This window comes from Flavobacterium oncorhynchi, from assembly GCF_002217355.1.
Taxonomy (GTDB): domain Bacteria; phylum Bacteroidota; class Bacteroidia; order Flavobacteriales; family Flavobacteriaceae; genus Flavobacterium; species Flavobacterium oncorhynchi.
This window is the reverse complement of the sequence record NZ_MUHA01000007.1, coordinates 519,044-619,142: the sequence shown is the minus strand read 5'-3', so window position 1 is coordinate 619,142 and position 100,099 is coordinate 519,044. Positions and strand designations below refer to the sequence as shown.

Annotated in this window: 84 protein-coding genes and 3 tRNA genes (1 of these 87 only partly in view); 44 read left to right on the top strand and 43 right to left on the bottom strand. The window is 33.3% G+C overall.

All coding sequences use genetic code 11. The annotated features are described in order from the left end of the window. Window positions 1-30 precede the first annotated feature (30 nt). The 6 genes from B0A75_RS08180 to trxA all read right to left on the bottom strand — a co-directional run bounded on the left by B0A75_RS08180 (window position 31) and on the right by trxA (window position 5,852). Window positions 31-855 carry a helix-turn-helix transcriptional regulator gene (locus B0A75_RS08180; protein ID WP_089053784.1) on the bottom strand — a complete coding sequence of 275 codons (825 nt, stop codon included), beginning with the start codon at window positions 853-855 and terminating at the stop codon, window positions 31-33. A 172-nt stretch (window positions 856-1,027) separates the two neighbouring features. Beyond that, a tRNA-Asp gene (locus B0A75_RS08175) sits at window positions 1,028-1,101 on the bottom strand. A 623-nt stretch (window positions 1,102-1,724) separates the two neighbouring features. Next, window positions 1,725-1,798 (bottom strand) — tRNA-Asp (locus tag B0A75_RS08170). Window positions 1,799-1,884: 86 nt separating this feature from the next. Next, the gene (locus B0A75_RS08165; RefSeq protein WP_089053783.1) at window positions 1,885-2,811 is read right to left on the bottom strand and encodes a DUF58 domain-containing protein; all 927 of its coding nucleotides are present in this window, start codon (window positions 2,809-2,811) and stop codon (window positions 1,885-1,887) included. Then, window positions 2,808-5,381 (bottom strand): M1 family aminopeptidase, encoded by a 2,574-nt coding sequence (locus B0A75_RS08160; RefSeq protein ID WP_089053782.1) that lies wholly within the window; start codon window positions 5,379-5,381, stop codon window positions 2,808-2,810. The genes B0A75_RS08165 and B0A75_RS08160 overlap by 4 nt, the downstream gene beginning before the upstream one ends. A 153-nt stretch (window positions 5,382-5,534) precedes the next feature. Then, complete coding sequence (gene trxA, locus B0A75_RS08155; RefSeq protein WP_012023423.1) at window positions 5,535-5,852, bottom strand: thioredoxin; 318 nt, start codon at window positions 5,850-5,852, stop codon at window positions 5,535-5,537. Window positions 5,853-6,098: 246 nt separating this feature from the next. On the opposite strand from trxA, the gene B0A75_RS08150 reads away from it, so the two are divergent. Together B0A75_RS08150 and B0A75_RS08145 are read left to right on the top strand one after the other, a co-directional pair. Then, on the top strand, window positions 6,099-8,564 hold the full coding sequence (locus tag B0A75_RS08150; protein ID WP_089053781.1) for an AsmA family protein: 2,466 nt from the start codon (window positions 6,099-6,101) through the stop codon (window positions 8,562-8,564). Between the two features lie 76 nt (window positions 8,565-8,640). Beyond that, window positions 8,641-9,435 (top strand): HNH endonuclease, encoded by a 795-nt coding sequence (locus tag B0A75_RS08145; RefSeq protein WP_089053780.1) that lies wholly within the window; start codon window positions 8,641-8,643, stop codon window positions 9,433-9,435. Window positions 9,436-9,491: 56 nt separating this feature from the next. Here the strand turns inward: B0A75_RS08145 and B0A75_RS08140 are convergent, their stop codons facing one another. Continuing rightward, entirely contained in the window at window positions 9,492-9,728 is a 237-nt protein-coding gene (locus B0A75_RS08140; protein WP_089053779.1) for a hypothetical protein, read from the bottom strand. A gap of 354 nt (window positions 9,729-10,082) precedes the next feature. Between B0A75_RS08140 and B0A75_RS08135 the strand changes: the two genes are divergently transcribed. After that, window positions 10,083-10,397 (top strand): HPF/RaiA family ribosome-associated protein, encoded by a 315-nt coding sequence (locus B0A75_RS08135; RefSeq protein ID WP_089053778.1) that lies wholly within the window; start codon window positions 10,083-10,085, stop codon window positions 10,395-10,397. 259 nt (window positions 10,398-10,656) lie between these two features. On the opposite strand, the gene B0A75_RS08130 is transcribed toward B0A75_RS08135, so the two are convergent. Beyond that, window positions 10,657-11,310: an NAD(P)H-binding protein gene (locus tag B0A75_RS08130; RefSeq protein ID WP_089053777.1), complete on the bottom strand. Its 654-nt coding sequence runs from the start codon at window positions 11,308-11,310 to the stop codon at window positions 10,657-10,659. 194 nt (window positions 11,311-11,504) lie between these two features. Between B0A75_RS08130 and wrbA the strand changes: the two genes are divergently transcribed. Beyond that, window positions 11,505-12,665 (top strand): NAD(P)H:quinone oxidoreductase, encoded by a 1,161-nt coding sequence (wrbA, locus tag B0A75_RS08125; RefSeq protein ID WP_089053809.1) that lies wholly within the window; start codon window positions 11,505-11,507, stop codon window positions 12,663-12,665. 51 nt (window positions 12,666-12,716) lie between these two features. Here wrbA and B0A75_RS08120 read toward each other — a convergent pair whose 3' ends face one another. Further along, window positions 12,717-13,394 (bottom strand): hypothetical protein, encoded by a 678-nt coding sequence (locus tag B0A75_RS08120; RefSeq protein WP_089053776.1) that lies wholly within the window; start codon window positions 13,392-13,394, stop codon window positions 12,717-12,719. Window positions 13,395-13,589: 195 nt separating this feature from the next. Between B0A75_RS08120 and B0A75_RS08115 the strand changes: the two genes are divergently transcribed. The 5 genes from B0A75_RS08115 (at window position 13,590) to B0A75_RS08095 (ending at window position 17,675) form a co-directional block, all read left to right on the top strand. Further along, the gene (locus B0A75_RS08115; protein WP_089053775.1) at window positions 13,590-14,081 is read left to right on the top strand and encodes a nuclear transport factor 2 family protein; all 492 of its coding nucleotides are present in this window, start codon (window positions 13,590-13,592) and stop codon (window positions 14,079-14,081) included. A 262-nt stretch (window positions 14,082-14,343) separates the two neighbouring features. Continuing rightward, the gene (locus B0A75_RS08110) at window positions 14,344-15,726 is read left to right on the top strand and encodes an ammonium transporter (protein WP_089053774.1); all 1,383 of its coding nucleotides are present in this window, start codon (window positions 14,344-14,346) and stop codon (window positions 15,724-15,726) included. Between the two features lie 137 nt (window positions 15,727-15,863). Continuing rightward, complete coding sequence (gene trmB, locus B0A75_RS08105; RefSeq protein WP_089053773.1) at window positions 15,864-16,541, top strand: tRNA (guanosine(46)-N7)-methyltransferase TrmB; 678 nt, start codon at window positions 15,864-15,866, stop codon at window positions 16,539-16,541. 41 nt (window positions 16,542-16,582) lie between these two features. Then, on the top strand, window positions 16,583-17,221 hold the full coding sequence (locus B0A75_RS08100) for a LysE family transporter (RefSeq protein WP_089053772.1): 639 nt from the start codon (window positions 16,583-16,585) through the stop codon (window positions 17,219-17,221). 124 nt (window positions 17,222-17,345) lie between these two features. Further along, window positions 17,346-17,675, top strand: coding sequence for an MGMT family protein (locus B0A75_RS08095; RefSeq protein WP_089053771.1), 330 nt, complete (start codon window positions 17,346-17,348; stop codon window positions 17,673-17,675). A 317-nt stretch (window positions 17,676-17,992) separates the two neighbouring features. Here the strand turns inward: B0A75_RS08095 and B0A75_RS08090 are convergent, their stop codons facing one another. Both B0A75_RS08090 and B0A75_RS08085 read right to left on the bottom strand, forming a co-directional pair. Next, complete coding sequence (locus B0A75_RS08090; RefSeq protein WP_089053770.1) at window positions 17,993-19,318, bottom strand: sensor histidine kinase; 1,326 nt, start codon at window positions 19,316-19,318, stop codon at window positions 17,993-17,995. A gap of 155 nt (window positions 19,319-19,473) precedes the next feature. Next, window positions 19,474-20,817, bottom strand: a complete 1,344-nt coding sequence (locus tag B0A75_RS08085) for a sigma-54-dependent transcriptional regulator (RefSeq protein ID WP_089053769.1) — start codon at window positions 20,815-20,817, stop codon at window positions 19,474-19,476. 157 nt (window positions 20,818-20,974) lie between these two features. On the opposite strand from B0A75_RS08085, the gene B0A75_RS08080 reads away from it, so the two are divergent. The 3 genes from B0A75_RS08080 to B0A75_RS08070 all read left to right on the top strand — a co-directional run bounded on the left by B0A75_RS08080 (window position 20,975) and on the right by B0A75_RS08070 (window position 25,595). After that, window positions 20,975-22,219: an efflux RND transporter periplasmic adaptor subunit gene (locus tag B0A75_RS08080; protein WP_089053768.1), complete on the top strand. Its 1,245-nt coding sequence runs from the start codon at window positions 20,975-20,977 to the stop codon at window positions 22,217-22,219. A gap of 107 nt (window positions 22,220-22,326) precedes the next feature. Further along, window positions 22,327-23,034 (top strand): ABC transporter ATP-binding protein, encoded by a 708-nt coding sequence (locus tag B0A75_RS08075; RefSeq protein WP_089053767.1) that lies wholly within the window; start codon window positions 22,327-22,329, stop codon window positions 23,032-23,034. Window positions 23,035-23,168: 134 nt separating this feature from the next. Next, the gene (locus B0A75_RS08070) at window positions 23,169-25,595 is read left to right on the top strand and encodes an ABC transporter permease (protein WP_089053766.1); all 2,427 of its coding nucleotides are present in this window, start codon (window positions 23,169-23,171) and stop codon (window positions 25,593-25,595) included. Between the two features lie 83 nt (window positions 25,596-25,678). Here the strand turns inward: B0A75_RS08070 and B0A75_RS08065 are convergent, their stop codons facing one another. Then, window positions 25,679-27,298, bottom strand: a complete 1,620-nt coding sequence (locus B0A75_RS08065) for a L,D-transpeptidase family protein (protein ID WP_089053765.1) — start codon at window positions 27,296-27,298, stop codon at window positions 25,679-25,681. 405 nt (window positions 27,299-27,703) lie between these two features. On the opposite strand from B0A75_RS08065, the gene B0A75_RS08060 reads away from it, so the two are divergent. The 4 genes from B0A75_RS08060 (at window position 27,704) to B0A75_RS08045 (ending at window position 30,243) form a co-directional block, all read left to right on the top strand. Next, window positions 27,704-28,834: an Mrp/NBP35 family ATP-binding protein gene (locus B0A75_RS08060; protein ID WP_089053764.1), complete on the top strand. Its 1,131-nt coding sequence runs from the start codon at window positions 27,704-27,706 to the stop codon at window positions 28,832-28,834. Window positions 28,835-28,932: 98 nt separating this feature from the next. Beyond that, on the top strand, window positions 28,933-29,172 hold the full coding sequence (locus B0A75_RS08055; protein ID WP_053469915.1) for a NifU family protein: 240 nt from the start codon (window positions 28,933-28,935) through the stop codon (window positions 29,170-29,172). Window positions 29,173-29,386: 214 nt separating this feature from the next. After that, window positions 29,387-29,866 (top strand): hypothetical protein, encoded by a 480-nt coding sequence (locus B0A75_RS08050; protein WP_089053763.1) that lies wholly within the window; start codon window positions 29,387-29,389, stop codon window positions 29,864-29,866. Between the two features lie 59 nt (window positions 29,867-29,925). Continuing rightward, complete coding sequence (locus B0A75_RS08045; RefSeq protein ID WP_026982672.1) at window positions 29,926-30,243, top strand: 2Fe-2S iron-sulfur cluster-binding family protein; 318 nt, start codon at window positions 29,926-29,928, stop codon at window positions 30,241-30,243. Window positions 30,244-30,312: 69 nt separating this feature from the next. Here the strand turns inward: B0A75_RS08045 and B0A75_RS08040 are convergent, their stop codons facing one another. The 4 genes from B0A75_RS08040 to B0A75_RS08025 form a co-directional block, all read right to left on the bottom strand. Next, window positions 30,313-30,819, bottom strand: a complete 507-nt coding sequence (locus B0A75_RS08040; protein ID WP_089053762.1) for an SMI1/KNR4 family protein — start codon at window positions 30,817-30,819, stop codon at window positions 30,313-30,315. 133 nt (window positions 30,820-30,952) lie between these two features. Then, window positions 30,953-31,942: an aspartate-semialdehyde dehydrogenase gene (locus B0A75_RS08035; protein ID WP_089053761.1), complete on the bottom strand. Its 990-nt coding sequence runs from the start codon at window positions 31,940-31,942 to the stop codon at window positions 30,953-30,955. 165 nt (window positions 31,943-32,107) lie between these two features. Next, window positions 32,108-32,521, bottom strand: coding sequence for a large conductance mechanosensitive channel protein MscL (mscL, locus tag B0A75_RS08030; RefSeq protein ID WP_089053808.1), 414 nt, complete (start codon window positions 32,519-32,521; stop codon window positions 32,108-32,110). Window positions 32,522-32,577: 56 nt separating this feature from the next. Further along, the gene (locus tag B0A75_RS08025) at window positions 32,578-35,049 is read right to left on the bottom strand and encodes a bifunctional UDP-N-acetylmuramoyl-tripeptide:D-alanyl-D-alanine ligase/alanine racemase (RefSeq protein ID WP_089053760.1); all 2,472 of its coding nucleotides are present in this window, start codon (window positions 35,047-35,049) and stop codon (window positions 32,578-32,580) included. Window positions 35,050-35,401: 352 nt separating this feature from the next. On the opposite strand from B0A75_RS08025, the gene B0A75_RS08020 reads away from it, so the two are divergent. After that, a complete protein-coding gene (locus B0A75_RS08020; RefSeq protein WP_241687362.1) occupies window positions 35,402-36,007 on the top strand; it encodes a phosphatase PAP2 family protein in 606 nt (201 codons plus the stop codon). On the opposite strand, the gene B0A75_RS08015 is transcribed toward B0A75_RS08020, so the two are convergent. Next, entirely contained in the window at window positions 36,002-36,706 is a 705-nt protein-coding gene (locus tag B0A75_RS08015) for a porin family protein (protein WP_089053806.1), read from the bottom strand. The two genes, B0A75_RS08020 and B0A75_RS08015, sit on opposite strands and share 6 nt — an antisense overlap. Before the next feature lie 221 nt (window positions 36,707-36,927). On the opposite strand from B0A75_RS08015, the gene B0A75_RS08010 reads away from it, so the two are divergent. The 4 genes from B0A75_RS08010 to B0A75_RS07995 all read left to right on the top strand — a co-directional run bounded on the left by B0A75_RS08010 (window position 36,928) and on the right by B0A75_RS07995 (window position 43,339). Next, entirely contained in the window at window positions 36,928-37,281 is a 354-nt protein-coding gene (locus tag B0A75_RS08010; RefSeq protein WP_165765100.1) for a hypothetical protein, read from the top strand. Window positions 37,282-37,440: 159 nt separating this feature from the next. After that, window positions 37,441-39,648 (top strand): TonB-dependent receptor, encoded by a 2,208-nt coding sequence (locus B0A75_RS08005; protein ID WP_089053758.1) that lies wholly within the window; start codon window positions 37,441-37,443, stop codon window positions 39,646-39,648. Between the two features lie 146 nt (window positions 39,649-39,794). Further along, entirely contained in the window at window positions 39,795-41,903 is a 2,109-nt protein-coding gene (locus B0A75_RS08000; protein WP_089053757.1) for a prolyl oligopeptidase family serine peptidase, read from the top strand. A 440-nt stretch (window positions 41,904-42,343) separates the two neighbouring features. Further along, window positions 42,344-43,339, top strand: coding sequence for a Gfo/Idh/MocA family protein (locus tag B0A75_RS07995; protein ID WP_089053756.1), 996 nt, complete (start codon window positions 42,344-42,346; stop codon window positions 43,337-43,339). A gap of 126 nt (window positions 43,340-43,465) precedes the next feature. On the opposite strand, the gene B0A75_RS07990 is transcribed toward B0A75_RS07995, so the two are convergent. The 3 genes from B0A75_RS07990 to B0A75_RS07980 all read right to left on the bottom strand — a co-directional run bounded on the left by B0A75_RS07990 (window position 43,466) and on the right by B0A75_RS07980 (window position 49,687). Further along, complete coding sequence (locus tag B0A75_RS07990; RefSeq protein ID WP_089053755.1) at window positions 43,466-44,395, bottom strand: outer membrane beta-barrel protein; 930 nt, start codon at window positions 44,393-44,395, stop codon at window positions 43,466-43,468. A gap of 177 nt (window positions 44,396-44,572) precedes the next feature. After that, window positions 44,573-49,102 carry a DNA polymerase III subunit alpha gene (dnaE, locus tag B0A75_RS07985; RefSeq protein WP_089053754.1) on the bottom strand — a complete coding sequence of 1,510 codons (4,530 nt, stop codon included), beginning with the start codon at window positions 49,100-49,102 and terminating at the stop codon, window positions 44,573-44,575. A gap of 165 nt (window positions 49,103-49,267) precedes the next feature. Next, window positions 49,268-49,687 carry a DUF417 family protein gene (locus tag B0A75_RS07980; RefSeq protein WP_089053753.1) on the bottom strand — a complete coding sequence of 140 codons (420 nt, stop codon included), beginning with the start codon at window positions 49,685-49,687 and terminating at the stop codon, window positions 49,268-49,270. A gap of 602 nt (window positions 49,688-50,289) precedes the next feature. On the opposite strand from B0A75_RS07980, the gene leuC reads away from it, so the two are divergent. From leuC to leuB, 5 genes are all read left to right on the top strand, one after another. Beyond that, window positions 50,290-51,684, top strand: a complete 1,395-nt coding sequence (gene leuC / locus B0A75_RS07975) for a 3-isopropylmalate dehydratase large subunit (RefSeq protein ID WP_089053752.1) — start codon at window positions 50,290-50,292, stop codon at window positions 51,682-51,684. Window positions 51,685-51,854: 170 nt separating this feature from the next. Then, window positions 51,855-52,451: a 3-isopropylmalate dehydratase small subunit gene (gene leuD / locus B0A75_RS07970; RefSeq protein WP_089053751.1), complete on the top strand. Its 597-nt coding sequence runs from the start codon at window positions 51,855-51,857 to the stop codon at window positions 52,449-52,451. Window positions 52,452-52,571: 120 nt separating this feature from the next. Next, window positions 52,572-53,144, top strand: a complete 573-nt coding sequence (locus B0A75_RS07965) for an O-methyltransferase (RefSeq protein ID WP_089053750.1) — start codon at window positions 52,572-52,574, stop codon at window positions 53,142-53,144. A gap of 39 nt (window positions 53,145-53,183) precedes the next feature. Beyond that, window positions 53,184-54,704 (top strand): alpha-isopropylmalate synthase regulatory domain-containing protein, encoded by a 1,521-nt coding sequence (locus tag B0A75_RS07960; RefSeq protein WP_089053749.1) that lies wholly within the window; start codon window positions 53,184-53,186, stop codon window positions 54,702-54,704. Window positions 54,705-54,862: 158 nt separating this feature from the next. Further along, window positions 54,863-55,918: a 3-isopropylmalate dehydrogenase gene (gene leuB / locus B0A75_RS07955; protein WP_089053748.1), complete on the top strand. Its 1,056-nt coding sequence runs from the start codon at window positions 54,863-54,865 to the stop codon at window positions 55,916-55,918. A gap of 139 nt (window positions 55,919-56,057) precedes the next feature. Here leuB and B0A75_RS07950 read toward each other — a convergent pair whose 3' ends face one another. Both B0A75_RS07950 and B0A75_RS07945 read right to left on the bottom strand, forming a co-directional pair. Next, on the bottom strand, window positions 56,058-56,408 hold the full coding sequence (locus B0A75_RS07950) for an RNA recognition motif domain-containing protein (protein ID WP_089053747.1): 351 nt from the start codon (window positions 56,406-56,408) through the stop codon (window positions 56,058-56,060). Between the two features lie 127 nt (window positions 56,409-56,535). After that, the gene (locus B0A75_RS07945; RefSeq protein ID WP_089053746.1) at window positions 56,536-57,027 is read right to left on the bottom strand and encodes a DUF6252 family protein; all 492 of its coding nucleotides are present in this window, start codon (window positions 57,025-57,027) and stop codon (window positions 56,536-56,538) included. A 198-nt stretch (window positions 57,028-57,225) separates the two neighbouring features. Between B0A75_RS07945 and B0A75_RS07940 the strand changes: the two genes are divergently transcribed. The 3 genes from B0A75_RS07940 to B0A75_RS07930 all read left to right on the top strand — a co-directional run bounded on the left by B0A75_RS07940 (window position 57,226) and on the right by B0A75_RS07930 (window position 59,117). Next, window positions 57,226-57,789: a 30S ribosomal protein S16 gene (locus tag B0A75_RS07940; protein WP_089053745.1), complete on the top strand. Its 564-nt coding sequence runs from the start codon at window positions 57,226-57,228 to the stop codon at window positions 57,787-57,789. Between the two features lie 15 nt (window positions 57,790-57,804). Further along, window positions 57,805-58,329 carry a ribosome maturation factor RimM gene (gene rimM / locus B0A75_RS07935; protein ID WP_089053744.1) on the top strand — a complete coding sequence of 175 codons (525 nt, stop codon included), beginning with the start codon at window positions 57,805-57,807 and terminating at the stop codon, window positions 58,327-58,329. An 80-nt stretch (window positions 58,330-58,409) separates the two neighbouring features. Further along, on the top strand, window positions 58,410-59,117 hold the full coding sequence (locus B0A75_RS07930; protein WP_089053743.1) for a tRNA1(Val) (adenine(37)-N6)-methyltransferase: 708 nt from the start codon (window positions 58,410-58,412) through the stop codon (window positions 59,115-59,117). Here the strand turns inward: B0A75_RS07930 and B0A75_RS07925 are convergent. The 5 genes from B0A75_RS07925 to B0A75_RS07895 all read right to left on the bottom strand — a co-directional run bounded on the left by B0A75_RS07925 (window position 59,114) and on the right by B0A75_RS07895 (window position 66,087). After that, window positions 59,114-60,409 carry an HlyD family secretion protein gene (locus B0A75_RS07925; RefSeq protein ID WP_089053742.1) on the bottom strand — a complete coding sequence of 432 codons (1,296 nt, stop codon included), beginning with the start codon at window positions 60,407-60,409 and terminating at the stop codon, window positions 59,114-59,116. The two genes, B0A75_RS07930 and B0A75_RS07925, sit on opposite strands and share 4 nt — an antisense overlap. Before the next feature lie 2 nt (window positions 60,410-60,411). Then, window positions 60,412-62,604, bottom strand: a complete 2,193-nt coding sequence (locus B0A75_RS07920) for a peptidase domain-containing ABC transporter (protein WP_089053741.1) — start codon at window positions 62,602-62,604, stop codon at window positions 60,412-60,414. A gap of 179 nt (window positions 62,605-62,783) precedes the next feature. Next, window positions 62,784-62,975: a hypothetical protein gene (locus B0A75_RS07915; RefSeq protein ID WP_123872341.1), complete on the bottom strand. Its 192-nt coding sequence runs from the start codon at window positions 62,973-62,975 to the stop codon at window positions 62,784-62,786. Window positions 62,976-63,489: 514 nt separating this feature from the next. Then, on the bottom strand, window positions 63,490-63,705 hold the full coding sequence (locus B0A75_RS07910) for a hypothetical protein (protein WP_089053739.1): 216 nt from the start codon (window positions 63,703-63,705) through the stop codon (window positions 63,490-63,492). A gap of 822 nt (window positions 63,706-64,527) precedes the next feature. After that, window positions 64,528-66,087 carry a vitamin K epoxide reductase family protein gene (locus B0A75_RS07895; RefSeq protein ID WP_089053736.1) on the bottom strand — a complete coding sequence of 520 codons (1,560 nt, stop codon included), beginning with the start codon at window positions 66,085-66,087 and terminating at the stop codon, window positions 64,528-64,530. Window positions 66,088-66,580: 493 nt separating this feature from the next. On the opposite strand from B0A75_RS07895, the gene B0A75_RS07890 reads away from it, so the two are divergent. The 3 genes from B0A75_RS07890 (at window position 66,581) to B0A75_RS20600 (ending at window position 67,193) form a co-directional block, all read left to right on the top strand. Then, window positions 66,581-66,718, top strand: coding sequence for an rSAM-modified peptide (locus tag B0A75_RS07890; protein ID WP_089053735.1), 138 nt, complete (start codon window positions 66,581-66,583; stop codon window positions 66,716-66,718). A gap of 81 nt (window positions 66,719-66,799) precedes the next feature. Next, a complete protein-coding gene (locus tag B0A75_RS20605) occupies window positions 66,800-66,958 on the top strand; it encodes an rSAM-modified peptide (protein ID WP_089053734.1) in 159 nt (52 codons plus the stop codon). A 79-nt stretch (window positions 66,959-67,037) separates the two neighbouring features. Then, a complete protein-coding gene (locus B0A75_RS20600; RefSeq protein ID WP_089053733.1) occupies window positions 67,038-67,193 on the top strand; it encodes an rSAM-modified peptide in 156 nt (51 codons plus the stop codon). 40 nt (window positions 67,194-67,233) lie between these two features. On the opposite strand, the gene B0A75_RS07875 is transcribed toward B0A75_RS20600, so the two are convergent. Next, window positions 67,234-68,997 (bottom strand): AraC family transcriptional regulator, encoded by a 1,764-nt coding sequence (locus tag B0A75_RS07875; RefSeq protein WP_089053732.1) that lies wholly within the window; start codon window positions 68,995-68,997, stop codon window positions 67,234-67,236. Window positions 68,998-69,164: 167 nt separating this feature from the next. On the opposite strand from B0A75_RS07875, the gene B0A75_RS07870 reads away from it, so the two are divergent. The 5 genes from B0A75_RS07870 (at window position 69,165) to B0A75_RS07850 (ending at window position 73,806) form a co-directional block, all read left to right on the top strand. After that, on the top strand, window positions 69,165-70,343 hold the full coding sequence (locus tag B0A75_RS07870; protein WP_089053731.1) for an acyl-CoA dehydrogenase family protein: 1,179 nt from the start codon (window positions 69,165-69,167) through the stop codon (window positions 70,341-70,343). 87 nt (window positions 70,344-70,430) lie between these two features. Then, the gene (locus tag B0A75_RS07865) at window positions 70,431-71,213 is read left to right on the top strand and encodes a DUF3050 domain-containing protein (RefSeq protein ID WP_089053730.1); all 783 of its coding nucleotides are present in this window, start codon (window positions 70,431-70,433) and stop codon (window positions 71,211-71,213) included. A gap of 153 nt (window positions 71,214-71,366) precedes the next feature. Further along, entirely contained in the window at window positions 71,367-72,191 is an 825-nt protein-coding gene (locus B0A75_RS07860; RefSeq protein ID WP_089053805.1) for an AraC family transcriptional regulator, read from the top strand. A gap of 69 nt (window positions 72,192-72,260) precedes the next feature. After that, window positions 72,261-73,226, top strand: coding sequence for a nitrilase family protein (locus B0A75_RS07855; RefSeq protein WP_089053729.1), 966 nt, complete (start codon window positions 72,261-72,263; stop codon window positions 73,224-73,226). Window positions 73,227-73,299: 73 nt separating this feature from the next. Then, window positions 73,300-73,806 (top strand): GNAT family N-acetyltransferase, encoded by a 507-nt coding sequence (locus tag B0A75_RS07850; protein ID WP_089053728.1) that lies wholly within the window; start codon window positions 73,300-73,302, stop codon window positions 73,804-73,806. A gap of 58 nt (window positions 73,807-73,864) precedes the next feature. Here B0A75_RS07850 and B0A75_RS07845 read toward each other — a convergent pair. Both B0A75_RS07845 and B0A75_RS07840 read right to left on the bottom strand, forming a co-directional pair. Then, window positions 73,865-73,951 (bottom strand) — tRNA-Ser (locus B0A75_RS07845). Between the two features lie 60 nt (window positions 73,952-74,011). Continuing rightward, the gene (locus B0A75_RS07840) at window positions 74,012-74,881 is read right to left on the bottom strand and encodes a LysR substrate-binding domain-containing protein (protein WP_089053727.1); all 870 of its coding nucleotides are present in this window, start codon (window positions 74,879-74,881) and stop codon (window positions 74,012-74,014) included. Between the two features lie 91 nt (window positions 74,882-74,972). Here B0A75_RS07840 and B0A75_RS07835 point away from each other — a divergent pair, with 91 nt between their 5' ends. Then, window positions 74,973-76,214: an MFS transporter gene (locus tag B0A75_RS07835; protein ID WP_089053726.1), complete on the top strand. Its 1,242-nt coding sequence runs from the start codon at window positions 74,973-74,975 to the stop codon at window positions 76,212-76,214. A gap of 206 nt (window positions 76,215-76,420) precedes the next feature. Here the strand turns inward: B0A75_RS07835 and B0A75_RS07830 are convergent, their stop codons facing one another. The 6 genes from B0A75_RS07830 to B0A75_RS07805 form a co-directional block, all read right to left on the bottom strand. Next, window positions 76,421-77,449: an asparaginase gene (locus B0A75_RS07830; RefSeq protein ID WP_089053804.1), complete on the bottom strand. Its 1,029-nt coding sequence runs from the start codon at window positions 77,447-77,449 to the stop codon at window positions 76,421-76,423. Next, window positions 77,439-78,575, bottom strand: a complete 1,137-nt coding sequence (locus B0A75_RS07825; RefSeq protein ID WP_089053725.1) for a 1-acyl-sn-glycerol-3-phosphate acyltransferase — start codon at window positions 78,573-78,575, stop codon at window positions 77,439-77,441. The genes B0A75_RS07830 and B0A75_RS07825 overlap by 11 nt, the downstream gene beginning before the upstream one ends. A 64-nt stretch (window positions 78,576-78,639) precedes the next feature. After that, window positions 78,640-79,419, bottom strand: coding sequence for a TatD family hydrolase (locus B0A75_RS07820; protein WP_089053724.1), 780 nt, complete (start codon window positions 79,417-79,419; stop codon window positions 78,640-78,642). A 275-nt stretch (window positions 79,420-79,694) separates the two neighbouring features. After that, window positions 79,695-81,344 (bottom strand): S41 family peptidase, encoded by a 1,650-nt coding sequence (locus B0A75_RS07815; protein WP_089053723.1) that lies wholly within the window; start codon window positions 81,342-81,344, stop codon window positions 79,695-79,697. 244 nt (window positions 81,345-81,588) lie between these two features. Further along, on the bottom strand, window positions 81,589-82,311 hold the full coding sequence (locus B0A75_RS07810) for a tetratricopeptide repeat protein (protein ID WP_089053722.1): 723 nt from the start codon (window positions 82,309-82,311) through the stop codon (window positions 81,589-81,591). A gap of 2 nt (window positions 82,312-82,313) precedes the next feature. Next, on the bottom strand, window positions 82,314-82,898 hold the full coding sequence (locus B0A75_RS07805) for an RNA polymerase sigma factor (protein ID WP_089053721.1): 585 nt from the start codon (window positions 82,896-82,898) through the stop codon (window positions 82,314-82,316). Between the two features lie 118 nt (window positions 82,899-83,016). Here B0A75_RS07805 and B0A75_RS07800 point away from each other — a divergent pair, with 118 nt between their 5' ends. The 5 genes from B0A75_RS07800 to B0A75_RS07780 all read left to right on the top strand — a co-directional run bounded on the left by B0A75_RS07800 (window position 83,017) and on the right by B0A75_RS07780 (window position 89,650). Next, window positions 83,017-83,316, top strand: coding sequence for a hypothetical protein (locus B0A75_RS07800; protein WP_089053720.1), 300 nt, complete (start codon window positions 83,017-83,019; stop codon window positions 83,314-83,316). Window positions 83,317-83,401: 85 nt separating this feature from the next. Next, window positions 83,402-84,388: a hypothetical protein gene (locus tag B0A75_RS07795; RefSeq protein ID WP_089053719.1), complete on the top strand. Its 987-nt coding sequence runs from the start codon at window positions 83,402-83,404 to the stop codon at window positions 84,386-84,388. Between the two features lie 112 nt (window positions 84,389-84,500). Beyond that, the gene (locus B0A75_RS07790; RefSeq protein WP_089053718.1) at window positions 84,501-86,453 is read left to right on the top strand and encodes a PKD domain-containing protein; all 1,953 of its coding nucleotides are present in this window, start codon (window positions 84,501-84,503) and stop codon (window positions 86,451-86,453) included. 147 nt (window positions 86,454-86,600) lie between these two features. Next, a complete protein-coding gene (locus B0A75_RS07785; RefSeq protein ID WP_089053717.1) occupies window positions 86,601-89,261 on the top strand; it encodes a CHAT domain-containing protein in 2,661 nt (886 codons plus the stop codon). Then, window positions 89,213-89,650, top strand: coding sequence for a retropepsin-like aspartic protease (locus tag B0A75_RS07780; protein ID WP_089053716.1), 438 nt, complete (start codon window positions 89,213-89,215; stop codon window positions 89,648-89,650). The genes B0A75_RS07785 and B0A75_RS07780 overlap by 49 nt, the downstream gene beginning before the upstream one ends. A gap of 86 nt (window positions 89,651-89,736) precedes the next feature. On the opposite strand, the gene B0A75_RS07775 is transcribed toward B0A75_RS07780, so the two are convergent. From B0A75_RS07775 to B0A75_RS07755, 5 genes are all read right to left on the bottom strand, one after another. Beyond that, window positions 89,737-92,913: an efflux RND transporter permease subunit gene (locus tag B0A75_RS07775; protein WP_089053803.1), complete on the bottom strand. Its 3,177-nt coding sequence runs from the start codon at window positions 92,911-92,913 to the stop codon at window positions 89,737-89,739. A 90-nt stretch (window positions 92,914-93,003) separates the two neighbouring features. Continuing rightward, entirely contained in the window at window positions 93,004-94,071 is a 1,068-nt protein-coding gene (locus tag B0A75_RS07770) for an efflux RND transporter periplasmic adaptor subunit (RefSeq protein ID WP_089053715.1), read from the bottom strand. A 9-nt stretch (window positions 94,072-94,080) separates the two neighbouring features. After that, window positions 94,081-95,415 carry a TolC family protein gene (locus B0A75_RS07765; RefSeq protein WP_089053714.1) on the bottom strand — a complete coding sequence of 445 codons (1,335 nt, stop codon included), beginning with the start codon at window positions 95,413-95,415 and terminating at the stop codon, window positions 94,081-94,083. A gap of 61 nt (window positions 95,416-95,476) precedes the next feature. Beyond that, on the bottom strand, window positions 95,477-96,076 hold the full coding sequence (locus B0A75_RS07760) for a TetR/AcrR family transcriptional regulator (RefSeq protein ID WP_089053713.1): 600 nt from the start codon (window positions 96,074-96,076) through the stop codon (window positions 95,477-95,479). A gap of 108 nt (window positions 96,077-96,184) precedes the next feature. Then, window positions 96,185-96,706 carry a YceI family protein gene (locus tag B0A75_RS07755; protein WP_089053712.1) on the bottom strand — a complete coding sequence of 174 codons (522 nt, stop codon included), beginning with the start codon at window positions 96,704-96,706 and terminating at the stop codon, window positions 96,185-96,187. A 265-nt stretch (window positions 96,707-96,971) separates the two neighbouring features. On the opposite strand from B0A75_RS07755, the gene B0A75_RS07750 reads away from it, so the two are divergent. Beyond that, window positions 96,972-97,946: a polyprenyl synthetase family protein gene (locus tag B0A75_RS07750; protein WP_089053711.1), complete on the top strand. Its 975-nt coding sequence runs from the start codon at window positions 96,972-96,974 to the stop codon at window positions 97,944-97,946. A gap of 245 nt (window positions 97,947-98,191) precedes the next feature. Here B0A75_RS07750 and B0A75_RS07745 read toward each other — a convergent pair whose 3' ends face one another. Together B0A75_RS07745 and B0A75_RS07740 are read right to left on the bottom strand one after the other, a co-directional pair. Beyond that, complete coding sequence (locus tag B0A75_RS07745; protein WP_089053710.1) at window positions 98,192-100,060, bottom strand: alpha,alpha-trehalase; 1,869 nt, start codon at window positions 100,058-100,060, stop codon at window positions 98,192-98,194. Beyond that, window positions 100,050-100,099 carry the 3' end of an MFS transporter gene (locus B0A75_RS07740; protein WP_089053709.1) on the bottom strand. Its footprint extends 1,171 nt past the window's final position, so 50 of the gene's 1,221 nt are visible here — the last part of the coding sequence; its start codon lies off the right edge, out of view — the gene reads right to left on this strand; it ends in the stop codon at window positions 100,050-100,052. The genes B0A75_RS07745 and B0A75_RS07740 overlap by 11 nt, the downstream gene beginning before the upstream one ends.

The following is a 100,099-nucleotide window of genomic DNA, read 5'->3' as shown; positions in this document are numbered from 1 at the left end:
AAATCCTTTTAAATCTGCGTGAAAGAAAAACTATTTACCTCTTTCTAAAATCTCTTCTCCATTTAAATAATCAGAAGGTCTTTGTCCTAAAATCTTGAAGAATGTGTTGCTGAACGTTGGAACACTATTATAACCAACTTCTTCGGCTACCTCTTTTACCGAAAGTTTTCTTTCTAATAAAAGTTCAATTGCTTTTAAAATTCGGCGAATAGTATAATATTGAATAAAAGACATATTAAGATCTTTTTGAAACAAGCGATACAAAGAGCGTTCGCTGTAACCAAATTCATGCGCAACATCGGCAAAGAGAATCGTTTCGCCCAAATTATTCTCAATATAACGAAGAATTTTACTAAGTCGTTTGTCTTTTGGCTGTGGTAATTCTAAAGGTAAATTATTAGTACATATTTGAGGCAAAATCGCTTTTATCGCTTTTGCAATGGCAAAGTTCGGAGTTCCCTTTTTAAGATCACCATTCCATCGATTGGTAAAAAGCATCATTTGCAACAGTAAATTATTGACTGGATAAATTCCTTCTACTTTATAAAAGTCGTCTTCGTCTTTTTCGACTGGAAAATACAAATTTCGCATCGTAACACTTTCAGATTTTGGTTCGATGCTGTGCTCCACTCCACTCGGAATCCAGATAAAATGTCTTGCCGGTAAAAAATAGGTTTTGGTTTCAGTCGTTACAAAAACGACATCGCCTTCAGCATACAGCAATTGTGCTTTAACGTGTCGATGCGGAGGCACAAATAATTCGCCCATCAAATCGTGGTGGCAGTAAATGCTTTTTTTATCGGCATCTACTTTCTTTATGTAATATTTATCGAGTTTTTGACCGGAATGTTCCATAATATAAAGATAGGAAGAAATTTAACCGCAAAGCACACAAGGTAAAAGCGCAAAGTTCGCAAAGATTAAATAAAACCTTTGCGAACTTTGCGTAAAATCTTAGCGTCTTTGCGGTTAAATAGTAAAAACAAAAAAAAGCCTTTCCGTTAAGAAAGGCTTTTAACAACTTAGGCGGTCTGGACGGGACTCGAACCCGCGACCCCATGCGTGACAGGCATGTATTCTAACCAACTGAACTACCAAACCCTGCGTTATTGCGAGTGCAAAAATACAACAGATCTTTGATTTTACAAGCTTTTTAGCGAATAAAATTTGAGAAATTTTTAATTGGTTAAATTCCAATATTTTAAAAATTGAGAACTAAATCAAAAACGAAGAACTTTCTTTCTTTTTAACCGCAAAGGGCGCAAAGATTTACGAGAAGAACACAAAGATTTTCATTTTTGAAACATTTATCCTTTTCCTTTTATTCAACATAGCCTGTGATTTCAGCCACGGGAGACGTGTATATATTCATTGTGTTCTCGTGGTTGAAATCACAGGCTATATTTTAATAAATGAAAAATCTTTGTGGAGTTACTTGCGAAGATTCTTCGTTCCTCAGAATAACAAACTGTGTATTAAAAACAGAAAGTCCGCAAAGCTTTAAAAAACTTTGCGGACTTTGCGTAAATCTTAGCGCTCTTTGCGGTTAAATACAAAAGTGTCTTAAATCAAAAAAGCCATCCACAAAAGTGGAAAGCTTTTCATTGGTCTAACTACTAAACCAGCTACGAGTTACAAAGTCGTAGCAAAACAACACAACTAATCTTAGATACCGTTTTTGGGCAAAAAAGCCTTTCCGTTAAGAAAGGCTTTTCCCAATATTGCGGTCTGGACGGGACTCGAACCCGCGACCCCATGCGTGACAGGCATGTATTCTAACCAACTGAACTACCAAACCTCTGCGTTATTGCGGTTGCAAAGATAGTACAGAATTTCATTTCTGCAAGTGTTTTTGTAAAAAAAATGAAATAAATTTTCAAATGTTTATCCAAAGTTTTGTTTTTCAACCAAATATGTTGTCAATATTTTTTCAAAATTATCGCCAACATTTACCGGAACGTACTTAATTTGGTTCTTTGCGCAGGTTAAAGCCAGATTTTTAAAGTAGGCTTCTACCCTTTTTTCATATTCAATTTTAACATTATCAGCAAAAATCGAAACTTCTTCTCCTGATTCTAAGTCGATAAATTTTCTTGGCGCATTGTCAAAATCAAATTTTAACTCCGTTTCATTATCAACGACATGAAACAAAACTACTTTATGTTTATTATGCTTTAGATGTTGTAAAGCATTAAAAAGCTTTTCGTCATCTTCGGTCTGAAACATATCGGTAAACAAAATAATCATCGAACGACGGTGCATTTTCTCTGCTATTTGATGCAAATAGGTAATTGTATCGGTCGTTTTTTTGACTTTTGGCTGTACTAATAATTCTTCCAGTTTGTTTAAAAGCATTCTATGATGGCGATCACTTCCTTTTTCGGGTGCGTAATATTCGTATTTATCGGAGAAAACGCTTAAACCAACGGCATCGCGCTGTTTCTTTAAAATATTCATCAAAACCGCCGACGCCAAAACTGCAAAACCAATCTTCTTTTCATAAAATGGCTGATCTGATTTTAATTCTGGATAATGCATCGACGACGAATTATCGACAATTAAATGACAGCGTAAATTGGTTTCTTCCTCAAAACGTTTTGTGTATAAACGATCTGTTTTAGCAAACAATTTCCAATCAATATGCTTGGTACTTTCGCCTGCATTATACACTTTATGCTCCGCAAATTCAGCCGAAAACCCATGAAACGGACTTTTGTGCATTCCGGATATAAAACCTTCCACAACCTGATTCGCCAGCATTTCGAGATGCTGAAAACTGGAGACTTTCTCTATTTCCGATTCGATTTTCATTCGGTTTCTTTTTTAATATTTTGTGCTTTATAAAGCAAATCTGTCGCCATAAACAATTTACGCTTCAAGATTGGACTAAAATTAGGGTTTTCTTTTAAGAATCGCTGTACTTCATCATAAGCATATTTAGACGAATATCTCCCAACGGTATTATCCAGCCAGTCTTTCGGGAAGAAAATATCTCCTGTACGCTGAATTTCATCGACTAAATCTAATGAAAATCTAATATATTTTTGTGCACTTTCCTGACGCAGTGGGTGGTGAATATTGCTCAAACCAACTGAAACCCAAGATTCTTTTTCACGATTTGAATCCTCTTTTAAAGATTCCATAAAGGCATTTCGAACTGATTCCTCTTTTGATAATGACGGAAGCAAGAATTCAAATCGTTTCTTTTTATCAGGATTTGTAATTGTTGTTCTTGTTTTTTCCAGAATTTCATCGGCTTTTTCATGTTTGAAAATCGCCAAGTTCATTGCCATATTCGTAAAATCGTCTTCATTTAATTTTAAGCCGGGAATTACAATTTCCTTATTCCAAATCTGATATAATTTAGCTTTCGCCGAATCTGAATAGGCTATCGAACTGAACAATCCGAATAAAGTCTTTTTAATATTCGCCGATAAATTTGCCTGCAAACGTTCATTCAAAACTGTTTCAAGTTGTTTCTGAACTTTATTTTGTTGTTTTTCGGTAAATAATCTCCAATAAATAGTATTCAAATTATTCGAAGCAATTCTTAAAACCAATTCATTTTCTTCTGTTTGAACACCTTTTAAAAAGCAATCATAAGCTTTCTCTGGCGAGATATTTCCTATCAATGTATTTTCATAAAGATTACTATAACTCGATGCTCTTGCAACCTCATCCTTCAGCGTTGCGATGTACTTTAAATTATTCTCGTCAAGAGGAAAAACACCGTATCCAAAACCATTATAATTGTAAACAACAGCAAGTGGTTTTTCAAGTCCAACAGCTTCTTTTAAAACTAGATTTTGCTCTTTAATATTCGCGGTTAAAACTTTCACATTATCTGCATAAACAAAACCAATTTGAAAAATCTGCGGCCAAACATTATCGGTTTTATCTTCTGCTTGTTGTTGAATTTCAAATTTCTTGATTCTGTTTTTAGAGTCGTATTCAATCTTATCTGTAAAAATGGCTCTTCCAGATTTGTTTACCCAAACTTCACTCCATTTTTTCATATCAAGAGGCGTCTCGGCATCCAGAATTTCTACAAGATTATTCCAGTCGGCATTGTCATTGGCGTATTTTAGAATGTACTTTTGGATTCCTTTCTGAAAAGCTTCTTTTCCCATCGAAGCTTCTAACTGGCGCATCATAATTGGTGCTTTGTTGTAAATAATAGCGCCATAAAGCGAGCCTGCATTTTTTAAATTCGCCAAATGCTGCTTTATGGGATGTGTTCCCAAAGATCGATCTTCTGCGTAAGCGGTGGTATAATGAGCTGTGAAAAACTGTAAATTATGATTGACTTTCGGAAAAATTGGGTTCATGATTTTATCTGCCATAAAGTTGGCAAAAACCTCTTTCATCCAAACATCGTCAAACCATTTCATGGTTACCAAATCGCCAAACCACATATGCGAAGTTTCGTGTGCAATCAATTTTGCACGATTTAATTTCTCGCTGTCGGTTGCGCTGTTGTCTAGAAATAAAGTTGATTCTCGATATTGAATTGCGCCAACATGTTCCATTCCGCCATATTGAAAAACGGGAATTGAAGCGAAGTCTAACTTTTGAAACGGGAACTTATAATTGGTATACTTTTCTAAAAAGTTTAAAGATTGTTGATGCAAATTAAAAATAGTATCGGCGCTTACGCGAAATTTTTCCTGACTGTTTTCACGATACAGCATTGTCATTTCTAAACCTGGTTTTTGCGTGGTACTTTTGAATTTTCCGGCAACAAAAGAAAACAAATAGGTACTCATTTTATCTGATTCTCCAAAAGTGTACAAAGTAAAATCGCCTTTTTCTAATTTCTCTTTTACATCGGCTCCAGCCAAAACTGACCAATCTTTTGGCACAGTAAGACTCAATTTATAAGTCGCTTTTATGTCTGGCTGATCAAAACACGGAAACAATGTACTTGCACGATCTGGAACTAATAGAGTATAGAGAAAATCATCATTTCTATTCAACGATAAATTCCCTGCAATGAAGGATATTAAGATTGTATTTTTTCCCATAATTAAAGCTAAGGGAGAAATTACAATATGTCCTTTTTCGTGAACAATTGCCACGCTTTTTCCGTTTACGGCAACTGACTTTATGTTCAACGTTTTTTCTTTAAAATCTAAAAGCAAGGGCTGACTTAGATCAGTCAAATTTAGATTTACTATCAAATGAGCATTTATATTTTCTTCTTTTTGATTTGGAATCTCAAAAGACAAATTATATTGAACATCTGAAATTTGTTTTTTACGAAATTGTGCCAATTGTTCTGAAACACCACTTTCTAAAATCGCACTTTCTTTTTCTTTTGATTGCGAAAAACAACTTGGAATCAATATAACAAAGCAAAGAAAGGTGTATAGATTTTTCATTTTTTTGAAGGAATAATAAGATTCGTTAAAAATAAAGATTCCGCCACGAATTCACGAATTATTTAAAGCAAAAATTCGTGAATTCGTGGCGGAAAGAAATAAAAAAGGTTTGACTTTCGCCAAACCTCTTTTATATAAATCATAATCTTACGATTACAACAAAGCGTCTAAACTATCTGCGTAGGTTTGTTTCGGAGCTACTCCTACTTGTTTTCCTACTACTTCACCGTTATGAAACACCAAAACGGTTGGTATGTTACGCACACCATATTTTGCAGCGAATTCTTGGTTTGCATCTACATCTACTTTACCAACAACTACTTTTCCTGCGTACTCATCGCTTAATTGGTCAATGATTGGACCAACCATTCTACAAGGACCACACCATGCTGCCCAAAAATCTACCATTACTGGTTTATCTGATTTTAAAACTACTTCATCAAAAGTAGCATCTGTTATTGCTAATGCCATAATTTCTTATCTTTTAAAATTATCGTCTGAATTGTTATGTTTCAAACTAGAGTACAAATTTAAAAATTTAAAACAAATGAAACGTCATTAGTAAATTAGTTTTCATTATAAATGTATTGTCTTTAATTATATCAGTAATTAAAACTCTATTTTATCAGTTTAAACTTGCAATTGACTTGCTGTAATCTTTTTAAGAATAACATTCTTTTTTAGCTTACCTTTAATGATCCAGAAAAATTTATCCAGATGAGAGAAACTTTACAACAAATAAAAAACTTTTTTCAGTCGGTTGGTTTTAAAAAATACGCTAAACGCTTTGGTTATTTTATCTTGGGACTCATTGCGTTACTTTTAATTGCCTGTGGAGGATTATCGATTTATTTCAACAGAAATAAAACCGAAATTATTGCAAAAGTAAACGCCAAAATCAACGAAAATATAAATGGCGACTTTCATATTGGCGACTTTCACTATAAGTTTTTAACTGGTTTTCCTAATTTCACTTTGGCTTTAAATGATATCGAGCTCAAAGATAAAAAATGGAATACTCATCATCATACTTTATTAAAAGCCAAAGAAATTGAAGCCCGACTCAATATCTGGAGTTTACTTCATCATGAAGTTAATATTCATAAAATTCTCATTAACAACGCTGATATTTACATTTATAAAACGAAAGACGGATATACAAATTCAGACATTTTTAAACCAAAAAAGAAAAAAGATCCGCAAAAGAAATCAGAAACCGAAACTACAATTGACCAAATCGACCTCAACAATGTTCGGATTACCATAAATAACCAACTCGGAAATAAATTATTTGATTTTGATGTTCACAATTTAAATTCTAAAGTAAATTACGATGGAGACGATTGGAGTACTGATTTATTTCTAGACACTCAAATAAACAGTCTTGCTTTTAATACCGTTCACGGAAGTTTTGCTAAGCAAAAGGAACTAAAAGGGACTTTGAATGTATCGTATTCTGCAAACAAACAGAAAATTGACATTGTAACCAAAGGCTTAAAAATAGGTACAGATTCGTTTGATATTGTGGCGTATTTTAATATCGGAAAAACCAACTCGCTTTTTGGAATCAATATCGACACTCATATTTTATGGAGCAATGCATCAAATTTATTATCGGCAAATATTAGTTCTAAGCTTAACCGATTTAATTTAAAAGAGCCAATTGCCGTAAACTGTGATCTAAAAGGAGATTTAAATGCTCATGATGATCCTAAAATAGTAGTGCAGGCAATGTGCAAAAACAATCAGCTTACAATTCCTGACGGACAGATTAATAATTGTAATTTTAAGGGAATTTTTACCAATAATTTCAAGCCGAAGGAAGGGTTTAATGATCCAAATTCAGCTGTAATTTTAACTCGATTTTCTGGAGAATATCAAAATATTCCGCTTTCAATTCCGCAGTTATCCATCAATAATCTTGAAAAACCTATTGCAACTGGAACTGTAAATTCTGATTTTGATGTCGAAAAATTAAATGAAGTAAGTAATGACAAGTGGATTCATTTTTCTGAAGGTCATGCAAAAGCTAATTTGAACTTTCAGTTTGACATTGTCGATTTATACATCAACAAACCTAAATTTATTGGCAGTGTAAATGTCGAAAACACTTCTTTTGATTTTATTCCGAAAAAAATTCATGCCGAAAAAGTAAACGTGCAGCTTGACTTTACTGAACAGGCTTTACTCATTAAAAAAATCACTTACAAACACAATAAAAACAGCATTATTATCGATGGCAAAATCGATAATTTCTTGAATCTGTACTATGATGCGCCTGAAAAAATGGTTGTAAACTGGAATATTTACTGCCCAAATATTGATCTTAAACAATTCTTGGGTATTTTGACCTCATCTCAAAAAAGCAAAACTGTGGTTAAAAACAAAAAACCAACGATCTCAAATCACTTACGAACAGTAATCGAAAAATGTGCTGTTGTTATTGATATTAAAGCAGACAAAATAAATTACAATAAATTGACCGCTACAAACACAACGGCACGTATACAAATGATCGATTCGAGACTGCTTATAAAAAATGGTTCTTTGCAAACTTCTGGCGGTAGTATAACTTTTAATAGCGAGGTTAAACCCAGCGGAAATAACTATGCTTTTAGCTCAAACGCACAGGTTAACCGAGTTGATATTGCAAGTTTTCTAAAATCGTTTAACAATTTCGGAATCAAATCTTTCAGTCCAAACAACATTAAAGGGCGACTTACAAGCACTGCCAATGTAAACGGTTTTATTAATAGTCACGGAGAATTAATCACCAATTCGATGCACGGCAAACTCGATTTTAATGTTAATCAAGGTGCTTTGGTAAATTTTCAGCCAATTGTAAAAATAGGCAAGTTTGCTTTTCCTTTTCGTGATGTCGAGAATATCACTTTCAGCGATTTGTCTGGTCATCTTAACATGCGCGGCGAACAAGTAGACGTAAACAATTTAACGATAAGTTCCAGCGTACTAAACATTGATGTTGACGGAATTTACTCTTTTGGCCGAGGAACCAATCTCGCCTTGACAATCCCGCTTAGAAACTCTAAAAACGACGCTAAACTCGCCAGCAAAGCTGAGCGAGATGCTGTTCGCGACCGTGGAATTGTCCTGCATTTAATTGCTCTTGATGATAATGGAAAAATGAAGATTAAGTGGGGGAAGAAGGATAAAGAAAAGTAAAATCACTGCCGTTTTTATCATTTAAAAAATGATTCTATAATACATATTTTTTACATTTACTGTAAACAAATTATAAATGCCACAACCAAAAACCAAAACCAGACTCTGGACACGAGAGGAATTTATCGTTGCTCTAAATTTATATCTTACAATTGAATACAAAAAAATCAATCATCAAAATCCAGATGTAATTAAATTAGGCAATTTAATAAACAGAACCCCGAGTTCAATATCTATAAGATTAGCCAACTTTGCCAGCGTTGATCCATATCATCAACAAAGAGGTGCGGGAGGCTTGCAAAATGGCGGAAAAAAAATTCAGTCTATTTGGGATGAATTCTTCAATAATAGAGAAGAATTATTATTTATGAGTGAGGAAATTATTGCCCAAAAAGAGAATACATCTATTAAAAATAAATACGAAAATATTCTTTTAGATCTAAAAGATTTACAAGGAGAAACAGTTATTCGTGAAATAAAATCAAGAGTAAATCAATGTGTGTTTCGAAAAATGGTCTTAACAAACTATTCATCCAAATGTGCAATAACAGGAATTGACATTCCTGAATTACTATTTGCTAGTCATATTGTTCCTTGGTCAAAAAATGAAAAAGAAAGATTAAATATCCAAAATGGAATTTGTTTCTCTGCTCTTTATGATAAAGCCTTTGACAAAGGTTTGATCGGAATAAATGCAAATCATGAAATAATATTTTCGGAAACACTTAAGAAGAAAAAAGGAACAGAATTTTTCGATAGATATTTTAGTTTAATTGAAAATCAAAAAATAAAATCTCCTCATATTGCGCCGCGAAAAGAGTTTCTAGAATATCATTTGGATACGATTTTTAATAAACAAACAGCATTATAATTAAAACCTAGATATTGTAAAAAAAAAGCCACTTCATAAGTGGCTTTTACATTTTCTTAATTTTCAACCTCAAAATAAGGATTTAAAATCTCGGCTAATTCATTTAGCCAGTAATAACCTTTTTCGAGGTTTATTTTCTCGGTTTCGAATGTTTCGCAATCCCGAATTATACTTAAAGCAATTAAATAGTTGATTTGTCGGATTGCTTTTGCCAGACTTTTAGGATCAACTGTTTGGTTGAAAAAATTGGCTAACCGCAATTCGGTTTCTTTTGAAAGGGTGTTTGTACTCATAATCTTAAAGTTTAGGGAAATATAAAACCCATACGGGTTAGCTGTCCTACGCCTTTAAGAGCGTTGCAGTTGTTTCCAATACCGCCAGCATACCGCATGGGCAAAAGTTTTGTCAAGTTCATAATCTTAAAGTTTAGGACTGCAAATGTATTAAAAAAACCTGAGTAGATTATGTGATTTTCTTACATTTCAACTTGTTTACTGTTGTGGAGTTACTTGCGAAGATTCCTCATTCTTCGGAATGACAAACAAGACGATAAATCGTATATTTTTTTCATAATATTTTACTAATCTCCTTGGCTTTTTGCGCTAAAAAAGATAGATTTGAGAAACAATCATAAAATACAAACCATTATGAAAATTCAGATCAACACAGACAAACACATTGAAGGACATGAAAGATTAGAAGCCTATTTTTCTGGTGAATTAGAAAAAGGTTTAGCACGTTTTGAAGATAAAATTACTCGTATCGAAGTACACTTTGGAGATGAAAATGGAGAAAAATTTAGTGTAAACGATAAAAAATGTGTAATCGAAGTTCGTCCTGTAAAATTACAGCCTATTACCGTAACAGAACATGCCGATACGCTCGAAAAAGCTTTTAGCGGCGCTTTGACTAAAGTAAAAAAATCATTGACTACTACTTTCGAAAAATTGAAGGCACATTAATATAACCATCACATACAAAAATGGCATTATCTCTAATCAAGATAATGCCATTTTTTATTTCAATAAACCTGCTGATTCGCTCCACTTTGATTGTAAAAAATATTAAACATATAGAAACATAGATTTTATGATTCAAAAAGAAGGCAAAAAGAAACACGTTTCTTTCGCATAGCTGTTTAGGTGTGTTTAAATAAATGAAACGCCTAATTTTGACTACAAAAACTATGTTTCTATGTGTTAAACAAACTACACTAATAAGCTACAATAAGGCATTCATTTCTTTCCAATGCAGTATTTTGACTGACTCACTAGCTTTTGCAGCGCACTTAACCATTGCTTTTGCAATATCTCTTGCTTCAATTCCTTTATAGGCACTTAATTTTCCAACAAATAGCGGATTGATGACTTTAAAAACCGCTTTAAAGACTTTCTCCAGCGGTCGGTTTTCTTTTCGATCTCCTAAAATCATCGAAGGACGAAAAATATAAGTATGCTCAAAATTTAAATTAATAATATCTTGTTCTGCCTCACCTTTTGTTTTCACATAAAAAACAGATGAATTTACATTTGCTCCAACTGCAGAAACCAAGAAGACTGATTTTGCTCCGTTTTCTTTAGCGAGTTTTGCGGCTAAAACTGGATAATCATGATCAATTTGATAATACACTTTTTTATCTGGCGTTTTCTTTTGCGTTGTGCCCAGCGAAATAAAAACTTCATCTATTTCAATACCTTGCACTACATTGGCTAATGAATTAAAATCGCCTATAAGCGTTTTTAATTTTGAATGCTGCATACTTAAATCTTTTCGAACAACAATTACAACTTGTTCATAAGCATCATTATTCAATAAGTTTTCTAGAATGTACGATCCAACTAGTCCGCTCGCGCCATATACAATTGCTTTTTTCATAAAATAGAAAATTTGTTTTCCCGAAGTTAGAAAATTATCAGCTTACTTTATTAATAACCTTTTGAACCTCGTTATTTATTAAGATAATAATAACGTTTTTCGATATTGTAAGAAGTAAATTTGCAGTCCCAAAAATGACACTTGAAAACAATCGCATAATTGGGATTTTATACCATAATTTAAAAAACACATTCATGAAAAAGCAATTACTCGCATTATTAATCGCAGTTTTTATAAGCTTTGGTGCAAATGCACAAGTAAAAAACCCTGAAACAAATATTCTGGTTTTAATTTATTCGCAAAACGGGGGCACTTATAAAATGGCTAAAGCAATTGCCGAAGGAATTCAGGAATATCCAAACACAAAAGCAATTATAAAAAGAGTTCCCTCAATAAATCCAAAAGAAAAACTAAATTCTGATGTAGAAAAACTGCCAATTGCTGTTATTGATGAATTGGCTAATTATGACGGAATCGCATTTGGAAGTCCTGTTCATTTTGCCAATATCAGTGCCGATATGAATTATTTCTTCAGTCAAAGTATTCCGCTTTGGACTTCAAGAACTCTAGAAGGAAAACCATCAACAGTATTTATGTCTGCAGGATCTGGCGCAGGAAAAGAAGCTGCAATTTTATCTTTCTGGAATATTCTTGCTTCTCACGGAATGATAATTGTTCCTACTGGAATTATGGGGACAACTGGTTTAGACAAATCAGTACCGCAAGGAAATACGCCATTTGGAGCCACTTCATTAACAGGATCAACTGGAACACGACCTTCTCAAAGCGAATTAAATTTAGCGAAAGAACAAGGAAAAGCTTTAGCAAGAGCCGCATCTGGATTGAAAAAGACAGAAAATATCAAAACTGTGAAAACAACTTCTACAGAAATTAAAAGCGATATCAACAAAACTTTAAAAGACAACAATATTGTACTTCCTGAAGCTCCTAAACCAGTTGGAAATTATGTTCCGTATACAATTTCAAATCATAAAGTATACATTAATCAAGTTGCCTTAAAAGACGGGAAAATTTTAAATCCAGGTAAAGTTGGCGCAAATGTTACTGATGAGCAAGCGAAAGAAGCAACATATCAAACAATGTTGAATGTAATTGCAGTTTTAAAAGAAGCTTGTGGAGGTGATTTAAATAAAGTAAAACAATGTGTGCAGTTAACAGGATTTTTTAATACTACTCCTGAATATACACAACACGCTGGAATTATGAATTCGGCTTCAAATTTAACCGCTTTGGTTTTTGGAGAAAAAGGTAAACATGCCAGAGCTACAATTGGCGCAGTTTCACTTCCTATAAATTCGGTTGTAGAAATTCAGGCGATTTTTGAAATTGAATAACATCGTATGATTTAAAACAAAAAGCGGAATACAATTGTATTCCGCTTTTTTTTATGATTTTGGTAAAGGTGCTCCCACTGCAACATCACAGCGATGTCCTGGTTGTCCGTGTGCCGGATTCATTCCTTCGGCTACCTTTTGAGGCGTTTCTGTACTTAACAAAGCTGGAACTGGGTTTGCAGCCGGCGGCGGCGTTACCGTAAAATTTTGTGTCGCTGTTCCGCTTTGCGGAGTTGAAGCTGCAGCGGTTGTAGTTTTTGCAACTGGCGAATTTAAAGGTGCTCCTACTGCAATGTCGCATCTATGACCTGGTTGTCCGTGAGGAGGATTCATTCCTTTGGCCACTTTTGCAGATGCTGCAACTGTAGTTGTAACTACATTTTTTTGATTCGGGTTTACTTGTACCGTTTGAGCAGTCTGCGTTGCTTGAGCCTGTTGTGCAGGAGCAGAATTTAGCGGAGCTCCAACTGCAATATCACAACGATGCCCTGGTTTTCCATGAACAGGATTTAATCCCTTTGTCTCGCTTAAAACTGTATTTGGGTTTGCAGCTGGCATTTGCTGTTGCTGTTGTTCTACCACCGACTTGGTTTTTGCGGTGTCTTTTGCCAAACCTAATTTTACTAATTCAGAAGTTGGTGTGCTCTCCTGCGGTTCTAATTCTTTTTTACAAGAAGTAAAAACTAAGGATGTAATAAATATAGAGCTGATAAGTATTTTTGAATTCATAATGTATCGATTTTAAAGCACTCAAATATACTCGTTTTTTTTAAGATTAAATCCTATAAAGAATGTAAGATCATTTAAGTTTTACTTGAAGTTTCTGTGTGAATTAATTTCGCAAAGACACAAAACCGCAAAGTTTTTATATTGTTCAATACGGTCAAAAAAAATTAATACCTTTAAACTTAAATACTATCTCACATGAAAAAAACATTCTTATTACTTTTATTCGTTGCTGCTTTTGCAAATGCTCAAACTTCAGACAAAGATAAAATCAATCAAACAATTGATGCTTGGCACAAAGCTGCCGGCGATGTAAAATTTGACGCTTATTTTAACTTAATGGCAGACGATGCTATTTTTATTGGAACCGATGCTACAGAAAATTGGACTAAAAAGGATTTTAAAGTTTGGGCAAAACCTTATTTTGACAAAGGAAAAACTTGGAATTTTACGGCCTTAGAACGTCATGTTTTTTTTGATAAAACGGGAAAAACTGCTTGGTTTGACGAATTGCTAAATACACAAATGAAAATATGCCGCGGTTCTGGTGTTTTGGTTAAAGTAGGTAAAGAATGGAAAATTCAACATTATGTTTTGTCAATGACAATTCCAAACGATGAAGTTAATGCTGTAATTAAAATAAAAGCACCAATTGAAGATGCTTTGATTGCAAAGCTTCAAAAAAAATAAACATTTTTCGACTTTATTCTTATAAACATAACTTTTATAGCGCTTTACGGCTTCCTAAATCAAATTAATTATAATACAATTGACAATTTAGGGTATAATTTAGAACGTCAAAATAAAGTAGTCTTAAAAAAAGAACTCAAATTTTACAAAATCAACTAAAATCAAAACACAACCACTATTTTAACAGCCCTAAAAATCTAAATATTTATTTTTTTTTAACTTTGACCCCAAAAAAAATAGGGTTCAATAAAGTATTTGAAAAATGAAAATAGAGAAACGCTGGATCATTTCCTTTATTATTATAAGTATTATTTGCATTACAGGTGCATTTTGGCCAACTGTTACTGAAAACAGTTACGTTTTATCTGAATTTGGCACAACAGAACATATTGTACCTGCCGATGTTGCCTGGATGCTTACCTCTTGTTGTTTGGTTTTAATCATGACACCAGGATTATCTTTTTTTTATGGCGGAATGGTAGGCAAGAAAAATGTCATTTCGACCATGCTTCAAAGTTTTATCTGTTTAGGAGTTGTAACACTTTTATGGGTTGTTGTCGCATTTAGTTTAGCTTTTGGAGATCCTGTTGGCTTTAGTTCTGGAGATCATTTTTACAGTTTCTTTGGCAACCCTACTACTTTTGCTTTTATGGATTATGTGGGCGTTTTACCTCATAAACAATTAGCCAATACAATTCCGTTTATGCTTTTTGCCTTGTTCCAAATGAAATTCGCCATTATTGCTCCGGCTATTATTACAGGTTCATTTGCAGAGCGTGTTCGTTTTATCTCGTATTTACTTTTCATCAGCTTATTTACTATTTTCATTTATGCGCCTTTATGCCACTCTGTTTGGTATCCTACAGGTATTTTAGGAAGTTATTTTGGTGTAAAAGATTTCGCCGGAGGAACAGTTGTTCATATGAGTTCTGGTTTTGCCGCACTTGCAGGCGTTATTGTTTTAGGAAAAAGAAAAAACAGCCAGCATATACCAACTAATATTCCGTTTGTATTACTAGGAACTGGAATGTTATGGTTTGGATGGTTTGGCTTCAACGCCGGTTCTGCACTTGCTGCAAATGGAACTGCTGCTATGGCTTTTGCAACCACAACTACTTCATCTGCCGCAGCGATGTTAACTTGGATTTTCTTTGATCGAATGAACGGAAGAAAAGTTTCGGCACTTGGTGCCTGTATTGGCGCAGTTGTAGGTCTTGTTGCCATAACGCCTGCCGCAGGATTTGTATCAGTTCCAGAAAGTATGTTTTTTGGTTTCGTCACTGCTTTAGTTTCAAACTCTGCTGTAAACTGTCGTTTTTCGAAAAAATTCGATGATACGCTTGATGTTTTTGCCTGTCACGGTGTCGGCGGAATTATGGGAATGATTCTAACTGCAATTTTTGCGCACGGTAAGGATGCAAGTTTGCTGCACGGAGGCTGGAATGTATTTGCACATCATATGATGGCGCTTGTTTTGGTTTCTGTATTTACTTTCTTTGGAGCTTATTTCTTGTTTAAAGTAACGAATTTCATTATTCCGTTAAGAGTTTCTGAGGAATCAGAACATATGGGATTGGATTTATCGCAGCATGATGAATCTCTTGATCCGAAAGCACATTCAATTACTGAACCTCATTACGGGTAAAAATATTTTTTTTTCGCCACGAATTCACGAATTTTCTTTTTAAAATAATTCGTGAATTCGTGGCGGAAAACTTTTAAACCTAATTCCACTATTTTCATTCGTTTATATTCCTTAATTTTGCGGAAAATTTTTGTAAAGTGGGAAGTAAAAATAAACTAAAAAGATTCAGAGAAAACGAAACATTTCAAAACGTTTTTCAACCAACTAGAGAAGAAGTTGTAGGCAACTTAATGCCTTTAAGAGGAAAATGGAATTCTGATTTCTTTAAAAATGACAATCCTTTAGTTTTAGAATTGGGATGCGGGAAAGGTGAATACTCTGTTGGATTAGCTGAAAAATATCCTAACAAAAATTTTATTGGTATCGACATTAAAGGTGCTCGTTTTTGGCGAGGTGCAAAAACTGCTGTTGAAACTGGTCTTCACAATGTGGCATTTATTCGAACTCAAATCGAATTGATCAATCATATTTTTGCAGAAAACGAAGTTGATGAAATCTGGATTACTTTTCCAGATCCGCAAATTAAATACAAAAGAACAAAACACAGAATGACGAATTCTGAGTTCTTGAAATTGTACAAAAAAATCCTTAAAAAAGACGGTGTCGTGAATCTTAAAACCGACAGCGAATTTATGCACGGTTATACACTTGGATTACTTCATGGTGAAGGACACGAAGTTTTGTATGCAAATCATAATGTGTACAAAAATGAGGGAAGCCCTGAGGAAGTTACTGCTTTTCAGACTTTTTATGAAAAACAATATTTAGAAATTAACAAGGCAATTACGTATATTCGTTTCAAGATTAAAGACTAATTTAATTTAAAACCTCTTTTTTAACCTACTAAAACAACTGAATGGCATTATTCACTCCATTACTTTCAGGTTTTATTGCCGCTGCAATTGGGATTATTCCGCCGGGTTTAATCAATATGACGGCTGCTAAGATAAACTTGAAAGAAGGGAAAAAGAACGCCTTATGGTTTGTAATTGGTGCTGTTTTAGTTATTTTTTTTCAGGTTTACGTTGCTGTTTTATTTGCCCGTGTTATCGACAATCGCCCAGATGTTGTGACTTTGCTGCGTGAAGTTGGTTTTGTTATTTTTTCAATCTTAACCATTTATTTTCTATTTATTGCCAAAGAACCTCAAGGCAAAAAGAAATCGAAGATTAAAAAAAGCAGTAAAAAAAGCCGCTTCTTTCTCGGAATGCTTCTTTCTGGTTTAAACTTCTTCCCTATTCCCTATTATGTTTTGGTAAGTGTAACGCTGGCTTCTTATCATCTTTTTGCATTCGAAAACAACACCATTTTTACTTTTGTTCTAGGTTCTGTTTTAGGTTCTTTTGCTGTTTTGTACAGCTATATTGCATTCTTTGGAAGAATTGAAAAGAAAACTGATTACCTAATGCGAAACATGAATACTATTATTGGAAGTATTACGGGTTTAGTTGCCATTGCAACGCTTTTTAATATTTTGAACTATTATTTCGGATAATTTTACAGCCACAGATTAAAATGATTTTTTTACTTTGTGGTTAAATATTTTTCTCGCAGATTTTGCAAATCACGCAGATAAATCTATTTAATCCTTATAATCAGTGGCAAAAAAAACTTAATTTATGGCTGAGGAAAATTTTTTCGAAAGAGTTTATGTAATCGCCAGACAAATTCCGTTTGGAAAAGTAACTTCATATGGTGCAATTGCAAAAGCTTTAGGAACTGCTCGCTCTGCGCGAATGGTTGGCTGGGCAATGAACGCCTGTCATAATATGGATGATGTTCCTGCACACAGAGTCGTTAACCAAAAAGGGCTTTTGACAGGAAAACATCATTTTGACGGAACAAATTTAATGCAGCAGCTTTTAGAAAACGAAGGAATAAAAGTGGTGAACAATCAAATTGTAGATTTCGAAAAACATTTTTGGACTCCGGAAATTTCTACCATATAAGTGATATAAGTTAATTTGAACTGGGCTCAATACTATATGACAAACTTTGATTAAAACCAAAGTTTAAAGTTGGTTTGCGCATTTTTGTCATTTCGAGGAACGAGAAATCTTCATTAGAAACTCTACAAAGATTGATCCTTTTTGGAGCGGAGTTACTTGCGAAGATTTCTCGTTCCTCGAAATGACAATCCTTGTGGTTATTTAGTGTAAAACTAAAGCTCCTTACGCTCTTGATTTTAAGCTTTCCCAAAGTTGGTTAACGACAGGAAATCACATACTTTTTAAATGAACTTATATCACTTATATGGTTCAAAAAACTAAATCAAACAAATCACAAAGCTTGTTTTATCTTCGTCTGTCTGATAGCTTAAATAACCGCCGTGAGCTTCAATAATATTTTTTGAAAGTGTTAACCCAATTCCAGCGCCGTCTTTTCTGGTGGTGAAAAAAGGAAGAAATATTTTGTCTTGAATTTCTGGATCAATTCCTTTTCCGTTATCTGAAATTATGATAAAAAAACGGTTATTTTCTGTATAACTCGACAAAAATAATTGCTTTTCTCTTTTTCCTTTCAGGGCATAAATACTATTAGTTATCAAATTTATGATTACCTGTTCCATCTGGTTTTTATCAATCAAAATAGAACGTGAACTATTAATTTCATTTATCAGCTCAATTTTTTCGCTTTTCAAAATAGGATTCATTACCCGCAGACAATCGTCAAAAAGAGCATTAATCTGCGTCATTTCTTTCACCGGAGTTGGCAGCATGGCTAGTTTACGGTAACTTTCAACAAAATCCTGCAAATGATCACTTCTATTTATAATGGTCGAAATACTGCTTTTTATATCTTCAAAATCATCTTCTTCCAGTTTTTCCTGATCTACAATTTGAAGTAAATTTTGCGAAAGTGCTCGAATAGGCGTCAAAGAATTCATTAATTCATGCGAAATAATTTTCATCAAATTAATCCACGCTTCTTTTTCCTTTTTCTCGATAACACGTTGAATACTATCTAATAAAATGATAAAATACTCTTTTTCATACGTTTGAGTTCTCGAAGTCTGCAGTATAAAAGTCTGCAAATCCTGATCTTCAATTTTAATTGAAACAGCCGATTTTAATTCGCTGAATTCTTTTTTCTCAATTTCATAACAAAGCGATGGCAGATAATTTTTAAGATATTTCCAATGACTGACTTTTGGAACTTTAAATAAACGAGAAAAACAGTCATTCATTAAAAAAATCTTCCAATCTTCATCTTCTTTTTCTAGAATTACGGCTGCAGTATCAATATTATTTAATAAGGACTGATAAATAAGTTCTTTTGAAGTTTGTTCCTGATGCCTTGATTTTAGAGCTTCATACAAAGCATACAAACTTTTAAAATTGTCCTTTTTATTCTCTTCAGGAAAGTTTGTAGAAAAATCATCTTGCAAAATCGACAGCAGTGTTCTGTCATAAAACTGCAATTTACTTTTTACATAAAAATACATTTCGGCAAGCATTATCAGAGCAAAAGAACCAACTAAAATTGCATTGAAATAAAACATTTTATAGATTAGAAAAAAACAAAAGAAAAAGAGCATCATTACGAACAAAACTCGTATAAAAAAGGCATTATGAAATTTCCAGTTCTTCATTATTTTGTTTGAATTGCCTCCAGCTTTAGCTGGAGAGGTAAAATTATTTACAAAGGGGCTTTAGCCAAACATAAACATTTTGGCTAAAGCCTCGAATATTATCTTATTAAATTCACATCTAGCTAAAGCTGGACGCTACTCATTTTCTTTTGTCCCTAATTCTTTAAATCATATTTTTCAATTCTTCTATACAATGCAGCTCTTGACAATCCAAGTTCTTCGGCTGTTTTACTTATATTTCCGTGATGTTTAAAAAGGGCTTTTTCGATAGCCGTTTTCTCCATTTCAGACAACGGATTTTCATCATTTTCTGGAGTTTCTTCAAAATCTAAAATATCCAGATCATGTACAGAAATAGTATTGTTATCGGCTAAAATTAAAGCGCGCTCAATTTTATTTTCCATTTCACGAACATTTCCTTTCCATGGATATTTCTCTAAATATAGAGCCGCATTTTCCTCAAAATGCCAGTTTTCTTGATTGTATTTTGCCGCAATCTGATCTAAAACAAAATGCGCCATCGGAACAATATCTTCTTTTCGTTCACGAAGAGACGGCAGATTTATTTCCATAGTATTAATACGATACAGCAAATCTTCTCTAAAGGTTTTATTTTTTACTTCGGCTTTAATATCATTGTTTGTAGCCGAAATAATTCTCACATTTAAAGGTCTTGCTTTACTTTCACCTAAACGAGTAACGGTTTTGGTCTGAAGCACATGCAATAGTTTTGATTGCAGATGAAGCGGAATATTTCCTATTTCATCTAAAAAAATAGTACCGTTTTGTGCCATTTCAAATCTACCTGCGGTATCCGTTTTTGCATCTGTAAAAGCACCTTTTGCATATCCGAAAAGTTCACTTTCGAATAAATTATCGCTCAAAGAACCTAAATCAACATGAACAAAGGCTTCTTTTTTACGTTCGGAATTTTGATGAATATACTCAGCAAAAACATATTTCCCTGTTCCGTTTTCGCCCAAAATCAAGACATTTACATCTGTTCTGGCTACTTTTTCGGCAATAGAATAGGCTTGTTTTATTTTTTGAGAAGTACCAATAAAATAACGTTTTTCGGTTTTTTCTACGAGTGGCTTTTTGCTGTTTTTTCTGCTCTCTGAAACAGCTTTATCAATAATTTCCAGTAGTTTTTCGTTATGCCAGGGTTTTAAAACATAATCAAAAGCACCAATTTTAATGCCTTCAACTGCTGTATCAATTTTACCAAAAGCAGTCATTAAAATCACAACTGTTTGCGGCGAAAATGTTTTGATTTCTTTAAGCCAATGAATTCCTTCGCGGCCATCTTCAAAACCAATTCTATAATTCATGTCGAGCAAAACAACATTAATTTCATTTTCGTTCAAAATCGAAAAAATTTTCTTTGGACTATTTGTTGTAAAAATCGTTTCAAAATGTTTTTTCAGAATCATTTTGGCCGAAAAAAGAATTTCCTCCTGATCGTCAACAATTAATATTTGGGCTTGCTTTTTTCTCATGCTGTATTTTTTTGTCCGATTTTGAACGGTCAACTGTTCATTATCGAACACTCGCTTTTGGGATGACTTTTTTAAGCTTCTTTAAAATCAATGCTTTACAAATAATAAATTTTATGGCACAGTATTTACCTATTGATTATCAGTAAATTATTTAAAAATGGACACGGTAATTCCTCGTAAAAATAGAAAATTTAGACATCTGACAATAGCAATTGCAGTTTTTTTAGCTTTGGGCACAATTGTCTTTTTTTCTTTCAATTCAAAAAGAAGTTTAAATGTAAAAGCAGAAGAACTTTCGATTCAAAAAGTTGAAAAAGCTTTTTTTGAAGATTTTGTTGTTTTTCAGGCAAAGGTTGAACCTTTAAATGTAATGCTTGTAAATGTTACTGAAGGAGGATCTGTAAAAGAGATTTTTGTCGAGAATGGCGCAATGGTTACAAAAGGACAATCGCTGGCTCGTTTATACAACCCAAATACTGAACTTAATTACTTAACGCAGGAAACTGCAATTATTGAGCAGATTAATAATTTGAATACGGGAAAATTGAACATTAGAAATCAGGAATTGAATTTGACTAAAGATTTAGTCTTGATCGAACATGATTACAATGATGCAAAAAGATTGTATGACATGAATTCTAAGTTGTTTGAAAAGGAAGTTATTTCTAAAAATGATTGGAATACTTTTAAAGAAAGCTTACGTTTTCAACAAGAAAGAAAAAAAACAATTCAGCAGAGTATTCAAAAAGAAAAGCAATCTAATCAATTGCAGATTTCTCAAATTAACCGCTCGATTCAAACGATGGAAAAAAGTTTGGATATTTTAAGAAACAACAAAAAGAATTTCTTGATTACTGCTCCAGAAACTGGTCGATTGACTTCGTTTGAACCTGTTTTAGGAAAAACATTTCAGGCTGGAGCAAGCATTGGAAAAATTGACTCGAAAAAAGGGTATAAACTGACGGCTGAAATTGACGAGTTTTATCTTGAAAAAATTAGAGAAGGTTTAAAAGGTCAGGTCGAATTTAAAGGAAAAACTCTTGAAGTTCTGGTAACTAAAGTAATTCCTGAAGTAAAAAGCGGACATTTTAGTGCTGAACTTGCTTTTACATCTAAAGAAAATATTGCCTTGCAAGATGGTTTAAGCTTTGGTGTAAAACTAATTTTGTCTGAAAAAAATAAAACAATGGTAATTCCTAAAGGAGCTTTTAATCAAGAGACTGCTGGCAAATGGATCTTTGTCGTAAAAGGGAGCAAAGCGGAGAGAAGAAATATAAAACTAGGCCGAGAAAATCCTTCTTATTATGAAGTCTTGAGCGGACTAAACGAAGGCGAATCTGTGATTACCTCATCGTATACAGATTATAAGGATATTGAGGAATTATCAATTCAATCAAAGTAAACTCAATCTTGCCATTTTTGCTATTAATCACTTACAATTAAAATAATTATAGAAGTTTCAATCATCAATCAAAAAACATTTTTAAAAACATTTAACACCAAAAAAATATGATAACAATACAAAATTTAACCAAAGTATTTAGAACCGAAGACGTTGAAACTGCTGCTTTAAGCGGTATAAATGTAGAAATTAAAAAAGGAGATTTTTTAACCATTATGGGACCTTCGGGCTGTGGAAAATCAACTTTGTTAAATATTATCGGACTTCTAGACAGTGCTGACGGCGGCAGTTATAAATTGTTAGATCAGGAAATGATTGGTTTAAAAGAAAAAGGAAGAGCACAAGTTCGTAAGGAAAATATTGGATTCATTTTTCAAAATTTCAACTTAATCGATGAACTTTCTGTTTATGATAATATTGAACTGCCGTTGCTTTACAACAACGTAAAAGCAGCTGATAGAAAACAAAAAATTGAAGCTATTGCAGAAAAATTAAATATCTCACATCGTTTAAAACATTTTCCGCAGCAGCTTTCGGGCGGACAACAGCAAAGAGTTGCAGTTGCAAGAGCTTTAGTAAATGATCCAAAAATTATTTTGGCGGATGAGCCTACAGGAAATCTGGACAGTAAAAATGGTAATGAGGTTATGGAACTTTTAACTGATTTGCATGCTAAAGGTGCTACAATTTTGATGGTTACCCACTCTGATTATGATGCTTCTTTTTCGCAAAGAACAATTCATATGAAAGATGGTGTTATATTCTCTGAAAAGTTAAATCAGAGAAATGTTGATGTTTTTATGGACGCTAAATAAATTCAAGATGATAAACTTTGTTATAACCGCAATCGTAGTCCTGGTGGGATTTGTATGCGAAATTTTCACACTTCTTTAAAAGGCTTATTCTGCCTTTACCAAAAAATAACTAACATAACTATAAAATAGATACCATGATTTTTAATTGGTTTAAAATATTTATTTATCATTTAAAACAAAACAAATTGTTTTCGTTTTTAAATGTTTTAGGATTGAGCATCGGAATTGCCAGCGTAATTTTTGCCATTTTATATTGGAATAATGAGCACGCATACGATCAATGGAATCCTGAAAAAGAAAATGTATATAAAGTTCTAAATAAAATAGGATCAACCGGTGATATCTGGGGAACAAATACAATTCCTTTTGGACAAACCTGTAAGGCAACAATTCCTGAAATTGAACAAATTTGCTTCTTAAACGACTGGTATGACGAGGCTGTTTTAAAATATCAGAATAAAAAAATAATTGATAAAAAAATAACGGTATCTGATAATAATTTTTTCGATTTTTTTCCTTTTCCAATCGTAAAAGGTGCTAAAAAAAATATTCTAAAGGAAAAAAATAGTGTTGCTATTTCTGAAGGACAAGCTAAACTTCTTTTTAAAGATGAAGATCCTATCGGAAAACCTATTACATACAATGACCAAGCCTATATCGTAAAATCTGTTTATCGCATCGTAACTCCGTCTTCTATTGAACCAAACTATGTTTTTAGCGGTATTGTTCGTGAATATGACCTTAACAGCTGGGGAAATTTCAGCTATGGTTTAATGATTAAAACCAAAAAGAATGTTGATATTAATGTCGTTTTAAAGAAAATGCGTAATGTAAATTATGTAAATGTAATTTTAAAAGAGGCAAAAAAAGTAGGTCAAACTCCTGAGCAATTTATTAAAGAAAATGGCGAGATAACGAATTTTCTTGATCAGCTGAAAACTTTGCGCCTACATGGTACAAAAACATCAGGAGATGCTTCTCCTGAAGGAAAAGGAAACTTACAGCTTATTTATATTATGGCTGGTTTGTCGATTTTAATATTGGTTTTATCATTGGTAAATTATATAAATCTGGCAACAGCATCTGCCATAAAACGCGCTAAAGAAGTTGGTGTTCGCAAAATTGTGGGAGCTTCAAAAAAACAGATTATTGCACAGTTTATATTTGAAACAGCAATAATTGTAACACTTTCTATTTTATTTGCCTTGGCAATTGTAGAACTATCTCTTCCGTATTACAACTCTTTTTTAAGAAAAAATTTGACTATGAATGGCGGTGAATTTTACTTGCAGCTTCTTTTTATTTTTGGATTAGTACTCATTCTTGCTGGTATTTTTCCTGCTGTTTATATCTCAAATTTTGAAACTTTAAAAGTGCTGAAAGGTAATTTTTCAAGAAGTAAAAATGGAATCTGGATTCGAAACTCGATGCTTATTTTTCAATTTAGCATTGCAACATTTTTTATTATTGGTGCTTTAATTGTAAATTCTCAAGTTGATTTTATGATGAATAAAGACCTTGGTTTTACAGGTAATCAGGTAATTCGAATTCCTTTCAATTATCAAAATTATGAAACAAAAGGCCAGAAATATGCCACTACAAAGCAAGAAATACTTAAACTATCAGGAGTTCAAGAAGTTTCTACTTTTGCAGGTACTTTTGGAAACAGCACTAATTCGAGTTCTGGTTTTACCCACAATGGTATTTTTGTACAACCTCGAAATGTTGAAATGGATTTTGGCTTTTTAGAAATGATGAAGATTAAAATTGTTCAAGGGCGAAATTTATCTCCAAAATTTGCTTCAGACACGATCGACAACTGGCTTGTTAATGAAACCTTGGTAAAAGACTTAGGACTTAAGAATCCTATAAATACTATTATCACCTCAGGCTGGTCGAATGGAAAAGGAACTCTAAAGTTCAAGATCGTTGGTGTTGTAAAAGATTTTCATATTACAGGATTACAAGACAAGGTACCTCCAATGATTTTTTTAAACACAAAAACTTTAAAGTGGAATAACTTTCAAAATGTCTATGTAAAAGTTTCTCCAAATAATTTAAGCGAAACATTGGATAAATTAAAAACTTATTGGGAGGCAAATATAAATCCCGACTATCCATTTGATTATGAATTTGTAAACAAAGGATTTGCTAAAACGTATGAAGAACAAGTTAAACAAAAAGATCTATTTTTTATCCTAAATCTTGTTGTAATTATAATTGCCATCTTCGGATTGTTTGCTTTGGCATCATTTTCGATGGAGAGAAGATTGAAAGAAATTGCAATTAGAAAAACGCTTGGTGCAGAAACTGATGTTTTATTGAAAGAGCTGTCAAAACAATATTTTATTTATTGCTTAATGGGATTTGTAATCGGGATTATTCCAGCTTACATTTTACTGCAAAAATGGCTTGAAAATTTTGCCTTTAGAATCAATATCTCTCCTATTCCGTTTAGCATTGCACTTGTTTCATTGCTGACGCTGACATTAACAATTGTTTTGGCAAAAGCCTATCAGGTAACCAAAATAGATGTTTTGAAATATTTAAAATACGAATAATCTTGTAGACCATTTTTTTTAAAACACCCTTCAGATATAGATCTGAAGGGTGTTTTTTTTACAATATTTGGGAATACACTTTTTTACTGTAAAACGGCATCGTTAGAATATAGTAACTTATCCAAACTCTTATCTCTATCATACACATCTGGATAAAAACCAATTTCGCCATCATCCGTTACCCACGCGGTAAAATAACCTATATAAATTGGAATTTTCTTTTTCAGCATACAAGGCGTTTCTTTTTCACCGCTCATTGCGCTATTGATTTTATCAACAGGCCAGTCAGGATCATCTTTCAGCATATGCAGAGCAAGTTCTTTGGCTTCTTTTACATTAATACATCCGTGGCTGAAAATACGCTTTTCAAACTCAAACAAGCTTTTTGCCGGCGTATCATGCAGGTAAATATCATTTGGATTTGGAAACATGAACTTAACCAATCCCAGCGAGTTTTTAGGACCCGGTTTTTGTCTCACATTACCGCCATTCCATTCCATATTATGATCAGCGAGATAATTTTTATCTTCCGCCATTTTTAGTTTCAACTCATTTTTTATGATGCTTGCCGGCACATACCAATAGGGACTAAATACGATTCTATCAATATTGCCGCTAAAAATTACCGTTTCGGTCATTCGCGTACCAACAAAAACATCCGAAACTAAATCATATTTTCCGTTTTTTACATAAATCAATCTAAACGACGGAATATTTACCATTACATATTCACTTGCTTTTGCTAAATCAGTCGGAATCCATCTGCATCTTTCCATGTTCAGCATAATCGTTCTGATTCGGTTCGCAATTGGCTCATTCAATTGATCGATATGATCTTTTGTAAAAGCATAATTCAATTTTAAGCCATATCTCTTTTTATACTTTAAAACACCCGCCATCATTTCTTCATCATACAAACTGCTTTTTGAATCTCGAGCCAAATCGCCAACTACAAACAAACGTTCTCTTATTTGCTTAACAACTGTACCGCTGTCAAAAGGTTTTAAATCTTTGTAAGTCGCCGCATCGATATCAATTTTTTTCCAAAGATTATTTTTTTCAATGTTTCGATATCTTTTCAAAACGCTTTGAAGTTTATAATACTGACTAAACAAAAGATTTTCATCTTTATTTAATCTATCTGGATCTCCCATTAAGGAATCTAAAATTCTATCGTAAGAAATGGATTTTGCAGGCAGATACCAGCCTATTTTTTTTAAAGTCTGCGGATCAACGCCAGAATAAACATTACTGGCATAAAAAACATACATGTTAGACAATAAAAGATCTGCATCTGTAGGCGAAAGATCTTCGGTGACATTTTCATTAAAAACGTCGTCGATTAATGGCATATACGGCATAGTCGCTTTTACACCTTGCTCACTTAAAAGTTTCACTTTATTGTATAATAAAGCTCCAAATTCGCTCACGCTTTTATCATCATGCCAGATCATCTTGTAGTCTCTTTTTTTATAGAGATCTTCAACATCTTTTTGATACTTTTTCAGTTTAGGATATTTCTTAAAAAACCCGCTTATAGATTCAGCGTTTATTGTTCCTGAATTATTGTCTTTACTAATTTTAAAGACATTTTCAAATGGTGATTTTTCATTTCCCACATTCGTCTTAGCATCTGCAGAATCGATGGAAAATACAAAAAAACTAAAAGTGATAATTGCGGAAAAGAGAGTAAAGTTTCGCATCTGTTTAAATTTTAAATTTTTATAAAATCTATTTTAAAAAACATCAAAAACTCAGAAATACTCGAAAGTAAGTTTTCCTGCATTTTTGTTAAATTTGGAAGTCTGCGATTTTGGGTACTCAAATTTAATTAAGATTATTGACAATTCGGCGATTAAACACAGGAATTTTTATACGAATTTACAGACGTCATTATCCTTAAAAAATAGAGTTTATAAATAGCATTCTAGAATTTTAATGCGTTAGAAAATATATTTTTGATCATTTTGACCAATCTCAATATCAATAAATACAATTTAAAAGGGTTTGAATCCGAACATAATCTGTTATCTTTGCAGTCTGAAATCAGTTTACATAAATATAGAAATTTGAAATCGATTTCTTTCCATACAAAATAGCACATTAAAATGAAATTAGATAGAAAAGAAATTCTTAAAGCTTTAGAAACAATCACTATAGCTGGAGAAGGAAAAAATATGGTTGAAAGCGGTGCCGTTTCAAACGTACTAACTTTTGGCGATGAAGTTGTTGTAGATTTAGTATTGCACACGCCTGCGATGCATATCAAGAAAAGAGCAGAAGATGATATCAAAAAAACAATTCACGAATTGATATCTGCTGATGCAAAAATTAAAGTAAATATTAAAGTAGAAACTCCTGAGAAAGTCGAAATTAAAGGTCGTGCTATTTCGGGAATTAAAAATATTATTGCCGTTGCTTCTGGAAAAGGAGGCGTTGGAAAATCGACTGTAACTGCAAATCTTGCTGTTACACTTGCAAAAATGGGTTTTAAAGTTGGTGTTTTAGATGCCGATGTTTACGGTCCTTCGATGCCAATTATGTTTGATGTTGAAAATGAAAAACCTATTTCGATAACGGTTGACGGAAAATCAAAAATGAAACCAATTGAAAGCTATGAAATCAAAATGCTTTCTATTGGATTTTTTACTGCACCAAGTCAAGCTGTAATTTGGAGAGGCCCAATGGCAGCAAAAGCTTTAAATCAAATGATTTTTGATGCTGATTGGGGAGAATTAGATTTTATGCTTCTAGATTTACCTCCGGGAACTGGAGATATACACCTTTCAATCATGCAGTCTTTACCAATTACTGGAGCTGTTGTAGTAAGTACTCCGCAAGCTGTTGCTCTTGCAGATGCTAAAAAAGGAGTTTCGATGTTCATGCAGGACAACATAAATGTACCTGTTTTAGGAATTATTGAAAACATGGCTTATTTTACACCTGAAGAATTACCTAATAACAAATATTATATTTTTGGTCAGGAAGGAGCAAAAAATCTTGCTGAAGATTTAAATGTTCCATTCTTAGGCGAAGTTCCAATTGTACAATCTATTCGTGAAGCAGGAGATTTTGGACGACCAGCGGCATTACAAACTGCATCGCCAATTGAAACTATTTTTGAAGAAATAACTCGAAATGTTGTACAAGAGGTAGTAAACAGAAACGAAAGTCTTCCTGCTACTGAAGCAATTAAAATTACAACAATGGCAGGTTGTTCTGCAGTAAAGAAAAATTAATAATAAGATAATTGAGATAGTTGGATAATTAGATAATCATTATGCGATCTGCAAATTATCTAATTTTCTAATTGACACATTTTCTAATTGATAAAATTATGACAACAGAAGAATTAACAAATAATGTTTTATTGGCTTTAGACGAAATCAGGCCATTTTTAAAATCTGATGGCGGAGATATTTCGCTTATCTCTATTGATGATGATAAACATGTTAAAGTTCGTCTTGAAGGTGCCTGCATAAGCTGCAGTGTAAATCAAATGACCCTAAAAGCGGGTGTAGAAACTACGATCAAAAAATATGCTCCGCAGATTGAAACTGTAGTAAATATAATGTAACCATAGCGTTAACAATCGTACTTTTTAAACAATTAAAATTAACAAGAATAATAACATTGTAAGCCCTTAAAATAGCAAAACACCAACAAAACAGTAAAAACACATACGTTTTTTAATGATTTAACAAAAAACAATGTAAAGTTTTAAGAGTTTTAGTTAAGTAATTGTTACATTTTTAACTTAAATTTGTGACATAACCCTAAATCTTAAACTTATGAAAAAATTTTACATTCTATTAGTGTTGTTGTTTTTTGTTTCTGCAAATTATGCTCAAAATAAAACTGTTGTTGCAGACAAAGCTTGGGTAAATGAAGCAGAAGAGTGGTCGGATTTCAACTATGCCGGACAAATTGTATTCTCTATCAATCCAAATGAGGAACCTGGAAGTTTACGAGTTGGTAATTTTGATTTTTTGTATGATTTTGTAGATGGTAAAGGCAAATTTTCGAGTAAAACAACGTATAGTTCAGCATCATTTTCACATCCAAGAAAAATCTCTGCTGTAACCGATAAACAAGGTGTTTTAAACTCAACTTATGAAGGAACATTAATCTTTCAATCTGATAAAGATTATTATTCTGTGATTGCAATTGTTAGCATTCTTGAAAAAAACGATAACATTTTAGGTGTAAAAATGCGCCTTAAGGAAGGTTCTCGAAAAGAGTATGCTTTTAGTACAAAACCAACAAGTTAATTTAAACAGAGGATTTTTTCACGTTATAAAATCCTAACATAAAATTCCAAACAATTAAAATGGATGTATTAATAAAGATTAAAGATCGAGAAGGAGTTATACACGAATTACAAGCTCCAACTGATATGGCGATGAACATAATGGAGTTATGCAAAGCATATGAACTTCCTGTTGAAGGAACTTGCGGAGGAATGGCAATGTGTGCTTCCTGCCAATGTTATGTTCTAAATGATGTTGCATTACCAGAAATGGGAGATGAAGAAGAAGCCATGCTTTCGGAAGCATTTTATGTTAAATCTAACAGCCGCTTAGGTTGTCAGATTCCAATTACTACAGAATTAGAAGGTTTAGAGTTAGAATTAGCTCCAGAATACTAAAAAATAAAATCCAAATATTTTAAAAATCCAAATTCCAAAAGGTTAAGCCCTTTGTGAATTTGGATTTTTTTAATTGTTTTCTAAATCACTTGGATCAAAGGGTTCAAACTCTCTTTCAGAAAATGCTTCTGTCAAAATTCCTGACGAACACAACCAAGTAATTGTTTCTTCAAGTGTATTTCCGGTTTTATAAATCATTTCGCTGTAACGTGGTAAAACAAAATATTCGCCTTCATAAAGAATAATCTCATCACCATCAAAAGTATCTCCAATTCTAATTGAATTTAAAACTTGATCTTTTGTCAGCACCTCTTTACCTTCATCCCAAAACCAATATTCTGTTATACGATTTCTCCAATCTTCTAAGGTCAATATTATTGTCTCTGGAAGAAATATTCGCACGTATGTTCCGCCAAGAATTCCGCTTCCGTAAACTAATACATACTCTTTATAATCTTCATCAAAAGCAATGTTTAATGTTTTTTCACAGGCCAAAATTTCTTCTTCAGAAGCTAGAAACAAATCTGTTTTATTGGTCTTATAATTTGGAATAATCTTATAGTTATCGAAATTCATTTTTATTGCATTTATTAAGAGCTTAAAAGTATATCTTTTTTGCTTCGAAATTGAATTTATTGATACAAAAAAACCGTAATTACACTACTGCAATTACGGCTTTCTCTTTATAACAATTTTATTTAATCTCTAATTAAACCAAACCTGCTTGAATTAAATATTCAGCAATTTGAATCGTGTTTGTTGCAGCACCTTTTCTTAAGTTATCAGCAACAATCCACATATTTAAGGTGTTTGGCTGGCTTTCGTCACGACGGATTCTTCCAACAAATACATCATTTTTACCTTCTGCATATAATGGCATTGGATAAGTAAACGTATCTAAATTATCTTGTACTGTTACTCCGTCTGTATTATGTAAAATTTCACGAACTTCATTTACATCAAAATCATTTGTAAACTCAACATTTACTGCTTCACTATGTCCGCCTACAACTGGCACACGAACTGCAGTAGCTGTAACTCTGATAGTATTGTCACCAAGAATTTTTTGAGTTTCGCGAACTAATTTCATTTCTTCTTTAGTGTATCCGTTTTCTTCAAAACTATCGCAATGTGGAATTGCATTTCTATGAATTGGATATTTGTAAGCCATATCACCTTGAATTCCTGCGTATTCGTTTTCTAATTGTTTTACCGCTTTTACACCAGTTCCAGTGATTGATTGGTAAGTAGAAACGATAACTCTTTTAATATTGTATTTTTTATGCAAAGGCGCCAATGCTAATACCATTTGAATAGTCGAACAGTTTGGATTTGCAATAATTTTATCTTCTTTAGTTAATGTAGAAGCATTGATTTCTGGAACCACTAATTTTTTAGTAGGATCCATTCTCCATGCTGATGAGTTGTCGATTACCGTAGTTCCAGCAGCAGCAAATTTTGGAGCCCACTCTAAAGATGTATCTCCACCTGCAGAAAAAACAGCAATATCTGCTTTCATATCGACAGCAGTCTGCATTCCTACAACTTTATATTTTGTTCCTTTATAATCAATTTCTTTTCCTACTGATCTTTCAGAAGCAACAGGAATTAATTCTGTAACAGGAAAATTTCTTTCTGCTAAAACTTTAAGCATTACTTCGCCAACCATTCCGGTAGCACCTACAACCGCTATTCTCATTTTTATATTTTTAATATCAATTAATCAAATTTACTCTGCAAAAATAGTTATAATAAAAACGAAAACAATGTGCTTCACAAAAAATAACAAAATGTTACAAAACAAACATTCAATAAAAAAACCGCTCAATCAAGGAGCGGTTTAGTTAGACATAGTGCAGCGGAATTATTTTTTAAGCAAATCTCTAATTTGCGTAAGTAACTCTTCTTGAGTTGGTCCTGCTGGTGCAGCCGCAACTTCTTCTTTTTTCTTAACTTTATCAGCAGCTCTTAAAACAACAAATACAAAGAATGAAATAATTACAAAATTAATTATTGCCTGAACTAAATTACCATAGGTAATTACAGCAGCACCAGCCGCTTTTGCCGCAGCTAAATTTGTATAACTATTACCATCAAGTGTAATAAATTTTTGAGTGAAATCGATTCCTCCAGTCAGTAAACCAACTATAGGCATAATAATATCGTCTACAGCAGAGCCGACAATTTTACCAAATGCTCCACCAATAACTACCGCAGTAGCTAAACTAAGCACATCACCTTTCAATAAAGAAGCCTTAAAATCTGCGAAAAATCCCATAGTATCTGTTTTTAAAATTAAACTCAATATCAAATATAATAATTTTAACAAATATTCTACCTGAAAAATACTCTTTTTACACGCTGAGAAATACTTGTCATAATTTCGTAAGGAATCGTTTTTAATGCTTCTGCCATTTCAACAACGGTAGGGCTTTCGCCGAAAATAATAACTGAATCTCCTTCTTTACACTCAATATGACTTACATCGACCATTAACATATCCATGCAAACGCTTCCTACGATATATGCTTTTTGATTTTTAATGGTTACAAAACCAACTTGATTTCCCCATAATCTCGAAATTCCATCAGCATAACCAATTGGTATTGTGGCAATTTTTGTTTCTTTTTTTGCCATAAATCGACGGCCGTAACCTACGCTGTCTCCGCTTGGAATGGTACGAACCTGAGATATAATCGATTTTAGTGTTCCAACATTTTCTAGATATTTCTGTTCTGCTGGATCATTGGAAACACCGTATAATCCAATTCCTAAACGCACCATATTATATTGTGCATTTGGAAAATTACTAATTCCAGAAGTGTTCAAAATATGGCGAATTGGACTTATACTTAATTCAGACATTAATTTTGAAGATAATTTCTCGAATAAACTTATTTGTTCTTCCACAAATTCAAAGTGGCTTGGATCATCACTTGTTGCTAAATGCGATAAAATACTTTGAACACGAACTGTTGAATTTCCTCGTAAAGTCGAAATCAGTTCTTCGATTGTATTATCCTCAAAACCTAAACGATGCATTCCTGTATCCAATTTTATATGAATAGGATAATCTTTTAGATTCTTTTCTCTAGCTATTTTCAAAAAGGCATTTAGTCCTTTTATACTATAAATTTCTGGTTCTAACTGGTATTGAATTATCGAAGGAAAACTGGTCGATTCTGGGTTTAAAACCATAATTGGCAATTTTATTCCGCCATTTTTCAACGAAATTCCTTCATCGGCGAAAGCCACTCCTAAATAATCTGTATTGTGATGTTCTAATAGTTTTGCAATTTCTAAACCTCCGTTTCCATAACCAAATGCTTTTACCATGACCATAATTTTTACATCGTTGGCCAATTTAGATTTATAGTAATTTAAGTTATGACTTATCGAATCTAAGTTGATTTCGAGAACCGTTTCGTGTGTCTTTTCTTCGAGCAGGGAAACAATTTCTTCGAATTGAAATGATCTTGCTCCTTTTATTAAAATGGTTTCGTTACTAAAATTTAAATCATCTACAGCCTCGATAAATGATGCTGTATTTAAAAACATTCTGCTGTTTGGAAACTTAACTGCAAAGGCAGAAATCGTTGGTCCAATACCTATAACGCGGTTTATTTTATTATCAGCAATAAGCTGCGCTACTTTTGAATATAATTCTTCATTTGAAAATCCGCTTTGAAAAATATCCGACAAAATAATGGTTTTTGAGGCGTTCTTTTTTTTCTGGCTTTCTAAAAAATCTAAAGCAATTTTAAGCGACTGAAAATCTGAGCTGTAACTATCGTCAATAATACTGCAGTTATTAATTCCGTTTTTTACTTCTAAACGCATTTGAACTGGATACAGCATTTGCACACGATTTTGTATAACGGCAAAATCGTACTTAAAGTGCAACATTACTAGTAAACAAGAAATTGCATTTTCGACAGAAGCTGAATCACTAAATGGAATTTCGAGATTGAAACTCTCATTATTGTATTGATATTGAATGGTTGTCGTATCGTTTTTTGTTTCTTTTTTTAGAATAAAAACAGCAGCACTTTGATCTGTAAAACTCCACGAGAACAGCTTTCTATCTTTTAAAGGATTTTCGACAGAAAACGCTGTTAAACATTTGTCTACCAATTGATTTTTTTGATAAATAATTACCGGTGTATTTTTAAACAGTACCAATTTCTCATTGATTTTTTGCTCTGTATTTTGAAAACCTTCATCATGGGCAGATCCTATATTGGTTAAAACGCCAATATTGGGCTTAATGATTTGTTCTAAATTGGCCATTTCTTTTACAGTGGAAATTCCAGCTTCAAAAATGCCTAAATTATGTTTTTCGTTTATTGCAATAACAGACAACGGAACTCCTACTTGAGAATTGTAACTTTTAGGGCTTCGAATAATATTAAAATCAGGACTAAGCAAAAAATTAAGCCATTCCTTGACAATCGTTTTACCATTGCTGCCCGTTAATCCGATTACAGGAAAATTGAATAAATTTCTATAATAAGCTGCAAATTCATGAAATGCTTTGAGCGTATTTCTCACTACTAAAAAATTGGCCTTCCCTTTTACATTTTCTGGAATGTGCTGCACAACAAAATTCTGAACTCCTTTTTCAATAAGTTCCGAAATATAAAGATGAGCATCATTATTAGCTCCAGAAAGAGCAAAAAACAATGTTTTCGCACCATTTTGCAGAGAACGGCTGTCGATCGAAATATGATCAACAAAAATATCAGTATCTGAACCTATCCAATCGGCGTTAAAAACCGAAATAAGGCTTTTTAAATTTATGCTCATTTAGAAAATTTCTTTTTGTCAAATTTAAAAAAAGGTTTGCCACGAATTACATGAATTCATTTTTAGATGCAAAAAAGAGTTTGCCACGAATTACACAAATTTCCGCGAATTATTGTTTGATTTTTTGCCACTCCCGATAGCTATCGGGATAAAAGGATTTACATGATCTAATCTATGCGAATCTATTAATCTGCGGCTATTATTTAAACATTTAGCAAATAGAATAGTTAGTAAAAATCGTGTAATTGCTTCGCCTGTTCGCTATCGCTCGAGTCGTGGCTAGAAAAACAAAATATCCATGACAAAAAACATTATTTCATTATATTTGTTCAACACCAGAAAATAAAGCGTTTTGAAAAAAGTACTCCCACTATTCTCTTACATACTTCATCCTATATTTATTCCAATGTACACTACATTGTTATATCTTTTTTGCAAAGATGATGTTTTTACAACTCAAGAAAAGTACTTTGTATTATTTCAAATTTTGGTGATTACGATTATTGTTCCTGTTTTATTTTTCTTGTTGCTGCGCTCAACAGGACATGTAAAATCATTAATGCTTCCAGAGACTTCCCAAAGACTTGTTCCGCTTGTTTTACAGTCCTTTTTGTATATTTTATTGGTTAAAAGAAGTATTGTTATTACTCGTTATCCTGAGCTTCATTTCTTTTTTCTGGGTGCTTTATTTACAACCATTTTAGCGCTGGTTTGTTCGCTTTTTAAATTTAAACCAAGTCTTCACGTAGCGGCAATAAGTGGTTTCACGATTTTTGCTATGGGATTAAACATTCATCTGCAGACGCAAAATCCGTATTGGAGTGCTTTTTTAATTTTAATGACGGGGATTGTTGCTTCTTCACGATTAGAGATGAATGCTCATACTCCAAAAGAACTTCTTACTGGATTGCTTATAGGCGTTTTGCCGCAAGTGCTGTTTTTATTTCTGTGGTTATAAAATGTAAAAAATCAATCCGGCATTTAGGGTTTTTAAATTAACTTTCTCTCCTGTAAGTGTTGTTGCTGAATTAAATAAAGGGCTTAATCCATAGTACACATAAAGGTTCCAGGTATTATAACCTGCCGAAATATATGGTCCGTATTGAAATGTATTAATTGAAGCGTTATTTTTTATTTTATACGTTTCCTCTCCCGCATTTAAGTTTGAAGTATTTGAAAACACATAACTTAATTTTATCCCTGTATAAACTCGCCAAAACTTGGTGCTTTCAAAAGTCGAATTACGCCATCTAAATTCTATAGGAAGATCTACAGAATATTGCTTATATCGATTTGACACTATTTCGCCATAATCAGTAACGTTATAAACAATAGCTCCAGATCCGTCTCTAGAAATACCTAAATTTTGATAATAGTTTTGATAACTAAATCCTAAACCAGCTGCAATTGCAAATGTTCTTGATTTATTAATGGGCATATCACGCAAAAAACCTCCAGAAAGTCCTAAAGAAAATTTATTTTGCTTGAATCTCTGAGGTATATCTGTAAACATATTATACGTTACCGAAAAATAAAACTGATCTTCACGATACAATGAATCAATTTTAACTTCGGGTTTTACTTCCGGCTTCACTTCATTTTGAGCAAAAACACTGAAAAATGAAGTTAAAAACAAACAGCTAAAAAGTAATCGCATATTGTATTGTGGTTTTAAATGGGTTCTTAAATAAACGTTCAAAAAGCTGCATTTATTTCACTTACAAATATAACACAATGCCACTTCATGATGCGATTTGAAAGTAATAATTCTCTTTTTCACGACGAATAAACTCATTCTTTGCAGTATTTTCAACAAATCAAGAGCAGAATCAAAAAAATAAATCATTTTTTCACTGGTCTTTTATACCTTTGTCTTGCATGAAAAGAAAGCAGCTCATATTAAGTTTCGCGTTTGCTGTCACAATATTGTTTTCGATATTGTTTCAGTCTGTGCACAGTTATGAGCATATCGTAAAACAGCTTTCAGAAAAACAATGCCACCACGATTACAATGATCCAAACGGCGAAATAACACATCAGCATCATAATTATGATCTATGTTTTGTTTGTAATTTTGCTTTTGGAGGTTATATCGTTCCCGAAAGTATTTCTTTTCAGTTTCACACTTTTGGCACTGAAACACCTTATTTCTTTCCTCTTACTGAAAAGATTTTTTCAATTTCAAAACCTTCGTATTTATTACGAGGACCTCCTGCTTTTATAGTTTCTTAAATTTCGAATACTCGAAATAATCTTTACATTTTTTTTAAATCTAGATTCAAAATAACATTGAGTTACCTAATCCTATTTTATTAATTAGGATCAGAATGCTGCATTGTAGTTTTAGTTTTTATTTAAAAGAAAAAACAATTAACTATAGCATAATTTCAAATGAAAAAAATAATAATTGCCCTTATTTTAGGGTTTTCGGGCTTGTTATCTGCCCAAAATTCAGTTTCAGGTATTGTAACTGATACTCAAAATCAGCCTATGCCGGGCGTTTCTGTTTACGCACCAGAATTACATAAAGGAACAACTACTGATGCAAACGGAAAATACGAATTAAATAATCTGCCAAACGGAAGTTTACGACTTGCTTTTTCGTTTGTTGGATTTGCTACTCAAAATAAAACAATCGTCAAATTAGTAAAACAAAATACATTAGATGTAAACCTTGCAGAATCTATCTTAGAAATGGATGAAGTTGTAGTTTCTACTCCTTTCAACAAACTGCAATCGCAAAACGTAATGAAAATTGAGCACGAAAGCATCAAAACTTTACAGCAAAAAGGAACCTCAACTTTAATAGAAGGTTTAGCAACAATTCCGGGAGTTTCTCAAATTTCGACTGGAACTTCTATTGGAAAACCAGTAATTCGAGGATTAAGCGGTAATCGTGTTTTAGTTTATTCGCAAGGCGTTCGTATCGAAAATCAGCAATTTGGCGATGAACATGGTTTAGGTTTAAATGATGCAGGAATCGAAAGTGTCGAAGTTATCAAAGGACCTGCTTCTTTGCTTTATGGTTCTGATGCTTTGGGAGGTGTTTTATATTTTAATCCTGAAAAATTTGCTGATGCCGGTGATTTTAAAGCTAATTTCAGTCAAAAATATTTCACCAATACACAAGGAAGTAACTCTTCTATTGGATTGAAAACATCTACTGACAATTGGAAATTTCTAGCACGTGGAAGTTACAACACCCATTCTGATTATAAAATTTCTGGCGGTGATCGCGTGACGAATTCTCGTTATAATGAAACTGATTTTAAAACTGGAATCGGTTACAGCAATTCGACTTTCTCAAGTGTTTTGAGATACAATTACAACAAACTTGACATTGGAATTCCAGAAGATGGAATCGCAGAACAATCTTCAAGTAAAGACACCCAATTTCCTAGACAAGGAATTTTTAATCATTTATTGAGTTTAAACAATGTTATCTTTTTTGAAAACTCAAAGTTAGATGTTGATTTGGGCTATATTGCCAATGACCGAAGTGAATTTGAGGACAGCAACGATGCTTCTCTTCATATGAAATTGAATACTTTTAATTACAATGCCAAATATCATTTTCCAAAATTCGGAAAAATTGAAACTATTTTGGGCGTTCAGGGAATGCACCAAACGAATAAAAATTCTGGTGAGGAATATTTAATTCCTGATGCAACGACGAATGATTTTGGAGTTTTTGGAACTGCAAATTATGAATGGAAAAATAGCGTTTTACAAGCTGGTCTGCGTTTTGACAATAGAAATATTACTTCTATTGCGCACGGAATCGAAGGCGAAGAAGGTTATTTTCAAGCTTTAGACCGTTCTTTTGACAGCTTTAATGCTTCGTTGGGATATAAAACAAAATTAGCTGAACCATTAACATTGAGATTAAATGTTGCCAGCGGATTTAGAGCGCCAAACTTAGCAGAATTAACTTCAAATGGTGTTCACGAAGGAACAAATCGTTATGAAATTGGAAATGCTGATTTGAAAACGGAACAAAATATTCAAACTGATTTGAATCTGGAATACAAAAACACACATTTTGAGTTTTTTGTAAATGGTTTTTACAATCACGTAAACAACTATATTTATACATCTCCAACAGGAGAAATTCGTGATGAGAATGATGTATTTGCTTATGTTCAGGATAATGCAAAATTATATGGAGGTGAAGCTGGACTGCATTTTCATCCGCATCCACTAGACTGGTTACATTTTGAAACAAGTTTTGAAACTGTAATGGGAAAAAAAGATAATAACGATTATCTGCCTTTAATTCCTGCCAACAACTGGAACAATACGCTTAGAACTGAATTTAATATTAAAAATTGGCTGAGCGAAGGTTTTGCTTCTTTGAATGTTTCTTCGACTTTTAATCAAGATAATGTAAGCGGTTTTGAAACTGCTTCAAAAGGTTATACTTTGGTAAATCTAGGTTTTGGAGGAACAGTTAAACTTGGAAAAACTGCCTTTGATGTGAACTTAAACGGAAACAATTTATTTGACAAAAAATATATTGCACACCTTTCGAGACTAAAAACAGACGGCATTCCAAACATTGGAAGAAACATTGTTCTAGGCATTAACTTTAATCTGTAACATTTTTAAACCATATTAGTCATATAAGTAAATATAAGCTAAGCACTTAATTAAAATGAACTTAAATGACTGATATGGTTTAACTTTTTCCATTCATTTTTCACAACAAAAAGTGCTATTTTTGTTACAACAGATAAAAACTAACTATGAAAAAAACATTTTTATTGATGGCAATCACAACTGCAGGAATTTCATTTGCTCAAAATAAAATTCAATATCCAGAAACCAAAAAAGGAGAAACTGTTGATGTCTATTTTGACACAAAAGTAAGCGATCCGTATCGTTGGCTTGAAGATGATAAATCTGCTGAAACGGGCGCTTGGGTTAAAGCTCAAAACGAAGTTACTTATGCTTATCTAGATAAAATTCCGTTTCGTGACGAACTTAAAAAACGAATGGAAAAACTTTGGAATTACGAAAAAATCGGTGCTCCATACAAAGAAGGAAAGTTTACCTATTATTCAAAAAATAATGGTCTTCAAAATCAATCTGTAGTTTACAGAAAAGATCAGAATGGTAAAGAGGAAGTTTTCTTAGATCCAAATACATTTTCTAAAGACGGTACGACTTCGCTTGGCGGATTAGATTTCTCTAAAGACGGAAGCAAAACTGCTTATTCAATTTCTGAAGGTGGAAGCGACTGGAGAAAAGTTATTATTATTGATGCTGTATCAAAAAAAGTTCTTGAAGATACTTTGGTTGATGTAAAATTCAGCGGTATTTCATGGCTTGGAAACGAAGGTTTCTATTATTCAAGTTATGACAAACCAAAAGGAAGTGAATTGTCTGCAAAAACAGATCAACATAAATTGTATTTCCACAAATTAGGAACTTCTCAAAAAGAGGATAAAGTAATTTTTGGTGCAGATCAAAAAAGAAGATATGTTGGAGGCTACGTTACTGAAGACAATCGCTTTTTGGTAATTACAGCAGCAAATTCTACTTATGGAAACGAACTTTATATTAAAGATTTAAAAACGCCAAACAGTCCAATTGTAACCATTGTAGACAACTTCAACACTGATAATAATATTATCGAAAATGAAGGAAGTAAATTATTTATTCACACTGATTATAAAGCTCCAAACGGACGTGTGGTTACTGTAGATTTTAGTAATCCAAAACCTGAAAACTGGAAAGACTTTATTAAAGAAACAGAAAATGTTTTATCGCCATCTACAGGAGGCGGATACTTTTTTGCTAATTATACAAAAGATGCCGTTTCGTTAGTTTTACAATACGATTACAATGGTAAATTAATTCGCGAAATCAAACTTCCTGCGGTTGGAACTGCCGGCGGATTTGGTGCGAAAAAGGAAGAGAAAATTTTATACTACAGCTTTACAAATTATACAACTCCAGGAAGTATTTTTTCTTTTGAACCAAAATCTGGTAAATCAGAAATTTATCAAAAACCAAAAGTTGATTTCAAAAGTGAAGATTATGAATCTAAACAAGTATTTTATACTTCAAAAGACGGTACAAAAATCCCGATGATTATTACGTATAAAAAGGGAACAAAATTAGACGGTAAAAATCCAACGATTCTTTATGGTTACGGCGGATTCAACATTAGTTTAACTCCAAGTTTCAGTATTGCAAATGCTGTTTGGATGGAAAACGGAGGTGTTTATGCAGTTGCCAATTTAAGAGGTGGCGGTGAATATGGTAAAAAATGGCACGATGCAGGAACTAAACTTCAAAAACAAAATGTCTTTGATGATTTTATCGCTGCTGCTGAATATCTAATTGCTCAAAAATATACTTCATCAGATTATTTAGCAATTCGCGGAGGATCTAATGGTGGATTATTAGTTGGAGCAACTATGACTCAACGTCCTGATTTAATGAAAGTAGCTTTACCTGCAGTTGGTGTAATGGATATGTTACGTTACCATACTTTTACTGCTGGAGCGGGTTGGGCATACGATTATGGAACAGCTCAAGACAGCAAAGAAATGTTTGAATACCTTAAAGGATATTCTCCAGTTCAAAGCGTTAAAAAAGGAGTTCAATATCCTGCAACTATGGTAACAACAGGTGATCATGATGACCGTGTAGTTCCTGCTCACAGTTTTAAATTTGCTGCTGAACTGCAAGACAAACAAACAGGAAACAATCCAGTTTTAATTAGAATTGATGTAAAAGCAGGACACGGAGCAGGAAAATCTGTTGCGGCTACAATTCAAGAGAATGTAGATATCCAGGCTTTCACACTTTATAATATGGGCTTTAAAGCTTTGCCTAAGAAGTAAGACTTTAAAAACTTAATTTTTTAGCCACGAATTGCACTAATTTCCACGAATTTTAATTGTGGCGGATGTGTAAATCGTGGCTTACTTTTTTGCCACTGATTAAAAGAATTTGATGGATTTAAAATCTGTGAAAATCTTTTTACTCTGTGGCTTTATTAATTTGTTTCCCCGCAGATTCTGCAGATTTAGACAGATATAATTAGATTAAAAAATCTGCGCATATCTGCTTAAATCTTTTTAGATCTGCGTGAAATTAATTCGTGAATTCGCGGCTAACTTTTTTGTTCGATATTTTTCTCACGCAGATTTAGCAGATAGGCAGATTTTTTTACACTATGAATCAGCAGGAAAAATAAATTAGTGAAAATTAGTGTAATTCGCGGCAAACCTTTTTTAAACAACCCATTTCTCTTAAATTTGAGAAACCAAAATATCCAAAGATGAAAATTATAAAATGGGGAATTATAGGCTGCGGTAATGTAACAGAAGTAAAAAGCGGACCTGCTTTTCAGAAAGCTCCAAATTCTGCTTTAGTTGCTGTTATGCGCAGAGATGCAGCACTTGCAGAAGATTATGCCAAACGCCATAATGTGCCAAAATGGTACTCGAATGCTGCCGATTTAATAAATGATCCCGAAGTAGATGCGGTTTATATTGCCACTCCTCCATCATCTCATAAAGAATATACCATTTTATGTGCCAAAGCTGGAAAACCTGTCTATGTTGAAAAGCCTATGGCTTTGACTTTTGAAGAGTGTAATGAAATGATCCGCGTTTGCAAAGAACATAACGTGCCTTTGTTTGTTGCTTATTACAGAAGAAGTTTGCCCCGATTTTTAAAAATAAAAGAATTAATTGACAAAGGAAAAATAGGAACTATAAGACATGTAAACTGTGTTTTATACCATCCTTTTGAAGCACGTTATGATGATGAAATCAATCTTCCATGGACGGTTTTACCTCATATTTCCGGCGGCGGAATTTTTGTTGATTTAGCTTGTCATACTTTAGATTTTCTAGATTATGTTTTAGGTCCTATAAAATCAGTTCGCGGACATGCTACTTCTCAGTTAAAAGCATATCCAGCAGAAGACTCTGTTTCGATGTCATTTTTATTTGAAAATGGTATTCACGGAACGGGTTTATGGAATTTTACCAGTTTTGAACGTTACGATAATACCGAAATTGTTGGTGATAAAGGAAAAATCTCGTTTTCGACTTTTGGAAATGATCCAATTCATATTCAATATGCAAATGGAGAAAAAGAAAGTATTGCAATCGAAAATCCGCTTCATATTCAACAGCCGCTTATAGAAACAGTAATTGCTGAACTTTTAGGTAAAGAAGGATCTTCTCCATCAAAAGGAATTTCGGCATCGAGAACAACTTGGGTTATTGATGAAGTTTTGAGAGAGTTTAGAGAAACTTCAAAATAGTACTTAATTAAATTGCCTCCTGCTTTAGCTGGNNCCAGCTAAAGCAGGAGGCAACTTTAGAAAAAAACAAAAAAAGGATATTCATAACGAATATCCTTTTTTCTAAAAACTAAAAACTTCTATAAATTATAGGCTGTATTTAAGACCTAAAGTCAAACCTAAACCTGAGATTCCAACATAAGAACTTAACTCATCCATTGGTTTATCTTTATTAACTCCGTTTGGATTTGTTGCAGCGTTGTTAGAATTAACATCTAAACCATCTCTATAATTTGTATGAATTTGAGCTGTTGATCTAGTAGCTAAAGCATCATTACCATTCACTGTAAATTCAGTTGTTTCTTTTGTTTTACCGTGTACCGTAAAGTTTCTATATTCTAATTCAGCAAAAGCAGAAATATGTTTTCCTAATTTGTATGAAGTTCCTAAAGCTGCTGTAAATCCAATAGTTGGATTTGGTTTTACTTTATCAACACTATGAACATCTCCAAAAGCAACTGGTGCTCCTGTAGTTGGATTAAAAGCGATTGGAGCACGTGCATCTGTAGTAATTTCTAAATCTCCATGAACTGGAACTAAAACACCTACTTTAGTATACGGCTCAAATCCTTTGTGCTCTCCTAAAAACAACACTAAAGCTGGAGCAATATCAAACGCAGTAATTTGACCTACTGATTTAAAGTTATATACACCGCTTGGCGTAATTGGCATATCTGATGTAGTTTGCGCCATTGTTTTATCATTACTAGTGTAATAATTTGCTCCTAACTCAACTCCTAAACGAGTATTAAATCTATATCCAGCAGTAATACCAGTTCTAAATCCTTGACCAAAAGAACCTGTAATACTTTTTTCAGAAACCAATTTTCCTCCTACATAAGTTCTATTCATTGCATCATGTCCTCCAACTGTTGGAAACTCAGTTGAAGCAGTTTGGTTGAAATATGATCCACCCAATTTGAAATACCAGCTTTCTGGTTTGTCTGCTTTTTCAGTTTGTGCAATTGTGGCCATAGAACAAACTAATAATCCTAATAAAAATAGGTTCTTTTTCATAATTCTGATTTAATTAATTTATACAAACATAGAATTTTTTAACATATTCTTATCGTTTGCATTGTTAGACTTGGAACGAAATCGTTGTAATTTGGAGCAATATTACTAAAAAACTATTATGCATGCATAATTTTAACACTAAAAAAATGCATTATTCTAAATTTTAACTGTTAAAATTTAGTTCAGCTTAAAATTTACCTGTAATTTCTCTAATTCCTGAAGCAGCTCAGCAGAAATCCTAATCTTTAATCTGCGGCTTGGCATTGTTAATTTGGTAACAACTTTTATTTCTTCAATTTCATTTACTTCCTGAATCTTGGTTTCTTGCCCTGCATCTTCATTTTCATCTTCAAAAACAGCATCGTCGCTTTCTTCAAAATCAGCGGGAGTTTCTACCTCAACAAGTCGTTTAATTTTTTCCAATTCCATAATCTCAAAAGTCACCGAGTTTTCGCCTTTATTTTCATTAAACAAATGACTTAGTCTATGAATAAATTCGGTTTGAAGATCTTGAATATTCAGCAAAACAATCAGTTTTTTAGCAAAAGCTTCCATAATGTCCTGCAATTGTCTGATTTCGACAAACTGCATTCTTGGATCTGATTTTTTACCCGTATCATGGTTTACCCAACCATCTTTTATTAGTATTTTTAGAAAGGCAAAATTATTCTGTATCAGAAAATGTCGGAATTTCAGATATTCTTCTCCAAAAATCTTAAACTCATAACTTTCATCATAACCTTCTAAGTTAAACACTGCCCAGCCTTTTCCGTTTTTTGCCACACGGTGCTGTACATTATTAATAATTCCGGCAAAGTTTAAATTTTTACCCACAAATTCATTCATGCTTTTCAATGATTCTAGTCGAGAATTACAGAAATACTTCATTTCAAATCTAAAATCATCAAGCGGATGTCCGGAAATATAAATCCCGACAACTTCTTTTTCTTTGGCCAGTTTTTCCATTGTACTCCAATCTTCACATGCAGGAATAATTGGCTCTGCAATCTGCACTTCGCTTGCTTCTCCAAATAAACTTACTTGTGATGAATTTTCATTTTCTTGAAACTTTGATCCATACCGAATTGCTTTTTCATAAAATGTAATTCCATCGCCATCATCATGAAAATATTGTGCTCTGGTTGTTCCTTCAAAAGAGTCAAAACCACCAGCAAGTACTAAGTTTTCAATCGCTTTTTTATTGGCTGCACGCAAATCAATTCGCTGCGCCAAATCAAAAATCGATTTATATCTTCCGTCTTTTCTGTTTTCTACAATCGTTTCAACCGCTCCAGAACCAACCCCCTTAATCGCTCCCATTCCGAAACGAACTGCGTAATCATCGTTTACTGTAAATTTATAATACGATTCATTTACGTCTGGCCCCAAAACTTGTAATCCCATACGTTTACATTCTTCCATGAAAAACGAAACCTGTTTGATATCGTTCATGTTATTCGAAAGTACCGCCGCCATATATTCAGCAGGATAGTGTGCTTTCAAATAAGCTGTTTGGTATGCAATCCAGGCATAACAAGTTGAGTGCGATTTGTTGAAGGCGTAACTCGCAAAAGCTTCCCAGTCTTTCCAAATTTTCTCCAAAACTTTAGCATCGTGACCTTTTTGCGCCGCTTGTTCCACAAACTTCGGCTTCATTTTATCTAGTACATCCTTTTGCTTCTTACCCATCGCTTTACGCAAAACGTCGGCCTCACCCTTTGTAAATCCTGCCAAAGACTGAGACAAAAGCATTACCTGCTCTTGGTAAACTGTAATTCCGTATGTTTCAGACAAATATTCGGCACAGGCATCTAAATCGTATTTGATTTCCTCATCGCCATTTTTTCTTCGAACAAAAGATGGAATATATTCCAAAGGTCCCGGACGATAAAGTGCATTCATTGCAATTAAATCTCCAAAAACCGTCGGCTTTAGATCTTTCATGTATTTCTGCATTCCGGGTGACTCATATTGGAAAATCCCAACAGTTTCACCTCTCTGGAAAAGTGCATACGTTTCTTCGTCATCGATTGGAAAGGTGTCTGGATCCAATTCAATTCCTGTTCTATATTTTACCAGTTTTACTGTATCTTTTATCAGCGTAAGGGTCTTCAGACCCAAGAAGTCCATTTTCAACAATCCCGCACTTTCTGCAACCGAGTTATCAAACTGTGTTACATACAAATCAGAATCTTTTGCTGTAGTAACTGGAACATAATTCGTAATATCTGATGGCGTAATGATTACACCACACGCGTGAATTCCCGTATTACGCATCGATCCTTCAAGGATTTTTGCCTGTTGAATGGTTTCACCTGCCAAATCATCTTCATTGGCGATCGCAATTAATTCTTTTACATTATCAAATTCGTCTGAACGAAGGGCTTTTTTGACTTCTTCTTCACTCTCCGAAATAAAACGCGCCAAATTCCATTTTGACGGCATCATTCCCGGAATCAGTTTTGCAATTCTATCGGCTTCGAACAATGGTAAATCCAATACACGAGCCGTATCACGAATAGCCGATTTGGTTGCCATTTTACCATAAGTGATAATTTGCGCAACCTGTTTCTGACCGTATTTGTTGATTACATATTCCATTACACGTCCACGACCCTCATCATCAAAGTCGATATCAATATCGGGCATCGATACACGATCCGGATTTAGGAAACGCTCAAAAAGCAAATCGTATTTAATTGGGTCAATATTGGTAATCCCGAGGCAGTAAGCAACGGCAGAACCTGCTGCAGATCCACGACCGGGCCCTACAGAAACGTCCATATTTCTAGCTTCGGCAATGAAATCCTGTACAATTAAGAAATAACCCGGATAACCTGAATTCGAAATCGTTAATAACTCAAAATCGAGACGTTCTTGAATTGATTCTGTAATTTCACCGTATCTTCTTTTGGCTCCTTCCATTGTAAGGTGTCGCAGGTATTTATTTTCACCACGAACACCTCCGTCAGCTTCATCTTCTTCAACAACAAATTCTTGCGGGATATCAAATTTAGGAAGCAATACATCACGATAAAGTGAATATCCTTCTACTTTATCGACAATTTCCTGAATGTTAATAATGGCTTCGGGTAAATCGGCAAAGAGTTTTTTCATCTCTTCTTCGGACTTGTAATAATATTCCTGATTTGGAAGTCCGTAGCGATAACCACGACCACGGCCAATAGGCGTTGCCTGCTTCTCACCATCTTTTACACAAAGTAAAATATCATGTGCATTGGCATCTTCTTTATTTAAATAATAGGTATTATTGGTTGCAATTAGCTTTACATTATGCTTTTGCGAAAATTCAATCAGAGTTTTGTTTACGCGATTTTCATCTTCCTGATTATGGCGCATCAATTCTAGGTAAAAATCATCACCAAATTGTTCCTTCCACCAAATTAACGCTTCTTCGGCTTGGTTTTCACCAATGTTCAGAATTTTACTCGGAATTTCTCCATATAAATTTCCAGACAAAACCATAATATCTTCCTTGTATTTTTCGATAATCGCGCGATCAATTCTAGGAACATAATAAAATCCGTTGGTAAAAGCGATAGAAGACATTTTAGCCAAATTGTGATATCCATTTTTGTTTTTGGCTAACAATACAATCTGGTTTCCGTTATCTTTTTTACTTTTATCTAAATGGTTTTCACAAACATTAAATTCGCAGCCAACAATTGGTTTTATCTCCGTTTCAGTCGGTTCTTCTCCCGCTTCAACCAAAGCTTTATTTTTTCCGGAAGCCGCTTTATTGTGATTCATAACGGCGCTCACAAAGTGAAATGCTCCCATCATGTTTCCGGTATCGGTCATGGCAACAGCAGGCATTCCGTTTTTAGCAGTAGCTGCAACAATATTCCCAATTCCGATTGTCGATTGAAGAACCGAAAACTGTGTATGATTGTGTAAATGCGAATATTTTGCCGCTTTAAAATCTTCTCTGTCAGAATGCGAAACTGCAGGTTCTTTACCAACAGATTCTAAAGCTTTTAGCTGCTCTCTGATTTTATCAGAAGCCGCTTTTAAATTGATGTGTTTTAAACCAATTAATGGAAACTCCTGCGGATTTCTTGCCTGAAATTCTTTAAAATACTCTTTCGGGACATCAAGTTCTTCTTTGGTAAAAACCTCTCTTCTAATTAACTCCAAGAAACAACGAGTCGTTGCCTCAACGTCGGCAGTTGCGTTGTGCGCTTCTGCAAAAGGTTTATCAAATAAATAACTGTGTAACTCTGTTAATGTTGGCAATTTAAATCTTCCTCCACGACCTCCAGGAAGCTGTAATAACGAAGCTGTAACCTCTGTACAAGTATCCAGAACAGGCATTGTGCTCATTGGCGAATCTACACCCATTCTATGGAATTCGGCACCCATAATATTAACATCGAAACCTAGATTCTGCCCAACAATAAATTTAGTTTTGCTTAAAGCAATATTGAATTTCTCCAAAACTTCTGCCAGCGAGATTCCATCAGCTTCTGCTAATTCAGTCGAAATACCGTGAATACGTTCTGCATCATACGGAATATTAAATCCATCTGGTTTTACCAAATAATCCTGATGTTCAATAAGCTGTCCCATTTCGTCATGAAGCTGCCATGCGATCTGAATACAGCGAGGCCAGTTATCAGAATCAGTTATTGGAGCATCCCAGCGTTTTGGTAATCCAGTAGTTTCGGTATCGAATATTAAATACATAAGTTTAAAAAGGCAAAATTAAAGTTCCAAAATCCAAATTTTACAACACATAAAACACTGATTTAATGCGCTGTACAAAATAGCAAAATATAGAATAGAGGAATTTCAAATTTAGTCTTTTTTTAAACAATTCAACTAGTGAATTTGTTAAGAAAAGCACTTATTTTATTCCTTCCCTTTTACACAAACCATTAACGAAATTGCCAAATATGGAATATCTTTTAAAATAAAAAAATCAGTTACGGGAAAACCTTCTACACTTTTAAAAACACCAGGAGTTGTGATTAAAAAACTTAATGTTGTAATAAATATGATAGCAGAAGCGCAGCCAGCATAAAGACCGATTCTCTTAAGAAATAAAGATGCAAGTAATCCCAGCCCAGTCAGAACTTCAAAAATTCCGATAAAATTAGAAACCTGCTGTACTGACATAACTTTATACATCCAGCTCATTACAAAATGATTCTCGACCAAACCTTTTATTGCTTCAGCTTCGACGACAGTAAATTTGAAAAGACCTACCCAGATTAAAATAATTACTGTTCCTAAAACTCCCAATGTGTAAGCGAATTGATTTAAATTCATGGTATATTTATTTAAAATTAGAGGTTCCAATATTAGAAGTTCTTTTTAAAAGTAATTGTCAGCTAGTTGTCATAATCAATCAATTTACCAATTATGATATTTTAGTTTTCATTTAATTTCATTCTAAAAAACAAAAAAATACACTTCTTGGATGTCGTATTATTTTATCTAAAAAAAGACATTAAAAATGTTTCTAAAATCTAATTCTAAATGCTTATAAAAGTGTTTAAACACCTGATTTCAAAAACAAAAAAAAGAATCCAAAACTACTAATTATTACTATTTTTACTCAATTTGTTACATATTTTCAAACAAAATGCTCTTTTTTACAGCTATTTTGAAATAAATTTGCAAACTATCAAAACAAAAAACAATTAAGCAGGATTTAAGCAAAAAAAGAAAAACAAAATCAATTCCTTATCCCTTTCTAGACAAAAATTAAAGACGAAAAAAGCCATTTCGCAATTTGTATTTTAGTTTGGGTATCGTATATAATGAAATATTGAAATTGACGCCTTTGTATCTTTTTTTACTTTTGTTTTGCTATTATAATGAACAGGAAAATGCTGTAGTTATAGAAATTACATTTAAAAAAAATAAAAATGAGTAAGACATTATTTGACAAAGTATGGGATTCACATGTAGTGCGTAAAATTGAAGATGGACCAGATGTGTTTTTTATTGACCGCCATTTCATTCATGAAGTTACGAGTCCTGTTGCTTTTTTAGGATTAAAATCAAGAGGCGTTAACGTTTTATACCCACAACGTACTTTTGCAACTGCCGACCACAATACACCAACCATAAACCAACATTTACCAGTTCAAGATCCTTTATCTGCTAACCAGCTTCAAGCTCTTGAAGATAATGCTAACGAATACGGAATTTCGCACTGGGGATTAGGTCACCAAAAAAATGGAATTGTACACGTAGTTGGTCCTGAAAACGGAATTACTTTGCCAGGTGCTACTATTGTTTGCGGCGATTCTCACACATCTACTCACGGTGCTTTTGGAGCTATTGCTTTTGGTATTGGAACATCTGAGGTTGAGATGGTGCTTTCTACACAATGTATTATGCAGCCAAAACCAAAGAAAATGCGTATTAACGTAAACGGTCAATTAAGCAAAGGTGTTGGTCCAAAAGACGTTGCACTTTATATTATTGCCCAATTAACTACTTCTGGAGGTACAGGATATTTTGTTGAATATGCTGGTGATGTTTTTGAAAACATGACTATGGAAGGTCGTATGACAGTTTGTAATTTAAGTATCGAAATGGGTGCTCGTGGAGGAATGATCGCTCCTGACCAAACTACTTTCGATTTCCTTGAAGGAAGATTATACGCTCCAAAAGGAGAAGCTTGGACAAAAGCTGTTGAATATTGGAAAACTTTAAAAACTGATGCTGATGCTGTTTTTGATGCTGAATTAAACATCAAGGCTTCAGACATTGAACCAATGATTACTTATGGTACTAATCCTGGAATGGGAATTGGTATTTCAAAACATATCCCAAGTGCGAAAGAAGTTGAAGGCGGTGAGGAAACGTACAAAAAATCGTTAGCTTATATGGGCTTCAGTGAAGACGATGTTATGATTGGAAAACCAATTGATTATGTTTTCTTAGGAAGCTGTACAAACGGACGTATTGAAGATTTTAGAGCTTTCGCCGAAATTGTAAAAGGAAGAAAAAAAGCTGATAATGTTACCGCTTGGTTAGTTCCGGGTTCTCACGTTGTTGAAGCTCAGATTAAAGAAGAAGGTATCTTAGATATTTTGACTGAAGCTGGTTTCGTATTACGTCAGCCGGGTTGTTCTGCTTGTTTAGCGATGAATGATGATAAAGTTCCTGCTGGAAAATACGCAGTAAGTACTTCAAACAGAAACTTTGAAGGTCGTCAAGGTCCTGGATCAAGAACGCTTCTTGCAAGTCCAATTATGGCTGCTGCTGCCGCTGTTACAGGAAAACTAACTGATCCGAGAGAGCTTTTTTAAAGATTTAGGAATGAAGATTAACGATTTTTGATTTCAGATTTCGATAAGCTTCATTAAAAAATCTTCTAAAATTTCAATTTACATTTTACAAAAAACATTAACGATTACTATTTTAAGATACAACAACAAATCTAAAATCAGAAATCGTTAATCTAAAATCAAAAATCAAAATGGCATACGATAAATTTAATATACTTACCAGCAGTGCAGTGCCACTGCCAATTGAGAACGTCGATACAGATCAAATCATCCCGGCTCGTTTCTTAAAAGCTACAAAACGTGAAGGTTTTGGAGATAACCTTTTTAGAGACTGGAGATATAATGGAGATGATACTCCAAAAGCTGATTTCGTTTTAAACGACTCTACTTATTCTGGGAAAATTCTTGTTGGAGGAAAAAACTTCGGTTCAGGATCTTCAAGAGAACACGCTGCTTGGGCAGTTTACGATTACGGTTTTAGAGCTGTAGTTTCTAGTTTCTTTGCAGATATCTTTAAAGGAAACTGTTTAAATATTGGTGTTTTACCTGTTCAGGTCAGCCCAGAATTTGCTGAAACTATTTTCAACACCATTGAAGCTGATCCAAAAACAGAATTAGAAATCAACTTACCAAACCAAACGATTACTCTATTGGCAACTGGCCAATCAGAATCTTTTGCGATTAACGGATACAAAAAGAACAACATGATCAATGGTTTTGATGACATTGACTATTTGCAAAATATTAAAGAAGATATTCAGGCTTTTGCTGATAAACTTCCTTACTAACCATCAACCTATAAAAATGCAGTTACGTAAACTTCAACTTTATAGTTGAGTTTCGTAACTGCTTTATATTTAAAAACTGATATAAATAGCGACGTATAACCTAATTTATAACTTTCTAAAATGAATGACAATAGTATTGTATTACCAAAATCATACTCAGAAATCAAAATTGATTCTGAAAAAATTTCGTTTTCAATGCCATCCGATTTACAAACAGGAAGTTTTCTTAGAACATTAATCGCTACAAAAATAGATGGTCATTTTTTAGAATTAGGAACAGGAACCGGATTATCACTTGCGTGGATGGTTGAAGGAATGAACGAAAATTCAAACTTGATTTCCATTGACAATTTAGCCGAATATCAAAATGTTGCCAAAAAGTACTTTCAAAAATCAAACATTTCATTTGTTTGCGATGATGCTGAAAAATGGATTTTAAATTATAAAGGCGAAAAATTCGATTTAATTTTTGCCGATGCCTGGCCTGGTAAATATGTTGTTTTGGAAGAAACATTAAACTTATTAAACTCAGGCGGAATTTATTTAATTGATGATATGCTTCCGCAACGAAACTGGCCTGCAAATCATGATAAAAATGTCGAAAGACTTATTCAGGATTTAGAAAACAGAACAGACATTCAATTGACTAAAATGTGCTGGTCAACAGGTTTAATTCTGATCACAAAAAAATAAAAAGCATCTGACTTATACTCAAAAGCTAACAATATAATAATGGAAAAAAGAAAAATTGAAATAATGGATACGACACTTCGTGATGGTGAACAAACCTCAGGAGTATCATTTTCTGCTGCAGAAAAACTAACCATTGCGCAATTATTGTTGGAGGAATTAAATATTGATAGAATCGAAATTGCTTCGGCACGCGTGAGCGAAGGAGAATTTCAAGCCGTAAAAGGCATTACGACATGGGCCGAAGAACGCGGCTATATTGAAAGAATCGAAGTTCTGACATTTGTTGACGGAGGTGTTTCAATTGAATGGATGAAAAAAGCCGGCGCCAAAGTACAGAATTTATTGACCAAAGGCTCGATGAATCACTTAACGCATCAATTAAAAAAAACTCCGGAACAGCATTTTTCTGAAATCGCTCAAATTATTGCTTTAGCAAAAGAAAATAATATTGAAACCAATGTTTATCTGGAAGACTGGAGCAACGGAATGCGAAATTCTCCTGAATATGTTTTTCAGTTTTTGGATTTCTTATCTACGCAACCCGTTAAAAGAATTTTACTTCCTGATACTTTAGGCGTTTTAATTCCGTCTTTGGCTTTTGAATTTATTTCAAAAATCAGGGCAAAATATCCAAATATTCATTTTGATTTTCATGCGCATAACGATTACGATTTAAGTGTAGCCAATGTTATGGAAGCTATAAAAGCCGGCATCAACGGACTTCATGTTACGGTAAACGGAATGGGAGAACGCGCAGGAAATGCACCGCTTGAAAGCACTGTTGCTGTTATAAACGATTATCTGCCAGAAGTTAGTATCAACATCAAAGAAACATCTTTGTATTCTGTAAGCAAATTGGTAGAAACTTTTACCGGATATAGAATTCCTGCCAACAAGCCAATTGTTGGAGATAATGTTTTTACACAAACAGCAGGAATCCATGCCGACGGAGACAACAAAAACAATTTATATTTTAATGATTTGCTTCCGGAACGTTTTGGAAGAAAAAGAAAATACGCTCTCGGAAAAACTTCAGGAAAAGCCAATATCGAAAAGAACCTTCAGGAATTAGGTTTAAAACTAAACAACGAAGATTTGAAATTGGTTACCCAAAGAATTATCGAATTGGGCGACAAAAAAGAAACCGTAACAAAAGAAGACCTTCCATACATTATATCCGACGTTTTGGACAGTCATACTTACGAAGAAAAAATAAAAATTGAGTCCTATATATTAGTACACTCAAAAGGAATGCGTCCGTCTACGACTTTGTGCCTGAAATTTGGCGATGAAATAATCGAAGAAAATGCACAAGGCGACGGTCAGTTTGATGCTTTTATGAATGCTTTATCCAAGATTTATAAAAGCAAAAAACTAACGCTTCCAAAATTAATTGATTACGCAGTAAGAATCCCACCCGGAAGTAGTTCTGATGCGTTGTGCGAAACTATCATCACATGGGTAAACAACGAAAAAGAATTCAAAACCCGCGGTTTAGATTCGGACCAAACCGTTGCAGCGATTATTGCAACGCAGAAAATGCTTAATATAATTACTTAAGGTGCTAAGAGACTAAGGTCCTGAGGTTCTAAGATTTTCTTTGACCTTAGAACCTTAGTAACTCAGAACCTTAGAACCTTTTAAAAAACTAAGTCACTAAGAATAAAAACTTAGAACCTTAGCAACTCAGAACCTTAGAACCTTTTAAAAAATATAGAATGAAATTAAACATAGCTCTTTTAGCCGGAGACGGAATCGGACCAGAAGTAATAAATGAAGCTGTAAAAGTATCTGATGCTATTGCAAAAAAATTCAATCACGAAATAACTTGGAAACCAGCTTTAACCGGTGCTGCTGCAATTGACGCAGTAGGTGAACCTTATCCAGATTCAACACACGAAGTTTGTAAAAATGCTGATGCCGTTCTTTTTGGAGCGATTGGCCATCCTAAATACGATAACGATCCTTCTGCTCCTGTAAGACCAGAACAAGGTTTACTAAAAATGCGTAAAGCATTAGGTTTGTTCGCAAACGTAAGACCAACTTTTACTTTTCCATCATTATTGGACAAATCTCCTTTAAAAAGAGAAAGAATCGAAGGAACTGACTTAGTTTTCTTAAGAGAATTAACTGGCGGAATTTACTTTGGCGAAAAAGGAAGAAAAGACAACGGCGATACTGCTTACGACAATTGTGTTTACACAAGAACGGAAGTACAGCGTTTAGCTAAAAAAGGTTTCGAATTAGCAATGACACGTTCTAAAAAATTATGCTGCGTTGACAAAGCTAACGTTTTGGAAACTTCTCGTTTATGGAGAGAAACCGTTCAGGCAATGGAAAAAGAGTATCCAGAAGTTGAAGTCAGCTACGAATTTGTTGATGCTGTAGCCATGCGTTTGGTTCAATGGCCAAACTCTTATGATGTATTAATTACAGAAAACTTATTTGGAGATATCTTAACAGACGAAGCTTCTGTAATCTCTGGTTCAATGGGATTAATGCCTTCTGCTTCTATGGGAGCTGAAGTATCTTTGTTTGAACCAATTCACGGTTCTTATCCGCAAGCAACAGGATTAAACATCGCTAACCCAATGGCTACTATTTTATCTGCAGCTATGATGTTCGAAAACTTCGGATTGATGGAAGAAGGAAAAGCAATGAGAGATGCTGTAAACAAAGCTTTAGAAGCAGGAATAGTTACTGAAGATTTAGCTGATGGTGGCAAAGCATACGGCACTAAAGAAGTTGGTGACTGGCTAGCAGCGAATGTATAAAAGTATGTTTATCGTAGAGGCGCACCACAGTGCGTCTCCTCGGTATATTAGACGCACTGCGGTGCCTCTACAAAAAAATTACAACATAAAAAAAGGGATCAACGAAAGTTGATCCCTTTTATATATTTAGAAAAAAATATTAATATCCTCCTCTGTTACCACCACGGTCGTTTCCACCACGGTTGTTTCCGTAACCTCCGCGAGAATCACCTCCACGGTTGTTATTGAAGCTTCTTCTTTCACCTTCAGGTTTTGGTTCAGATTTATTTACAACAATTGTACGACCTTGAACAGTAGCTCCGTTCAACTCATCAATTGCTTTTTGAGCTTCAGCATCGTTTGGCATCTCAACAAAACCAAAACCTTTGCTTCTTCCAGTAAATTTATCAGTGATAATTTTAACTGAATCTACTGCTCCGTAAGCCTCGAAAGACTCTCTTAAATCTGCTTCCTCAATACTGAATGGAAGGCTTCCAACAAAAATGTTCATATGTACTTATTTATAATAATGTAGCAAATGTAGTCTTATTTTTCTGTAATCTACTATATATTAGTTTATTTATGTTTTTATTTTGATTTTAATAATTCCTCTATAGAATCTATGTCTGTGAAAAAAACTACAACTTATTTTCTATAGCACTCACTTCAATCGGCACTTTATAAAAGACTCCTTCTTTAAAATTAATCTTAGGCTTTTCAGTATTAGTTTCATCATCATTTTCTGCAGTAAATTTAAACGTTCCAGAAATCGTATGGTTTACATTATCGTAATCAGTAACAACAATTTGCCCGCTGCCTTTATCCGTACCTGTTGAAAATGCAGACAATTCTGTCGACAGTTTGTTTTCGTATGATGCCTTAGAAAGTTCATCATTACCTAAAGTAAAAGTTTGCTCTGCAGTCGAAGCCATTTGCAAAATAACCTTTTCATACCCTAAAGAACCTTCTACCACTATACTGCCGTTTTCACCTAAATGCGCCTTATAACTTTGGGCTCTCCAAAAAACATTTTCTTTTAAACCTTGAAAAGCAGGATTATTAAACTTTACATCTTCTGTACAAGATGCGACAATAAAAAAAAGCGATAAAAAATAAAAGTATTTTTTCATATCTAAGTCAATTTGATGCAAAAATACCGCATTAAGAGATAATTGCCTCAATAATAAGATCGAAAAAGGCAAAAAATCAATAAAATTGGATTGGAATTGCATTTAATACTTTTTGAAACGTATTATTGATAAAAAAATTATATCTTTGCGCCCTTAATTAACAGAGGTCGAGTACCTCAAAATTTAATCAATAAGATTATGTCAGTAAAAATTAGATTACAAAGACACGGTAAAAAAGGAAAACCTTTTTACTGGGTTGTAGCTGCAGATGCACGCTCAAAAAGAGATGGTAAATACTTAGAGAAAATCGGTACTTACAATCCAAACACTAACCCAGCAACTATCGACTTAAACCTTGATAGTGCAGTTAAATGGTTACACAATGGTGCACAACCAACTGATACTGCTAGAGCAATTCTTTCTTACAAAGGTGCTTTATTGAAACACCACCTTGATGGAGGTATTCGTAAAGGTGCTTTAACTCAAGAACAAGCTGATGCTAAATTAGCTGCTTGGTTAGAGGCTAAAGCTGGAAAAGTTGATGCTAAAAAAGACGGTTTAACAAAAGCTCAAGCTGATGTTAAAGCTAAAGCTTTAAAAGCTGAAAAAGAAGTTAACGCTAAACGTTTAGCTGCTGCGGCTCAGGCTGAAGCTGACGCTATCGCTGCTGCAACTCCTGCAGTTGAAGAAGTTGCTGAAGTAGAAGCTTCTACTGAAGAAGCTCCTGCTGCTGAAGAGAATAACGAAACAACTGAAGCATAATTTTACCAAGCGATAATGCGTAAAGAAGAATGTTTTTATTTAGGTAAAATCGCTAAAAAATTTAGTTTCAAAGGTGAAGTTCTGATCTATTTAGACACAGACGAACCTGAGTTATACGAAAATCTGGAATCAGTGTTTGTTGAACATAACAAACACTTGGTTCCTTTTTTTATTGAAACAAGTTCTTTACATAAAAACGACTTTCTTAGAGTTCGTTTTGAAGATGTAAATACCGAAGAAGATGCAGACGCTTTAGTTAGCAATGCTGTCTATCTCCCATTAACTATGCTGCCTAAACTTTCTGGCAACAAATTCTATTTTCACGAAGTAATTGGTTTTGAAATCGAAGACCAGCGTTTAGGTGTTTTTGGAAAAATTACTTCTATTAATGATTCTTCTGCACAGCCGCTTTTTGAAGTTTTAAATGGCAATGTAGAAATTTTAGTTCCAATGATTGATCATTTCTTGGTAAAAATTGATCGTGAGAATAAAAAAGTAATCATGAACCTTCCAGAAGGATTGGTGGAAATGTACCTTTAAAAAAGTATTCAGTTTACAGTTTTTAGTGTTCAGTTTTCTATCTGAAATCAAAAATCGTTAATCTTCAATCAAAAATTAAAATGTTTCAGTTCAAGCAATTCTCTATTAATCAAGATCGTTGTGCAATGAAAGTTGGCACAGATGGTGTTTTACTTGGTGCGTGGGCTCCAATAAATCACAATCCGTTTAGTATTTTAGACGTTGGTGCTGGAACTGGAATTATTGCTTTAATGCTTGCGCAGAGAACAAATGCGGAACAAATTGATGCACTTGAAATTGACGAAGATGCTTATGAACAAGCGGTAGAAAATTTCGAAAATTCTCCTTGGGGTGATCGTTTATTTTGTTTTCATGCTGGTTTAGATGAATTTATTGAAGAACCGGAAGACGAATATGATCTAATTGTTTCCAATCCCCCTTTTTATGCCGAAGATTATAAAACAGAAAATGAACAACGCGATTTAGCACGTTTTCAAGATGCAATGCCTTTTGAAGAACTTGTTGAAGCAGCCGATTTATTATTATCTGAAAACGGAATATTTGCTTTAATTCTTCCTTTTAAAGAAGAAGAAAAATTTATTGCACTAGCCAAAGAATCTGAATTATATCCGTTAAAAATAACTCGAGTAAAAGGAACTCCAAAATCTGAAATCAAACGCAGTTTATTAGCTTTTAGCCGAAATGAAAATTCTGAAATCGAAATTGATGAACTAACAATTGAAATTGATCGTCATGTTTATACTTCTGAATATATTGAATTGACTAAAGATTTCTATTTGAAATTCTAAACCTGCTCAAATATACTTTTGAACTGATATAAAATCCTTTCGATTAATCGTAAATCCTCTGTTACAATTTCGGCACTTCCTTTCATTTCCTGCTGAAATACAATTTGCTTTTTATAGGATGTTTCTAATCCGTTTGGCAATTCAACGTCTAACAATATATTTCCATCTTTATCAGGCACCAACGAAATATTACGGATTTTACCTTTTAGAACACCAAATTCTCTATCTGGAAAATTAGCTAAACGTATATTTACTTTTTGTCCAACTTTTATCTTTCCAGAATTTAATGCTGGTGCTTTTACTTTTCCAATAAAACCGTTTTTAGCATCAGGAATAATCGAAAAAACATTGTCTCCCGCATTTATCGTTTGATTTTCTGTCCAAACCTGTAAAAAAGTAACCGTTCCACTGATCGATGATTTTAGAGTATAAGTCAATTCCCAATCTTTAATCACTTTTTTAAGCTGATAAAATGACTGCGCCATATTTCGTCCTAGATTCACTTCCTCTTTAGTACTGTTTATCTGCGAATTCTGACTTGATTTTGTATTATCAATCAAAGAGGATTTTAATTGTGAAATCGAAGCTAAAAGGCTTCGATAACTCTTCTGTGCTTGCAGGAAACTCAATTTCTTTGCTTCCATTTCTTGGGCCGAAATAATACCTTTTGCAAAAAGGACTTCGAAACGTGCAACTTCATTTTTTTGAAGCTGAAGTTCGCTTTCGTTAATCAATTTTTGCTGCTGCAGAATACCTAATCGTTCTTTTATTTGAATTTTCTCAGAAACTTGCGCTCTATTTTCAATTGCAAATGGCTGCAAATCATGATTTAATTCCTGAGCTTGATAATCTTTTTGAAAAACTGCGTAAGCACTTTCAATTTCACCTAGTTGTGTGTTTTTTAATTGTGTAAATGGAAATTCTTTTTTAGGATCATTAATATTATAGCTGTCCATTATGCTTTTTAGCAAAAAAACATCTTTATAATTGGCTGTGTTTTCAATTATTGCAAGCGTTGTATTCTTAGAAACGATTGTTTTATCTTTTACCAAAATAGCTTCAATCCTTCCTGAGGACTTCGAAACTATTTTTTCTGGCGGAATATTGGTTGTTATTACAATTTCGGTATTTACAACATCTGGATACTTTATAAACCAGGAAACAAAAAAAAGAAGCACTATAATTACAAATATCAAAACCGTTCCCCATCGAATCATCCAATGCGGTACTTTGGTTAGAATGTCTTGAACTTCTTCGCTCCTTAATTCGAAAGTGTTATGTTCTTCTGCCATAATTAATTTCCTAACTGCAATTGATTTTTAACCAATTCAAAATAATTCCCTTTTTGTTCTACCAAAGAGGTATGAGATCCTATTTCTATAATTTTTCCTTTATCTAAAACTACAATCTGATCTGCATTCATAACCGTACTTAATCGATGAGCAATTACGACTACTGTTTTATTTTCAAAAAACAGACCTAGTTTTCTCATTATTTCCTTTTCATTATTGGCATCCAAAGCTGATGTTGCTTCATCAAAAAATAAAATTTCGGGGTCTTTATAAACAGCTCTTGCAATTAATAATCTTTGTTTCTGTCCAGTACTCATTCCTACTCCTTCTGCTCCAATTTTTGTATTATAACCAAGAGGAAGCTCACTGATATACTCTTTAATATTGGCGACATCAGCCGCATAAACTAAACGTTCTTTATTAATAATATCAACTCCAAAAGCAATATTATTAGCAATGGTATCACTAAAAATAAAGCCTTCCTGCATAACCGCACCAATATTAGAACGCCATGCTTTTTGAGAAATATTTTTTAGCTGCGAATTTCCAATAGTTATGTCTCCTTTTTCAGGCTCATAAAACTTAAGCAGCAACTTCATTAAAGTAGTTTTACCGCTTCCGCTGACGCCCACTATAGCGGTTATTTTATTTGGCGGAATCACAAGACTTAAATTATCCAAAACCGGAATATCGGATCCCAAATAGCGGTACGAAATATTCTTGATTTCGATTGGAGCATCAAAAGGGACATCGTTTGTTTGATGAACTTCTTGTTGAGTTTCATCTTCTTTCTCATGAATTTCAGACAATCTCGCCAATGATATTTTTGCATCCTGCAGTTCTCTTACAAATTCAATAAGCTGTGTTACCGGCCCATTTAAACTGCCTACAATCGAGCTGATTGCCAGCATCATCCCCAATGTAATTGAACCGTCGATGACTAATTTTGCCGATAGAAAAATGATGAAGATGTTTTTTAATTCGTTGATAACCGAAGAACCAATTGTTTGTGTTTGTTCTAAAACTAACCCTTTTATTGAAACTCTAAACAATCTGGCCTGTACATATTCCCAGCTCCAGCGTTTTTGTTTTTCGGCATTGTGGAGTTTAATTTCCTGCATTCCGTTTATAAGCTCCATCACTTTACTCTGCTCCTGCGAGACTTCGGCAAAGCGTTTATAATCTAAAACTTCTCTTCGTTTTAAAAACAATGTTATCCATCCAAAGTAAAGAAGGCTTCCAACAAAAAAGACTAAAAATATCTTTAGATTAAAATAAGCTAAAACGGCTCCCATCACAAACATATTTATTATAGAAAACAAGACGTTTAATGAAGATGTGGTTAAGATTTTCTCAATTCGGCGATGGTCATTTATACGCTGCATAATATCACCTGTCATTCGCACATCAAAAAATGAAATGGGCAGATTCATTAGCTTAATAAAGAAATCCGAGATGAGTGAAATATTGATGCGGGTCGAAAGATGCAATAAGATCCAACTCCTGATAAGCTCTAAACCTGTTCTTCCTGCAAATAGAAATAACTGCGCAAAAAGAATTAGATAAACGAAATGAATATTCTGGTTCTGTATTCCAATATCAACAATACTTTGCGTTAAGAATGGAAAAATAAGCTGCAACATACTACTTGCTAATAAACCTATAGACAATTGAATCAAAAATGATTTATAGCGAAGTACATATTGCGAAAGTAATCCAAAGCCAATTCCTTTAGCATCTTCCTTATCAAATTCAGATTGGAAGAATTTTGGCGTGGCCTCAATCAATAAAGCGATACCTTCTTGAGTCGAATCATCGGCATTATTTCCAATCCAAAATTTAAGAAAGTCCTCTTTATTATATTCAATTAAACCAAAAGCAGGATCTGATATATAATAAGTCCCTTTTTTAATTTTATAAAGTACTACATAATGATTTTTGTTCCAATGTAAAATGCACGGAAGCGGTGCTTCTTCAAGGCGCTCTGCACTTAGTTTTACGCCTAAAGTTCTAAAACCAATTTTTTCTGCGGCATCACTCAAAAAAAGCAAATTACTTCCCTCACGAGTCGTTTCGCTCGCATCGCGCAGCTCCTGAATATTAATTGTTTTACCATAATGTTTAGCTATAATCTTTAAACATGTTGGTCCGCAATCTTTAAAATCTGCTTGTTTGTAACTCGTGAATTTTTTCAACTCTGCTATTTGGGTTTATTCATAACAATATTATACAAAAAATCTTAAAATATAAATCAGTCTTTAATTAATCAACTAAATTTCACCTTTTATAATTGGTTTTCAACTAATCTATAAAACAACAAGAAAGCTTTGTTAAAAAACAACAAAGCTTTCTTTACTTTAAATATATTTTATAGTTAGCTGTCTAGCGGACAACCGTCCTCAATAACCGAGGCACAAGTTTCACCATCGCCTGGACGTATAATACCTGCAAAAATATTTGTTCCTGGACAATAACAGGCCTCTATCCCAGGCCCTCCGCCCATAATGTTTTTCTTTTCATTAACTCCTAAAACTTCAATACCAATTAAATCTTTTAATTTTTTCATGATTTGTTTTTTTTGATTTGTTAATACTTCAATCATTTTAAGACAGTCGAAGCCTCTGTCTGTTTAATTTAAAAACATCGTAGTATTTTTATTACTATTAAATTCTATGACAAAAAAAAGAGAGAACTAATCCTCCCATACATATAAAATACTGCTTGCAGCACCACTTCTCTAGGAGATGGCACTTGATCAGCCCTAACCAAATAAAACTAACCCAGTGACCACTTTTCCTGAGAATCCCGACACCAATCATCAATGTGGGGATATTTGCTCAATGTTCCACGATCGAGCGCCTACAAATTAAAAAAAACATGACTAAATTTTAAAAAAGGCTGTATCTATATTACTTTATATAAGTTTCAAAAATTAATCGAAAGCAAAAATTTTATAAAACTCTCATTCAATATCAAAGTATATGCAATTATGGTTTTAAATACCTAAATACTCATAAATACACTACAACTTTTTGCTGATTTCGAATAGTATTATTAATTAAAAAATGCTTTGAAGTTTTTTATTCAAATGGAAACTTACAATTCCCTGTACTACCTTCATTCAGTGCTGGAATTGTTCCATCAGGACAATACGTAAAACAAGAATTACCGCCTGTACCAGGACAAGAACAACGACAATTTGATGGAGGATTAATTGGGCCTCCTCCTTTTATATTTTTTTGCTCAGCTGCACTTAACAAAAAAGTGTCTTTTTGGTTTAAAATGTTTTTTAACATAGTTTTTTGTTTTATTGTTAATACTTCAATTATCCTAACACATCTGATTATATATCAGTCTACTATAGCAATCCAACTATATTTGTCTTACTATAAAAGAGATAGAACTATTTCTATTACCACTATATCTTACTAAAACCATTTTTTCTCTAGGAGATGGCACTTGATCAGCCTAACCAAATAAAACCAATCGAGTGACCACTTTTCCTGAGAATCCCGACACCAATCATCAATGTGGGGATATTTGCTCAATGTTCCACGATCGAGCGCCTACAAATTAAAAAAAACATGACTAAATTTTAAAAAAGGCTGTATCTATATTACTTTAAATAATTTCAAAAAAACTAGCAGCAAAGTCGATTTGTATCACAAATACCAGCTTCCATATTTATTGGACATGTCCCACCGCTTGGTATCAACACGCATCCCGCTTCTATTGCATATACCCAGCATTCCGGAATACCGCCTTTTATTGTTTTCTGCTCATTTTTACTAATATGCTGAGCATGTTTCAGATTTAAAATTTTCTTTAACATTACTATTTCAATTTATTTTCGAATCTTTTACAATTGCACAATCTTAATTTACACCAGCGTAATTCAAATCTAACGAGTAATACTCGGCACAATCTTCAAAGGTCAAACCAGATCTACTATACCATGTATCACATTTTGGACTAGTTTCTTTAACGTTTGTACCTACTATTGTTTTTTGTTCACTGGCAGTAATCTCTTGTGATCCTTCCAGATTTAAGATGTTTTTTAACATAACTCTTGATTTATTCGGTTTGGGGGGGGTAACTCTATCTTATTCTATTCGAAACTATGCTGTTTTTTCAAGAACTGCTTCTTTCGGTTCTGCAAAATCATTTAAAAAGTACTTCAATTCATTTAGCTCATATTCGTTTGGAAATAAGCTCTCATTTACAATTTTTACTGGAGTATAATTGAAGTTATTTTTAGAACACCATTCATACTGCTTATTTATTTCTTGTTTAACAACCATACTCACTGAATCAACATGCCATTTTTTCAACCATTTTTTCAGACTCATTTTTTTAATATGCCAATCTGAAATTGCTTCGACCGTTTTTCCTGGAGTTGATCTGTTTATTGACAAAAGTCTTTCGACAACAACTTTATATGGATTATCGACATTTTCAGGATTAACATTAAATAATACATTCAAAAATATTTTATCAGGAAATTTCAATACTAAGTCAAAAGCTTCTTGAAATGTTTTATGACAGTGTACACAACTTGGACTTACGATTACAGTAAGTTTTACAGCAGCGCTTCTATTTCCAAAATTTAATCCTCTTAAATCTTCAAGTCCATTTGTATAAGAAACTTTTTTAGACAAGAAATCAAGTAATGAATAATTTCTTTTAAACTTCTTTAGCTCTTTTAAAGTGTTTTCATTACTAAGAACATCTTTAGCAATTGATTTTATAACAAACCAAATTGGTACAAGAAGAATTAAAGAAAAAAGAAATGGAAAAATCGTCTCAAAACTAAAATTCAAAGTGAACAAGTCTGATGAAAACCAAATTAAACTTTGAGTAAAAATTAAAAACGAAACCATTAAACACATTACACACCATTTTTGAAGTTCAAATTTTTGAATCCATATAGATGATACAATTACAGGAATTGCTAATAAACTCAAGAATCCAACAAAAACAGATGAACTTAAAGGCTGTACTAAAATTGCTATAAATGACGCTCCAAAGAAAAGCAGCGGGAGATCAGAAAAACTAATCCATTTGTCACTATAACGCTCATCGAAATTTAGTACTGAGCTGCATGATGAATTTGCACTTAGATTACAAAACTTTGAAATAACACCATTTTTAAAACCCAGTTTTTCCTGAACGATTAAAATACTAACAATTAATCCCAAAGCCGAGGTTAGTAAAAATATACTGCTATAAAAAGTATATGTATTATAAAAGAACGATAACCCTGCTAAAAGCAAAAATGGCAAGAAGTATTTTAGTCCGCTCAATTCAACTTTTAAATTTTCTCTTGCAACAACATTATTAGGTTCGATTGCTACAATTACTCCATTCCAATCTAAAAGAAATTTATCATATGATATTTTCTGAACTCCTTTTTTAATAGTGCTGATTCGAACAAAGTTTTTTGCTCGCTCAACCAATGTTAATTCCTCTTTAAAATAAGCCAAAAAATTTGAAGGCAGATCAACAATCTGCTCTTTAGAAACTCTTACTGCAGCATTCTCGATTGACAGTAAATCGAAAGAATCTGTTATGGCAAATAAACTTGGATAATTAGGATGAGAAAGAAACAAATCCTTAAACTCATTTTTCACTTCTGAGTATCTGTTTATTTGAAGAAATTTTTGAATAAGTTTTAACATCCTTTGGACTGGTTTAAATCATAATTACAGTACAAATATTGCTGTTTTTATTCAAAAAATAATCCTAAAAGCACACATTTTATCAATTATACTACATACAATTTATAAATTATAACTAGTACAATGAAGCATTCAATTATCTAAAAATCAATACGATACAAATAAAAATAGTAGTTCAAAAACCTCAAAACCCTAATTTCGATCAAGGGTTTCTCATTTTATCTAGTTTTGACAAATCAGAAAACATAAAATGCAAAAACGCAACAAATCATAAACTAAATTTTAAAGATTTCTGAGTAAAAAAAGCATCCAAAAATTGTAAAAAAACAAGGTTCAAAAAAGAAGATTTGCCGCCCTTAAAATCTTTCAAATGATCTGCGAAAACAATTATTGAGTTATTCATTCAACTAAAAAAGATACCCAAAAACTCCAAATCTTGACAGAAGGCCTACTGCATTTATTAAAAAATTAGCAACCCTAAAAACACCAAATCATGTCAAATCTGAAACAAAAACTAGAAGATTTTAAAGGAGAAAAATTATCTGAAAAACAACAAAAAATAGTAAAAGGAGGAGGAATTACACCATCTTCTATTGACCCTGGAAAAGGAGGATTGGGAGGTACCAATTAAAAAAAAACTTAAAAAAAACTCCAAATCTTGATTAGAACCTGCCCCTGTTTTAAAAACCCACAACACTAAAAACATTAAAACATGTCAAATCAAAAATTAAAATTCGAAGATTTTCAAGGAAAAGAATTATCCAAAAAACAACAAAAAATGGTACGAGGAGGAGACGATACTGATACCGACGTAACTCCGCCGCCGCCGCCAGTTGATCCTGGAAAAGGAGGATTAGGAGGAGTAAACTAACAGCTTCTCTTAAAACACACCTTTATTCAAAACAAGAATACTACACTTTTAAAACCCACAACACTAAAAATATCAAATCATGTCAAATCAAAAATTAAAATTCGAAGATTTTCAAGGAAAAGAATTATCAAAACAACAACAACAAATGGTACGAGGAGGGGACGATAATAATACGGATGAAACTCCTCCAACTCCTGTTGATCCTGGAAAAGGAGGTTTAGGAGGCGCTAATTAAAATTTGATTCCTAGAAATGTTACTCTGAGTAACTATCTCACTAAATATTATTCGCAAACTGAGCTGGAGATACTCCAGTTCTTTTGCGAAATGATTTAGCAAAAGAAACAGCATTTTTAAAGCCAACACTTTCTGCAATAGCCTGTGTAGAATACTTTCGATACATATGATTGGTAATCATTTCATTAATTACATAATTAATCTTCAACTCGTTCGAATATTCCCCAAATGATTTACCAAATCGTTTATTAACTACATAAGACAAATAAGTTGTATTTGTTTTTATTTTCTTAGCTACATAAGGCAATGTAAAATCGGCATTTAAGTACTCTAATTTACTCTCGAGAGCCAATAATTTTTCAACAATTTTGTTTTCTTTAGCTTCGTCAATACTTAAAGGAATATTTTCTTTTTTGAGTTGTGCTTCTTCCAATTCTAGAACTTCTTCTTCTATTTCTGGCTGTGGCTCAAGTAATTCATTGTTATTTTTCTTCTCGATATTTGCTTTAAATTCCTCAATTAAAGCATTCATTTTTTTATGCGCCTTATTTTTATCTCTAATATTTTTAATTAATAAGAATACGACACTTACAAATACTAATACATAAAAAATCTTAAGGCCTCTATTTATCAGAACTTCATTTTTATACCTTTCTTCAATAGTAACCATCTCATCAGTAAGATTGTGTACTCCTTGTTTATAGTTAACTTCTAAAGCTTCAGCACTTAACTTTTCCTCAAACTTCTCATAATTATCCAAATAAATCCTTGAGTGCTTATAAGCAAGTTCTGGTTTATTTTGAATATTGTAAATTTTTGCTTGGTAATAATTCGATTTTAAATAATCAATAGCATTAGCATTCGTAATTGCAGAAATCGAATCACATTTTTTGAAAAAAACCAATGCTTTATCGTACTTTTTAGTTGTAAAATAAATATCGCCTAAATTATAATTGGCGACACACAATATGTCTTTCTGATTATTTTGACTGGATAGAAAGACAACATCATAATATGTTTTTTCCGCATTTTTATAATCGCCTTTCCAATTGTAGACATTCCCTAAACTTAGTTTTGCTACTATTTTATTAGAAGCAAAATTTTGAGAATAATTTATCGTTTTTTTATAGTAATATTCGGCAGAATCAAGCAAATGTCTTTTACTTGAATTTTTCATAAAGTAGCTTTCATAGGAACTCGCCAAACTCCGATTAACATTACTTTTTAGATTTAAAAATTGATCTTTAGTAAAAACACTTTCATTTGCATCAACAAAGCGATCAATTTGCTTTACATTTTTAATTGATAATTGATAATTTCCTACAGCCTCATTTACTAAAGCAATATTCATCTTGAACTTAACCAGTTGTTTTACATCATTAATTTGTAAAGACAACTTCATTCCTTCTTGGTAAATTTCTAAAGCTTTTCCATAATTACCTCGATAGGTCTCAGCAAGTCCTCCATAATTATAGATATAAGATTTGAGCTGCGTCTTTTCTTTCGAATCTGGTATCTTTTCTAAATATTGTAAAGCTGCTTTATAACTTTCCTTAGATTTTTTTGAATCACCCTTAAGCTGAAACATAGCAGTCATCGATCCATTTGCAAAAGCCAAATGTTTATAATTTTTTGATCTTGCCATTTGTGAAGCATATACAAGAGCACTGTCGACATTTGCATTGAAATTTAGTCGAATTTTTTCTTGTAATAATAAATACTCCTTCTCGTTCATTACAGTTGACTCTTGAGCAAATGCACTATTAAGAACAAAAAGAAGTAGAAAAGAGATGATCAGCCTCATTCATTTTATGTTTTGGAATCTCAAAATTAGGTTATAAATTATCAATAAACTAAAAATAATTTGCCTTATTTGTGATTATTTTATAACTAATACTTGTAAATATAACAATTTTACTTCATTTTGTTATATTTATATTGCGTAAATTTGTTTAGTAAAACTATACAAAAATGAAACCAGATTTATTTCAAGCTCCAGATTATTACAATCTTGATGATTTATTAACAGACGAACACAAATTAGTGAGAGAGTCTGCACGTGCATGGGTTAAAAGAGAAGTTTCCCCTATTATTGAGGAGTTTGCTCAAAAAGCAGAATTCCCAAAACAGATCATAAAAGGACTGGGAGAAATTGGCGGATTTGGACCTTATATTCCAGTAGAATATGGAGGTGCAGGTTTAGACCAAATTTCGTATGGTTTAATTATGCAGGAAATAGAACGAGGTGATTCTGGAGTAAGATCTACATCATCTGTTCAATCTTCATTAGTAATGTATCCTATTTGGAAGTATGGAAATGAAGAGCAGCGAATGAGGTTTTTACCAAAACTGGCAACAGGAGAATATATAGGATGTTTTGGTTTAACCGAACCAGATCATGGATCTGATCCTGGAAGCATGATTACCAATTTTAAAGATATGGGTGACCATTATCTTTTAAATGGTGCCAAAATGTGGATTTCTAATGCCCCTTTTGCTGACATTGCAATTGTTTGGGCAAAAAATGAAGAAGGCCGTATTCATGGTTTAATTGTAGAACGTGGTATGGAAGGTTTTACAACTCCTGAAACTCATAATAAATGGTCACTTCGCGCCTCTTCGACTGGTGAATTGATTTTTGATAATGTAAAAGTGCCAAAAGAAAATCTTTTACCAAACAAATCTGGTTTGGGCGCACCGCTTGGCTGTTTAGATTCTGCCCGATACGGAATTGCATGGGGAGCAATTGGAGCGGCAATGGATTGTTATGATACAGCTTTACGATATGCTAAAGAAAGAATCCAGTTTGGAAAACCAATTGGAGGAACGCAATTACAGCAGAAAAAACTAGCCGAAATGATTACCGAAATTACAAAAGCGCAATTATTGACTTGGCGTTTAGGAGTTTTAAGAAACGAAGGGAAAGCGACGACAGCACAAATTTCGATGGCAAAACGCAACAATGTCAATATGGCGATTCAAATTGCCCGTGAAGCCAGACAAATGCTGGGCGGAATGGGAATTACGGGCGAATACTCAATTATGCGCCATATGATGAATCTTGAAAGTGTTATTACTTATGAAGGAACTCATGACATTCATTTACTAATAACTGGAATGGATGTAACTGGGATTTCGGCATTTAAATAATAAACAACTATTAAATTATACACAAAATCAATTTAAAAGGCTTCTTCTTACCAGGAAGCTTTTTATCTTTGTATAAAATTTTCGTACATGAATATTGAAACTATACACAATAGCATTCAACCTCAAAAAGAGCAGCTTTTAAAACATTCTTTATACAACAAAATACACAGCATTGATGATCTGCATACTTTCTTAGAAAATCATGTTTTTGCTGTATGGGACTTTATGTCTTTATTAAAAGCTTTACAAGCCAAACTTACCTGCACAACAACGCCTTGGTTTGCTACCAAAAACCCTGAAACAAGATATCTAATCAATGAAATTGTTTTAGCAGAAGAAACAGACTTAAGCATAGACGGCAGAAGACAAAGTCACTATGAAATGTATCTTGAAGCAATGGAAGACTGCGGTGCAGATACAACTGAAATTACTAAATTTTTGAATGAAGTAAATTCACTCCATAATATTTTTGTTGCCATAAAACAAAGTTCTGTTCATCCTGAAATAAAATCTTTCTTAGATTTTACTTTTAGAGTTATTGAAGAAGGTAAACCGCATCAAATTGCTGCTGCTTTTACTTTTGGAAGAGAAGATTTGATTCCGAGTATGTTTACCGAAATCCTCAAAAACTTCCAAAAAAACTTTCCTGATACTGATTTAAGCAAACTTGTTTATTATTTCGAACGCCATATTGAACTTGATGCTGACGAACACGGACCAATGGCAATGCAGATGATCACAGATTTATGTGAAGATGATGCACAAAAATGGAAAGAAGTTGAAGAAGTTTCAATCTTAGCTTTAGAAAAACGAATTGGACTTTGGAACGCTATCGAGGAAGAAATTCTGATGAAGACTGAAATGGTCTAAAAAAATAAGTTATTTAAAGTAACTGTTTTAAAAAAAAATCCAATAACCAAAACTGTTTCAACAACAGATAAGTTATTGGATTTTTTTTCTACTATAAAAACTGCCGTTTGAAGAAATTAAACTGTCTTGAAAAAGCAGATTAAAAACGAGATTATGCAAGTTTCACCACAAAAAGAGCTCTCTCCCTATATCAAGCATTATCTTTTTTTAGATAATGCCGAAACTGCGGTGCAAAAATTTCGCTTATTTTCAGACGGAAATACCGGACTTGTATTTTCTCTAAAAAGCAAACTCATTTCGGGAATTAATAAATATGAGGTAAAAGATTATCTGCCGTCTTCTTTTTTATACGGACAACTTAACGGTTATAAAGACCTTTATTCTGAAAATGAAATTACGCTGATAATTATTGTTTTTCAGCCCAACGGAATACATCAACTATTAGGAATTCCTGCCAATGAATTTCACGATTCTATTATTCCTGTCGAAGATGTTTTTGGAAAAAAAGCTGCAGAGCTTCAGGAGAGCCTGTTTCAACAAAACAATCAAATGCGAGTTGAACTGCTTAATTCTTTTTTTAAATCATTAATCGCCACCAAAACAGCTTCAAATCAATTATTAATAGATCATTCTATAAACTTTATTACCACCAATAAAGGGCATTTTACAATAAAACAATTGGTCAAACATACCGGTTACACAGAAAGACATCTTGAAAGAAAGTTCAAAGAATGTATCGGATTGAATCCGAAAAAATTTGGCAATGTGCTAAGGTTACATCATTTTCTAAAATTATTAAAAGACAAAACGGATAAAACCAACTTGACAACCATTTGTTATGATGCTGGATTTTCAGATCAATCGCATTTAATAAAAGAGTTTAAAAAACATACCGGAATAACTCCAACTGAATACATCTGCAACAGCGGAAAATTAACCAACAATCTTATAAAAAGATTTCCGCCTTTGTCATTTTAAAATGTCGGTTTTGTACAATTTCTAAAATATTAATGTCGCTATTTTTGACTAAAATTAATAGCGCATAATATGAAAAATTTAAAAATAGCCACAGCACAATTCGAAAACAAAAGCGGCGACAAAAACTATAATTTATCTGTAATCGAAAAACTTTCTCAAAAAGCATCTGCCGAAGACTGTGATGTAATTTCGTTTCACGAATGTTCTATAACCGGATATACATTTGCAAGGAATTTATCAAAAGAACAGATGTTAGACTTGGCAGAAGCGATTCCGAGTGGAGAAAGCATTTTAAAATTGATTGAAATTGCTGCAAACAACAACATTGTAATTTTGGCCGGACTTTTTGAAAAAGACGAAAACGACAATTTATTCAAAGCTTACGTCTGTGTAGATAAAAATGGATTAGTGGCCAAATATCGAAAACTGCATCCATTTATAAATCCGTATTTAACAGCAGGAGATCGTTATTGTATTTTTGAAATTGAAGGCTGGAAATGCGGCATTTTAATTTGTTACGACAATAATATTATAGAAAATGTACGCGCAACAAAACTTTTGGGCGCCGATATTATCTTTATGCCTCACGTAACCATGTGTACTCCTTCTACCCGACCTGGCGCTGGTTTTGTAGCACCTCAGCTTTGGGAAAACCGCGAAGCTGACCCAACTTCTTTACGTTTAGAATTTGACGGAATGAAAGGTCGAGACTGGTTAATGAAATGGCTCCCCGCAAGAGCTTATGATAATGCGATTTATGCTGTATTTTCAAACCCAATTGGCATGGATGATGATCAACTAAAAAATGGTTGTTCTATGATTATTGACCCTTTTGGAGATATTCTGGCAGAATGCCGCACTTTTGATGATTCTTTTGCAACTGCGGTACTTACCCCAGAAAAATGTATTCAGGCAGGAGGAAATCGTTACATAAAAGCTAGAAGACCAGAATTGTACAAAGATATTATTGGTCAGGATCATAACTCAGAGCAAAATGTAGTCTGGCTGAACTCTGATAAAAAAAACATAAATTAAGGTTTTCGCCTATTCAGAGCAATTGAAAAATTTACCTTTGAAGATTCATTAATTTATAGAACAAAACCTAATAATGGAATTTTTTAAAACTACAAATGAAGATATCGATGCTGTTTTCGATATTTACAACGAAGCTACATCTTACCAAAAAACAGTAAATAATAAAAGCTGGAGAGGTTTTGAAAGATCATTAATAGAAAAAGAAATTGCCGAAAATCGTCATTTTATAATCAAAGAAGGAGACGAAGTTGCTTGTACATTTGTACTAACTTTTAACGATTTAATTATCTGGAAAGAAGCCAGTGCAGATCCCGCAGTTTATTTGCATCGTATTGCTACAAACCCAAGATTTAGAGGACAATCATACGTTAAAAAAATCATTGACTGGACTAAGGAATATGCCAAAGAAAACGGCAAAGAATATATTAGACTTGATACACACAGCGGCAACGAGAGAATAAATAAATATTATACCAGCTGTGGTTTTACCTACAAAGGAATCAGCGCTATCGAATGGACAAGCGAATTACCCGAACATTATAAAGAAGGTTCTTTTAGCTTGTTTGAGATTAAGCTGTAAGTTCTAATCAAAAAATAAACCCTTGTGAAATTCTTTCACAAGGGTTTTCTTAATTAAGCAGAGAGGAAGGGATTCGAACCCTCGATACAGTTACCCATATACTAGCTTTCCAGGCTAGCTCCTTAAACCACTCGGACACCTCTCTATTTTGGTCTGCAAAGAACACAAAAAAAATCGAGTTTCAAAAGTAAATCTCAAGATTAGTTTAAATGCTTTTTCTAAATTCTTCCATGAATAATTTTACTGCCTTTTTCTGGTAACCTCCAATCGTTAACATATACGATTCTCGCTTAGTGACAACACCTGTAATCTGAATGGCTTTAAGATTATCCCAGCCTTTTAGCGCTTTTTCGGCTACAATTGTTGCCCAATCGCTGTTCTCTACCATTTGCAATAAAGCATGAATTGAATTTAATTCTATCGAGATTTTTGGCTTCATATTGTATTTTTTAAACAACACTTCGACATATTCTCTTGAATTAGATCCTTTTCCGGGTAAAATAAGCGGGACATCTTCAATTTTCTTAAAAGCTATTTTATCTAAAGAAGCTAAAGAATGTGATTTAGAAACCGCCATAACCATATTTGAAGTAAACAAAGGCACTTTCTGGATTGGAAGTTCAATTTCATGTGATGAAATAACCAAAACCAAATCTAATTCGTTGGTTATCAACTTTTGCTCTAAAGCTTCTGTTGTACCATATTCGACTACGATTTTTAAATTTTGATACGTTTTTGCGAAAGCATTTATGACAGGTAAAATCAAAAGTCCAAAAATGTACGTTACCCCTAATCGGAGTTCACCGCCAATCATTTCGTTTAAATCTTCAATTGCCTGCTTTCCGTTTTCTACATTTTCGACCACTTTTCTAGCATGAATTAAAAAAACAGAACCTGCTTCGGTAAGCTGAACCTTTTTTCCAATCCTTTTAAACAAAGGCATTCCCAGTTCTTCTTCCAGTTTTTTTATTTGCTGCGAAAGTCCGGATTGCGTTACAAAACACAACTCGGCGGCTTTTGTAAAATGCAATACCTCAGCAGTTTTAATAAAATATTCAAGTTGATAAATTTCCATATCGATAAGTTTTACTACTCATAATGAGTAAAATTATTAATTTTTCTAATGAAATCATAATCCCGAACTTTGTAAAAAAATATTTCAGGTTATGTTTAAAGCGTTAAAATCTAAAAACTTCAAGTTATTCTTTTACGGACAGTCCGTTTCTGTTATTGGGACTTGGCTGCAAAAAACAGCAGTAAGCTGGATGGTTTACAGTATTACTGGATCTGTATTTTTGTTGGGTTTAGCTACTTTTTTAAGCATGATTCCATCCTTGTTTTTAGCGCCCTTGGCAGGAAGTATTATTGGCAGATACGACAGACATAAAGCCATGATTTTATTACAGTCATTGGCAATGCTTCAAGCTGGAGCTTTGGCTTTATTGATTTACTTAAAAATTTACAACATCAATTTTATTCTGGCTTTAAGTCTTTTTCAAGGAATTATCAATGCTTTTGATATGACTTGCAGACAAACTATGATGATTGATATTGTCGACAATAAAGAAGATCTGCCCAATGCAGTTGCCTTAAACTCAACTTTAAATAATTTTGCCCGAATTGCGGGACCTGCTTTAGCGGGAATTATACTGCACAATTATGGTGAAGACATTTGTTTTATTGGAAACTTTCTAAGCTATATTCCTGTTTTAATATCTTTATTGATGATGAAAATCACGCCGCATATTAAAGCTGTTGATAAATTTAAAATGCTCGAAGATTTTATTGAAGGTTTTGATTATATCAAAAAAGAAGCTGAAATGGCAAAAATGCTTTTAATGTTAACCTGCAGCAGTTTGTTTGTAATTTCTTTTAATACTTTGATGCCTGTTTTTGCTAAAGATATTTTTAGCGGTAACGCACAAACTTTCAGCTGGTTTGAAAGTGCTGCCGGAATTGGCTCCATTATATCCGCAATTTATCTCGCTAATTTGAAAAAATCAGACAATATGAGTAAAATAATGATTGCTGCGAGCTTATTATTAGGCTTCAGCATTATTATACTTGCTTACTCAAATAGTTTAACAATCGCCTTAATTTGTATGGCTTTGAGCGGCGTAGGAATGATGGCGCAAACCTCATCTATAAATATTTACATTCAAACACAAAGTGCAGTCAATATGCGTTCGAGAAGTATCAGTTATTATTTAATGGCTTATCAGGGAATGATTCCTGTGGGAAGTTTGATAATTGGTTATGTTTCGCACATTATCGGAACTCGAAATACAGTTGCCATTCAAGGTATAATCAGTATTCTTTCTGTAATTGTTTATGTATATTACAAAAAACATAAATCTTCTGAAGAGTTAGAGACTTGTCCGGTAACTTATAAAAATTCCAAGTTTTAAATTCCAATTATAGACACTTTTGTCATTTCGAGGAACGAGAAATCACACTAGGACTTCCTCATGCGAAAGAACCGATCTTTGTCGATTCACGAGTGTGATTTCTCGTTCCTCGAAATGACAAACTAACTAAGAAAAAACAATGAAAAAATCCCAAATTCCAATTTTTATCTTTTGGAATTTGGGATTTTAAATATTGAAATTTTATGCTAAGATATTTCCCCTCGCAATGCCGTTTCGAAAATACTTTTAAATTCGTTTTGAGGAATGTTATGACCTAACAAATACATTAGTTTTGTAATTGCAGCTTCTGTAGTAATATCTTTTCCTGAAATAACTCCAAGCGACTTTAAGGCCGTACTCGTTTCGTATTGCCCCATATTTACGCTTCCGCCAGAACATTGTGTTACATTTACAATGTGCATTCCAGATGTAATCGCTTTTTCAATTAAATTCAAAAACCAATCTTCGGTTGGAGCATTTCCTGAGCCGTAAGTTTCCAGCACAATTCCGCGCAAACCTGGAGTTGCCAAGATCGAGGCCAAAACGGTTTCGCTCATTCCTGGGAACATTTTTATGATCGCTACATGATTGTCTAAGTTCTTGTGAACAATCAAATCTGCATTTTTATTTACAGGAAGAAATAAATGTGAGTTTAATTTTAAATGCACTCCCGATTCGACCAATTCAGGGTAATTTGGTGCTGTAAAAGCTCTAAAATGCTCAGCATTTACTTTTGAAGTACGATTTCCTCTGTATAATTTATATTCAAAATATAGACATACTTCTGTAATTACAGGTTTACCCTTTTCTAGAAGTGAAGCAATTTGAATTGCTGTAATTAAGTTTTCTTTTGCATCAGTTCGTAAATCTCCAATTGGCAATTGAGAACCTGTAAACACTACTGGTTTTGCCAAATTCTCGAGCATAAAACTCAATGCCGAAGCTGAATATGACATAGTATCTGAACCGTGAAGAACCACAAATCCGTCATAAGAAGCATAATTTTCTTCTATGATTTCTGCAATTTTTGTCCACTCTGCAGGATTCATATTAGAGGAATCTATAGGGTTTTCAAAAGAAACCGTTTCGATTTCACAATCTAATTGTTTGATTTCAGGAATCTTTTGCAATAACTTTCCAAAGTTAAATGCTTTCAACGCTCCTGTTTCAAAATCTTTGCTCATACCGATGGTTCCACCAGTATAAATTAGAAGTATTTTAGCCTTAGATGACATCTCCATATTTTAATTTATTGACAACCGGATTGGCATACATCGCAAGAAAACCTTGTCTTGTAACAGGATTATCGCTTCCGATACGCATTTCTAAACGACGCTCAAACAATGATTTTTCGCTGTCTTTGTACAAATGAGAAAATGTATTGGTTTTATTCAAGATATCGTAGGCAATAAAATTAGTCGGCCACAATTTATAGTTTTTCAATACTGAATCGTCTATAACTTGAGCTAAAGCCTGAATTTGCTTGTTTCCATTGTCATTTTCTGCAACGATCTGATCAATTTCAGTATTCAAAACATCACCTACAGAAATATGTATTCTTTTTTTAGTTCCCATAATACCACTTAAAATGGTCATGAAATCTTCATTTTTTTCTTTAATATAAACTTCATTGTTTGCTTCTGCCATTAATTGCGGCATTTTCAAAACATCAGTTGGATCATATTCGTATGAAATAGAAACGGGAACAATTTTTAATTTCTTAAAATAATCCATCAAATTGGCTTCGTCAGAACCCATTCCAATCATTTTTAAAACTCCTGGATTTGTCTCATCGTTTCCATCTTTGGTACGTCCTTCTCTTTGTGCAATCCAAACTGAGCGGTTTTCACGAAGCAGTAAGTGCCCAATATATTCTGATAATAATTTAGAACTTTGAAGCATCTCACGAGGCGTTAAACCCCTTAAAACCAAAAAGTTTCTATTTAATTTTGCCAAGGTTGACAAAAATGCTTTTTTAACTAAATTATCTCCAATTGCAGATGCCGTCATAACCAAACCATGCTCGAATAAACAAACATTAAGCAAAGTTGTATCTAAAAGAATATCTCTATGATTGGAAACAAACAAATAAGAGGTGTTTTTTTCTAACTTTTCAAAGCCTGAAGTTGTAAGTCCTTCAGAACTTCTTTCCAGAACTTTTTGAATTGTATTGTAAATAAAATTGCATTGAAAATCACGAATTGAATGTGTTTTCTTAAGCTGTTCCTTCCAAACCTCATCTTCCACATCCGGAAAAGTAAAATTCATCATAGCTTTCATCATCGGATGATTGACTACACCATGAAGTGCTTCATTTATTTCGGAATCATAGAACGGTCGAATGGCATCAAATCTCTGCATTATTATTTATCTGTTTAAGTGGGCAAATGAACAAAAAAAAAATTAAAGTATTGTAAGGTGTGGGTTAAATACCAAAAACGGCTTTTGAATTTTGTGTTGTAATGTTGGCAATTTCTTCTTCAGAAACGTTGTATATATCGGCGAGTTTAGCAATTACATTTACTAAATAACTGCTCTCATTTCTTTTTCCTCTGTATGGAATTGGCGCTAAATAAGGCGAATCTGTTTCTAAAACAATATGTTTTAAATCGATTTGATTTAAAAACTGATCAATTTTTCCGTTCTTAAAAGTAACAACTCCTCCAATTCCTAACTTCATATTATAAGATATTGCCTGATGCGCCTGCTCTAAAGTTCCAGAAAAACAATGAAAAATACCGAATAAATCAGCTACTTTTTCTTCCTCCAAAACTTCAAAAATTTCATCAAAGGCTTCGCGGCAATGAATTACTATTGGTAATTTGTATTGTTTTGCCAGTTGAATTTGTCTTTTAAAAGCAATTTGCTGCTCTTTTAAGTGCGTTTTATCCCAATACAAATCGATTCCAATTTCACCTACGGCATAAAATTTTCGTTTAGACAATTCAGCTTCTACGTGTGCAAGTTCTTCTAAATAATTATCTTTTACATACGTTGGATGCAAACCCATCATCAGGAAAATATTATCTGGATAATTTTGCTCTAAATCATACATAGACAGCGTCGCTGCGGCATCGATTGCAGGAATAAAAAAGCGTGTAATTCCGGCATCGATAGCTCTTTGAATCATGGCGTCACGATCCTGATCAAATTCTTCAGAATATAAATGTGTGTGTGTATCGGTAATAATGGGTTTCAAATTCAATTGTATATTTTTAAAGTTGTCAAAATTACGACAATATTAAAAGAATAGCAATTGTGTAAAATCAGCATAAAGATTTGGCAGATTAACTTTCTTGAAAAAACAGATTAACTTAAAAAAACCTTTGCGAAAGTTTTAAACTTTTACAAAGGTTTACAAATAAGTTATTAAAGCTTGTCGCCCTGAGCGAAGTCGAAGTCCAGCAAAAAAAATAGACCCCCAATTCTTTTCTAATTGCTTATGTGGTCTTCGACTTCGCTCAGGAAGGCATACTTTATTTATATTCCCGTTTCAATAAAAGCTAAAGCACGATCAAGAACCTCATCTTTTCCTTCTTGAATTCCTTTAATGGTTGGCTCTATTTTGATATCTGGAATAATTCCTATTCTTTGAGTTTCTCTGCGATCTGGATAATAAACTCCAATTCCTGAAAAATTGGTATGAAACCCTGAAAAATCAAATTCAAAAACATTTCCATCTGCTCCTGCTGTCTGACTTCCTATAATTGTTGTATTTCCTGCCGTTTGAAAACACATTGCTGTCCATTCTGATTGACTTATAGAATCTTCATTAAGCAGTACAATTACTTTTCCTTTATAATTATCTTTATTTTCAGAACCGCAATTTCTTCCCTTTGTCCATTCATAACGTCCTGGATAATTCAGATATGGCATCGTGTAAACGCAAAAAACCTTTTCCTGAGGATTCAAAAATTTAGCAATTTCTTCAAAAGTTCCTTTTGGATAATTTCTCATATCAAAAACGATAGCTTTTGTATCTTTTAAACCGTTAATCATATCTGGAATATGTATTGGTTTTATAACTCCCATGTTTACATAACCAATATTATTCTCTAAAAGTTTGAACTTATCTTTCTTTTTCTGAGCTCCTTTTTTAAACTCATTTCGATGTGAATCATGATAATTAAACCATGTCATTGACTTTGTTTCGTATTTCCCATCTCTTAGAAACTCTACTTTCACATTTTCAGATTCGCTTCTTAAAATTTCTCCAGCAACTTTGTTTCGATAAGAAATTTCGTTTGAAGCACATTTGACCTCTCTTTTTTCCTCAAGAAGTTCTTTGATGCTCTTATCGTTTATTTTAGTAATTACAGTTCCTATTTTAATATTATCAGCTTCAGCGAGGCTGTCTCCTAAAATCTCAGTAATTACTAATTTTTCATCGATAATTTTACCTGCAGCCGGAAAATAAAAAGATGCTTTTTTTCCTGTTGCTAAAGATGGATATATAAAAAATTCAACATGGCTGTCATCTAGATTAACTGCCGCTTTTCGTAATACCTTATAAAACTCATCTGGATTTTTCGCCTGAACAACAAAAGGTAATACTTCGTTTAAGGTTGCATCCCATTTCTGATCCATCAGATACTTATACGGAAAATAATATTCGACAACATTCCAATACGAAAACAGCATTAAAAGCCTGTCGTTTTTATCATTGTAATCTAATTTGAAGTAGTTTTTCAAGTTTTTAAACCCATCAAAGCCAGGCCCAAACTCTTCATTAACTTGAAATCTGTTGTCTTCAATAAATTTCAGTTTTTTCGAAAGTTTCTTAGAAAACAACTTATTATTAAACCAGCTTAAATCGAAATTTTTATCAAAAAGCTCAACCTCTTTTGGTATAACAATTGGCTTAACCTCTTTTATTGCTCCAAGATTATCGATCCAATTTTCCAACACCAGCGAAAACTCTTCTTTCGTTTGAGCTTTTTCTATTTTTGGTAAAGTTTCAAGAAGCTGGTTATCCCAATTTAATTCTCCACCAGCAGCTTTTGGATGATAATATTTTAAGAATCCCCAAACTTTGCAAGCAGCCGCAAGTTTTTCGGTTTCTGTAATTTTAGATTGACTGAAAATGATTTGTGAAAAAATAATAAGAAAAAACAAAGTAATTTTCTTCATTCAGTAGCAATGGTTAAATTAATAATAGTTTTGGGGTTGGTTAATAGCATAAAATTAAAAATCGAAATTAGATTTTAATTTCTAAATTTTATTACGTCTTTACGTAAACTGCTATTATAAATTCATTTATCACCTCTTATCACCTCATTTACAGCACTAATACCTCTGAAAATAAAACAAAAAAAAGATTCGCAAAGTATTTATTTCCTTGCGAATCTCTCTCTTCTTCTTATGCATTTACAGCCTAATCCAGGTCGTTTAATAAATCCTGAACATCGTCATAATCTTCATAATCCTGCGAAATAGTCTGAAGAATTTCTTTACAGGCTTTATACTCTTTTTGTTTTAGTTTGGATAAAGCCAAATACCAAACTGCTTTGTCTTTGTAAACTGAAGTTCCTGCTTTTAGTTCATCAAAAACAGCTTCTGCTTTTATATAATGACTTTCTTCTAAAAGCGAAACGCCATAAAAAAATTGTATTTCGGCCGTTTTTTGTTTTTGAAGAACGGTTTCAAAAAGCGGAATTGCTTTGTTGTATCTTTTTGCATTATACTCCATTTCAGCTTCTTTTAGAGTTGCATCAACTGTTCCTCTTTCCGTAAAAAAAGCTTGTTCAGGATTATTATAATCTGCAAAAGTTGGATTTTGGCTGTAATTAAAAAAGAACAATCCAAATAGAACAGCAATAGAAGCTGCAACAGCAAAATACCACGGTTTTAAGCCTATAACTTTTGTTTTCTTATTAAAGTGTTTGTTTGAAATATTAGTTAGATTTTCTTTAAAAGCTTCTCGCTCCTGTTCAAATTCAAACTTATTTGCCAGTTGAAGCTGTGTGTTTTTGAAAGTCTCAAATTCTGATGCAAATTCTGGATCTGATAGTAGTTGTTTTTCAAAATCATTTTTAGCTTCAATCGTTAATTCGCCTTGAAGATATTGATCAAATAATATATAACGCTCTTCGTTCATGACTACTTATTTTTTAAAGATTTAAAGTTTTTTGCTTCCTGAATCCATTGCGTTAACTGACCTACGCATAACGATTTCTTTTTACGAACATATCCGTAAGTTACGTTTAGTTTTTCGGCCACTTCTTCCATTGATTTGATCGTAAAACTGAGCTTTAACAATTCTTGACACTTATCTCCCAATTTCTGGAACATGGTATCAAAAAGCTGTTGTTTCTCGTCAAAATCCTCGGTTTGTCCAATTAATTCTAAAGCAGATTCATTTATAGATACTGCATCTTCATTAATTGTTACCCCTTTATTGGCTGTTTTTTTCAGCTCATTCAGCCATTTTCTTTTACACAATAAAAAGAAATAAGCATCAAACGGACAGGTTAACTGCAGCGCATTGGCTTTGGCTTGATTAAAAAGCAAAATCAACACGTCCTGAACCACATCCTGAGCCTGATCTCTATCTCCAGAATTATTCATTATAAACATAACAACTTTAGGAACAAACTTTTTGTAGATGGTCTGAATTACTGCCGAATCGTTTGAGGCAAGTCCTTCAATATATTTTTGATCCAGATGTACTTTGCTTTTATCCATAAAAAACTTTTTATCAGATAAAGTTAAAAAAGAATTTCAAATAAAAGGGTAACAATTGATTAGCGTAGTTGATATAAGAGAACAAATATCTTTTTAAAGGATAAAAAAATAAGAAAAAATGGAAATGTATCAATTTACTTCTGAAAAAACTTTGAATCAATTTCACGAAATGATTTCTGCTAAAACCCGAAATGGTTTTGTGATTGTAGAGCATAACAAAAAACTGCCTTATGTAGTTTTATCTAGAGAGAAAAAAGCGGTCAAACATACTTTGCATTTATTCCTTACCTGTCTCACTTTCGGGCTTTGGTCTGTTGTCTGGATTTATTTAATCATTACGCTTTCGCAGAAGAAAAACATTTTGGTCGCGGTTGATGAAGATGGAAATCTATTTGAAGACAAATGCCTGTCTGCCTAAAATTTAAAAAAAAAATCAAAATCAGGGGTAACAAAATTCTAACCTCGAACATCTATCAATATAATAATCATTAAAACCAGAAATTATGAACACAAATTTTAAAAAAATCGGACTTTTATTCCTTTTACTAATTTCTTTTGTAAGCTGCGACACCAGCGATGGCGAAGATCAAAATATTATTTTGCCGCCAACTGCTGCCGCTTTTAAAAGCATCAGCGAAAAAGGTCTTAAAAAAAATACGCAAAATTTTACTATTACTGCAGGAACGGGGGTGGTAACATTAACATCTGCAAAAGGGGTAAAATTAACTTTAAACGGAGATTGTTTAACTAAAAACGGAAATCCTGTAACAGGACAGGTTGATATTGAATACGTCGAACTTTTTGATAAAGGAAATATGCTGATTTCTAACAAACCAACTATGGGAGTTATGCCTGACGGAAAGAAAAATCTTTTGATTTCGGGAGGAGAATTCTTTATTAAAGCTACTCAAGGCGGTGTCGAATTAAAAACTTCATGTTACATGAATTTAATTGTTCCAACGGCTTTAACAAATGGTTTGGATAATGCTATGACTTTATGGAACGGCGTAATCGATGAGCGCGGAGAACTGACTTGGGAACAACCAAAACCAAATGCTGATGGAACTGGCGGTAAAGGCGGCGTGCAAGGCGAAGGTGCGAATTATTACGTTACTTTTGGAAAATTTGGATGGACAAATGTTGACCGTTTTTATAGTGATCCAAGACCTAAAACAACACTTTTAGTAAAAGCTCCTGAGGGTTATAATAATGAAAATAGTGCTGTGTATTTATCTTATGATGGCGAAGGAACAAATGCTCTTGCAAAATTAGACACCTATACTTCTGCAGGATTATTCAGCGAGCATTATGGTCAAATCCCAATTGGTTTAAAATGCCACGTGATTTTTGCAACTGAAGCTAATGGCCAATGGCGTTATGCGATTAAGGCCGTAACTGTTGCTGCAAACGACGTTTATACTTTTACTCTTGCCGAAACAACAGTGGGCACGGAGGCGCAGCTGGTAGCGGCGATCAATGCAATCCAGTAACTTACGATTACTTTTTTTAAGAAAAAGTGGTGATTTGCTCATCACTTTTTTTTACATTTAATCTTGTTTCAAAATTTACCCTGACGATTTTAAAACTAAAAACTCTCTAGTTATGAAACCAATAACGTCTGTTTTCTTTATTTTATTTACCGTTTTCGCAATTGGACAAACCAAAGTAAAAGACACCATAACCCGAAGAGCTTCTATTGGTTTTATCCAAAATGGAAATGCTGTTACTTTTAAGCCCGAAACACCGCCGTTAATTCCTATTGCAGGTGCGCCAAAACCTAGTTATTCTTATTTATGGGAACTGGGCGATGGTCATTACAGCAAAGAAGCTGAGCCTAAACATGTTTATAAAAAGAAGGGAACATATACCACAAGACTTGCTGTAACGAATAATTACGATAACGGAAAACCTCCCGCAACACGACCGAAAAAAGTGGCTGTAAATGATGTGACGGATAACAATTACAAAGATATTGCTTCAATCGCTGATCAAAATGGTTTTGCTATTTTAAAAAACTGCGATCCAATTCCAGAACAGGAAATGGTAGTTGTGGTAAGTTACCAAAATCTAGAAAATTATGTTTCAAGCGGTAAACTGTATCTTTTTTATAATGAGAAACAGTTTAAGCACAATAATTTTGAATTGAGTGATTTTAGAACTTATGCAGACGAACGCGAAATAAAAGAAAACTTGGTCGCTGCGGTCGATGATCTTGATGATTCTAATAATTTTACGGCTGCTGTCGAAAGTAATTTCAATCTTAAAAAATACCGAAACACTACAACGGAAGAAGATCTTGATGCTTCGCTTTTAGATGCACATAAAACCTATCATAATGTTTCGGTTTTAGAATTTGATAATGCTGATCCGGGTGAAACTCGAAATGTCTTTTATACTTTTAAAACTACTCCCGAAATGATAAAAGATACTAGCGCAACGGTAACAATGCGTGGTATTTTTGTTCCTAATCGAAGTTATAAAAATCATAAGATTAAAAATCTTGAAATGGAAATTGTAACTTCTCACGATCCTAATAAAATGGGATCTAACGGGAGTTTTATGAATTATAGATTGGTGCGCTTTAAAAGGGTTAATTTTAAAACTCGTTTTCAAAATAATGGCGAAGGTCCTGCAAGAAAAATTCGTTTAGAAACTGATATTCCTGATATGTTCGACAAGAAAACATTTCAGATTGAAAGTATGTATCCAGAATGTCCTATTTGTCCAAAAGACGAAGAACCAACGGTAAGCTGCCTTGATACAATTATTAAACAGAAACAAATTATTTTTACGTTTAAGAATATTTATCTGCCGGGAACGGAACAAAAAAATGTAAAGGAAAAAGACAGTACAAAAGGTTTTGTAAAATACTCGATGAAATTTGGCGAAGATTTTCATAAAGTAAAAACCAAAAGCAGAACTTCGATCATTTTTGACAAAAACGAACCTATTATAACTAACTATGCTACTACTCGATTCTTGCCGGGAATCTCGATTGGTGCAAAAGCAGGTTATAATTTTTATCCTGATTTAGATAAATCGACGAGTTATTTTGTGGGCGCAACAATTTCGCCTTTTAAATCGTATCGCTTTTACTGGCAGGTTGAATGGGTAAATGCTTTAAACCAATACAACAGCGCAGTCGATATTGTAAATGAAACTCGTGTCAATGCAAATGGAGTACGACAATTGCAGCGCACAACTACTACAACCGAAAACAAAAATATCAATTGGGAAGTACCAGTTTTAATTCGCTACAACATTAATAATTATATAGGTATTGGCGCAGGAATCCAGGCCAATATAAATGTCTTATCAGAACAACATCAAAACATAAAAGTAGAAACTTTTGAAGGCGAAAAGGAACTGATTTTATTAGATACGAAAACAACAGCGAATACGGTTAAAAACTCTTTTTCAGGTTTTAATACTGGGCTTTTGTTTGATTTAACGGCAGGTTTTGCCAGAATTGGACCAAGCTTAGGCGCACGTTATGTAATTAATTTTGAACAGAATTTTAATTACTTTCAAGTTTATGGAATTTGGAAGTTTTAATTTTTTTATCACCATATAAGTGATGTAAGTTCTACCTACATTGTCTTATTAATACAAATGTCACCCTGAGCGAAGTCGAAGGCTTTACAACTAAAAGGTCTTCTATTTCGCTTAGACAGACAAACCTTTATCAACGTAATTTATAATATGAACTTATATCGCTTATTTGGTTTAATCTTTCTTTTTATAAATCTGAGTGTTTTTGGACAGAATCAGGAAGATAAAATATACAATGCAGTTGACAGTTTTACGGCTCATCCTTCTGTAAAAGCGATTCAGGATTTATCTAATGTTGAAGCTGCTTTCTGGAAAAATCCTAATCCAAAAACTAAAGAAGAATTACTGGCAATTGTGGTTTTAAACTGCAATAAAGGATATTATGAAAATTTGTTTGGACTGACGCAAAATGCGGTTTCGAGTTATGAAAAAGCATGGCAGGTTTTTCAAAAACACAAACTCAGCAATTATGATATAATTGAATTCTGCCTGAAACCTTTGGGGAATTTATATACTGTTTTGGGCGATTATGATAGTGCCGAGAACACTATAAAACAGTATTATTTTATTGCAAATACGTCTAAAATTTATCCTGACGCGCAAAAACAAAAATTTGCAGCTATTTTAAATTTATCGAATGCGTATCAAGGTTCTGGCAAAATTTCTATGGCAATTGAACTTTTAGAAAACACTCTAAAAACAGAGAACTTATCTAATTTGCAAAAAGGAATTTTGTGGAATAATCTTGGGAATAATTATTTACTAAGTTCTACAGAGAATTTAATGCGCCCTGAAATTCTTAAAAACGCTGAAAAAACTTTTGAAGCTTCGATAAAATATCTCGAAAAGGAGAAAGGTCAATCAGAAACTTTATCTAATTCTTATCGAAATCTAGCTTCGATGAACAGACAATGGCAGCGATTTAATCTTGCAGATTCTTATATGCAAAAGGCCGAAAAACTGTTTTTAGAAACCCCAAATCAGCAGCCTAGAAAATTGGCGAAACTCTATTATGAAAAGGCTTTATTGTTTTTTGATGAACGAAAATATGACGAAAGCTCAAACGAAATTACAAGGATTTTTAAAACTTTAATTCCTAATTACAATTCAAAAAACATACTGCCTAACCAAAATCAATTGTATGCCGAAACGGTTTTGGCGGATGCGTTAGATTTACAGGCTGAATTATTGAAATTTAAACAGCCTAAAAAAGCGCTGGAAGCTTTTGAACTTTCTTTTTACATCGAAGATTTATTGATGAATAGTCTGGTATACGAAAACTCAAAAATTCTAATGCAGCTGCGATCTCGAAACCGTACCGAAAAATGCATTTCGATTTATGCTGAATTATTTAAAAAAGAAAGTAAAACGCAATATCTAGAAGAAGCTTTTCAGCTTTCGGAAAGAACAAAATCGGGTATTTTGCAACGTTATCGTTCGAATTTTAAAAATGCTTCAACGGAAGAAAAACAGCTTTTGCAGGAACTTCAAAATCTCAATAATGCTATATTAAAAGAACAGCAAAAAGGAAATTCGGCCAATATTTCAAGAATAAATAGTTTTATAAGAAAGCAAAACGAATTCATGATTTTGTTGAAAAAAGCACAACTTAAAAATGCTGATTATGTTTCTGAAAAATTTGATTTAAAAGGATTGTTTTCAAAATTAGAAAAAGATAAAGCCGTAATGGTTTATTATTTCATGGGATTTGAAAATCAATATTTCTTTACTTTACAGAACAACACCATTAGCTTAAATCGTCTTAACACTTCACACATATCGATTCCTAAAATTGTACAATTTGTAGATTATTTTAATGATGCAAATGCTATTACAAATGACATTTCCGGCTATAACAAATGTGGTAAACAGGTATTCGATATTTTAAAACTGCCAAATAATTCTATCAATAAAAACTTGATAATAGTTCCTGACGGCATTTTAAATTTTCTGCCGTTCGAAGCTTTAATTACACAGGAATCAAAAACAACAAATTTTGCCAAAATGCATTATTTACTCAATGATTTTAAGATTGCTTATAACGCATCGGCTAATATTTATCTGAATTCAAAAACGGTTTTAAAATCAGATAAAACGGTTTTGGGTGTTTTTCCGGTTTTCGAAAAATCAGCTTTTGAATTGCGTTATTCCAAGAAAGAAATGGAATCGATTCGAAATAATTTTAAGGGAAAATATTTAGAAAACGCCGATGCTACATTTAACAATTTCAAAAATAATGCTTCAAATTATTCTATTTTACATTTGAGCACACACGCTTCTTCGGGTGATATTGAAACTCCGGCAAGCATCAAATTTTACGATCAGGAAATTTTATATTCAGAATTGTATAATCTGTATATTAATCCTGATTTAGTGGTTTTGAGTGCGTGCGAAACTGGAATTGGAAAGTTGTATAAAGCCGAAGGTGCCATGAGCGTTGCAAGAGGTTTTCAGTTTGCCGGTGCACAAAATTTGATGTTTTCTTTATGGAAGGTGAATGATTTTACAACTTCAGTTTTTATGACTGACTTTTATAAAAACGTCAAAAATAATGTTTCGTATTTCGAAGCCAATACAAATGCAAAACGGGAATATTTAAATGATAAATCGATCCCTAATGCAAAGAAATCGCCTTATTATTGGAGTTCTTTTGTATATTACGGTTCTATTTCGGGAGAAGAAAAATCAGGAAATTATATCTATTATGTGATTAGCTTTTTGATTGTAATTGGCTTATTTTTGGTTTTCAATCAGCATCGAAAATGGAAAATCTTCACGAGGTTCTCAAAAAAGAGAAATACAAAAAAATAAAATTCAAAGTTACCAAAACACAGCATCTTTCTATAAAAGCGAAGATTAACGGTATTTCTGGAAATTTCATTTTAGACACAGGCGCATCCAACACTTGTATTGGTTTTGAAAGTATTGAACGTTTTGAACTGGCTGCAAAAAATTCTAAAACAAAAGCCTCCGGTGCGGGCGGAACTGGAATGGCAACGCAAATTTCGGCACACAATCATTTGCAATTAGGAAGCTGGAAAAAGAAAGATTTCAGCATTGTAATTTTTGATCTTTCACACGTAAATGAGGCATTAGAATCCTACAAAGCAAAACCCGTTCATGGAATTATTGGCGCTGATGTTTTGCTTGAAGGTAAAGCGATTATTGATTATTTTAATCATTATGTGTATTTGAAATAAAATCAAATCTTCAAAAAAAAATCAAATAAAAAATCCCAAACTCCTTTCGGAATTTGGGATTTTTTCAATCTAAATTAAATCAACAATTAATGGGTGTGTTTCGGATTAAAACCGTCTTCACTTACTTCTGTCGGCACGTAATCTGCAAACATTTCAGCTTCGTAATCAATTTTTTCTCCTTTAGAGAATTTATGAATAATTTTCTCCATTATATTATAAATTACTGGAACTACAATTAAGGTTAGGAATAAAGAAGAAATTAATCCTCCAATAATTACCCAAGCCAAACCGTTTTTCCACTCAGCTCCAGCTCCAGATGCTAATGCAATTGGGAACATACCAAATACCATCGCAATTGTTGTCATCAAAATCGGACGCAAACGAGCGTGATTTGCTTGAATTAATGCTGTTCTGATCGATTCTCCAGCTGCTCTACGCTGATTGGTATAATCGACAAGCATGATCGCATTCTTACACACCAGACCAATCAACATGATAATACCTAAAATGGTAAAGATATTTAATGAGTTGTTTGTTAATGCCAAGGCAAGCATAGCTCCAATAAACGAAAGTGGAATAGCAAACAATACTACGAATGGATGCACAAAACTGTCGTACAAACTCACCATTACAAGGTAAACTAAAATAATTGCAGCTAATAATGCGATTCCTAAAGTACCAAATCCTTCAGATTGGTTCTCCATATCACCACCCCAAATATAGTTTACTCCAACTGGTTTTTTCAGCTTATCTAATTTTTCCTGCCATATTCCAACAATTGTACCTGAAGGAACTCCAACGTTTTGTCCTTTTACAGTTACAGATGCTGATTTGTCTCTACGCTCTAACTGGCTAGGTCCAGAACCTTCTGTAATATCTGCAAACTGAGACAGTTTAATTTGCTGCCCAGCATTGTTTATGAAAATCAAGTTACTTACATCAGTAATACTTTTTCTGTCGAATGCATTGTATCTAATGTTGATATCATATTCGTATTCACCAGCTCTGTATTTACCATCTGTGTTTCCGCTAAAAGCAGTTTGCATGGTTAGACCAACTGTTTGAAGTGTTAATCCTAAAGCGGCCATTTTATCACGGTCTACTTTTACGTTAATTTCAGGGTTTCCGTCCTCAACAGTCAATTTGATCTCTGTTGTTCCAGGAATTTTACGTAATTCAGCTTCTGCTAATTTTGCAAATGCCATCGCGCTTTCTGTTGATGGACCTGTTACAATTAATCCTAACGTTGCATCTTCAGCTGTTCCTAAAATACCTACCGGTACCGTTTTTACTTTCGCTCCAACTAATACTTTTTCAAGTTTACGTTTAATTTTTGCCGCATAAACTGATGCGTCATCTTTACGATCTTTTTGATCGATCATTTTTACGTCAATCTCCGCTTTGTAAGCTGTAGCCTGCGATGCTCCAAAACCTTCACTGGTTTGTCCTACTGTCGTAATTTGACTGTGAACATATTCTTCATTTTTAAGGAATGCTTCTGCTCTTTGAGTCATGAAGTTGGTTTGTTCTAACGAAGCGTCTTTTGGCATTTCGATTTGAACTAAGAACTCTCCACTATCAGATGATGCAAAAAACTCTCCTCCAATGAAACCTCCGCCCATTAATCCAACTGTCGAAACTAAGAAAAGTACAATTACAACAGCAAATGTTTTAATATAATGATCTAAACACCAAGTTAACAAATGAGAAACCCAGTTGGTAAAACGTGTTAAATACTCTTCGAAACCAAGAATGATTCTTCCAAATAAATTTTTCCCTTCAATATGCTCTAATTTCCCAAAACGAGATGACAACCAAGGAATAATTGTAAATGAAGCCAACAATGATAACATCGTTGAGATAATTACGGTAACACAAAATTGTGTAATAATATTAGATACTAAACCAGAACTCATCGCGATTGGCAAGAATACCACGACAATTACTAAAGTAATCGAAGTTACTGTACCACCAATTTCAGCAGTTCCGTCATAAGACGCACGAATTCTGCTTTTACCCATTTCCATGTGCCTGTAGATATTTTCTAATACCACAATCGCATCATCGACCAGAATACCTACAACTAGAGACAATCCTAATAAACTCATTAAGTTCAAAGTATATCCCATTAAATAAATACCAATGAATGTAGCAATTAACGATGCAGGAATAGATACCATTACAATCAATGAGTTTCTAATACTGTGCAGGAAGAACAACATTACAAAGGCAACAAGAACTACTGCAATTAATAAATCGTGTACTACAGAATCTGCCGCTTCAAGTGTAAATACTGTACTGTCTTTTGCAACTTCTAATTTTAGTTGATTTTCTTTATAATCTTTTTCAAGAGTTGCAATCGTTTTTAATAAATGTTCACTTACCGCTACCGCATTTGCATCTGATTGTTTTACGATTTGTAAAACGATCGCACTTTTTTGATCTACACGTGATATTTTCTCCGCAATTTTTTGCGTATCCTGAACATCAGCAATATCACTTAAACGAACTTGTATTCCGTTTTGAGAAGAAACTACTAAGTTTCTTAATTCTTCAACACTTTTATATTTACCCGCTAAACGAATTAATATTTTTTGATTACGAGTTTGGATATTTCCTGTTGGGAAATCTAAGTTTGACGTTAAGATATTTTGTTGTACCTGAGGAACTGACAAGTTGTAACCCTGCATTTTTACTGCATCAAGATTTACTTGAATTTCACGCTCTGATCCACCAATAATATTTACCTGAGCGACACCTTGTACACGAGATAAAATAGGCGCAATTTTTTTATCAATTAAGTCATAAAATGCAGCTTCATCCATTTTTCCGTTAGCACCAAGCGTCATAATTGGTAAATCACTCAGCGAGAATTTGGTCAATGCCGGCGTTTTAACATCATCTGGTAAATCACTGATGATTGCGTTAATTTTTCGCTGTGCATCGTTCAAAGAGAAATCGACTTTTGCGTTTGATGTTAATGTAATCGATACGATTGATAAACTTTCGTACGATTTAGAGTCAATTTTCTTGACATTTTCTAAGGATGCAATCGCATCCTCAATTTTCTTGGTCACAGTATTTTCAACCTCACTTGGAGAAGCTCCAGGATAAACGGTAGAAATGGTAATAACGTTTTGTTCAAACTTTGGGATCAGCTCGTAGCCTAGCTGGCTGTAACTGAACAATCCACCAAGTGTTAGAATCGTAAACAATACAATTACTAACGACGGACGTTTTATGGATATTTCGGCTAATTTCATATTTGTTGCTTTATGCTGTAGGCTGTACGCTATAGGCTTCAGGCTTTTTAAAGGGCTTAAAGCATATAACTTACGGCTTAAAGCCAATAATTATTTAATAATTTCTACTGTATTTCCGTCTTGTAAGTTAATCTGTCCTGTAACGATTACTTTTTCTCCATCAGATAAACCATTGATAACTTCAACTTTATCACCCAAAATTCTGCCTGCAGTTACTTTTCTTAATTTTGCAATACCATTTTCAGCTACAAAAATTTCGTTGCTGCTTACACTTCCAACAAATGCATTTCTAGGTACAACCATCATGCTTTGTTTTTGTTGTTTTGATGCAAAGTTTGCAGTTCCGTACATACCTGCTTTTAGATCGTTATTAGTGTTATTTGTAATTTCGATTTCAACAGGAAAGTTTAAAGACTCGTCAGCTTTTGCTGCAATGAAAGTAATTTTTCCAGAAAAAGTTTTGTCAGGATATACACTTGCAGTAATATTAACATGATCTCCTAATTTTAAACTTGTTACTTGATTTTCGTTTACAGTAACAATAAGCTTTAGTTTAGAAACATTTACAATATCAAACAATGCAGTTGCAGGCATACCTGTTAAGATAGATCCTGGTTCAATGTATTTTTTATTGATAAAACCATTAATTGGTGCTTTTACCTTAGTATCTCCAACATTGATATTTGCTTGTTTAAGATTAGACTCAGCATTTGTCAAAGCTAATTTTGCCTGGTCTAATTGTTGTTTAGTAACACCACCTGTTTTAAAAGCATTTTCGTATCTGCTGTAATCAGATTTTGCATTTTGATATGCTGCTTGTGCTTGTTGTGCGCTTACATTGATTACATCACCTCTCATGGTTAGCAATGTTTGACCTACACGTACATAATCACCTTCTTTAGCCAAAACGCTGATTACTTTTCCAGATTTCTCAGCTGAGAATGTTAATTCTTGAATAGGCTGAAAGTTTCCGTTTGCAACAAAATCTAATGAAACTTCTTCTGTTTTTACCGGTGAAACTTTTACTGAAACTGCTGCATTTTTTTCTGCAACAATATCTGTTTTTTCTTTATTTTCTTTCTTATTATTATTTAAGACATACCCAATCGCCCCCAGTGCTGCGATTATGATTACGATTGTTATAATAGTTTTCTTCATTGTAATTAGTTATTTAATAAGAGATTTAAGTTCGCCTTTTGATTTGATTAAAGATATTTCGGCAATTTTATAATTTAAAACTGCTCTTGTAAAATTATTTTGAGCTTCAAGAGATGCATTTTCAGCATCCAGTAAATCTGTTAATGATGCTAATCCTTGAAGATAATTATTTTTTGTATTGCTTAAAATCTCAGTCGCTAAGCGCATATTTTCTTTTTGGTTTTGGATCGTTACAAGGTTGTTGTCAATTTGAGCCATCGCATTTCTATAATCTAAATCAAGCGAAAGTTTAGTGTCTTTAATATCCTCTTGAAGCGTTCTGATTTCTACATCAGCCTGTCTTACTTTTGCACGAGTTCCAAAACCTGTAAAAATCGGTACGTGTAAGTTCAATCCAATTGCAGAGAAATCTGACCAATACACGCCATTTGAAGGTTTTGCAAACCATGGCATATTAGGTCCTTGACCAATATAATTGTAACCTGCAGTCAACGAAAGTGTTGGGTAATATCCTGCTTCAACTGCTTTTTTATTGAATACTAAAAGTTCTTCTTGTTTTTTCAAAAGCAAGTACTCTGTTCTATTTTCGACATTTGGCAGCTCAGTTAATGATGCAGGCACCACTTCAAATTCTTCTTTAGGCATATCGATTACCGTTTCAATAGGCATACCCATATAAAACTTCAAAGCATTTTCCTGTAATGTAATTTGATTTTTAATTTGCTGACGCTCAGTATCAATGTTTGACATTTTTACAACAATACGATCCAAGTCAATTTTCTTAGCCAAACCGTTATCAAACTGTCCTTTTACAATGTCACGAACCTTAGTAGTATTAACATAGTTACTATCTAACAAAACCAATCTTTCTTTTTGTACATATACAGCATAATAGTTGTTTGCCACTCTTTCAATTACCTGCTCTTCTGTTAACTGATCGTTAATTTGATAAAACTCACGAGTAGATTTTGCCGCTCTTAATCCTGTAAAAACAGATTGATCAAAAATTGCCTGAGTCAAAGAAACTCCAGCAGTTGATGTCCATTTTTGACCAAATGCCGCTTGAATAGTAGTTCCCGGCTGACCAAATCCTGCTCCATCAATAACAGTTGTTTGAATTATTGGATTATGAGTTAAATTTCCGTTTGCAGAAATTTGAGGTAATGCTCTTGAACGTATTTCCTGAATTTTGTACTCACTATTTTCAACCTGTAATTTTGCTTTTTTAGCATCGGCTTTATTTTGAAGCGCATAATTAAGTGCGTCTTTCAAGGTTAAAGTTGTTACTTGCGCATTGACCGATAAGCCAATTGTACACAAAAATATAAGAACTATTCGTTTCATATGAAATTAAAATTTGTTTTGGATTGATGATTTAAAAATCATGTTTATAATAGATTGATGATTATGCTCTAACTTTTTCGAGTTGTTTTTCTAACTCAGCTATTCCCTTTTCTGTTGCCATTGCTCTGGTATGATACTCCAAAGCTTCCAATTCTATTTCCTGCGCTTCTCTTTCAGAGACAGTTGTTTCGTTTATATGAAAAATTAAAGTGTAATAAAACTTCACATAAATGTCAATATTTAAATCGGGGCGATATAATCCTTCGCGGATTCCTTTCTCAATATTTTCTCTAAAATACTGTGTACATTGGTCGATTTCGTACGACAATACATTTTGATAAATTTCTGGGTAATGTTTCTTTAACTGATAGATTGGCGATGTGTCTGTATTGTTTTTAAACATATCACGAAACATCTCTCTAATTTCAAAATTCTCTTGAATCGAATTGAAGTTCTTAGCCACAATAGTGTCGATTATTCCATGCACTTGTTTATGAACCGTCGAAGTACTCTCTTCAATCAAAACTTCTTTATTACAGAAATACTTGTAAATCGTTTTTTTCGAAATACACATTTCACCCGCAATATCATCCATCGTAACGCTCTTAAAACCAAGCTTCAAAAAAAGTTCGCTGGCTTTCGAAATAATTTTCTCTTTCATTTTAATTTTCCGACTTGCATCACAAATATACTCAGGAAACTAAAATCTAAAAAATAGTTTCCATTATATTTGTAATAATTTTACATTAAATTACACTTTCTGTAAGATTTATATACTAAATTCTAAGTTTGCAATCAGCTTAATATCTTTGCCTAATGCTAAACCTCCGTTATGATTAAATGAATTATAATCAAGTCCAAAATCTTGACGTCTAATATCTCCTTTAATTTCAAAAGCAACTTTTCGCTCTCCATTGTAAGTATTAACGCCAATAAATTCTGCATCAAGTTCTACAACTTTAGTTACATCTTTTATCGTTAAGTCGCCTTTAAAAAAGTTAATATTATTATTCACTTTTTGAAATGAAGTCGATTTAAAGCTGATGATAGGATGCTCGTCTACATCAAAAAAATCCTGAAGCTGCAAATAAGTATCGATCTGCTGAAAGCTTTCATTTTTGTTATTTATATCCAGTGAAAATTCAACCGACGCATCTTCAATTTCATTGTCTTCGATATTCACATAACCGCCAAATTTATTCGTTGTCCCTCCTAAATAAGCAATTATCGAATGTCTCATTTTTATTAAAACATCTGATTGTGTCGAATCTAAAGTCCATGTTGTCTTCATAAATATTTGATTTTATTGAGTTTATAGCTTCCTCAAACCTCTTGCGGAAACTTTTACAGTGTTTCAAGTTTCCAAATTAACGGTGCAAATATAAACAGGAAACTCTAAACACCAAAAAAGTTTCCGTGTTTTTTTAAAATAATTTTAACTTGTTAAGAATTAATACATTTCAGGACAATTTTAGACGGAAACTCGCTTTTGGAATTTTAAGGCCAAAATAATTCATTAATGAATTGTATCTTTGAGGCTCATAAATTAGAATTTCATGCACGATATAAGTCAATACCAGGATTTTTTTATTGATTATTTAAAAAAACAAGACATACACAAAGAACCCGGGAATCTTTATGAACCTATTGAATACATTTTAGGACTTGGCGGGAAACGCATACGCCCAGTACTGACTTTAATGGCTTCTGAAGTTTTTGACACTACTTATAAAACGGCACTTCCGGCAGCAATGGCGGTTGAAGTTTTTCATAATTTTTCGTTAGTCCATGATGATATTATGGATGATGCACCTTTGAGAAGAGGACAAATAACAGTTCATGAAAAATGGAATTTGAACACCGGAATTCTTTCTGGTGACGCAATGCTTATTTTGGCTTATCAGTATTTTGAACAATACGAACCAACTGTTTTTAGAGACTTAGCCAAACTTTTCAGTAAAACTGCTCTTGAAGTATGCGAAGGACAGCAATGGGATGTTGATTTTGAAGAAAGAAACAACGTTACCATTACAGAATACTTAAAAATGATCGAATACAAAACTGCTGTTCTTGTTGCTGCAGCAATGAAAATGGGCGCAATTGTTGCCAAAACTTCAGAAAAAGAAGCCGATTTAATTTATGATTTTGGACTAAATTTAGGTTTAGCTTTTCAGCTTCAAGACGATTATTTAGATGCTTTTGGAGATCCTGAAACTTTTGGAAAACAAGTTGGCGGCGATATTATCGAAAACAAAAAGACATACTTATATATAAAGGCATTAGAATTTTCAACGCCAGAAAAAGCTGATGAATTACAAAAATTATTCAGCATTCAACTAGAGGATAATTCAGATAAAATTGAAAAAGCGAAAGCTATTTTCAACGAATCCGGGGCCTCAAAAGCGACACAAGAAACTATTGAAATGTATACTCTTAAAGCTTTTGAAACTTTGAAAAAAATGGAAATCAGCCAAGAAAAGAAAAATGTTTTAAGAACATTCGGCGAGAATTTAATGGATAGAAAAGTTTAGCTTTTAACCATAGATTTTAAGAATTATAAGATTTTTTTGTTTACCGCGAGTTTCCGCACTAATTAAATTAGTGCAATTTGTGTAATTCACGACGAAAAAAATCTTCACTTTTATTACGATAGTAAACCCGATAGATTTTTAAAACCTGTCGGGTTTGTCGTTTTTTGTCATTTTTCGACATTTAAAAGAGCTTCGACTTCGCTCAGCCTGACATTACTATTGTCATCCTGAGCGAAGTCGAAGGCTTATGAAAACAAATCATCTGGATCCACTAAATCTGATAATTTTTGTTTTAAATCGTCTTTTAAAATCGTTAAACCATACTGATACGAAGCATTCATCCATCCAAAACCTTCTTCAGTTATATAATTAAATTCGGTTCCTACGTTTCCGTATTCGGCGAAAATTTTGTGTGAGCTAATCGATAAATCAAATTTCTCCGGAATCGTTCCGTTGTAATCCACCGCGTTTCTGGTAATGAGCCAAAGCCATCTGTAGACCATTTCTTGAGCTTCTTCATTAAAATTATAATTCAGCAAACCCTCCCACAAAAGCATTTGATGCGGTGCCCAGCCAAACGGATAATCCCATTGGCGCATTGGTGCATTTTCATCTATACCTGCAATCGATTCTTTGGTACTTCCTGCAATTCCGCCTTTCATTTTAAATTTCGGAAGTGTCTTTTTTACCAAAATTTCGGCTTGTTCCGGCGTGCTTATTTTGGCCCAAAGCGGATAAAAAGTGGTCGCAGCATCAAAAACATGTTGCTTTTCATTCACAAAATCATAATCGAAATAAATTCCGTTTTCAGAATTCCATAATAATTTGTTTATTTTTTCTTTTCTCGAAGAAGCCTTTTGCAGCCAATATTCACTTGAAAACGATTTGTCTTCAAAATATTGAAATTCGTTTTTAAAATATTTCTGAATCAAAAAAGCAATATCCGTTTCGTACTTATAGAGTAAACTATTGATCGCAACTGTATTTAAATTGGCACAAATTCCAACTAATCTATTGGTTGTATCGTGACCGCTTTCGCGCATACTTCGATCATGAATAAAATATTTATCGAGTTCTTCATCAACCACTTCTCGTTCAAGATATTTTTTTTCAAATTCACGTGTAGACAGCTTATATTTTGGTGCAAACTGCTCGAGAATATCATCAAAATGTCCTTCTTCTACCTCAAACGGAAGTCCGATTCCTTCCGCTTTATAACGATTTAAACCGTTCGCCGTAAGTCGTTTTCCCTCTTCCATCCAAACGGTTTGATATTCTTTTATAACCGTTTTTAAATGTCTTTCTATCCAAAAAATATCTGGATTTGATTTTTCTAAAACATCAATAATAAGCGAAGAATAAAGCGGCGGCTGTGTGCGGGTTAAATAATAACTTCGGTTAGCATTTAGAATTTTTCCGTAATGATCAATTTGGTATTTAAAATTCTCCGCAATACCTAAAGCAAGCTCAATTTTATCATCAATTAAAAGTCCTTTGGCAATAAAATAACTGTCCCAGCCGTACATTTCATTGAATCTGCCGCCGGGAACCACAAACGGAACTCCCGAGATTTCATTGTTTTTTATTTGAAGTGCCAATGCCAGAATTCCCGGTTTTTTATTCAACGATAAAACATATTCGGGCGTAATATTTTTAGGCATCTGCACCGCTTTTAACTTTGGTGTTGAAGCTTCTAATTTCTTGAAATAATCAAAAACAATTTCGTCTCCAAAAGGCACGTACAAATAGGCAAATTCGTTTTCGATTTTATCGTCTTCCAGAATTTTCTTTACGCCAATGGCATCAATTGTTCGGGTAAGACCGCTCCAATACAGGTCTTTTATTTTTCTTGAAATTCTTTTTACAGGATCTTCGGTGATTTCATTTAAATCTATTGAAGCAAATTCGGTGTTGTTTTTCTTAGCCAGAGCCAGTTCCTGCAATAAATTCGAAAGTTGATAAGTTCCTTCAATTACTGCCGAATTTCCGTTTTCATCATTCAATAAAAAACTTTTAGGACCGTGGTCATCTATTGTAATTTTTTTATCGCCGTCAGTATCTTCCTGAGCCAATAATTTTTCGATGGTTTGGGTTATATGGAGTTTAAATTTCATCTTTTGCAGTTATTTTTTTAAGAATAAAAAAGGAGATCA

Coding starts and splice junctions, on each gene's coding strand:
- B0A75_RS07745 (WP_089053710.1), bottom strand. CDS start 100,060: ATGAAATTTAAACTCCATATAACCCAAACCATCGAAAAATTATTGGCT.
- leuD (WP_089053751.1), top strand. CDS start 51,855: ATGGCATACGATAAATTTAATATACTTACCAGCAGTGCAGTGCCACTG.
- B0A75_RS07875 (WP_089053732.1), bottom strand. CDS start 68,997: ATGAGGCTGATCATCTCTTTTCTACTTCTTTTTGTTCTTAATAGTGCA.
- B0A75_RS07765 (WP_089053714.1), bottom strand. CDS start 95,415: ATGAAACGAATAGTTCTTATATTTTTGTGTACAATTGGCTTATCGGTC.
- rimM (WP_089053744.1), top strand. CDS start 57,805: ATGCGTAAAGAAGAATGTTTTTATTTAGGTAAAATCGCTAAAAAATTT.
- B0A75_RS07960 (WP_089053749.1), top strand. CDS start 53,184: ATGGAAAAAAGAAAAATTGAAATAATGGATACGACACTTCGTGATGGT.
- B0A75_RS07965 (WP_089053750.1), top strand. CDS start 52,572: ATGAATGACAATAGTATTGTATTACCAAAATCATACTCAGAAATCAAA.
- B0A75_RS07800 (WP_089053720.1), top strand. CDS start 83,017: ATGGAAATGTATCAATTTACTTCTGAAAAAACTTTGAATCAATTTCAC.
- B0A75_RS07795 (WP_089053719.1), top strand. CDS start 83,402: ATGAACACAAATTTTAAAAAAATCGGACTTTTATTCCTTTTACTAATT.
- B0A75_RS08040 (WP_089053762.1), bottom strand. CDS start 30,819: ATGAATTTCGATAACTATAAGATTATTCCAAATTATAAGACCAATAAA.
- B0A75_RS08015 (WP_089053806.1), bottom strand. CDS start 36,706: ATGCGATTACTTTTTAGCTGTTTGTTTTTAACTTCATTTTTCAGTGTT.
- B0A75_RS07775 (WP_089053803.1), bottom strand. CDS start 92,913: ATGAAATTAGCCGAAATATCCATAAAACGTCCGTCGTTAGTAATTGTA.
- B0A75_RS08135 (WP_089053778.1), top strand. CDS start 10,083: ATGAAAATTCAGATCAACACAGACAAACACATTGAAGGACATGAAAGA.
- B0A75_RS07890 (WP_089053735.1), top strand. CDS start 66,581: ATGTCAAATCTGAAACAAAAACTAGAAGATTTTAAAGGAGAAAAATTA.
- B0A75_RS07785 (WP_089053717.1), top strand. CDS start 86,601: ATGAACTTATATCGCTTATTTGGTTTAATCTTTCTTTTTATAAATCTG.
- trxA (WP_012023423.1), bottom strand. CDS start 5,852: ATGGCATTAGCAATAACAGATGCTACTTTTGATGAAGTAGTTTTAAAA.
- B0A75_RS08005 (WP_089053758.1), top strand. CDS start 37,441: ATGAAAAAAATAATAATTGCCCTTATTTTAGGGTTTTCGGGCTTGTTA.
- B0A75_RS07990 (WP_089053755.1), bottom strand. CDS start 44,395: ATGAAAAAGAACCTATTTTTATTAGGATTATTAGTTTGTTCTATGGCC.
- B0A75_RS08085 (WP_089053769.1), bottom strand. CDS start 20,817: ATGAGAAAAAAGCAAGCCCAAATATTAATTGTTGACGATCAGGAGGAA.
- B0A75_RS07815 (WP_089053723.1), bottom strand. CDS start 81,344: ATGAAGAAAATTACTTTGTTTTTTCTTATTATTTTTTCACAAATCATT.
- B0A75_RS07790 (WP_089053718.1), top strand. CDS start 84,501: ATGAAACCAATAACGTCTGTTTTCTTTATTTTATTTACCGTTTTCGCA.
- B0A75_RS07865 (WP_089053730.1), top strand. CDS start 70,431: ATGAATATTGAAACTATACACAATAGCATTCAACCTCAAAAAGAGCAG.
- B0A75_RS08060 (WP_089053764.1), top strand. CDS start 27,704: ATGAAATTAGATAGAAAAGAAATTCTTAAAGCTTTAGAAACAATCACT.
- B0A75_RS07830 (WP_089053804.1), bottom strand. CDS start 77,449: ATGTCATCTAAGGCTAAAATACTTCTAATTTATACTGGTGGAACCATC.
- B0A75_RS07840 (WP_089053727.1), bottom strand. CDS start 74,881: ATGGAAATTTATCAACTTGAATATTTTATTAAAACTGCTGAGGTATTG.
- B0A75_RS08010 (WP_165765100.1), top strand. CDS start 36,928: ATGAAAAGAAAGCAGCTCATATTAAGTTTCGCGTTTGCTGTCACAATA.
- B0A75_RS08080 (WP_089053768.1), top strand. CDS start 20,975: ATGGACACGGTAATTCCTCGTAAAAATAGAAAATTTAGACATCTGACA.
- wrbA (WP_089053809.1), top strand. CDS start 11,505: ATGAAAAAGCAATTACTCGCATTATTAATCGCAGTTTTTATAAGCTTT.
- B0A75_RS07750 (WP_089053711.1), top strand. CDS start 96,972: ATGCACGATATAAGTCAATACCAGGATTTTTTTATTGATTATTTAAAA.
- B0A75_RS08045 (WP_026982672.1), top strand. CDS start 29,926: ATGGATGTATTAATAAAGATTAAAGATCGAGAAGGAGTTATACACGAA.
- B0A75_RS07895 (WP_089053736.1), bottom strand. CDS start 66,087: ATGTTAAAACTTATTCAAAAATTTCTTCAAATAAACAGATACTCAGAA.
- B0A75_RS07810 (WP_089053722.1), bottom strand. CDS start 82,311: ATGAACGAAGAGCGTTATATATTATTTGATCAATATCTTCAAGGCGAA.
- B0A75_RS07770 (WP_089053715.1), bottom strand. CDS start 94,071: ATGAAGAAAACTATTATAACAATCGTAATCATAATCGCAGCACTGGGG.
- B0A75_RS07915 (WP_123872341.1), bottom strand. CDS start 62,975: ATGAAAAAATTAAAAGATTTAATTGGTATTGAAGTTTTAGGAGTTAAT.
- B0A75_RS08150 (WP_089053781.1), top strand. CDS start 6,099: ATGAGAGAAACTTTACAACAAATAAAAAACTTTTTTCAGTCGGTTGGT.
- B0A75_RS08035 (WP_089053761.1), bottom strand. CDS start 31,942: ATGAGAATAGCGGTTGTAGGTGCTACCGGAATGGTTGGCGAAGTAATG.
- B0A75_RS08160 (WP_089053782.1), bottom strand. CDS start 5,381: ATGAAAAATCTATACACCTTTCTTTGCTTTGTTATATTGATTCCAAGT.
- B0A75_RS07925 (WP_089053742.1), bottom strand. CDS start 60,409: ATGGCAGAAGAACATAACACTTTCGAATTAAGGAGCGAAGAAGTTCAA.
- B0A75_RS07995 (WP_089053756.1), top strand. CDS start 42,344: ATGAAAATTATAAAATGGGGAATTATAGGCTGCGGTAATGTAACAGAA.
- B0A75_RS08070 (WP_089053766.1), top strand. CDS start 23,169: ATGATTTTTAATTGGTTTAAAATATTTATTTATCATTTAAAACAAAAC.
- B0A75_RS07850 (WP_089053728.1), top strand. CDS start 73,300: ATGGAATTTTTTAAAACTACAAATGAAGATATCGATGCTGTTTTCGAT.
- B0A75_RS08055 (WP_053469915.1), top strand. CDS start 28,933: ATGACAACAGAAGAATTAACAAATAATGTTTTATTGGCTTTAGACGAA.
- B0A75_RS08180 (WP_089053784.1), bottom strand. CDS start 855: ATGGAACATTCCGGTCAAAAACTCGATAAATATTACATAAAGAAAGTA.
- B0A75_RS08090 (WP_089053770.1), bottom strand. CDS start 19,318: ATGAAGAACTGGAAATTTCATAATGCCTTTTTTATACGAGTTTTGTTC.
- B0A75_RS07805 (WP_089053721.1), bottom strand. CDS start 82,898: ATGGATAAAAGCAAAGTACATCTGGATCAAAAATATATTGAAGGACTT.
- B0A75_RS08140 (WP_089053779.1), bottom strand. CDS start 9,728: ATGAGTACAAACACCCTTTCAAAAGAAACCGAATTGCGGTTAGCCAAT.
- B0A75_RS20600 (WP_089053733.1), top strand. CDS start 67,038: ATGTCAAATCAAAAATTAAAATTCGAAGATTTTCAAGGAAAAGAATTA.
- B0A75_RS08115 (WP_089053775.1), top strand. CDS start 13,590: ATGAAAAAAACATTCTTATTACTTTTATTCGTTGCTGCTTTTGCAAAT.
- B0A75_RS07980 (WP_089053753.1), bottom strand. CDS start 49,687: ATGAATTTAAATCAATTCGCTTACACATTGGGAGTTTTAGGAACAGTA.
- B0A75_RS08120 (WP_089053776.1), bottom strand. CDS start 13,394: ATGAATTCAAAAATACTTATCAGCTCTATATTTATTACATCCTTAGTT.
- mscL (WP_089053808.1), bottom strand. CDS start 32,521: ATGGGATTTTTCGCAGATTTTAAGGCTTCTTTATTGAAAGGTGATGTG.
- B0A75_RS07930 (WP_089053743.1), top strand. CDS start 58,410: ATGTTTCAGTTCAAGCAATTCTCTATTAATCAAGATCGTTGTGCAATG.
- B0A75_RS08065 (WP_089053765.1), bottom strand. CDS start 27,298: ATGCGAAACTTTACTCTCTTTTCCGCAATTATCACTTTTAGTTTTTTT.
- B0A75_RS07910 (WP_089053739.1), bottom strand. CDS start 63,705: ATGTTAAAAAACATTTTAAACCAAAAAGACACTTTTTTGTTAAGTGCA.
- B0A75_RS08100 (WP_089053772.1), top strand. CDS start 16,583: ATGGCATTATTCACTCCATTACTTTCAGGTTTTATTGCCGCTGCAATT.
- B0A75_RS07825 (WP_089053725.1), bottom strand. CDS start 78,575: ATGCAGAGATTTGATGCCATTCGACCGTTCTATGATTCCGAAATAAAT.
- B0A75_RS07835 (WP_089053726.1), top strand. CDS start 74,973: ATGTTTAAAGCGTTAAAATCTAAAAACTTCAAGTTATTCTTTTACGGA.
- B0A75_RS08000 (WP_089053757.1), top strand. CDS start 39,795: ATGAAAAAAACATTTTTATTGATGGCAATCACAACTGCAGGAATTTCA.
- B0A75_RS08165 (WP_089053783.1), bottom strand. CDS start 2,811: ATGAAAATCGAATCGGAAATAGAGAAAGTCTCCAGTTTTCAGCATCTC.
- dnaE (WP_089053754.1), bottom strand. CDS start 49,102: ATGTATTTAATATTCGATACCGAAACTACTGGATTACCAAAACGCTGG.
- B0A75_RS07855 (WP_089053729.1), top strand. CDS start 72,261: ATGAAAAATTTAAAAATAGCCACAGCACAATTCGAAAACAAAAGCGGC.
- B0A75_RS07870 (WP_089053731.1), top strand. CDS start 69,165: ATGAAACCAGATTTATTTCAAGCTCCAGATTATTACAATCTTGATGAT.
- B0A75_RS07780 (WP_089053716.1), top strand. CDS start 89,213: ATGGAAAATCTTCACGAGGTTCTCAAAAAAGAGAAATACAAAAAAATA.
- B0A75_RS07860 (WP_089053805.1), top strand. CDS start 71,367: ATGCAAGTTTCACCACAAAAAGAGCTCTCTCCCTATATCAAGCATTAT.
- leuC (WP_089053752.1), top strand. CDS start 50,290: ATGAGTAAGACATTATTTGACAAAGTATGGGATTCACATGTAGTGCGT.
- B0A75_RS08025 (WP_089053760.1), bottom strand. CDS start 35,049: ATGAGCATAAATTTAAAAAGCCTTATTTCGGTTTTTAACGCCGATTGG.
- leuB (WP_089053748.1), top strand. CDS start 54,863: ATGAAATTAAACATAGCTCTTTTAGCCGGAGACGGAATCGGACCAGAA.
- B0A75_RS08130 (WP_089053777.1), bottom strand. CDS start 11,310: ATGAAAAAAGCAATTGTATATGGCGCGAGCGGACTAGTTGGATCGTAC.
- B0A75_RS07755 (WP_089053712.1), bottom strand. CDS start 96,706: ATGAAGACAACATGGACTTTAGATTCGACACAATCAGATGTTTTAATA.
- B0A75_RS07945 (WP_089053746.1), bottom strand. CDS start 57,027: ATGAAAAAATACTTTTATTTTTTATCGCTTTTTTTTATTGTCGCATCT.
- B0A75_RS08145 (WP_089053780.1), top strand. CDS start 8,641: ATGCCACAACCAAAAACCAAAACCAGACTCTGGACACGAGAGGAATTT.
- B0A75_RS07760 (WP_089053713.1), bottom strand. CDS start 96,076: ATGAAAGAGAAAATTATTTCGAAAGCCAGCGAACTTTTTTTGAAGCTT.
- B0A75_RS07950 (WP_089053747.1), bottom strand. CDS start 56,408: ATGAACATTTTTGTTGGAAGCCTTCCATTCAGTATTGAGGAAGCAGAT.
- B0A75_RS08110 (WP_089053774.1), top strand. CDS start 14,344: ATGAAAATAGAGAAACGCTGGATCATTTCCTTTATTATTATAAGTATT.
- B0A75_RS08075 (WP_089053767.1), top strand. CDS start 22,327: ATGATAACAATACAAAATTTAACCAAAGTATTTAGAACCGAAGACGTT.
- B0A75_RS20605 (WP_089053734.1), top strand. CDS start 66,800: ATGTCAAATCAAAAATTAAAATTCGAAGATTTTCAAGGAAAAGAATTA.
- B0A75_RS08095 (WP_089053771.1), top strand. CDS start 17,346: ATGGCTGAGGAAAATTTTTTCGAAAGAGTTTATGTAATCGCCAGACAA.
- B0A75_RS07940 (WP_089053745.1), top strand. CDS start 57,226: ATGTCAGTAAAAATTAGATTACAAAGACACGGTAAAAAAGGAAAACCT.
- B0A75_RS08050 (WP_089053763.1), top strand. CDS start 29,387: ATGAAAAAATTTTACATTCTATTAGTGTTGTTGTTTTTTGTTTCTGCA.